This window comes from Facivitalis istanbulensis (genome assembly GCF_040560405.1).
GTDB lineage: Bacteria > Pseudomonadota > Alphaproteobacteria > Sphingomonadales > Sphingomonadaceae > Sphingomonas > Sphingomonas istanbulensis.
Genome location: NZ_JAVSCQ010000006.1, coordinates 57,672 through 138,846 on the forward strand (window position 1 = coordinate 57,672; position 81,175 = coordinate 138,846).

At 65.8% G+C, this 81,175-nt stretch carries 72 protein-coding genes, 1 tRNA gene and 1 pseudogene (1 of these 74 running past the window's edge); 56 read left to right on the forward strand and 18 right to left on the reverse strand.

What is annotated here, in order from left to right:
• The 26 genes from RN629_RS05925 to RN629_RS06050 all read left to right on the forward strand — a co-directional run.
• Positions 1–221, forward strand: partial view of a type II toxin-antitoxin system PemK/MazF family toxin gene (locus RN629_RS05925; protein ID WP_407034351.1) — the 3' portion only. Its footprint begins 106 nt before the window's first position; 221 of the gene's 327 nt are visible here — the last part of the coding sequence; the start codon falls outside the window, past its left edge; it ends in the stop codon at positions 219–221.
• Between the two features lie 39 nt (positions 222–260).
• Positions 261–1,169, forward strand: a complete 909-nt coding sequence (locus RN629_RS05930) for a class I fructose-bisphosphate aldolase (protein WP_407034352.1) — start codon at positions 261–263, stop codon at positions 1,167–1,169.
• 112 nt (positions 1,170–1,281) lie between these two features.
• Complete coding sequence (gene thiE / locus RN629_RS05935; RefSeq protein ID WP_407034353.1) at positions 1,282–1,965, forward strand: thiamine phosphate synthase; 684 nt, start codon at positions 1,282–1,284, stop codon at positions 1,963–1,965.
• Between the two features lie 125 nt (positions 1,966–2,090).
• Entirely contained in the window at positions 2,091–3,119 is a 1,029-nt protein-coding gene (locus RN629_RS05940; RefSeq protein ID WP_407034354.1) for a L,D-transpeptidase family protein, read from the forward strand.
• Complete coding sequence (locus RN629_RS05945) at positions 3,116–3,733, forward strand: M23 family metallopeptidase (protein WP_407034355.1); 618 nt, start codon at positions 3,116–3,118, stop codon at positions 3,731–3,733. Before RN629_RS05940 ends, RN629_RS05945 begins: the two co-directional genes overlap by 4 nt.
• A 73-nt stretch (positions 3,734–3,806) precedes the next feature.
• Entirely contained in the window at positions 3,807–4,370 is a 564-nt protein-coding gene (gene efp, locus RN629_RS05950) for an elongation factor P (protein ID WP_407034356.1), read from the forward strand.
• Between the two features lie 127 nt (positions 4,371–4,497).
• Positions 4,498–5,310, forward strand: a complete 813-nt coding sequence (locus tag RN629_RS05955; RefSeq protein ID WP_407034357.1) for an inositol monophosphatase family protein — start codon at positions 4,498–4,500, stop codon at positions 5,308–5,310.
• A 194-nt stretch (positions 5,311–5,504) separates the two neighbouring features.
• The gene (ndhC, locus tag RN629_RS05960) at positions 5,505–5,879 is read left to right on the forward strand and encodes an NADH-quinone oxidoreductase subunit A (RefSeq protein WP_407034358.1); all 375 of its coding nucleotides are present in this window, start codon (positions 5,505–5,507) and stop codon (positions 5,877–5,879) included.
• A complete protein-coding gene (locus RN629_RS05965) occupies positions 5,870–6,439 on the forward strand; it encodes a NuoB/complex I 20 kDa subunit family protein (protein WP_407034359.1) in 570 nt (189 codons plus the stop codon). Before ndhC ends, RN629_RS05965 begins: the two co-directional genes overlap by 10 nt.
• On the forward strand, positions 6,436–7,191 hold the full coding sequence (locus RN629_RS05970; RefSeq protein WP_407034360.1) for an NADH-quinone oxidoreductase subunit C: 756 nt from the start codon (positions 6,436–6,438) through the stop codon (positions 7,189–7,191). The genes RN629_RS05965 and RN629_RS05970 overlap by 4 nt, the downstream gene beginning before the upstream one ends.
• Complete coding sequence (locus RN629_RS05975; protein ID WP_407034361.1) at positions 7,188–8,423, forward strand: NADH-quinone oxidoreductase subunit D; 1,236 nt, start codon at positions 7,188–7,190, stop codon at positions 8,421–8,423. Before RN629_RS05970 ends, RN629_RS05975 begins: the two co-directional genes overlap by 4 nt.
• A 41-nt stretch (positions 8,424–8,464) precedes the next feature.
• A complete protein-coding gene (locus RN629_RS05980; protein WP_407034417.1) occupies positions 8,465–8,770 on the forward strand; it encodes a nuclear transport factor 2 family protein in 306 nt (101 codons plus the stop codon).
• Positions 8,770–9,444: a complex I 24 kDa subunit family protein gene (locus tag RN629_RS05985; protein ID WP_407034362.1), complete on the forward strand. Its 675-nt coding sequence runs from the start codon at positions 8,770–8,772 to the stop codon at positions 9,442–9,444. The genes RN629_RS05980 and RN629_RS05985 overlap by 1 nt, the downstream gene beginning before the upstream one ends.
• On the forward strand, positions 9,444–10,754 hold the full coding sequence (nuoF, locus tag RN629_RS05990; protein ID WP_407034363.1) for an NADH-quinone oxidoreductase subunit NuoF: 1,311 nt from the start codon (positions 9,444–9,446) through the stop codon (positions 10,752–10,754). The genes RN629_RS05985 and nuoF overlap by 1 nt, the downstream gene beginning before the upstream one ends.
• Positions 10,754–12,772 (forward strand): NADH-quinone oxidoreductase subunit NuoG, encoded by a 2,019-nt coding sequence (gene nuoG / locus RN629_RS05995; RefSeq protein WP_407034364.1) that lies wholly within the window; start codon positions 10,754–10,756, stop codon positions 12,770–12,772. Before nuoF ends, nuoG begins: the two co-directional genes overlap by 1 nt.
• On the forward strand, positions 12,769–13,824 hold the full coding sequence (gene nuoH, locus RN629_RS06000; protein WP_407034365.1) for an NADH-quinone oxidoreductase subunit NuoH: 1,056 nt from the start codon (positions 12,769–12,771) through the stop codon (positions 13,822–13,824). Before nuoG ends, nuoH begins: the two co-directional genes overlap by 4 nt.
• Positions 13,821–14,306, forward strand: a complete 486-nt coding sequence (gene nuoI, locus RN629_RS06005; protein ID WP_407034366.1) for an NADH-quinone oxidoreductase subunit NuoI — start codon at positions 13,821–13,823, stop codon at positions 14,304–14,306. The genes nuoH and nuoI overlap by 4 nt, the downstream gene beginning before the upstream one ends.
• Before the next feature lie 49 nt (positions 14,307–14,355).
• Positions 14,356–14,967 (forward strand): NADH-quinone oxidoreductase subunit J, encoded by a 612-nt coding sequence (locus RN629_RS06010; protein ID WP_407034367.1) that lies wholly within the window; start codon positions 14,356–14,358, stop codon positions 14,965–14,967.
• Positions 14,964–15,272: an NADH-quinone oxidoreductase subunit NuoK gene (nuoK, locus tag RN629_RS06015; RefSeq protein ID WP_007404079.1), complete on the forward strand. Its 309-nt coding sequence runs from the start codon at positions 14,964–14,966 to the stop codon at positions 15,270–15,272. Before RN629_RS06010 ends, nuoK begins: the two co-directional genes overlap by 4 nt.
• Positions 15,272–17,386, forward strand: coding sequence for an NADH-quinone oxidoreductase subunit L (gene nuoL / locus RN629_RS06020; protein ID WP_407034418.1), 2,115 nt, complete (start codon positions 15,272–15,274; stop codon positions 17,384–17,386). Before nuoK ends, nuoL begins: the two co-directional genes overlap by 1 nt.
• Before the next feature lie 7 nt (positions 17,387–17,393).
• Entirely contained in the window at positions 17,394–18,932 is a 1,539-nt protein-coding gene (locus RN629_RS06025; RefSeq protein WP_407034368.1) for an NADH-quinone oxidoreductase subunit M, read from the forward strand.
• Positions 18,932–20,392, forward strand: coding sequence for an NADH-quinone oxidoreductase subunit NuoN (nuoN, locus tag RN629_RS06030; protein WP_407034369.1), 1,461 nt, complete (start codon positions 18,932–18,934; stop codon positions 20,390–20,392). Before RN629_RS06025 ends, nuoN begins: the two co-directional genes overlap by 1 nt.
• Positions 20,393–20,397: 5 nt before the next feature.
• Positions 20,398–21,102: a biotin--[acetyl-CoA-carboxylase] ligase gene (locus tag RN629_RS06035; protein ID WP_407034419.1), complete on the forward strand. Its 705-nt coding sequence runs from the start codon at positions 20,398–20,400 to the stop codon at positions 21,100–21,102.
• An 11-nt stretch (positions 21,103–21,113) separates the two neighbouring features.
• Complete coding sequence (locus RN629_RS06040; protein ID WP_407034370.1) at positions 21,114–21,893, forward strand: type III pantothenate kinase; 780 nt, start codon at positions 21,114–21,116, stop codon at positions 21,891–21,893.
• Between the two features lie 142 nt (positions 21,894–22,035).
• Positions 22,036–23,670 (forward strand): ribonuclease J, encoded by a 1,635-nt coding sequence (locus RN629_RS06045; protein ID WP_407034371.1) that lies wholly within the window; start codon positions 22,036–22,038, stop codon positions 23,668–23,670.
• Between the two features lie 4 nt (positions 23,671–23,674).
• Positions 23,675–23,947, forward strand: coding sequence for a DUF1467 family protein (locus RN629_RS06050; RefSeq protein WP_407034372.1), 273 nt, complete (start codon positions 23,675–23,677; stop codon positions 23,945–23,947).
• Positions 23,948–24,067: 120 nt separating this feature from the next.
• Here the strand turns inward: RN629_RS06050 and RN629_RS06055 are convergent, their stop codons facing one another.
• The 3 genes from RN629_RS06055 to uxuA are packed head-to-tail and all read right to left on the reverse strand — an operon-like array spanning position 24,068 to position 28,085.
• Entirely contained in the window at positions 24,068–25,459 is a 1,392-nt protein-coding gene (locus tag RN629_RS06055; RefSeq protein ID WP_407034373.1) for a mannitol dehydrogenase family protein, read from the reverse strand.
• Entirely contained in the window at positions 25,456–26,868 is a 1,413-nt protein-coding gene (gene uxaC / locus RN629_RS06060) for a glucuronate isomerase (protein ID WP_407034374.1), read from the reverse strand. Before uxaC ends, RN629_RS06055 begins: the two co-directional genes overlap by 4 nt.
• Positions 26,865–28,085, reverse strand: coding sequence for a mannonate dehydratase (gene uxuA, locus RN629_RS06065; protein WP_407034375.1), 1,221 nt, complete (start codon positions 28,083–28,085; stop codon positions 26,865–26,867). Before uxuA ends, uxaC begins: the two co-directional genes overlap by 4 nt.
• A 132-nt stretch (positions 28,086–28,217) precedes the next feature.
• On the opposite strand from uxuA, the gene RN629_RS06070 reads away from it, so the two are divergent.
• A complete protein-coding gene (locus tag RN629_RS06070; RefSeq protein ID WP_407034376.1) occupies positions 28,218–29,117 on the forward strand; it encodes a sugar kinase in 900 nt (299 codons plus the stop codon).
• A 290-nt stretch (positions 29,118–29,407) separates the two neighbouring features.
• Positions 29,408–30,691 (forward strand): MFS transporter, encoded by a 1,284-nt coding sequence (locus RN629_RS06075; RefSeq protein ID WP_407034377.1) that lies wholly within the window; start codon positions 29,408–29,410, stop codon positions 30,689–30,691.
• Positions 30,692–30,779: 88 nt separating this feature from the next.
• Here RN629_RS06075 and RN629_RS06080 read toward each other — a convergent pair whose 3' ends face one another.
• The 7 genes from RN629_RS06080 to RN629_RS06110 all read right to left on the reverse strand — a co-directional run bounded on the left by RN629_RS06080 (position 30,780) and on the right by RN629_RS06110 (position 40,253).
• Positions 30,780–31,520 carry a FadR/GntR family transcriptional regulator gene (locus RN629_RS06080; protein WP_407034378.1) on the reverse strand — a complete coding sequence of 247 codons (741 nt, stop codon included), beginning with the start codon at positions 31,518–31,520 and terminating at the stop codon, positions 30,780–30,782.
• Between the two features lie 39 nt (positions 31,521–31,559).
• Positions 31,560–33,359 carry an FUSC family protein gene (locus RN629_RS06085; protein WP_407034379.1) on the reverse strand — a complete coding sequence of 600 codons (1,800 nt, stop codon included), beginning with the start codon at positions 33,357–33,359 and terminating at the stop codon, positions 31,560–31,562.
• A 296-nt stretch (positions 33,360–33,655) separates the two neighbouring features.
• Entirely contained in the window at positions 33,656–34,003 is a 348-nt protein-coding gene (locus RN629_RS06090; RefSeq protein WP_407034380.1) for a response regulator, read from the reverse strand.
• A 31-nt stretch (positions 34,004–34,034) separates the two neighbouring features.
• A complete protein-coding gene (locus RN629_RS06095) occupies positions 34,035–37,460 on the reverse strand; it encodes a chemotaxis protein CheB (protein ID WP_407034381.1) in 3,426 nt (1,141 codons plus the stop codon).
• Positions 37,461–37,491: 31 nt separating this feature from the next.
• The gene (locus tag RN629_RS06100; protein ID WP_407034382.1) at positions 37,492–38,052 is read right to left on the reverse strand and encodes a PAS domain-containing protein; all 561 of its coding nucleotides are present in this window, start codon (positions 38,050–38,052) and stop codon (positions 37,492–37,494) included.
• 123 nt (positions 38,053–38,175) lie between these two features.
• Positions 38,176–40,065: a M61 family metallopeptidase gene (locus RN629_RS06105; RefSeq protein ID WP_407034383.1), complete on the reverse strand. Its 1,890-nt coding sequence runs from the start codon at positions 40,063–40,065 to the stop codon at positions 38,176–38,178.
• Between the two features lie 114 nt (positions 40,066–40,179).
• Positions 40,180–40,253, reverse strand: a tRNA-Cys gene (locus tag RN629_RS06110).
• A gap of 760 nt (positions 40,254–41,013) precedes the next feature.
• On the opposite strand from RN629_RS06110, the gene RN629_RS06115 reads away from it, so the two are divergent.
• The 4 genes from RN629_RS06115 (at position 41,014) to RN629_RS06130 (ending at position 46,653) form a co-directional block, all read left to right on the forward strand.
• Complete coding sequence (locus RN629_RS06115) at positions 41,014–41,682, forward strand: protein-L-isoaspartate O-methyltransferase family protein (protein ID WP_407034384.1); 669 nt, start codon at positions 41,014–41,016, stop codon at positions 41,680–41,682.
• Positions 41,682–43,208 (forward strand): TolC family outer membrane protein, encoded by a 1,527-nt coding sequence (locus RN629_RS06120; RefSeq protein WP_407034385.1) that lies wholly within the window; start codon positions 41,682–41,684, stop codon positions 43,206–43,208. Before RN629_RS06115 ends, RN629_RS06120 begins: the two co-directional genes overlap by 1 nt.
• 43 nt (positions 43,209–43,251) lie before the next feature.
• Complete coding sequence (locus RN629_RS06125; RefSeq protein ID WP_407034386.1) at positions 43,252–43,830, forward strand: DUF2497 domain-containing protein; 579 nt, start codon at positions 43,252–43,254, stop codon at positions 43,828–43,830.
• Between the two features lie 180 nt (positions 43,831–44,010).
• Complete coding sequence (locus RN629_RS06130; RefSeq protein WP_407034387.1) at positions 44,011–46,653, forward strand: valine--tRNA ligase; 2,643 nt, start codon at positions 44,011–44,013, stop codon at positions 46,651–46,653.
• A 191-nt stretch (positions 46,654–46,844) separates the two neighbouring features.
• On the opposite strand, the gene RN629_RS06135 is transcribed toward RN629_RS06130, so the two are convergent.
• Positions 46,845–48,623, reverse strand: coding sequence for a cation:proton antiporter domain-containing protein (locus tag RN629_RS06135; protein ID WP_407034388.1), 1,779 nt, complete (start codon positions 48,621–48,623; stop codon positions 46,845–46,847).
• Between the two features lie 112 nt (positions 48,624–48,735).
• Here RN629_RS06135 and RN629_RS06140 point away from each other — a divergent pair, with 112 nt between their 5' ends.
• Positions 48,736–49,185, forward strand: coding sequence for a c-type cytochrome (locus tag RN629_RS06140; RefSeq protein WP_407034389.1), 450 nt, complete (start codon positions 48,736–48,738; stop codon positions 49,183–49,185).
• 101 nt (positions 49,186–49,286) lie between these two features.
• Here the strand turns inward: RN629_RS06140 and RN629_RS06145 are convergent, their stop codons facing one another.
• Positions 49,287–50,507 (reverse strand): NADP-dependent isocitrate dehydrogenase, encoded by a 1,221-nt coding sequence (locus RN629_RS06145; RefSeq protein WP_407034390.1) that lies wholly within the window; start codon positions 50,505–50,507, stop codon positions 49,287–49,289.
• A gap of 168 nt (positions 50,508–50,675) precedes the next feature.
• On the opposite strand from RN629_RS06145, the gene RN629_RS06150 reads away from it, so the two are divergent.
• Both RN629_RS06150 and pssA read left to right on the forward strand, forming a co-directional pair.
• Positions 50,676–51,398: a phosphatidylserine decarboxylase gene (locus RN629_RS06150; protein WP_407034391.1), complete on the forward strand. Its 723-nt coding sequence runs from the start codon at positions 50,676–50,678 to the stop codon at positions 51,396–51,398.
• 11 nt (positions 51,399–51,409) lie between these two features.
• Entirely contained in the window at positions 51,410–52,222 is an 813-nt protein-coding gene (pssA, locus tag RN629_RS06155; RefSeq protein WP_407034392.1) for a CDP-diacylglycerol--serine O-phosphatidyltransferase, read from the forward strand.
• Here pssA and RN629_RS06160 read toward each other — a convergent pair.
• Positions 52,158–52,397 (reverse strand): hypothetical protein, encoded by a 240-nt coding sequence (locus RN629_RS06160; protein WP_407034393.1) that lies wholly within the window; start codon positions 52,395–52,397, stop codon positions 52,158–52,160. The two genes, pssA and RN629_RS06160, sit on opposite strands and share 65 nt — an antisense overlap.
• Positions 52,398–52,764: 367 nt before the next feature.
• Between RN629_RS06160 and rpsB the strand changes: the two genes are divergently transcribed.
• The 14 genes from rpsB to RN629_RS06230 all read left to right on the forward strand — a co-directional run bounded on the left by rpsB (position 52,765) and on the right by RN629_RS06230 (position 66,395).
• Positions 52,765–53,574, forward strand: coding sequence for a 30S ribosomal protein S2 (gene rpsB, locus RN629_RS06165; RefSeq protein WP_407034394.1), 810 nt, complete (start codon positions 52,765–52,767; stop codon positions 53,572–53,574).
• 158 nt (positions 53,575–53,732) lie between these two features.
• Entirely contained in the window at positions 53,733–54,668 is a 936-nt protein-coding gene (gene tsf / locus RN629_RS06170; RefSeq protein WP_407034395.1) for a translation elongation factor Ts, read from the forward strand.
• 325 nt (positions 54,669–54,993) lie between these two features.
• Positions 54,994–55,719, forward strand: a complete 726-nt coding sequence (gene pyrH, locus RN629_RS06175) for a UMP kinase (RefSeq protein ID WP_407034420.1) — start codon at positions 54,994–54,996, stop codon at positions 55,717–55,719.
• A gap of 3 nt (positions 55,720–55,722) precedes the next feature.
• Positions 55,723–56,280 carry a ribosome recycling factor gene (gene frr / locus RN629_RS06180; protein WP_407034396.1) on the forward strand — a complete coding sequence of 186 codons (558 nt, stop codon included), beginning with the start codon at positions 55,723–55,725 and terminating at the stop codon, positions 56,278–56,280.
• An 89-nt stretch (positions 56,281–56,369) separates the two neighbouring features.
• Positions 56,370–57,038, forward strand: a complete 669-nt coding sequence (gene uppS / locus RN629_RS06185) for a polyprenyl diphosphate synthase (RefSeq protein WP_407034421.1) — start codon at positions 56,370–56,372, stop codon at positions 57,036–57,038.
• 53 nt (positions 57,039–57,091) lie between these two features.
• Positions 57,092–57,862, forward strand: coding sequence for a phosphatidate cytidylyltransferase (locus RN629_RS06190; RefSeq protein ID WP_407034422.1), 771 nt, complete (start codon positions 57,092–57,094; stop codon positions 57,860–57,862).
• Between the two features lie 15 nt (positions 57,863–57,877).
• Complete coding sequence (locus tag RN629_RS06195) at positions 57,878–59,035, forward strand: 1-deoxy-D-xylulose-5-phosphate reductoisomerase (RefSeq protein WP_407034397.1); 1,158 nt, start codon at positions 57,878–57,880, stop codon at positions 59,033–59,035.
• On the forward strand, positions 59,032–60,168 hold the full coding sequence (gene rseP, locus RN629_RS06200) for an RIP metalloprotease RseP (protein ID WP_407034398.1): 1,137 nt from the start codon (positions 59,032–59,034) through the stop codon (positions 60,166–60,168). The genes RN629_RS06195 and rseP overlap by 4 nt, the downstream gene beginning before the upstream one ends.
• 70 nt (positions 60,169–60,238) lie before the next feature.
• Complete coding sequence (bamA, locus tag RN629_RS06205) at positions 60,239–62,971, forward strand: outer membrane protein assembly factor BamA (protein ID WP_407034399.1); 2,733 nt, start codon at positions 60,239–60,241, stop codon at positions 62,969–62,971.
• Positions 62,971–63,645, forward strand: coding sequence for an OmpH family outer membrane protein (locus tag RN629_RS06210; RefSeq protein ID WP_407034400.1), 675 nt, complete (start codon positions 62,971–62,973; stop codon positions 63,643–63,645). Before bamA ends, RN629_RS06210 begins: the two co-directional genes overlap by 1 nt.
• Before the next feature lie 31 nt (positions 63,646–63,676).
• Positions 63,677–64,129, forward strand: a complete 453-nt coding sequence (gene fabZ / locus RN629_RS06215; RefSeq protein ID WP_407034423.1) for a 3-hydroxyacyl-ACP dehydratase FabZ — start codon at positions 63,677–63,679, stop codon at positions 64,127–64,129.
• A gap of 99 nt (positions 64,130–64,228) precedes the next feature.
• On the forward strand, positions 64,229–64,459 hold the full coding sequence (rpmE, locus tag RN629_RS06220; protein WP_042487709.1) for a 50S ribosomal protein L31: 231 nt from the start codon (positions 64,229–64,231) through the stop codon (positions 64,457–64,459).
• A gap of 144 nt (positions 64,460–64,603) precedes the next feature.
• Positions 64,604–64,909, forward strand: a complete 306-nt coding sequence (locus RN629_RS06225) for a PilZ domain-containing protein (protein WP_407034401.1) — start codon at positions 64,604–64,606, stop codon at positions 64,907–64,909.
• A gap of 103 nt (positions 64,910–65,012) precedes the next feature.
• Positions 65,013–66,395: an L-serine ammonia-lyase gene (locus tag RN629_RS06230; protein WP_407034424.1), complete on the forward strand. Its 1,383-nt coding sequence runs from the start codon at positions 65,013–65,015 to the stop codon at positions 66,393–66,395.
• A 123-nt stretch (positions 66,396–66,518) separates the two neighbouring features.
• Here the strand turns inward: RN629_RS06230 and RN629_RS06235 are convergent, their stop codons facing one another.
• From RN629_RS06235 to RN629_RS06250, 4 genes are all read right to left on the reverse strand, one after another.
• Positions 66,519–67,769 carry an NAD(P)/FAD-dependent oxidoreductase gene (locus RN629_RS06235; protein ID WP_407034402.1) on the reverse strand — a complete coding sequence of 417 codons (1,251 nt, stop codon included), beginning with the start codon at positions 67,767–67,769 and terminating at the stop codon, positions 66,519–66,521.
• Positions 67,770–67,953: 184 nt separating this feature from the next.
• Positions 67,954–69,351 carry an efflux transporter outer membrane subunit gene (locus tag RN629_RS06240; protein ID WP_407034403.1) on the reverse strand — a complete coding sequence of 466 codons (1,398 nt, stop codon included), beginning with the start codon at positions 69,349–69,351 and terminating at the stop codon, positions 67,954–67,956.
• Entirely contained in the window at positions 69,348–70,523 is a 1,176-nt protein-coding gene (locus RN629_RS06245) for an HlyD family secretion protein (RefSeq protein ID WP_407034404.1), read from the reverse strand. Before RN629_RS06245 ends, RN629_RS06240 begins: the two co-directional genes overlap by 4 nt.
• A gap of 7 nt (positions 70,524–70,530) precedes the next feature.
• Positions 70,531–72,204, reverse strand: coding sequence for an MFS transporter (locus RN629_RS06250; RefSeq protein ID WP_407034405.1), 1,674 nt, complete (start codon positions 72,202–72,204; stop codon positions 70,531–70,533).
• A 79-nt stretch (positions 72,205–72,283) separates the two neighbouring features.
• On the opposite strand from RN629_RS06250, the gene RN629_RS06255 reads away from it, so the two are divergent.
• Together RN629_RS06255 and bktB are read left to right on the forward strand one after the other, a co-directional pair.
• Entirely contained in the window at positions 72,284–72,832 is a 549-nt protein-coding gene (locus RN629_RS06255) for a TetR/AcrR family transcriptional regulator (protein WP_407034406.1), read from the forward strand.
• Positions 72,833–73,017: 185 nt separating this feature from the next.
• A complete protein-coding gene (bktB, locus tag RN629_RS06260; RefSeq protein ID WP_407034407.1) occupies positions 73,018–74,199 on the forward strand; it encodes a beta-ketothiolase BktB in 1,182 nt (393 codons plus the stop codon).
• A gap of 45 nt (positions 74,200–74,244) precedes the next feature.
• Here the strand turns inward: bktB and RN629_RS06265 are convergent, their stop codons facing one another.
• The gene (locus tag RN629_RS06265) at positions 74,245–75,660 is read right to left on the reverse strand and encodes a helix-turn-helix domain-containing protein (RefSeq protein WP_407034408.1); all 1,416 of its coding nucleotides are present in this window, start codon (positions 75,658–75,660) and stop codon (positions 74,245–74,247) included.
• A gap of 87 nt (positions 75,661–75,747) precedes the next feature.
• Here RN629_RS06265 and RN629_RS06270 point away from each other — a divergent pair, with 87 nt between their 5' ends.
• From RN629_RS06270 to RN629_RS06290, 5 genes and pseudogenes are all read left to right on the forward strand, one after another.
• On the forward strand, positions 75,748–77,274 hold the full coding sequence (locus tag RN629_RS06270) for an acyl-CoA carboxylase subunit beta (RefSeq protein WP_407034409.1): 1,527 nt from the start codon (positions 75,748–75,750) through the stop codon (positions 77,272–77,274).
• Between the two features lie 63 nt (positions 77,275–77,337).
• Positions 77,338–77,757, forward strand: a complete 420-nt coding sequence (mce, locus tag RN629_RS06275) for a methylmalonyl-CoA epimerase (protein WP_407034410.1) — start codon at positions 77,338–77,340, stop codon at positions 77,755–77,757.
• 8 nt (positions 77,758–77,765) lie between these two features.
• A complete protein-coding gene (locus tag RN629_RS06280; RefSeq protein ID WP_407034425.1) occupies positions 77,766–78,524 on the forward strand; it encodes an enoyl-CoA hydratase-related protein in 759 nt (252 codons plus the stop codon).
• 84 nt (positions 78,525–78,608) lie between these two features.
• Positions 78,609–80,741: a methylmalonyl-CoA mutase gene (gene scpA / locus RN629_RS06285; protein ID WP_407034411.1), complete on the forward strand. Its 2,133-nt coding sequence runs from the start codon at positions 78,609–78,611 to the stop codon at positions 80,739–80,741.
• A 23-nt stretch (positions 80,742–80,764) separates the two neighbouring features.
• Positions 80,765–81,175, forward strand: a pseudogene (locus tag RN629_RS06290) (biotin synthase BioB); the annotation flags it as partial.

Sequence of the window (81,175 nt, forward strand, 5' to 3'; positions counted from 1 at the left end):
CGATCACCGTCTGCCCGATCACCTCGGTGGTGGGCGGCGAGGCGCTGTTCCGTGTCGCCTTTTCGCCGCGCGAGCATACCGGCCTGACCGTCGAGTGCGAGGTACAGGTGGACAAGATCCTGTCCATCCCGCGCAACACCATCGTCAAGATACTGGGCCATGCTTCGCCCACCCGGATGGAGCAGGTCGATCAGGCGCTGCGCCGCTGGCTGATGCTCTGACCCGTTTCGATTCCACGACCCAATCTGGAGAGACCCCCCATGACTCCGACCGTGAAAGCCATTCTGGACAAATATGAAGGCACGCCGGCGGCCGTGAAGGCCAATCTGGCGCGCGTCCTGATGCAGGGGCGGCTCGGCGGCACCGGCAAGCTCATCATCCTGCCGGTCGACCAGGGTTTCGAACATGGCCCGGCGCGCAGCTTCGCGGTCAATCCGCCGGCCTATGATCCGCATTACCATTTCCAGCTGGCGATCGATGCGGGCCTGTCGGCCTATGCCGCGCCGCTGGGGATGCTGGAGGCCGGAGCCGACACCTTTGCGGGCCAGATCCCGACGATCCTGAAGATCAACAGCTCGAACAGCTGGGGCACCTCGATCACCCAGGCGGTGACCGGCAGCGTGCAGGACGCGGTGCGGCTGGGCTGTGCGGCGATCGGCTTCACCATCTATCCGGGCTCGGACGGCATTTTCGACGCGATGGACCAGATCGCGATCCTGTCGGCCGAAGCGCGCGAGGCGGGCCTCGCCACCGTGATCTGGAGCTATCCGCGCGGCGGCAAGCTGACCAAGGACGGCGAACTGGCGCTCGACGTCGGCGCCTATGCCGCGCACATGGCGGCCCTGCTGGGCGCGCACATCATCAAGGTGAAGCTGCCGAGCGCGCATATCGAGCAGGCCGAAGCCAAGAAAGTCTATGAGGGCACCGACTGGTCCAGCCAGGCCGATCGCGTGCGCCATGTCGTCCAGTCGAGTTTCGCCGGGCGCCGGATCGTCGTCTTCTCGGGCGGCGCGGCCAAGGGCGCGGATGCCGTCTATCAGGATGCGCGCGACATTCGTGACGGTGGCGGCAACGGCTCGATCATCGGGCGCAACACCTTCCAGCGGCCGCGCGACGAAGCGCTGGCCATGCTCGACAAGCTCATCGCGATCTACAAGAACGAACAATAAGTTCTTGTGGGTATGGGCGTCCCGGTTGGGGAACCGGGGCGCCCATTTTACCACCGATTTGCGGGCGCGCGGCACAGGTGACGCGCGCGTCGTCTGGCGCTAGGGAAGCGGGATGACGCTTGAAGACGATCCCCTCGGCCCGCTCGATCCCAATTTCGCCACTGCCTTCGTGCGCGACATGCGGCGGCCGCCCTGCCAGCTCTATCTGATCTCGCCGCTCGACGTGAGCGGTGGCTTTGCCGAGCGTCTGGCGCGCGCGCTGGATGCCGGGCCGGTGGCGGCCTTCCAGTTCCGCGTAAAGGACATGGACCAGCACGCCGCCGCCAAGCTGGCCGAGCCGCTCCAGCGCATCTGCGCCGACCGGGAGGTCGCGTTCATCGTCAATGACAGCATCAGCCTGGCCAAGCGGCTGGGCGCGGACGGCGTGCATCTGGGTCAGGAGGACGGCGATGCGCGCGAGGCGCGCGACGTTCTTGGCCCGTCGGTCCAGATCGGCATGACCTGCCACGATAGCCGCCACCTGGCGATGGAAGCGGGCGAGGCGGGCGCCGACTATGTCGCGTTCGGGGCCTTTTATCCCACGACGACCAAGGAGACCACGCATCGGCCCGAGCCGGTGATCCTGTCCTGGTGGTCGACGCTGTTCGAACTGCCATGTGTCGCGATCGGCGGGATCACGCCGGCGAACGCCGCTCCGCTGGTGAAGGCGGGAGCCGATTTCCTGGCGGTGTCCGGGGCGGTATGGAATGGCGACGAAGTGGCGGCGGTGAAGGCTTTCGCCGAGGTCCTGAAGTAAACCGTTTCCACCATCCCGAAGGCCGGGGTGGTGGGCATGGCCGTTCCGGGGCTCTGCGCTGCGGAAACAAGCGCCGACCGGCTGCGTTGACCCTCGACGTAATGAACGGCGTAGAGGATCGGCGCATGGACAAACTGGCGATCGCCCTTGGCGGAGGCGTGGCGTTGGCGCTGGTCGCCGTGGCGACTCATCCTTCGCCAGCGCCCGCGCGGGACACCATGCCGATCGCACCGGACCAGATCGACCGCAGCGTGATGCATGTGCAGGTCATCCTCGACCATCTCGGCTTTTCGCCGGGGGTGATCGACGGGCGGCGCGGCATGTCGCTGACCGCCGCCCTCAAGGGCTTTCAGGAAGCGCGCGGCCTGCCTGTCACCGGAGAGTCCGACAGCGCGACGTTGAAGGCGCTGTATCCGTATCGCGGCTGGCGGCCGACCCGGGTGGTGAGGATCGACCAGGCGGTGATCGATGGCCCCTATACCGATCCGCTGCCCAAGGATCCGGCCGAGCAGGCCAGGCTGCCCCGCCTGGGGTATCGCGATGCGATGGAGGCCCTGGGCGAACGGTTCCACACCACGCCCGCCGTCATCGCCGCGCTCAATCCGCCGGGAATGACGTTGCATGTGGGGCAGGGCCTTACCGTGCCCAACGCCTTGCCGACATCGCGCGCCTATCCCGACGTGTTTCCGGCCGATTGGAAGGCGACGCTCAACAGTCTTAACGTCGATGCGCGCCAGCCACGGGGCGACAGGATCGTCGTGGACAAGTCGGACTCGGTGCTGCGCGTGCTGGACGAGCGGGGCAAGCTCGTGGCGCAGTTCCCCGCGACAATGGGCTCGCAGCATGACCCGCTGCCGCTTGGTCGGTGGAAGATCTATGGCGCGGACTATAACCCGCAATTCCATTATAATCCGGCGCTCTTCTGGGATGCCGACAAGAGCGATCGCAAGGCGATGCTGCCCCCCGGTCCCAATGGCCCGGTCGGCGTGATCTGGATCGATCTGTCCAAGCCGCATTACGGCATTCATGGGACGTCCAGCCCCGAAACGATCGGACGCGCCGAGAGTCATGGCTGCATCCGCCTGACCAATTGGGACGCCGCGCGGCTGTCCCTGATGGTGAAGCCCGGCACCCAGGCGATTTTCCAGGAATGAGACCTGGCGGGGGCACGGGGCCGCTGTCCCGTTTCGGCTGGATCATGCTGGGGGGCATCGTGGTCGGGGCAGGGGGCTTCCTGTCCATGCTGTCCCTTGGTTCGGGGGGACGCGTGCCGGTGGTGCCGAGCGTGCCGGTGCCCAGTTCGGAAGGCGTGGCCGGCCGCGCGGCCGCGCTGACCATGCCGATCGCGGGTTATCCGGTCGCGGCGCTGGTCCATGACTGGGGCGATCCGCGCGACGGTGGCGCCCGCCGCCATGAGGGGATCGATCTGGCCGCGCCACGGGGCACGCCGGTGGTCGCGGCGCTGCCGGGCAGGCTTGAAAAGCTGTTCCAGAGCGGTCGGGGCGGTCGTACCGTGTATATCCGTTCGTTCGACCGCCGCTGGAGCCTCTATTACGCGCATCTGCAAGGCTATGCGCCGGGGCTGGCCGAGGGGCAGCGCGTGGCGCGGGGGCAGGTGATCGCCTATGTCGGCGACAGCGGCAATGCGGGGGCGGGCAACACGCATCTGCATTTCGCGGTCAGTTGGATGCGCGCGGGCGATCGCTGGTGGCAGGGGGAACCCGTCGATCCCTATCCCCTGCTTGCCGGAAAGGCCGTCACAGGCTAAGGCGGCCGGCACGGACCGCCCGGCGGCGTCAACGCCCCGGCATCCTTCGCTCTTTCCAGCAGGTTGAAGACCCATGAAGATCAGCGGCGTGGACATTCGTCCCGGCAACATCATCGAGTATGAAGGCGGCATCTGGCGCGCCGTGAAGATTCAGCATACCCAGCCCGGCAAGGGCGGGGCCTATATGCAGGTCGAGATGAAGAACCTCATCGACGGCCGCAAGACGAACGTCCGCTTCCGCTCCGCCGAGACGGTCGAGCGCGTCCGCCTCGATACCAAGGACTTCCAGTTCCTGTTCGCCGAGGGGGACGACCTGACCTTCATGGACAAGGAAAGCTATGAGCAGATCACGCTGCCGCGCGACCTGCTGGGCGATGCCGCGGCCTTCCTGCAGGACGGCATGGATGTCGTGATGGAACTGCACGAGGAAAAGCCGATCTCGGTCCAGCTTCCCGACACGATCGAAGCCACCATCGTCGAGGCCGACGCCGTGGTGAAGGGGCAGACCGCTTCCTCGTCGTACAAGCCCGCCATCCTCGACAATGGCGTTCGCGTGATGGTGCCGCCGCATATCGCCAGCGGCGTGCGCATCGTCGTCGACGTGTACGAACAGACCTACGTCCGCCGCGCGGACTAATCGGCATCGGCGGATGACCGGCGCTGTGCAAGCGCGACACCGTCATCCGCCGTCCCGGCCCGTCGTTCGCGGCGGGCCTTTTCATTCCAGCGCCCTGACATGCAGCGGCGCGATCGAAAGGACGATCATGGCCTCGCATTCCGGGCTTCTCACCATCATGGAGCGCGCCGCGCGCAAGGCCGCCCCGCGTCTCCGTCGCGACTTCAACGAGGTCCAGCACCTCCAGGTCAGCCGCAAGGGGCCGGCCGATTTCGTGTCGATGGCCGACAAGCGCGCCGAGCAGACCGTGTTCGAGGAACTGAAGAAGGCGCGTCCCGACTGGAACTTCCTGATGGAGGAAGGCGGCGAGATCGCGGGCGATCCGTCCAAGCCGCGCTTCATCATCGATCCGCTCGACGGCACGTCGAACTTCCTGCACGGCATCCCGCATTTCGCCATCTCGATCGCGGTCGAGGAGCCGCTGGCGAACGGCAAGCGCGAAGTGACGACGGGCCTCGTCTATCAGCCGCTGACCGATGAGAGCTTCTGGGCCGAGAAGGGGCGCGGCGCGTGGTTGCAGGACGGGCGCCTGCGCGTGTCGTCGCGGCGCGATCTGTCGGAAGCGCTGATCGCGACCGGCATTCCTTTCCTGGGGCATGGCGATTTCGTCCAGTGGAGTCGCATTTTCGGTGCGATCGCGCCGCAGGTCGCCGGTATCCGCCGCTTCGGGTCGGCAGCGCTCGATCTCGCCTGGGTCGCGGCCGGTCGGTACGACGGATTCTGGGAATCAGGCCTGAAGCCCTGGGACGGTGCGGCGGGCATGTTGCTGGTCCGCGAAGCCGGTGGATTCGTCAGCGATTTTCGCGGGTCGGACAAGTCGCTGGATCGCGGCGAATATCTGGCCGCGAACGAGGCACTGCACTCGAAGCTGCACAAGCTGCTGGCCAACGCGCTCCGGTGACTTTCGTCTTGGGGTTGGGCGGCAAGTGCAAAAAGTCGGTCGTCTAACTCCTTGATAGATAATCTGGAATTTTCGCGCCTAAGGGTGAAAAGCACGGTTCAGTTGCGATTCATTCTCATGCCTTCGCTGGCTTGCTCCGGCCGTTTCATGGGCCTAAAGCCATCCCCATCAGTCCCGCATCTGCGAGATAAATCTTGGTCGATCTGTCGCAATATCTGCCGATCCTGATGTTCCTGGGCGTTGCCCTGGCGCTTTCGACGGCCTTTGTGTTTCTGCCGATGCTCGTGGCCCGCCTGACCGGCGCGCATAAGCCCAACGAGCAGAAGCTGTCCGAATATGAATGCGGCTTTCCCGCGTTCGAAGATCCGCGCAGCCAGTTCGACGTGCGTTTCTACCTCGTCGCGATCCTGTTCATCATCTTCGATCTGGAAGCGGCGTTTCTGTACCCCTGGGCGGTCAGTGTGTTCAGCCTTGGCTGGACCGCCTGGATTTCGATGATGATCTTCATCGGCGAGCTCGCGCTCGGGCTTGTCTATGCGTGGAAGAAGGGAGCGTTGGATTGGGAGTAGATCTTCACTCCGGTCCGGTTGAGTTCAAGCCGCGGGCCCATGATGGCCAGGCTGTCGTACAGCCCGATCAAGGCTTCTTCGACGGGCTGAACGGCGAGCTGACCGACAAGGGCTTCCTCGTGACCTCGACCGAGGAACTGTTCCAATGGGCGCGCACCGGCTCGCTCTGGTGGATGACCTTTGGTCTGGCGTGTTGTGCGGTGGAGATGATCCACGTGAACATGCCGCGTTATGACATGGAGCGATTCGGCGCCGCGCCGCGCGCGTCGCCGCGCCAGTCGGACGTCATGATCGTCGCGGGGACTCTCTGCAACAAGATGGCTCCGGCGCTGCGTCGTGTGTACGACCAGATGTCCAACCCGAAATACGTCATCTCGATGGGCAGCTGCGCCAATGGCGGCGGCTATTATCATTACAGCTATTCGGTGGTGCGTGGGTGCGACCGCATCGTGCCCGTGGACATCTATGTCCCCGGCTGCCCGCCGACCGCCGAGGCGCTGCTGTACGGCGTCATGCAGTTGCAGCGTAAGATTCGTCGCATCGGGAGCATCGAACGGTGAAGGCGTCCGCACCCCGTTTTGCCGCCAATGACGGCGTGATCGATTGGGCGCGCGCGGCGCTCGGTCCGTGGCTGCTCGACGCGCGCGAGCATGTCGGCGAGGTCGCGCTGGTCGTCGACCGCGCCAATCTCGTGCCCGCCATGACCGCGCTGCGCGACGCCAAGGGGCTGGAATATCAGCAACTCATGGAAATCGCTGGCGTCGATTATCCCGAGCGCGACGAGCGGTTCGAGGTGGTCTATTGCCTCCTCTCGCTGACCCGCAACCATCGCCTCCACGTTCATGTCACCACCGACGAGGACAAGCCGGTGCCGTCGGTGACGGGGCTGTGGCCGGTCGCGGGCTGGCTGGAGCGCGAGGTCTATGACCTCTACGGTGTGCTGTTCTCGGGCAATCGCGACCTGCGGCGAATCCTGACCGATTACGGGTTCCGCGGCCATCCGCTGCGCAAGGACTTCCCGCTGACCGGCTATACTGAGCTGCGTTATTCGGAAGAAGAAAAGCGCGTCGTTTATGAGCCGGTGAAGCTGGCGCAGGACTTCCGCAATTTCGACTTCCAGAGCCCGTGGGAAGGCGCGCACTATGTGCTCCCCGGCGATGAGAAGGCCGCGGCGCCCCAGGCGCCCCAGCCCAAGGCTACCGAGGCTCCCAAGCAGACCGGCGCGGGACAGTCGCATCCGGGCAACAAGGCCGACGAGAAGCCCAAGGATCCGGACGTCGTGCCGGGCAAGGGCGGAGGACAGAACCAGTGAGCGACTATGTCGACGAACTGCTCCACAAGGCGGATGATGCGGACCCGACCACGGGCGACGTGTCGATCCAGAACTATACGATCAACTTCGGTCCGCAGCATCCCGCGGCGCACGGCGTGCTTCGCCTCGTCATGGAGCTGGACGGCGAGATCGTCGAGCGGATCGACCCGCATGTCGGTCTGCTGCATCGCGGCACCGAGAAGCTGATCGAATACAAGACCTATTCGCAGGCGCTGCCGTATTTCGATCGGCTCGATTACTGTTCGCCGATGTGCATGGAGCACAGCTATGTGCTCGCGGTCGAGAAGCTGCTCGATCTGGAAGTGCCGGTACGCGCGCAGTATCTGCGCACCTTCTTCGCCGAGTTGACGCGCATTTCGAACCACATGCTCAACATCGGCAGCCATGTCATGGACGTCGGCGCGATGACGCCGAACCTGTGGCTCTTCGAAATTCGCGAAGACTGTATGAACTTCTACGAGCGGGCGTCGGGTGCGCGGATGCACGCGAATTATTTCCGCGTCGGCGGCGTCCATCAGGACGTCCCGCTCAAGCTGCTGACCGATATCGCCGACTGGCTTGACACGCGTCTGCCGCGCCTGTTCGAGGATGCGATCGGCCTCGTCGCCAACAACCGCATCTTCAAGCAGCGCAATGTCGATATCGCGGTGGTGAACCGCGAGGATGCGATCAAATGGGGCTTTTCCGGCCCGATGATCCGCGGCTCGGGCATTCCATGGGATCTGCGCAAGTCGCAGCCCTATGACGCCTATGACAAGGTCGATTTCGACGTGCCGGTGGGCACCAGCGGCGATTGCTATGACCGGTTCATGGTGCGCGTCGAGGAGGTGCGCCAGTCGGCCCGGATCATGAAGCAGTGCCTGGCGCAGATGCCCGAAGGTCCGGTGCTCGCCACCGACCGCAAGGTCGCGCCGCCCAAGCGTGGTGAGATGAAGCGCTCGATGGAGGCGCTGATCCACCACTTCAAGCTCTATACCGAAGGGTATCATGTGCCTGCCGGCGAGGTGTATGTCGCGACCGAAAGCCCCAAGGGTGAATTCGGCGTGTATCTCGTCTCCGACGGCACGAACAAACCCTATCGCTGCAAGATCCGCCCGACCGCGTTCAGCCATCTCCAGGCCATGGAGTTCATGTCCAAGGGGCATATGCTGGCCGATACGACGGCGATCCTGGGTGCGATGGACATCGTATTCGGCGAGTGCGACCGGTGAGCGGGATCGATTCCACCGCCCGCGTTGCGATCGCCCGCGCCATGGTCGCGCACTATAATGCGCAGGACGCCGACGCCTATGTCGCGCTGATGACCGAGGATGCCTGCGAGGCGGGCTATCGCGGAGCGGTGCTGCGCGAGGGGCGGGAAGGGGTTCGCGCCGGGCTGAAGGCGATGTTCGCGCAGTTCCCGCAGAACCGCGCCGAGATCGTCGCTGAGCAGGTCTTTGGCGAGACGGTCCTGCTACATGAGCGCGTCGCGCGTGCGCCGCACGGTGAGAAGTTCGAGGTCATGTCCATCTATTCCTTCGAGAACGACAAGGTGTCGCGCGTGGAGTTCATTCGCTGATGGCCGACGCAGCCAACATCCCCGACGAGGCCGAGGTCCGCGCACGCTGGGGCGATTTCGCCTGGACGGACGAGAACCAGAAGAAGGCGACCGAGATTCTCGCGCGCTATCCGAAGGGCCGTGAACAGTCCTGCTCGATCCCGTTCCTCGACCTGGCGCAGCGTCAGGTCGGCGCGGAGACCCAGACGCAAGGCTGGCTGCCCGTCCCGGTAATCGAGTTCGTCGCGCGGCAGCTCGGCGTTGCGTATATGCGCATCTACGAGGTCGCGACCTTCTACACGATGTTCAATCTGGCGCCGGTCGGCCGCTATCATGTGCAGGTGTGCGGCACGACGCCGTGCATGTTGCGCGGGTCGGACGATGTGCTGGCGGCGTGCAAGAACAAGGGGCTCATCAAGGGCAAGACCACGCCCGACGGCCTGTTCACGCTGACCGAGGTCGAATGCATGGGCAATTGTTCGTCCGCGCCGATGGTCCAGATCAACGACGACAATTTCGAGGATCTGGATTACGACCGAACGGTCGCGATCCTGGAGGCGCTGGCCCGGGGCGAGCATCCCAAGACCGGCACGCAGGAGCCGGGTCGCCACACGGTCGAGCCGATCGGCGGTCCGACCACGCTGACCGCCATGGTCGGCGAAAATCACGATTATCGCGGGGAGTGGGGGGCGTAATGCTGGCCGACAAGGACCGCATCTTCACCAATCTCTACGGCTATCAGCCGTGGAACGTCGACGCAGCGATGAAGCGCGGCGATTGGGACAATACCAAGGCGCTGCTGGCGCTGGGCCAGGACAAGATCATCGACGTCATCAAGGCGTCGGGTCTGCGCGGACGCGGCGGAGCGGGCTTCCCGACCGGCATGAAGTGGAGCTTCATGCCCAAGGAACCACGGCCCGACCGGCCGAGCTTTCTGGTCATCAACGCCGACGAGTCCGAGCCGGGATCGTGCAAGGACCGCGAGATCATCCGCCATGATCCGCACAAGCTGATCGAGGGCGCGCTGGTCGCGGGCTTCGCGATGCGCGCGCGGGCGGCCTATATCTATGTCCGCGGTGAATATATCCGTGAGGCGGAGACGCTGTTCGCGGCCGTGGCGGAGGCCTATGATCGAGGCTTCCTCGGCAAGAACGCGTGCGGTTCGGGCTATGACTTCGACGTCTTCGTCCATCGCGGTGCGGGCGCCTATATCTGCGGCGAAGAGACCGCGATGATAGAGAGCCTGGAGGGCAAGAAGGGCCAGCCGCGCCTGAAGCCGCCTTTCCCGGCAGGTGCGGGCCTCTATGGCTGCCCGACGACGGTCAACAATGTCGAGTCAATCGCGGTCGCGCCGACGATCCTGCGGCGCGGGGCCGAGTGGTTCTCCTCCTTCGGGCGCGAGAACAACAAGGGCACCAAGCTCTTCCAGATTTCCGGCCATGTCGACCGCCCCTGTGTGGTCGAAGAGAGCATGTCGATCTCGTTCCGCGAACTGATCGAGCGGCATTGCGGCGGCATTCGCGGCGGCTGGGACAATCTTCTGGCGGTGATCCCGGGCGGTTCGTCGGTCCCGGTGGTGCCTGCCGCCGAGATCATGGACGCGCCGATGGATTTCGACGGCCTGAAGGCGCTCGGATCGGGCCTTGGCACGGCGGCGGTGATCGTCATGGACAAATCGACCGACATCGTCCGCGCGATCAGCCGCCTGTCCTACTTCTACAAGCATGAGAGCTGCGGCCAGTGCACCCCGTGCCGGGAAGGCACCGGCTGGATGTGGCGCGTGATGGAACGGATGCGCACCGGCGACGCCGAGGTGTCCGAGATCGACACGCTGTTCCAGGTGACGAAGCAGGTCGAAGGCCACACCATCTGCGCGCTCGGCGACGCGGCGGCCTGGCCGATCCAGGGCCTGATCCGCCACTTCCGCCCGGAGATGGAACGCCGGATCCGCGAACGCAAAGGCGAGACGGGCGGCAACGCCCCGATGATGGAAGCAGCCGAATAATGCCTAAGGTCAAAGTCGACGGCGTCGAGATTGAGGTCCCGCAGGGGGCCACCGTGCTCCAGGCCTGTGAGCTTGCGGGCAAGGAAATCCCGCGCTTCTGCTATCATGAGCGGCTGTCCATCGCGGGCAATTGCCGCATGTGCCTGGTCGAGGTGAAGCCTGGCCCCCCCAAGCCGCAGGCGTCTTGCGCGCTTCCGGCGGCGGATAATCAGGAAATCTTCACCACCACCCCGATGGTGAAGGCCGCGCGCGAAGGCGTGATGGAATTCCTGCTCATCAACCATCCGCTGGACTGTCCGATCTGCGATCAGGGCGGCGAGTGCGACCTGCAGGACCAGTCCATGGCCTATGGCAAGGGCCATAGCCGCTATGACGAGAACAAGCGGGCCGTCACCGAGAAATATATGGGTCCGATCGTCAAGACGGTCATGACCCGCTGCATCCAGTGCACCCGTTGCGTCCGCTTCGCGGAAGAGGTCGCGGGCGTGGAGGAAATCGGCGCGATCTATCGCGGCGAGAATATGCAGATCACCTCGTACCTCGAACAGGCGGTGTCGAGCGAGCTGTCGGGTAATGTCGTCGACCTGTGCCCGGTGGGCGCGCTGACGTCCAAGCCCTATGCGTTCGAGGCGCGTCCGTGGGAGCTGAAGAAGACGCTCGCCATCGACGTGATGGACGCGGTCGGCACCAACATCCGCCTCGACAGCCGGGGTCGTCAGGTGCTGCGCTGCGTGCCGCGTATCAACGACGAGGTGAACGAGGAGTGGGCGAGCGACAAGGCCCGCCACGCGATCGACGGTCTGGTCCGTCGTCGCCTCGACCGTCCGTTCATCCGCCGCGACGGCAAGCTGGTGCCCGCCACCTGGGACGAGGCGTTCGCCGCGATCCGCGACGTGAACGCGGGGTCGAGCGTCGCCGCGATCGCGGGCGACCTGCTCGATTGCGAGACGATGTTCGCTGCCAAGGCGCTGCTGGGCAAGCTGGGTTCGACGCTGCTCGAAGGGCGTCAGACCGGCATGGATTATGACGTGTCCAGCTTGGCCGCGGTCAACTTCAACACGACGATCGCGGGCGTCGAGAAGGCCGATGCGATCCTGCTGATCGGCACCAATCTGCGCTGGGAAGCGCCTCTGGTGAACACCCGCATCCGCAAGGCGATCAAGAAGGGCGCGAAGGTCTTCGCGATCGGCCCCGAAACCGACCTGACCTACAAGGTCGAGTGGCTAGGCGCGGACCTGTCGGTGCTGGGCAACCTGCCCGAGGCGGTGACCGAGCTGTTCGGCAAGGCGACGCGGCCGATGGCGATCGTCGGCGGCGCGGCGCTGAAGGGTGCGCATGGCGCGAGCCTCAAGCTGGTCGACCAGTTCAACCTGGTCCGCACGCTGGAGGATGGCTCGGCCTGGAACGGTTATAATGTCGTTCACATGGCGGCGGCGCGGATGGGCGGTCTGATGCTCGGCTATGCGCAGAAGGGCGGCATCGCGGACGTGGTGGCGGCCGCGCCGAAGCTGGCCTTCTTCCTGGGCGCGGACGAGGTCGACTTTGCGAAGTTCGGCGGCAGCTTTAAGGTGTTCGTCGGCCATCATGGCGACAAGGGTGCGCATCACGCCGATGTCATCCTGCCGGGCGCGACCTATGCCGAAAAGTCGGGTACCTGGGTCAATCTGGAAGGCCGGGTGCAGCGCAGCGAGCAGGCGGTGTTTGCGCCGGGCGATGCGCGCGACGACTGGACGATCTTCCGGGCGCTGTCGGAAGTGCTGGGCCAGACCCTGCCGTTCGACACGCTGGAGCAACTGCGCGCGGCGATGGCCGCCGAGGTTCCCGCGCTGGGCAAGCTGGGTCTGGCGACCTTCGACTGGGCTGCGCCGTCGCTGGATGCGGCTGCGACCGGCACGATCGAAGGCTATCCGATCAAGGACTTCTACCTCACCAACGCGATCTGCCGTGCCAGCCCGACGATGCAGCGTTGCTCGGCCGAACTGGTTCATGGTGAGACGTTTGCGGAGGCAGCGGAGTGACCGCGTTTTTCAACACGACGCTCGGCCTTCCCTATGGCTGGGCCTGGACGATCGCGACGCTGGTCGGGATCCTGGTGATCGCGCTGCCGCTGATGCTGGCCGTCGCGATGGTCATCTATGTCGACCGCAAGATCTGGGCGGCGATGGCGCTGCGCCGGGGACCGAACGTGGTTGGTCCTTTCGGTCTGCTCCAGTCCTTTGCCGACGGTCTCAAGGTCTTCCTGCAGGAAACCATCGTTCCGGCCGCCGCCAATCGCGGGCTGTTCCTGCTGGCGCCGATCATCACCTTCACGGTCGCGCTGATCGTCTGGGCGGTGGTGCCGTTCCAGCCGGGCGTGGTCGTCGCCGACATCAATGTCGGTCTGCTCTATGTTCTCGCGGCGTCGTCGCTGGGCGTCTACGGCATCATCCTGTCAGGCTGGGCGTCGAACTCCAAATATCCCTTCTACTCGGCGCTGCGTGCCGCCGCGCAGATGGTGTCTTATGAAGTGGCGATCGGCTTCATCCTGATCTCGGTCGTGATGTGGTCGGGCAGTTTCAACCTGACCGCGATCGTCGAGGCGCAGAAGAGCGTGCTGAACACGGGCGTCAACGGCTTCTTCCTGAACCCGCTGCTGTTCCCGATGGCGGTGATGTTCTTCATCTCGGCGCTGGCCGAGACGCAGCGCGCGCCGTTCGACCTGACCGAAGCGGAGTCGGAACTCGTCGCGGGTTACCAGACCGAATATAGCTCGATGTCGTTCGCGCTGTTCTGGCTGGGCGAATATGCCAACGTCATCCTGATGTGCGCGCTGAACGCCATCCTGTTCTGGGGCGGCTATCTGCCGCCGCTGAACTGGGCGCCGTTGTACATGGTGCCGGGTATCGTCTGGCTGCTGCTCAAGATGTGCTTCTTCTTCTTCGTCTTTTCGTGGGTGAAGGCGACCGTGCCGCGCTATCGGTACGACCAGCTGATGCGGCTGGGCTGGAAGGTGTTTCTGCCGGTGTCGCTATTCTGGGTGTTCTTGGTGTCTGGCGTGCTGATGGTTGCGCGCGTGGGAGTTCCGGCATGAGCGTTGCTCAGTACGTCAAGGCTTTTACGCTGTGGGAGTTCGTGAAGGGGCACGCGTTGACCCTTCGCTACTTCTTCAAGCCGAAGGCGACGATCAACTATCCGTTCGAGAAGAACCCGATCTCTCCGCGTTTCCGGGGCGAGCACGCGCTGCGTCGCTATCCCAATGGCGAGGAACGGTGCATCGCGTGCAAGCTGTGCGAGGCGATCTGCCCGGCACAGGCGATCACGATCGAGGCGGAACCCCGCGACGACGGCAGCCGTCGCACGACGCGTTACGACATCGACATGACCAAGTGCATCTATTGCGGCTTGTGTCAGGAGGCCTGCCCGGTCGATGCGATCGTCGAGGGGCCGAACTTCGAATTCGCCACCGAGACGCGCGAGGAGCTGATCTACGACAAGGCCAAGCTGCTCGACAATGGTGACCGCTGGGAAAGCGCGATCGCGGCGAACCTTGCCGCCGATGCACCGTACCGTTAAAGCCCGCGACCAACGGTTCGGGGCGGACAGAAAAGGGGCCTGAGAGGCAGTGATACAGGCTATCGCCTTCTATATTTTCGCGACCGTGGTGATCGTGTCCGCAGGGCTCACGATCGCGTCGCGCAATCCGGTGCACTCGGTCATGTGGCTGATCCTGGCGTTCTTCAACGCCGCGGGCCTCATGGTGCTGTGCGGGGCCGAGTTCATCGCGATGCTGCTCGTCATCGTCTATGTGGGCGCGGTCGCGGTGCTGTTCCTCTTCGTCGTCATGATGCTCGACATCGAGGTCGCGGCGATGCGGGCGGGGGTCGCGCGCTATCTGCCGCTGGGCCTGGCGCTCGCGATCGCACTGCTGGCCGAGGTCATCATCGCGTTCCAGGCGTGGAGCATCGGCGGCGTTCAGCTGGCCGCGCGGGCCGCGCCCATCGGGCCGGATACGTCCAACATCCAGGCGATCGGCAACCTGCTGTACACGCGCTATCTGTTCATCTTCGAGGGTGCGGGCCTGGTCCTGCTCGTCGCGATGATCGGTGCGATCGTGCTGACCCATCGCAAGCGCGGCGGCGTCCGTCCGCAGAACATCGCCAAGCAGAATGCGCGTCAGCCGCATGAGGCGATCCGCAATATCAATCAGCCCATCGGGCAGGGGGTGGAACTGTGACGATCGGTCTCGTCCATTATCTGGTCGTTGCAGCGATCCTGTTCACCATGGGGGTGCTGGGTATCTTCCTCAACCGGAAGAACCTGATCGTCATCCTCATGGCGATCGAGCTCATCCTGCTCGCCGTGAACCTGAACCTCGTCGCCTTCTCGGCCGCGCTTCAGGATCTGGTGGGGCAGGTCTTCGCCATGTTCGTCCTGACCGTCGCCGCCGGTGAATCGGCGATCGGTCTGGCGATCCTGGTCATCTATTTCCGTGGCCGCGGCACCATCGCGGTCGACGATGTCAACCGGATGAAGGGGTAATCGGGTTGATCCTCGCTATCGTCTTCCTGCCATTGCTGGCCGCCGCCATTGCGGGGTTCGGCAACAAGGCCATCGGGAACGTGCCCGCCAAGGTCGTCACGACCGGCGCGCTGTTCATATCCTGTGCTCTCTCCTGGCCGATCTTCATCGGTTATCTGGCCGGTCACAATGTCGCCACCGTCACGCCGGTGCTCCACTGGATCACCAGCGGCGACATGTCGGTCGACTGGGCGCTGCGCGTCGACTCGCTGACCGCGATCATGCTGGTGGTGATCACCAGCGTCTCGGCGCTGGTCCATCTCTATAGCTGGGGCTATATGAGCGATGAGCCGGATCAGCCGCGCTTCTTCGCCTATCTGTGCCTGTTCACCTTCGCGATGCTGATGCTCGTGACGGCGGACAATCTGGTGCAGATGTTCTTCGGCTGGGAAGGCGTGGGCCTCGCATCCTACCTCCTGATCGGCTTCTGGTTTCGCAAGCCCTCGGCCAATGCCGCCGCGATCAAGGCGTTCGTCGTAAACCGCGTCGGCGATCTGGGCTTCATGCTGGGCATCTTCGGCACCTTCCTGGTGTTCAACACGGTCTCGATCCCCGAGATCCTGGCGGCCGCGCCGGGCATGGCCGGTTCGACCATCGGCTTTCTGGGCCATCGGTTCGACACGATGACGGTGCTCTGCCTACTGCTGTTCGTCGGCGCGATGGGCAAGTCGGCGCAGCTCGGCCTGCACACCTGGTTGCCCGACGCGATGGAGGGGCCGACCCCGGTGTCGGCGCTGATCCACGCGGCGACGATGGTGACTGCGGGCGTGTTCATGGTGTGTCGCCTGTCGCCGATGTTCGAAGCCTCGCCGACCGCGCTGAGCGTCATCACGGTGATCGGCGCGGCGACCTGCTTCTTCGCGGCGACCGTGGGTACGGTGCAGACCGATATCAAGCGCGTCATCGCCTATTCGACCTGTTCGCAGCTCGGCTACATGTTCTTCGCGGCCGGCGTCGGGGCCTATGGCGCGGCGATGTTCCACCTGTTCACGCACGCCTTCTTCAAGGCGCTGCTGTTCCTGGGCGCGGGCTCGGTCATCCATGCGATGCATCATGAGCAGGACATGCGCTATTATGGCGGCCTGCGTCGTCACATCCCGCTCACCTTCTGGGCGATGATGATGGGCACGCTGGCGATCACCGGCGTCGGTATCCCGGCCCTGTTCGGCAATCCGATGGCGTTCGGCTTCGCGGGCTTCCACTCGAAGGACGCGATCATCGAGGTGGCCTATGCGGGCGGTTCGAACTTCGCCTTCTGGGCGGGCGTGATCGCGGCGCTGCTGACCAGCTTCTATTCGTGGCGCCTGATGTTCCTGACCTTCTGGGGCAAGCCGCGCTGGACCGCGTCGGAGCATATCCAGCACGCGCTGCACGACGCGCATGGCCATGGTCATGACGATCATGCGCATGGGGCTGCTCATGATGCGCATCACAATGACGCGCATTCGGAAGATGCCGGTCACGAGCCGCATGTTCATGACGCGGGTCATGACGATCTGCCCGAGGGCACCGGCGGTTATCATCCGCACGAAAGTCCGCTGGTCATGCTGATCCCGCTGATCGTCCTGTCGATCGGCGCGATCGCGGCGGGCTTCGTCTTCCACGGCTGGTTCATCGAGCCGAATTCGGGCGAAAGCTATTGGAAGGGCGCGATCGCCTTCAACGAGCACCTCATGCATTCGATGCACGGCGTGCCGGTGTGGGTGAAGCTGTCGGCGGCGGTGGCGATGCTGCTCGGTCTGGCGACCGCGTATCTGACCTATATCCGCGCGCCGGAATTCCCGGCCAAGTTCGCGGGCCAGTTCGGCATCCTGTACCGCTTCCTCCTCAACAAATGGTATTTCGACGAGATCTACCATTTCCTCTTCGTGCGCCCCGCCTTCGCGATCGGCCGGTTCCTTTGGCACCGTGGCGACGAGAAGACGATCGACCGCTTCGGCCCCAATGGTGCCGCCTGGCTTGTCCAACTGGGCAGCAAGGGAGCGGCGCGCTTCCAGACGGGATATCTTTACAGCTATGCGTTCGTCATGTTGATCGGCCTGACCGCGGCCGTCACCTGGGCCATCTGGGGTTGATCGCGTGATGCAGGGCTTCCCCATCCTCTCCGTCATGCTGGCGGTCCCGGCCATTGCCGCGATCGCCTGCCTCTTCCTCAACGCGAACGGCGCGCGCCTGATGGCGCTCGCCGCGACCCTCGTCGATTTCGCGCTCGGCATCCTGCTTTGGGCGAATTTCGATATCGGCGGGGCGCAGTGGCAGTTCGTCGAGCATTCCCCCGGATTGTTCGGGCCGTTCGGCTGGTCGCTCGGGATCGACGGTTTCGCGCTGCTGCTCATCATGCTCAGCGTTTTCCTGATGCCGATCTGCATCGGTGCAAGCTGGCGCGCGATCGAAAAGCGCGTGCCGGAATATATGGCGCTGTTCCTGCTGACCGAAGCGCTGATGATCGGCACTTTCGCGGCACAGGATCTGTTCCTTTTCTACATCTTCTTCGAAGCCGGTCTGATCCCGATGTATCTCATCATCGGTATCTGGGGTGGCGCGAACCGGATCTACGCGTCGTACAAGTTCTTCCTGTACACGCTGCTCGGCTCGCTCCTGATGTTCGTCGCGATGCTCTACATGGCGCGTACGGCGGGCACGACCTCGATCCCGGTGCTGCTGGCCTATGACTTCCCGGCGTCGGTCCAGACCTGGCTGTGGATCGCCTTCTTCGCCTCGTTCGCGGTCAAGATGCCGATGTGGCCGGTCCACACCTGGCTGCCCGACGCGCACGTGCAGGCACCGACGGCGGGTTCGGTCATCCTTGCGGGCGTGCTCCTGAAGCTGGGCAGCTATGGCTTCCTCCGTTTCCTGCTGCCGATGTTCCCGGAGGCGAGCGGCCATCTGACCTGGCTGATCTTCGCGCTCTCGGCGATCGCGGTGATCTATGCATCGCTCGTCGCGCTCGTGCAGTCGGACATGAAGAAGCTGATCGCCTATTCTTCGATCGCGCATATGGGGATCGTGACCATCGGCCTTTATGCCTTCAACCAGCAGGGCATCGAAGGCGCGATGATCATGATGCTCAGCCATGGCCTGGTGGCGAGCGCGCTCTTCCTGTGTGTCGGCGTCATCTACGACCGGCTGCACACCCGGGAGATCGCGCGTTACGGCGGGCTGGCGATCAACATGCCGCGTTATGCCGTGTTCTTCCTGTTCTTCACCATGGCCTCGATCGGCTTGCCGGGCACGAGCGGCTTCATCGCCGAGTTCCTGTCGCTGATGGGGACCTATCAGGTGTCGACCTGGACGGCGTTGCTCTGCACCACGGGCATCATCCTGGGGGCGGCATATATGCTCTATCTCTACCGGCGGATCGCCTATGGCGAGATCAAGTCGGATGAGGTTGCGGCGATGCCTGACCTGTCGAAGCGCGAATTGTGGCTGCTGGTTCCGATCGCGGCGGTGACATTGTGGATGGGTGTCTATCCGGAGAGCTTCCTGGCACCGATGCGCAAGGATGTGGCGATCCTGTTGCAGCGCGTCGACCGGGCCAATCCCGGTTCCGACAGCCGCCCGACGGCCGGCCATCCGGCGCCGGTCACCACCCATGCGGTCGCGCACGGGGAGGCGCACTGATGAGCTATTCGTTGAACCTTTTGATGGTCCTGCCCGAACTGGTGCTGAGCCTTGGCGCGATCGCGCTGATGCTCGTCGCCGCCTGGGGCGGGCCGAGCGCGACGCGGGGAATCTCGATCGCCGCGATTTTTGTGCTGGCCGGTGCGATGGTCGCGCTGGCCGGGCCGGCGACGACCGGCGGTATCGCCTTTGACGGACTGTACCGCGCGGATGCCTTTGCCGGCTTCGCCAAGGTGCTGATCTATATCGCGACGGCGGTGGCGATCATCATGGCGCCGGGGTTCTTCTCCAAGACGCCGGGTGAGGATCTGCGCCCGGAATATCCGGTGCTGATGCTGCTCTCGGCGGTTGGCATGGGCATGATGGTGTCGGCGGGCGACCTGTTGACGTTGTATGTCGGTCTCGAACTGCAGAGCCTCGCCGCCTATGTCCTCGCCAGCTTCATGCGTCGGGACACCCGGTCGGCTGAAGCGGGCCTGAAATATTTCGTGCTGGGCGCGCTGGCATCGGGCATTCTGCTCTATGGCATTTCGCTGGTCTATGGCTTCAGCGGCACGACCAGTTTCGCGAACATCGCGGCCGCCTACGGGCGTGATGCGGCGATGGGTACGCATTCGCTGGGTCTGATGTTCGGCCTGGTGTTCGTGTTCTCGGGGTTGGCGTTCAAGATGTCGGCGGTTCCCTTCCACATGTGGACTCCGGACGTCTATGAAGGCGCGCCGACACCGGTCACCGCGTTCTTCGCATCCGCGCCTAAGGTAGCCGCAATGGGCCTCGCCATGCGGGTCGCCGTCGAGGCCATGGGTTCGGTCGCGCAGCAATGGCAGCAGATCGTGACCTTCGCCGCGCTGGCGTCGATCATCCTGGGTGCGGTCGCGGCGATTGGGCAGACCAACATCAAGCGGCTGCTGGCCTATTCGTCGATCAACAATGTGGGCTTTGCGCTGATCGGTCTGGCGGCGGGGACGGCGCAGGGCGTCGCGGCGGTGCTGACCTATCTGACCATCTATGTGATCATGACGCTGGGCACCTTCCTGATCGTCGTGCGGATGCGCGATGAGCAGGGCCAGCCGGTGGAGACGATCGCCAGCCTGGCGGGCCTGTCGCGGACGCGTCCGGCCGTGGCTGCGGCGCTTGCGATCTTCATGTTCTCGGTTGCGGGTATTCCGCCGCTGTTCGGGTTCTATGCGAAGTTCGCGGTGTTCGACGCGGCGGTCGCGGCGGGGCTGTTCCCGCTGGCGGTAATCGGTGTCGTCGCCTCTGTGATCGGTGCCTATTATTACCTGCGCGTCGTCAAGACGATGTATTTCGACGAGCCCGCGGGCGCGTTCGTGCAGGACTCGCATCCGGTCGAGAATGGCCTGATCGCGCTGTCGGCGATCTTCATCTCGCCCGTGGGTTACCTGGCGATCCCGGTTCTGGGGGCCTGGTCGCTGGCGGCGGCACGGGCGCTGTTCTGAGCCGACTGCTCCATGTCCCGGAGACGGGATCGACCAATGCCGATCTTCGTACGCTGGCCGAGGCTGGCGGCGAGGACGGTCTTTGGCTCCGCGCCGATCGGCAATATGCCGGGCGCGGACGCCAGGGGCGAGATTGGGCGTCGCCCATCGGCAATTTCTACGGATCGACCCTGGTGCGACTTCGCTCGGGCGATCCGATGCCGGCCACGCTGGCGCTGGTGGCTGCCGTGGCCATCGAGGAGGCGGTGCGTTTCTGCCTCCCATCGCTGGGTGACCGGCTGTTCCTCAAATGGCCCAACGACCTGCTGATCGAAGGGGCGAAGCTGTCGGGCATCTTGCTGGAACGGGTCGGCGATGCGGTGGTGATCGGGATGGGGATCAACATCGCCGCCGCGCCCGAACTGCCTGATCGCGCCACGACGGCGCTGGCGGTCTATGGCGCCGCGGTCGATCCCGCCGTCATGCAGGGATTGCTCGCGGATGCGATGCGGCAATGGGTGGCGACCTGGCGGGGGCAGGGGCTTGGTCCCGTCATGGCCGCGTGGGAGGCGCGGGCGCATCCGCGCGGTACGCCATTGACCGCCAGATTGCCCGATGGACGCGTGGTGGATGGTGTTTTCGACGGGCTTGGCGCGGACGGCGCGCTGCGGCTCGGCTTGGCGGACGGCGGTTCGGCTGTCATTCATGCCGGTGATGTTTTCCTGATCTGAAGGATGGGCTGATGCTGCTTGCGATCGATGCCGGGAATACCAACGTGGTCTTCGCGTTGCTCGACGGGCGCACGATCAAGGGCCGATGGCGCATCGCCACCGATCCGCGCCGGACGGGCGACGAATATGCGGTGTGGCTGAGCCAGTTGCTCGCGCTCGAGGGTTATGCGCGTGAGGATGTCGGCAGTGTCATCATCGCCACGGTCGTGCCGCGCGCGCTGCACAATCTTCAGGTGCTGGCACAGAAATATTTCAAGGTCGATCCGCTGATCGCGGGCCGTGCGCCGGTGGAATGGGGCATCGCCATCGATGTCGACGAGCCCGGCTCGCTGGGCGCGGACCGGGCGGTCAACACGATCGCGGCGCACGCGCTGTATCCAGGCGATCTCATCACGATTGATTTCGGCACCGCCACGACGTTCGACATCAGCGACTATCAGGGTGCCTATAAGGGCGGGATCATCGCGCCGGGCATCAACCTGTCGCTCGACGCGCTCGTCACCGCCGCCGCCAAATTGCCGCGCATCGCGATCGAGGCTCCCGCGAGCCGGAGCGTGATCGGGCGGAACACGGTCGACCAGATGCATATCGGGATCTTCTGGGGCTATATCGCGATGATCGAAGGGCTGGTCGCGCGGCTGAAGGCGCAGGTCGGGCGGCCGGTCAAGGTGCTGGCGACCGGCGGCCTGGCGGCTTTGCTGAGCCCGCACACCGATGTCTTTGACCATATCGAGCCGGACCTTACCATTCAGGGGCTGGCGATCCTTTGGGAACGGGCCCATATTGATTGAATGCGTTTCGGATCGGACAGCCCGCGAATAGCCGCCGGGCGTCCGATCCGCATGAAGAGATGACCGCGCCCTGACCGGCGCATTTTACCACGGCCCATTGCCCGCTTTCAGCGGGCCACGGGCGTCCATTGTCAGGAAGTGAATGACTCCCAAGAAAGAATTGCTGTTCTGCGCGCTCGGTGGATCGGGCGAAATCGGCATGAACGTGAATTTGTACGGCACCGAAGGCAAATGGGTGATGGTCGATTGCGGCATCACCTTCGCCGATCCGGCCTATCCCGGCATCGACGTGATCCTGCCCGACCTGTCCTTTATCGAGGATCGGCTGGACGATCTGGTCGGTATCGTGCTGACCCATGGTCATGAGGACCATATCGGTGCCTTGCCCTATCTGGCCGAGGATCTGGGCGTGCCGATCTATGCCACCGCCTTCACCGCCGGGCTGGTGCGCGGCAAGCTGGAGGAAGAAGGCAGCGCCAACCGCGTCAAGCTGCGCGTGATCGAACAGGGCAAGACCTTTGAGGTCGGTCCGTTCGACTTCACCTTCGTGCCGCTGTCGCACTCGATCCCCGAGGCCAATGCGCTGCTGATCGAAACCGCGCAGGGCACCGTCTTCCACACCGGCGACTGGAAGCTCGATCCCACGCCGGTGATCGGCAAGCCTGCCAGCCCGGCGCAGCTGGCGGCGATCGGCGATCGCGGTGTCGATGTCCTGATCTGCGACTCGACCAACGCCTTCAACACCGAGGCTTCTGGATCGGAAGCCAGCGTCCGTCCGGGACTGGCCGAGACGATCGCACGCGCCAAGGGGCGGGTGGTCGTCACCACCTTTGCGTCCAACGCCGCGCGCCTGGTGACGCTGGGCGAGGTGGCCAAGGAAACCGGGCGCAAGCTGTGTGTCACCGGCCGCTCGCTCGACCGGATCCTGAAGGTCGGCCGCGCCTGTGGGTATTTCAAGGGCTTCCCGGAGACGGTCGATCCCGAAACCGCGATGCGGTTGCCCAAGGACCGGGTGCTGATCGTGGCGACCGGTGGGCAGGGCGAGCCGCGCGCGGCCCTGTCGCGCATCGCCGAGGGTAGCCATACGATCCGGCTCGATACCGGCGATACGGTGATCTTCTCCGCGCGCCAGATCCCGGGCAACGAAACCGCCGTCGGCCGCATCCAGAACATCCTGGCGGGCAGGGGCATCCGCATGGTCACCGAGCGGCAGGCGCATGTCCATGTGTCGGGCCATCCCGGTCAGCCCGAACTGGCGCAGATGTACAAGTGGCTGCGCCCCAAGCTGCTGGTGCCGGTGCATGGCGAGATGCGGCACATGATGGAACATGCGCGCTTCGCCCAGACCCAGGGCGTGCGCAACACGTTCGTTCAGTCGGACGGCGATATCGTCCGCCTGCTGCCGGGCAATGCTACCAAGATCGGGACTGCGCCGGTCGGCCGGCTGGTGCTCGATGGCGACGTGATCCTGCCGTCGGACGGCTCGACCATGAACGAGCGGCGCAAGATGGCGATCAACGGGCAGATCTCGGTCGGCGTCGCGGTGGCCAAGGGCCGTCTGGTCGGCCGGCCCCAGATCCGCGTCCAGGGCGTGCCGGTGGAGGATGAGCGTGACGCGTTCATCGCCGAGGCGATCGAGGCGGCGGCCAAGGCGGTCGACGGCGCACGGCGGCCGGTCGACAAGCTGCGCGAGGATGTACGGCTTTCGGTGCGGCGCGTCGCGACCCGCTGGACCGGCAAGAAGCCGATCGTCGACGTCCTGTTGATCGAGGCCTGATCCCATGCACTGGACGTCGGCGCTTGCGATCTACGTCCTGTTCTGGTTCCTCGCCGTCTTCCTGGTCCTGCCCTTCGGCGTTCGGACCAGCGAAGAGGTGGGGGAGGCACCCATTCCCGGCACGGCCGAAAGCGCACCGCACGTCTTTCGGCCCGGCCGTTTCCTGTTGCGGACCACGATCGTCGCGACCGTGATGTTCGTTCTGTTCTACGCCAATTACCGCTATGGCTGGATCACGGCCGGGATGCTGGATTGGAGCGGCGTGACGAAGGGCTGAGCAGCGTCGGCGCGAGGCCTTGGCGGGCTGCTGCGCCGTTCCGCTGATGGTCGTTGGAGCGGCGGGGGATTGAAGCCCGGCGACGGAGCCGCCCTTTCACTCCGCCGGATGGCTTGGCGTTCATCCTTCGCAAAGCGTTTGCAGCAGTGCCTTTTGCGCATCCGTTGGTCGCCACTGATCGGCCAGCAGCCCACCGTCGCCGAACAGCCCGTCCACGATGCCGTCTGAGCCTAATCGGGCCCAGAGGCCGGCCAGTTCCCCGGACAGCGGATCGGGCGACAGGGCATGGCCCGTGCGGCTGAAACGCAGCCATGCCGCCAGCGCGGTCAGGGTCGCGGGTGCCGTCTCGCCCCGGTGCCCATGCTCGGCCAGCGACGCGAGCCAGCGCGGTCCCACCTTCTGCGACCCGTCGCTCGCGATCTGGGCCAGCCGATGGGCCAGCGCCGGATTGGCGAAGCGCGCCAGCAACGCATCGGCATAGCGGTCCAGATCCTGGCCGGGGGCCGGAGTGAAGCTGCTCGCCGCCTCCTGCCGCATCAGTCGCTCCACGACCGGGCGAATGACCGGATCGGCGACGGCCTGATGCACAAAGCCATGGCCCTGCTCCAGTCCCAGATAGGCGAGCGCCGAGTGCGCGCCGTTGAGCATCCGCAGTTTTGCCGTCTCATAGGGCCGGACATCCGGGACCAGCCGCGCCCCTCCCATCTCCCAACGCGGCCGTTCGCCCGCGAAATCCTCCTCGATTACCCATTGGCGATAGGGTTCGGTGAGGACCGCGCCGTCGTCGCGCTGGCCGAGAAGGGCTTCGATACGCTCGCGATCGGCGTCGGTCACGGCGGGGACGATCCGGTCGACCATGGTGTTGGGGCAGCGCCAGTCGCGCTCGAACCAGTCCCGTGCCCGCGTCATGCCATGATGGTCGAGAAACGCGGCGAGCCCGTCGCGCAGGACCCGGCCATTGTCGGGCAGGTTGTCGCAACTCACCAGGGTCAGCGGGTCGAGGCCCGCCGCCTGTCGCGCCGCGACGGCCTGGCCGAGATGATGATAGATGCTGTTCCCGTTCGCCAGAAGTCCCGCCAGGTCGGTTTTCCCATCGGGGCGTCGCCAATAGCCCTTCTCGGTCACGGTCAGCGTGACCAGCCGGGTGTCGGGGGCGGCGAGCAGGGCGGCCAACCGCTCGGGGCCCCGCGCCGCGACCGTGACGTCGCGGATCGCGCCGATCAGCCGGATCCTATCGCCGTCGCCGGAGCGTTCGGTGACGGTATAGAGCCCGTCCTGCGGGGCCAGCGCCGCGCACATCCCCGCCGATCGCAGCGAGGCTGCCGCGATCGCCCAGTTCCGGTCGCCGGCCGCCATCGCGTCGTCGGTATAGACGGCCTGATGGGCCCGGTGAAACGCGCCGAGCCCCAGATGGACGATGCCGATCCGCTGTCCTTCCCGGTCATAGCCGGGCCGGGCCACATCGTCGGGCAGCGCGGTGACGCTGCCGGCGTTCAGGCGAGCGGTGCTCACAGGCGATAGGCTCTGCGAACGAGGCCGCTGGTCAATTGATGCGCCAGTTCGACCGCCTCATCCTCCTCCAGCCGGTGCTCGGCGACCAGCCGGGCGAGGAAGTCGCAATCGACCCGTCGCGCGACATCGTGCCGCGCCGGGATCGACAGAAAGGCGCGCGTGTCGTCGTTGAAGCCGACCGTGTTGTAGAAACCCGCCGTCTCGGTCGTCATCTCGCGGAAGCGGCGCATCCCCTCAGGACTGTCATGGAACCACCAGGCGGGGCCCAGCTTCAGGCAGGGATAATGGCCCGCCAGCGGGGCCAGTTCACGCGCATAGGCGCTTTCGTCCAGCGTGAAGAGGATGATGGTCAGGTCGCGTTCGTTGCCGACGACGTCCAGCATGGGCTTGAGCGCATGGACATAATCGGTCCGCATCGGCAGGTCGGCGCCCTTGTCGCGGCCATGGCTGGTGAACAGCCCGGCATTGTGGTTGCGATAGGAGCCGGGGTGGATCTGCATCACCATGCCGTCCGCGACGCTCATCTTCGCCATCTCGGTCAGCATCTGCGCGCGGAACAGTTCGGCGTCGGCTGGAGTCCAGTTGCCGCCGACGATCCGCGCGAACAATGCTTCGCATTCGACCGCCGACAGATTGGCGGTGGCGGCGCTGGGATGGCCGTGATCGGTCGCGGTCGCGCCCATTGCGCGAAAGGCGGCCCGACGCTTTCGATGCGCGGCCAGATAGCCCTGCCAGCCATGGACATCCTCGCCGGTCAGCGCGGCGAAGCGCTCCATCGCGGCCGCAAATTGTTCATGCTCGACATCGATCACGCTGTCAGGGCGATAGGTGGTGATGACGCGTCCCTGCCAGCCCGAGGCGCGGATCGCCTGGTGATGGAGCAGCGCATCGTCCGCGCCTTCGGTGGTGGCGAGGCAGTCGATACGGAACCGCTCGAACAGCGAACGCGGATGAAAGGCCTCGGTTGCCAGCCTCTCGCCGATCGCGTCGAAATAATGGTCGGCGGTGGCGGCCTCCAGCGCGACGTCGATCCCGAATATCTCGGCAAAGACATGGTCGAGCCACAGCCGCGACGGCGTGCCGCGAAACAGATGATAATGTGCCGCGAACAATGCCCAGGCCGCCCGCGGATCGGTCGTGGGATGACCCGAGCGGCGGGGGATCGCCAGATCGTCCAGCGGCACGCCCTGGCTGTAGAGCATCCGGAAGATATAGTGATCGGGCGCGAGCAGCAATTCGGTGGCGTTCGACCATGGGGCATCGGTCGCGAACCAGCGTGGATCGGTATGGCCGTGCGGACTGACGATCGGCAGATCGGCAACCTCGGCATAGAGGGTGCGCGCGATCGCGCGTGTCGTCGGATCGGCGGAAAACAGTCGATCGGGATGAAGCGCCAGGCGCCGGGTCACGCGACCGGCTCCTGCGCGGCGGCATGCGGGGCCTGCGTGACGGCACGCTCTGGCGACAGGTCCAGCATATGGGCGATCCCCTGTTCCAGCCCGCGCAACTCCGCCAGTCCGCGCATCCGGCCGAGCAGTGAATAGCCCGGATTGGCCTCGCGGTGGAGGTCGTCCATCATCCGGTGGCCATGATCGGGCCGCATGGGAATGGCGCGCCGCTGGACCCGCGAAAGCTCGACCACGGCCTGCACCACCTCGATCATGCGGGCATCGCCGCCCAGATGCGCGGCCTCGTGAAAGCAGCGTTCCTCCGCCTCCCATGCGACGGACCGGAGGTGGAGAAAATCGATCCGCTCGCCAAAGCGCCGGATCATCGCGGGCAGATCGTTGTCGGCGCGCACGCCGAACGAGCCGGTGCAGAAGCATAGTCCGTTGGCGGGCGACGGCACCGCGGCGTAGAGGCGGTCGAGATCGTCCGCCGTGCTGACCACGCGCGGCAGGCCGAACAGGGGAAAGGGCGGATCGTCGGGATGGACGACAAGCGTGATGCCCACCTCCTCCGCGATCGGGCACACGGCGTTCAGGAAGGCTACATGGTTGGCGCGCAACTGGTCGGCATCGACCCCGGCATAGCTCTGGATGGCACGGAGAAAGGCGGCGGAATCGAAGCTTTCTTCGCTGCCCGGCAAGCCGGCGATGATGGTGCGTTCCAGCCGGTGACGCTCCTGCGCGGTCATGGCGGCGAAGCGCTCGGCGGCGGCGTGACGGACCGCCGGGGAATAATCGGCCTCCGCCCCGGGGCGGCGCAGGATATGAAGGTCATAGGCCGCGACCGCCGCCCATTCGAAACGCAGCGCGGTTGCGCCATCGGGCAGCGGCCAGTCGAGATCGGTTCGTGTCCAGTCGAGCAGCGGCATGAAATTATAGGTGACGGTGCGCACCCCCTCCGCCGCCAGATGGCGCAGGCTGTCGCCATAGGCCTGGATCAGTGCGGGGTTCAGGTCGCCGCGCTTGATCGTGTCGTGGACGGGCAGGCTTTCGACGACGCTCCAGCTCAGCCCCGCCGCCTCGATCATCCGCCGGCGTTCGGCGATGGCGGCGCGTGGCCAGACCTGTCCATTGGGAATGTCATGCAGCGCGGTTACCACTTCCGTGGCGCCTGCCTGGCGAATATGGAACAAGGATACGGGATCGGCAGGGCCGAACCATCGCATCGTCTGGATCATGAACACGTCGCCAACTCTCATTCGATAGAGGCCAATGCCGGATCGACTGGCGTTAGCATTGGCATTTCGGATTGACCAGTTCAATAATCTGGTCTTGCCACACAGGCGATGGATGGAACGGAGAGGAAACGCATGGGCGTCGTCGTCGTCGGAGAAGGAATGATCGAGTTGTCGCGGGGCGAAGGCGATGGCTGGCGGCTGGGCCATGGCGGCGATACGCTGAACACCGCGATCCACATGGCGCGGATGGGATGCGATGTCCGCTACCTCACCGCGCTGGGCGACGATCCGTTCAGCACGACCTTGCGAACCGACTGGGCGAAGGAGGGGATCGACACCGCGCTGATCCAGACGGATGCCAGCCGGATGCCGGGCCTGTACGCGATCACGACCGACGCGGTGGGCGAACGCAGCTTCGCCTATTGGCGCGGGCAGAGTGCGGCGCGGCGGACGCTGTCGTTGCCCGGCAGTGGCGCGGTGGTCGCGGCGGCGGCCGATGCCGACCTGCTGCTTTTCTCGCTGATCACGCTGGCGATCCTGGAAGAGGAGGGGCGCGAAAGGCTGTTCGACCTGGCGGCGCGGGTGCGCGCCGGGGGTGGCCGGGTGGCGTTCGACGGCAATTATCGGCCCCGGCTGTTCGCCGATCGGGACGAGGCGCAGGACCTTTGCCGACGCGGTATCGCCGTCTGCGATATCGGCCTGCCGACGCTGGAAGACGAGATGATGCTGGAGGGGGTGACCTCGGCCGAGGCGGTGCAGGCGCGCTGGCGGGGACTGGGGGCGACCGAACTGGTCGTGAAGCTGGGGGGCGAGGGGTGCCTGTTGACGCAGGTCGGGCTGGTGCCGCCGCCCCAGTTCCTGGCACCACGCGATACCAGCGGAGCGGGGGATGCGTTCAATGCGGGCTATCTGGCCGCGCGGATGCAGGGCTTTGCGCCCGCCGAGGCCGCGATCCGGGGACATAGGCTCGCCGGATGGACGGTGATGCGCCCCGGCGCGATTCCCCCGCGCGACGAAGCCTTGCCCTTCTAGATGTTTAGTCCCGGCATTTGTCGCGTCGGTGCGGGCCATGGTCATCGAAGAGAGCCGGGGGCGGCGTTTCCCGAATTTGCGGGCTGTCGCGGGTGACTGGGCGGGGGTGCCGTCCGGGGCGGTCGTGAGGGTCTGGCCTGCTGCGGACCACAAGGTCCAGGACAGGCGATGGCACGGTCGGCCATTAGTTTGTAAATCTGGCCTTACCACTATGGACTTGTTGGCTTTACCTTCCTAGCATTCCATTATTCGCCCCGGAAGGCGAGCGTGGAGAGAGGGCGGGGAAGGCAATGAAGAAGGTACGACACCTTCGCTGGTGGATCGTCGCGTTGGTGTGTGGCGGGACGATCACCAATTATCTCGCGCGCAATTCGCTGGGCGTGCTCGCCCCCGAACTAAAGACCACGCTGCACATGACGACGCAGCAATATAGCTATGTCGTCGGTGCGTTCCAGCTCGCCTATACCGTGATGCAGCCGGTCGCAGGGGCGATCATCGATCGTTTCGGCCTGCGCGTCGGGTTCGCGGTGTTCGGCGTGGCCTGGTCGGTCGCCAACATGCTGCACGCGCTGGCGGCGGGATGGCTGGCAATGGCGCTGTTTCGCGGACTGCTCGGCATGGCGGAGGCGTCGGCCTTGCCGTCCGGGGTGAAGGCGATTGCCGAATGGTTTCCCCCGCGCGAACGATCGGTGGCGGTGGGATGGTTCAACGCGGGCACCTCGCTGGGCGCGTTGCTTGCCCCGCCGGTGGTGGTGACGATCTCGCTCTATGCCGATTGGCGCTGGGCCTTTGTCGTCACGGGCTGTGTCGGCATCGCCTGGGCGGTGGCCTGGTACGTCTTCTACCGGTCTCCGGCCGATCATCCCGGGCTGGAGGACGACGAATATCGCGCGATCATGGCCGATCGTCCGCCGCCCACCGGCAAGCGGAGCAGCCCGCGCGCGATCCTGTCCACCGCCAAATTCTGGACCATCGCGATTCCGCGTTTCCTGGCCGAACCGGCATGGCAGACCTTCAGCTTCTGGATCCCGCTCTATCTGGCGAGCGAGCGTGGCATGGACCTCAAGCAGATCGCGCTGTTCGCCTGGCTGCCCTTTCTGGCGGCGGATCTGGGCAGCGTGTGCGGCGGCTATATCTCGCCCTGGGTGATGCGGCGATTCGGGACCGGGTTGATCGGGTCGCGGGTCGTGGGGGTCTGCATGGCGGCGGTGCTGATGATCGCGCCGGGCTGTATCGGGCTGGCGGCCGACCCCTATACCGCGATCGCCCTGTTCTGCGTCGGGGGTTTCGCCCACCAGATGCTTTCCGTGCTTATCAATACCTTGTCGGCCGATGTTTTTACAGCGGAGGAGGTCGGTACCGCCAATGGCTTTGTCGGCCAGGCTGGATGGGTCGGCGGCCTGCTCTTTTCGCTGCTGATCGGGCAATTGGCCGATCACACCGGCTATGGCCCGCTATTCGCCGCGCTGGCCGTGTTCGACCTGATCGGCGCGGCGGTGCTGGTCGCGCGGATGCGCCATCTTCACGTGGCGGGTGCGGTGACTGTCGCAGAGGATGCCGCTATGCAATCATAGGACAGAAAGGACGATCAGGCCGGATCGGAAGGCCGGACGCCTTGTGGGGCATTTGGTTGCCTGCTCCGATCCGGTGTTGCCGTCAGCCCTACACCGCGTAGCGTTGACGGTGCGCAGCGATACGGGCGCGGGCTTGTTCCATTTCATGGACTTCGGTGGCGGCGAGGATCGCTTCCATCACATTGCTCAGATGCTGGCGCATCGCGGCGCGGGCGGCATCGGGATCGCGCGTGGCCAGCGCCTCATAGATCACCATATGATCTTCCTGCCGAGGGACGATTCCCGCGCCATGCGCCTTGTCGCTGAGCAGCCGATATTGCGGCGAACGCGCGCGGGCGTTCCACAGCATCTCGACGCTGGCGACCATCGCGCTGTTCTGCGTGGCGCGGGCGATGGTCTCGTGGAAACGGCGATCGGCCTCTTCCGCGCGATCGACATCGGTGCCGCGCATCGTTTCGACCAGTTCCCGAAGCTCGACCAGCGTCTCGTCCTCGATCCGCGCCGCGGCAAGCGCGCAAATCTCGCCTTCGATCGCGCGGCGCGCCTCCAGCAGTTCGAACGGGCCGATATCGGTTTCGCCCGCGCGCCCGTCATTGGGGGTGGCGGCGATGACATAGACGCCCGAGCCCATCCGCACTTCGACCAGCCCGTCGAGTTCCAGCGCGATGATCGCCTCGCGCACGGTCGGGCGCGACACCGAATGCGCCAGTGCCAGGTCGCGTTCGGATGGCAGGCGTTGCCCCACCGCATATTCGCCTGAAATGATGCTCGCACTGATCGCGCGCGCGACCCGCTCGTAAAGACGGCTGTTTTCGCTCTTTTCGGCCATGCTCGGTGCATATGCGGCCTTACCAGTCATCGCAAGGCGCTAAGCTTCGGGGCGGCTTGTTCGGGTCGTCGGATTCCGGTCGTGCCACGCGACCGCCGCTTCACCCGCCAGCCGTCGGGCGGTGGACAGCGCTTCACGTTCGGCCGCGCTGGCGGTCGCCCCGAACAGCCGGTCGGGCGCATGAACCGCGATCTCCGCCTCGCAACTCGCCAGCCCGGCGGCACGGCGCGCGGTGGCCACCGCTGCGGGGTCGCCGGAGGCGATGGCGGTCAGATAGGCACGGTTCGCGTCCACCGCCGCGTCCACCAGCGCTCCGGTCGAAACCGCATCGCCGCGCATCAGCAGCAGCGTCGCCCCGATCGCGACGATGCTGCCCAGCACATTGTCGACCATCCGCGCGGTCACGATGCCATCGACCGGGTGAAGCAGATGCATGACCAGCACGAACAACAGCGTCAGCACGCTGACGAATAAGGTATAATTGACCGGGCGCAGGGCGAGCGTGACGATGGTGGCGAACAGCACCAGGATCGCCACGGCGGGTGTCGCGGCGGTCAGGTGCAGGACCGTGACCGCCAGTGCGCCACCGACCACCGATCCGATGATCCGTTCGATCCCGCGACTGACGCTCTGACGCCGTGCGGGGCTGAGCACGACGACCACGGCCATGGCGGTCCAATAGGGATATTGCAGATGGAGCAGCCGTGCCGCGACCGTCACCAGCAGGACCGCCATCGCGGTGCGCAAGGCGTGGCCGAGCACGGACGGCGCTGCGCCGCTCTTTCCGCTTATGGCGACGGGCGCGGGGGGCGAAGCCGATGGCGCATCGAATGGTCCGGTCAGCGCATCGTCGATCACCGCCCAGGCGGTGCGAATGGCGCCCGCACTTACGGGCGTGTCGTTCAGCGGCAATGGCGTCGCCGGTGGCTGGCTCCGCTTCGGATAGCGGATCAGGCGCTCCACCATGTGCAGGCGCGTGGCCAGCGGCCCGGCGGCGTCATGCGCGGCTTCCCCCGGGCTCCGGAGGTGATCGAGGGCCAACATCGCGTGAAAGGCGTCGTCCGCCCGGGTTAGCATCGCGCCGAGCCACAGGATCGTGGGGGCATCCTCAGACCCCGTGGAGGCAAGCTGGGTCCGCGCGCGCTCGATCGCGATGCGCACCGCCCGGCGATGTTGGCCGTAACGGGCCGGGTCGATCGTGGCGGGGCGGTGCACGGACAGGTCACGGGCCATGTCGGCGAGACAGGCGAACACGCTCGCCACCGCCCGGCGCGGAGGGGATGCTTCGTCGCCGCGCCATAGCAAGGTCAGGATCAGGAGGGCCCAGCTGCTGCCGGCCAGGAAGCATAGCGCCAGCCGCGCCGCATCCCCGGCGGCCATGGGATAGCCCGCTGCGACCACCGCGACCACGCCGATCAGCGTCGCCACGACCGAGGTTCCGCGCCACCATAGCGGCATCAGGGCGGACACGAAGACCAGCGCCGCACCGATGGTCAGCGCCGGTCCCTGTCCCCAACCAGCGATCCAGGTGCCGAGAAAGGCGATGGCGGTGCCGCCCCCTGCGAATCCCGCGAGAAGCGTGCGCCGCCGCCCGATCGGGCCACCGCCGTCCGCCAGGCACGTCCAGAAGGCGGCGAAGATTGCCCAGGCCAGGAGATGATCGTGCGAGATCAGGAGCCCGAGCAGCGGCCCCGCGACGATCACGCCGCCACGAAGTCCCGCCTCCACGTCGAATTGCCCCGGCATCATGGCGATCGCGCGCAACTCGAGCCACCGCGCGATACCGCGCCCCTGCCTGGCCAAATGGCCCTGGCGCCGATGCGCATCCCAGGAATTCATGCAGTGCAGCATAGTCCGCCTGGGGTCCGACGCAAAGGCCCCGCACGCTATGATGCGCCGTTGGCGCAAATGAACATGTCGACGGGCACGGCATCACGCCGATCGGTTTGGATGAAGGGTGGTTGCGATGCGGTCGCCGTGCCGCGTCGGAACGATGCGACCGGAACAGGGCCGTCCAACCTATCCCTATAGGACTGGCGTCGGGACGATTGTTTCCGGCGTCCTTCGATGGTCAGGTGTGTGTGGGGGGGGAGGGGCGGCAGGACAGAAACCGGTGGTTGCGCGCAGCCACAAGGTCAGACCGCGCGACGTTCCTCTTCGCACGTTCCCACGACCGCCTTGGCCAGCGTGTGCCGCAACAAGGATGGGGAGCAGGGCTTGCCGCATACCGCAGCGCCCGGATAGCGGGCCTGCAACGTCATCTCATCGGCATGGCCGGAATGGAAGATCAGTGGCACGCCCGCCTCGCGCAGCATTTCGGCGACCGGAAACACCTCTCCATCGCGCAACCGCACATCGAGAATGGCGCAGGCCAGATCCGGCCTGTTGCCGTCCAGATGCGCCAGCACGTCCGCGACGCTGACATAAGGGCCGTCGACGCTATAGCCGCCGTCCTCGATCATATGTTGCAGATCAAGGGCCACGAAGAATTCGTCTTCGACAAGCAATACCGTTTTAGTCATGAGATAGGATTGCGTCCGGCAGTATCAGGGTCAGGAGGAAACGTTCATCCGTGAACTGCCGTTCCAACTGCGCATCCAATTGTCGTGACGACGTCTGTACCAAAGTGGTGCCGAAGCCCTTGGATGGTATGTCCGCCGGGGGCTGGCCGCCGATTTCGGACCATAAGAGGCGGATCCGGTCGCCCTCGACGCTCCATTCCACGGCCAACGCGCCTTCGCCATGCGACAGCGCGCCATATTTGACCGAGTTGGTCGCCCATTCGTGCAGGATCAAGGCCAGCGGCGACAGGAAACGCCGGTCGATCAGCAGGCGAGGACCGTCGACCCTGGTGCGCGCCTGCCCCAGATAGGGCGCGATCGTCGCCTCGACCAGCGTGCCCAGCTCGATCGCCTGTTGTTCTCCCGCGGGCGAGGCCAGCGAATGCGCGCGGCCCAGCGTCGCGATCCGCTCGCGGACATCCTCCGCCATTTCGCGGACATCCGCATGCGACCGTGCCGCCGCCGAGACGATGCCCGAGATGATCGCGAACAGGTTCTTCACCCGGTGGTTCATCTCGCGCAGCATCAGCTCGCGGGTTTCGGCGATGGCATGTTCCGCGGTAACGTCGATCGACACGCCGACCATGCGATGCGGCGGCGCGGCGGTGACGACGCGGCCAAAGCCCTTGATCCAGCGTTCCTTGTCCTCAACCGCCACGCGGAAGGTCATCTCGAAATCGCCTTGCGCGGCAATGGCGTCGGCCAGCGTCCGGCGAACCCTGCGGCGGTCGGCCGGGACGATCCGGCCGAATAGCCGCCGGACCGAATGCGCCTCGTCCGCATCGACGCCGAAGAGCCGGCGACCGGTATCGTCGAGCAGCGTTTCGTTCGTGGCGGCGCGATACTCCCAGACGCCGATGCCGCCCGCCTTGACGGCGATGTCCAGCCGCTCGCGCTCGGCGGCCAGGGCGCGCTCCATGCTGAGCGCCTCGGTAATGTCGGTCAGGACCAGGGTCGCACCGTCCACGCCATTGCCCTGGGTGCGATAGGGCAGGATGCGCAGCGCGAGCGTGCGTTCGCCGTCGCGCGTCGTCACCCGGTGCCGTTGCGGCAGGCCGCCCGCCGCAACGGCCGCCGCGCCTTCCAGATATTCGTTCGTCGCCAGCCGGGTGGCAACATCGGTGAGCGGCCGCCCCCGATCGCCCGGCTGGAGCGGGAAGATCGACCGTGCCGCTTCGGTAAAGCTGCGTATCCGCAGGTCGTCGTCCAGCACGACGACCGCGAGGTCGGTCGATTCGAAGAAATTGCGCAGGTCGGAATTGGCGACGGTCAACTGGTCGACCTTGGTCTTCAGCTCGTCATTGACGGTCGACAGCTCCTCGTTGGTCGATTGAAGCTCCTCGTTCATCGACATCATTTCTTCGTTGGAGCTTTTCAGCTCCTCATTCGCCGTCTCCAGTTCCTCGACGGTCGAGCGCAGGCGGTGGCGGGTCAGGCGCAGTTCGTCCTCCAGCGCCTCGATATGATCGTCGCCCGGCTCCAGATCGGCCAGGTCGCTATATTCGACCGGGGCAAAAGGCGCGGAGTCGCGGAACAGGAACAGCAGCGATCGGTCGGCCATCGGGTCGCAGATGACCTCGACCTTCTGGATGCCATATTCGGTGGTCACCGCGACATCGCGCGCGACAACGCGCTTGCGCGTGTCGCGTGCCTGGCGGAGCATCGGGCCGATCACCTCGCGCAGTCCGCTGCGTGCCAGCGTCACCGCGCTCGACCCGCCCGCGCGGGTCACGGGAAAGTTGAAATAGCGGCTGAGCTTGCCGAACGCAGCGAGTATGCCGCCATCCTGGTCCAGCACCATGCTGGGCGGGGCATAGCGATCAACGATCCGCCGCATCGCCGCGCTGTCATCGCCGGTCGGTGCGCCGCTGTCGCGTCCGGTTCGTTCGTCGCGCCGCCGCACGCCCCGGTTGTCATGGCCACCGGGCAGGTCGATGGGGTAGGTGGGGGAGCCGGGCGAGCGCTCGAACAATCGTGCCTGACTGTCGACCGCGGGAAAGAGGTGGTCGAACCGACCGACGCTTTCCGATGGACCGAGGAACAGAAATCCCCCCGGGCGAACCGCATAATGGAGGAGCGGCAGCACCGATTGCTGCAACCGATCGTCGAAATAGATCAGCAGGTTGCGGCAGGATACGAGGTCGATCCGCGAAAAGGGCGGATCCTTGACCAGACTATGGTTGGAAAAGCGGATCATGTCGCGGATCTCGTTCGAGATGCTGAACCGTTCCGCATGCGGCATGGTGTAGCGCTCGCGCAGAGGCGCGGGGATATCGGCCAGCGCGGCGACCGGATAGCTGCCCTCCCGCGCGATCTGCAGCATCTGTTCGTCGATATCGGTGGCGAAGACCTGTACGGCCAGCGGCTCGCCCGCCTCGCGCGCGGCGTCGGCGAACAGCATCGCGATGCTATAGGCCTCCTCGCCGCTGGAGCAGCCGGGCACCCAGATGCGGATATCCTCGTCCGGATCGCGATCACGGATCAGCGGCAGGATCGCCTTCGTCCGCAGCGTTTCGAACAATTCGGCGTCGCGGAAGAAGCGGGTGACGTTGATGAGCAGGTCGCGGAACAGCGCCTCGCACTCATTCGCGTCGCCCTTCACCCGCGCCAGATAGGCCGAACCCGTGCCGATGCCCAGGACATGCATGCGTCGCTCGACCCGGCGGACCAGGGTGGTGCGCTTGTATCCCGAAAAGTCATGGCCGACCGCATTGCGCAGCACCCGGCACAGATCGTCGATATGGTCGGCGACGACCTCGGCCTCCTCATGCTTGGGCTCGCCCGTGCGCCGTGCGAAAAACGCCTGGAGACAGGCGACGATCTCTCCGGCGGGCTTGACGAAATCGACCAGCCCCGTGCCGACCGCCGACAGCGGCATCCCGTCATAGCGCGCGCTCTCGGGACGCTGCACCACGCTGACGCCGCCATTCTCCTTGATCGCGCGCAGGCCGGTCGTGCCGTCCGCGCCGGTGCCCGACAGGATGACGCAGGCGGCATTGCCCTGCTGATCATTGGCCAGCGACAGGAAGAAATCGTCGATCGGCCGCCGCAACCCGCGCGGCTGGACGAAATCGGTCAGTTCCAGCACGCCGCCGCGAATGGCCAGACCGCGGCCCGGCGGGATGATATAGACATGGTCGGCATGGATCTGTTCCGACCCCTCGCATTGGCGCACTTCCAAATTGGTGTGCCGGTCGAGCAGTTGCGCCAGCATGCTTTCGTGATTGGGATCGAGGTGCTGGACCACCACGAACGCCATGCCCGTTGGCGCCCGCGCCGGGGTCAGCATCTCGCGCAGCGCCTCGAGCCCGCCGGCGGACGCGCCGATGCCGACGATCGGCACGGCATCGGGCGCTGCGGCGGAGTCGCGTTCGGTCATGAGGGCGTTCCTGTTGCCGGACCGGACGCGGTCACGGAAACGCCGCGCGGTCGAGGTCGGATAGGGTGAGCTTGGCCTGTGCGATGGTCGCGACGGTATTGGCGATCGCGGTCAGCGATCCTTCCAGCACCATGCCGCGCTCGGCCAGCACTGGCCCGATCCGGCCGATCGTCCGTCCCAGTTCGGTATCATAGGCGGACAGTCGTTCGGGTTGCGATCGGCTGACATCGAATTGCGACGCGAAGACATAGGGCATTTGCCCGTTCAACTGCCGCAGCTTCGACATATAGAGCAGGTTGACGAAGGGGCGGCCGTCCTTGCGGAAGTTGATCAGCGTCGTACGGACATTCAACTGGCGATCATTGGCCAGAAATTCGCGAATACGCTGGCGTGCTTCGTCATTGTCGGCGTCGCGTTGCAATATCCGGCAATTCAGGCCGAGCATGTCCTCGCTGCTATAGCCGGTCAGTTCGCGAAAGCCGTGATTGACGAAGATCAGCGGATTGTCATCTTTCGCATGCGCCAACGCCAATGCGATCGGCGATTGGTTCAGATAATCGGCCAGTTGGCTTGGAACGACAAGATCATGCACGCAAACTGACTCCTGGCCGGACACTCGCACGGTGCCTGTCCGGCCGCAAGGGATGAGATATCCGCTGGCCGACGCGCAAATCTCATGATGGGTCAACGCGGTAGGGCGGATTGGCGTTCCGGTTCAGCGCGGGGCGACGGGTTCGGCGATGCGTTCGGGAATGGGCCGGGGGCCGAGCCATGATCGACGGAAGCGCTGTTGCGCCGCCGTCACCGACAGGCCGGCCCGTTCATTGGGCACGATCTCGACGCCCGGATCGGCGACAAGGGCCAGCGTCGCCTGCCGCTCCATCCCGCGCTGTCGAACGGTGAGGGTGATGGTGTCGCCCGGCTGGTGACCGGCGAGCAGCGCCGTCCAAGCCTCGACCGTGGTCAGGGGCGTGTCGTCGGCGGCGATGATCTGATCCCCCTTGTCCAATCCGGCGCGATAGAGCGGGGTGCCGGGGGCGGTCGCGCCGCCCAGCGTCAGGCCCGTCTCACTCCCGCTCGGGCTCATCGGCGTGCCGCCCGCCCAGGCCGCCTTGGGGTGCGCCGGGCGAAGCGTCAGGCCCGCCTGCGCCAGCAACGGCGCGAAATCGGGCAGGCCGCTGGCATCCACGCTGCGCGCGAAAAAGCGATCGGCAAAGGCCTGGTCGCCGGTCACGCGCGCGAGCGCGGCGCGCAGATCGTCCGGGCGATAGCTGCGTTCGGTCCTGCCGAAGCTGCGCCACAACTCGCGCATGTAATCGTCGAGCGTCCGCCCAGGGAAGGATCGCCGCAATTCCAGATCGAGCGCCAGGGCGATGATCGCGCCATAGGGATAATAGGACATGAAGATATTGGGGTTGGTCGGATCGATCGACTGCGCCGCGTCGACAAAGGGGGCGCGCAGGCTCATCTCCTGCGGCGAACCATAGGCGCGGGCCGGAGTATTGAGCACGGCATTGAGTGTGGTCGACAATTGCTCGACATAGGCGTCGAGCGGCATCTCCCCGGCGCGCAACACCGCCAGCGGTCCGTAATATTGGGTAAAGCCCTCGGCCAGCCAGAGCGAAGGCGTGGGGTTGGCGCGGGTGAAATCGAACGGCTCCAGCTCGGCGGGACGGATGCGCTCGACATTCCAGCTATGGAAGAATTCGTGGCTCAGCGTCTGGATCTGCTGGAATTTGGCGGCGGCGAGCGATCGCGGCGTGCTGATGACGGTGGAGTTGCGATGCTCCATGCCGTCGCCGCTGACCTGCGGCATATAGTCCGCCAGAAACGTGTAGCGGCCATGGTCGAAGGGCGGGGCCTCGCCGAAGATCGCGATCTGCTGTGCGACGACCTTTTGCGCCATGGCGGCGAAGCGGTCCATGTCGGCGGCGCTGCGGCCATGGTGCACGGTGAGTTGGATCGTATAGGGCGTGGTCCGCCCCGGCACGGTCCAGCTGCGCACGTCATGCGCCGACAGCTCGACCGGGCTGTCCATGAAAAATTGCAGGTCGCGCGCGGTGAAGATTTCGGGATCACTGGTCGGCGCGAGCTGCGTCGCGATCCTCCAGCCGGGCAGGGGATGGAAACGGACGCGGATCGCCCGATCATCCTGCCCCACCGCCCAGAGGAAGGTCGCGGGGATGTTCAGCCGCGCATGGCTGGTGTCGATCTGGACATAGGTGCCGTCGCCGCGATCGCCGAACAGCGTGTAGCGCAGGGTAACGGTGCCGTCATGGCGCGCCACGCTCCAGCCATAGGGATCGCTCCGGCCCAGCGTCAGCGGATGGCCTGCCCCGTCGACCGCCGAGACCGCATAGACATTCTTGGCGAACTCATGAAGCGCGTAGCGGCCGGGCGAGGAGCGGGCCATCTGGAACCGGACGGGGCCGGCGGGCAGGCCGCGATAGGTGACGCTGACCTGCGCCTCGTGATGCCGGGCATTGGGAAAGGCGATGTCGTAATCCACCGGCGCGGGCGCGGCATTGGGTAGTGGAGCGGCGAGCTGTCCGGCCCGGGCGGGTGTCGCGGCCAGCATCGTCGCGGCCAGAATCAATCCCGTCATCATCCCGCGCATCGCATCCCCCGAACCTGCTGGCCTGCGACCATAGTGGCCGCAGCTCAGCTTCGGGTCCATCGCTTTCGCCGTTCGGGAAAGAACAGGGTGTCCCGGACACCCTGGAGGCGCGACCGGGAATCGAACCCGGGTGCAAGGATTTGCAGTCCTCTGCGTCACCACTCCGCCATCGCGCCTCGATGCGGTGAGGGGCGGGCATGTGTGCGGTTTTTTGCGTGGCGTCAACAGGCGAGTTGTCACGAGGCAAAAAAATGCACGCTGCTGCCTTCATGGTCGACACCGCCATTGAGGATCACAATTCGTCGCCGTGCATATCGCTTTGCGTCCGCGCCAGAATTGTGACGCGGACGCCGGAAGGTTACTTAGGATTCCATATGTAGCAATCTCCGATGCGGGTGCCGACGCCACAGTTTCTACCCGGATATGTGTTTCCGTCGCCGGTATCCTCGCCGCGGGGGGGCGGGGTGCTGCCAAGCTGCTCCTCACGGCAAAGTTCGGCAATCTGTTCCGCGGTAAGGCCACTATTTCGGTAATCCGTTTTGCAGGCATACTCGCCCGCATGGACTGTCGAAGATATGCCGGTCGCTGTAAGCGGCAATATGGCAAAGCATGAAATTTTTTTGACAAGGCGCATTTAATATCTCCATGTTAGTAAATGCTTGTAGACATTCTCGTCTTTCTTGTTTCATGTCAACTGTAATTCCATAGGTTTTGTCGTTGCTTTTTGACGATTAGGCATGGCCAGTAAATTGTAAATTGAGGTCGTGTTTTTCGTTATTGGGCTGATTGAGACTCACAGGAATGTGCTTTTCCCTCCGCCGGGGGATGGGTGGCTATGATGCTGCCGCTTGGCGATGGAACGCCCGCGCGATAGAAGCGGCGGGAACCAATTTAGTGTATTGCACATCTAAAACAGCTGTGCGAGAGGGATGGGCCATGATGACGACCAGCAACGACCCCTTGAATTTCGAAGCGATGCGCCACGCGATGGTCGCGAGCCAGTTGCGCACCACCGCCGTCAACGATCAGCGCGTCGTCGTCCAGATGACGCGTGTTCCGCGTGAGGCGTTCGTGCCCGAGGCGCTACGCGCCGTCGCCTATCGCGACGCGACGATCGACCTGGGGCAGGGGCGTGCGGTCAACCTGCCGATGGCGACAGGGCGTCTGCTGACCGAGGCGTATCTGGAGGCGGGGGACCGTGTCCTGCTGATCGGCGCGGGTACGGGCTATACCGCCGCGCTGCTCGCCGGGATCGTGGCCGAGGTGGTCGCGGTCGAGGAGAATGCCGAACTGTTCGCCGCGGCCCGCACTGCGCTGGCGGGCGAGAACAAGATCGTGCTGGTCGAGGGCGCGCTGTCCGCCGGTCATGTGGCTGGTGCGCCCTATGACGTGCTGGTCATCGACGGCGCGGTGGAAGAGATTCCCGCCGCGCTCATCGAGCAGGTGCGCGTCGGCGGCCGCATCGTCACCGGGCTGGTCGATCACGGAGTGACCCGTCTCGCCAGCGGCCGCCGGACCGAGGGCGGTCACGGCGTGCGCGCTTTCGCCGACGCCGAATGCGCCATCCTGCCGGGCTTTGCCCGCCCACGTGCTTTCCAGTTCTGATGTCGAAGCGCCCGCATTTGACCTTCGGCCGGGTTTCCGGCGTCCTGATCGGCTCGGCGATGGTGCTGGGCGGGGCGGCCTCGGCGGAAACGCTGCGCGAGGCGATGGTGCGGGCCTATCAGAGCAATCCGACGATCACCGGGCAGCGCGCGGCGCAGCGCGCCACCGACGAGAATGTGCCGATCGCCCGCGCCGGCGGCCTGCCGTCGCTGCAAAGCTCGGGGCAGTTCACCGACAATGTCGTGGTCGCGAACAACAATTTCCTGAACCCGGAGCGGGTGGCGACCGGCGCGCTGCAATTGTCGGTCCCGCTCTATCAGGGCGGCGCGGTCAAGAATGCGGTGCGGGCCGCCGAGACGCGGGTGGATGCCGGCCGGGCGCAGTTGCGCGGGGTCGAGGCCGATCTGTTCACCAACGTCGTCGCCGCCTATATGAACGTCATTCGCGACGAGGCGATCGTCAATCTCAACACCCGCAATGTCGGCGTGCTGGAGACGAACCTGCGGGCCTCGCGCGATCGGTTCCAGGTCGGCGACCTGACCCGCACCGATGTGGCGCAATCGGAGGCGCGACTGGCCCAGGCGCGCGCGCAGCTTCAGTCGGCGCAGGCGAACCTGATCTCCAGCCGCGAAAACTATGTCGCGGTGGTCGGTGTCGCGCCGGTCGGGTTGGAGCAGCCACCCGCATTGCCGATGCTGCCCGCCTCGCCCAACGAGGCGGTGGGAGTCGCGCTGGAGCAGAATCCCCAGTTGATCGCGGCGCGGCGTGCGGCCGATGCGACCCGCTATGACATCAGCGTCGCGCGCGCCAACCGCCTGCCGCGCGTGTCGGCGGTGTCGAGCGGCAATTATTTCAATTATCTCGGCTCGCTGAGCGTGCCCACCGCGCCGAGCTCGGGCATCAACGCCACGGCGGGCCTGCAATTGTCGATGCCTCTGTTCCAGGGCGGTCGTCCGGCGGCGCAGGTCCGCCAGGCGGAGGCGTTGCGGAGCCAGGCGCTGGAGAATGCGACCGGCACCGAGCGTCAGGTGGTGGCGCGGGTCCGCTCCGCCTATGCCGTCTGGCAATCCTCGCAGCAGGTGATCGCGTCGGCCGAATCGGCGGTGCGCGCCAACTCTCTGTCGCTCGAAGGCGTACGCGCCGAAAACAGCGTCGGGACGCGCACCATCCTCGACATTCTGAATGCCGAGCAGGAATTGCTGAACAGCCAGGTGACGCTGGTGACGGCGCGGCGTGACGCTTATGTTGCGGGCTTCGCTCTGATCGCCGCGATGGGCAATGCCGAGGCGCGGGACCTAGGGCTCGACGGCGGTTCGCTCTATGACCCGGTCGCCAATTACAAGCGTGTGCGCCACCGCATGAACGACTGGGACGGTGATGGCGAGCCCGCGCCTGTCGCCGGCACCACCGCCGGAACCCCGGCGCAGACCGCCGCGATCACCCGCCCGCTCGACGCCGACGTCAACGCCCCTGTTGACAGAAGCCCCGCATTGACGACAGGTGCGGAGGCGCCCAGCCGGCAATAAGGCCGATGGGGGCCATTGGGGGGCTTCAATGGGGACTGCGGTTATGGGTGAAATCAGCGCCGAGCCGTCGATGGAGGAAATCCTCTCCTCGATCAAAAGGATCATCGCCGAAGAGGGCGAGGTGCCCACGCGCCAGCGCCGTCAGCCGCGCCCCGTGCCGTCGCCCGTCGTGGAACCCGAAGCGCCGGAGATCCTGGAGCTGAGCGATCCGATGCCGCTGCGCATGGCGGTCGAGGCGGCGGCACAGCGCGCGGTCGAATCGACGCTGCGCGGCCATTCCGCGGCCCAGTCCCCCGAGCCCGTCGCACCGCCTGTCCCGGATCCGGCGCCCGAACCGGCCGCTCGTGCGACGGCCCCCGTCACGGCTCCGGCCCCGGTCGAGCAGACGGATGCCGAGGACGCGATCGTATCTCCCCGGGCGGCCGAGGCCAGCCGGGACTCCCTGGAGGCGTTGAGCCGTATGATGGTCAAGCCCGAGCCCAGCAGCGACGGTACGCTGGAGGGGCTGGTCCGCGACATGCTACGGCCGATGCTGCGCGACTGGCTCGACGCCAATCTGCCCGCCATGGTCGAGGCGATGGTCGCGCGCGAAATCGCCCGGATCACCCGCGAAGGACGCTGATCGGTCCAGCGGCGGAACCGGCGATGCCGCCGGGTCTGGCCGCCACACCGCGTCACGGGGCAGGGCGACAGACTCGCCGGGTGGCTCGGCGAACCGATTCGCGTCGTGTCGGATCGTTCGGGGGCGAGAAGCGTACCGGAGCATCTGGCGTCCGGCGCTTTGCCTGATTAAGGCAGCATCATGACTGAGCTGCCCAAGACGTTCGACCCCGCCGCAATCGAAGCCCGCTGGTATGGCCATTGGGAGGAAAAGGGCCTGTTTCGCCCCGACCGCCCGAATGCCGAACCCTGGACCATCGTCAATCCGCCGCCCAACGTGACCGGCAACCTGCATATCGGCCATGCGCTGGACAACACGTTGCAGGACATCCTGGTCCGTCACGCCCGGTTGAAGGGCAAGGACGCGTTGTGGGTCGTTGGCACCGACCATGCCGGTATCGCAACCCAGATGGTCGTCGAGCGCCAGATGAACGCGCGCGGCGAAAAGCGCACCGACTTCACCCGCGACCAGTTCCTCGAAAAGGTCTGGACCTGGAAGGCGGAAAGCGGCGGCCAGATCACCGGCCAGTTGCGGCGGCTGGGTTGTTCGATGGATTGGGCGAACGAGCGCTTCACCATGGATGACGGCTTCAGCAAGGCGGTGCTGAAGGTCTTTGTCGACCTGTATCGCCAGGGGCTGCTCTATCGTGACAAGCGGCTGGTCAACTGGGACGCCGGGCTCGGCACCGCGATCAGCGACCTGGAGGTCGAGACGCGCGAGGTTCAGGGCAAGTTCTGGCATCTGACCTATCCGCTGGCGGACGGCTCTGGCAGCATCTCGGTCGCGACGACGCGGCCCGAGACGATGCTGGCCGACATGGCGGTCGCGGTGAATGCGGCGGACGCGCGCTATGTCGCGCTGATCGGCCAGCAGGTTCGTGTGCCGATCACCGGCCGCCTGATCCCGATCGTCGCCGACGATCATGCCGACCCCGAACTGGGCTCGGGCGCGGTGAAGATCACGCCGGGCCATGACTTCAACGATTTCGAGGTCGGCCGCCGCGCCGGGATCGAGGCGCGCGACATGCTCAACATGCTTGATGCGCAGGCACGGATTTGCCAGACTGCGGACGGCCTGATCCCCGCCGAGCTGATCGGTCTCGACCGGTTCGAGGCGCGCAAGGTCATCGTCGCGATGCTGGATGAGCAGGGCGTGCTGGAGCGGGTCGAGGATCGCGTGATCCAGACCCCTTATGGCGACCGGTCTGGCGTGGTGATCGAGCCGTGGCTGACCGACCAATGGTATGTCGACGCGTCGACACTTGCCAAGCCCGCGATCGAGGCGGTCCGGTCGGGCGCGATCAGGATCGTGCCGCAGGCATGGGAAAAGACCTTCTTCAACTGGATGGAGAATATCCAGCCCTGGTGCGTCAGCCGCCAGCTCTGGTGGGGGCATCAGATTCCGGCCTGGTTCGCCGAGGATGGCCGCGTCTTCGTCGCGGAGAGCGAAGCGGAAGCGCAGCAGGAAGCGGGCGAGGGCGTGGTTCTGACCCGCGACCCGGACGTGCTGGATACATGGTTCTCCTCCGCGCTGTGGCCGTTCGCGACGCTGGGCTGGCCCGATCACGGCGACAAGGCGCTGGCGGGGCGCTATCCGAACGACGTGCTCATTTCCGGTTTCGACATCCTGTTCTTCTGGGACGCGCGGATGATGATGCAGGGGCTGCACTTCATGGATGATGTGCCCTTCAAGACCCTGTATCTCCACGGTCTTGTCCGCGCCGCCGATGGCTCGAAAATGTCGAAGTCGAAGGGCAACACGGTCGATCCGCTGGGGCTGATCGACCAGTACGGCGCCGACGCGCTGCGCTTCTTCATGGCGGCGATGGAGAGCCAGGGCCGCGACATCAAGATGGATGAGCGCCGGGTCGAGGGCTATCGCAACTTCGCGACCAAGCTGTGGAACGCGGCGCGCTTCGCGCAGGCCAATGGCATCGGCGCATCGACGACGCTGGAGGCGCCCAATGCGACGCTGGCGGTCAACAAATGGATCATCGCCGAAACGGTGAAGACCGTGCAGGCGGTCGACCTGGCGCTGGCCGATTACCGGTTCGACGGCGCGGCGAATGCGATCTACCAGTTCGTCTGGAGCCGCTTCTGCGACTGGTATCTCGAACTCATCAAGCCGGTGCTGCAAGGGGGTGAAGAGGGCGGCGAGGAAACGCGTAGCGTGGCGGGCTGGGTGCTCGACCAGATCCTGGTCCTGCTCCACCCGTTCATGCCCTTCATCACCGAGGAACTGTGGCATGCGATGGGCGCGCGCGATCATGACCTGATCGTCGCCCATTGGCCGATGGCGGACGCCCGGGCACTGGACCCGGACGCGGAGCGCGAGATCGACTGGCTGATCCGGTTGGTCAGCGAAATCCGGGCGGCGCGCACCGAACTCAACGTGCCACCGGGCGCGCGTCTGCCCATGCATGTCCGCGATGCCCATGCCGACACGCAGGAGCGGTTGGCGCGACAGGCTTCGGCGCTGGGGCGGCTGGCGCGCGTGGAAGCCGCCGAAGGGGAAGCTTCTGGCGGGGCCGCACAGGTAGTGGTGGACGAGGCGACCTTCGTCCTGCCGCTGGAGGGCGTGATCGACCTCGATGCCGAGCGTCAGCGCCTGACCAAGGCGATCGCGGCGGTGGAGAAGGAACGCGACGCGCTGGGCGGCCGGTTGAGCAATGCCAGCTTCGTCGAACGCGCCAAACCCGAAGCGGTGGAAAAGGCGCGTGCCGATCACGCCGACAAGATGGCCGAGGCCGCGCGGTTGCACGCGGCGCTGGGGCGTCTGGGCTAAGCCAGAACGGGCGATATCGGCACGGGCCGGAACGCGCTGTCAAGGCGGAGCGGATGGAATAGTTCATCCGCTCCGCTGGAAAATGTGCCTGATATCGGAAGGGGATAGTCTCGACTGTTCCTGATGGGCACCCGGTCCGCCCCGGCGCCCAAAAGCCGTTTGTCGGTGGGTCTTGGCGACCTTGTCAGGCGCTATTCCTGTTCCCCCAGTCGTCTCAGGCGTCGAAGGCGCGGCTCGCGCTGCAACTGCGCTTCGCGCCGGATCACCTGACGCAGTTCATCCCGCTTCTCGTGGATCGACGCGATCACCGGCCCCATTGCGACCCCCAGATCGACCAGGACCGCCTCCGACAATTGCAGCGAACTTTCGAGCGTCTCGGGCACCGCTTCGCTGACGCCCGCGCGATAGAGTTCGGTCGCATGCGCCATGTCGCGGGCGCGCGCAATGATAGGCAGGTCGGGCGCGGCCTGCCGGATACGCCGTGCCAGCCGCACGGTCAGCACCGGATCGTCCATGGTGAGGATCAGCGCGCGGGCTGCTGGCAGGTTCAGCCGGTCGACCAGTTCGGCGCGCGAGACATCGCCGAACAGGACCGGATAGCCCGAACGTCGTGCTTCGGTCACCGAATCGATATCGGCTTCGACCGCGATATAGGATTGGCCATGAATGGTCAGCATGTCGGCGATCATCTTGCCGACGCGGCCGAAGCCGATGATGACGGTCTGTCCGCCATCCTGATCGGCGGCGGGCGTCGCGGGACCGTCGCTACTCCGCGCCTCGATCCGGCGGGAGATGACGCGGCCGGCCTTGGCGAGCAGCGGCGTGATGGTCAGCCCGATCGCGGTCACGGTCTGCCAGAAACTGGCGGTGGAGGGCAGGATCAACTGCGCCTGCGCCGCCGTGCCCAGCACGATCAGCGTGGTTTCGGACGGACTGCCCATCAGCAGCCCCGTTTCCGCCGCGACCGCGCGGCGGGCATGGGCGACCCGCAGCAGCAGATAGGTGACGATCGCCTTGACCGCGACGACACCGATGACCGCAAGCAGCAGCGTGTCCCAGTTGCGGGCGATCAGCCGCAGGTCCAGGCTCATGCCGACGGTGATAAGGAATACGCCGAGCGCGAGGCCCTTGAACGGCGCGGTCATCACCTCGACCTCGGAATGATATTCGGTCTCGGCGATCAGCAACCCGGCGAGCAGCGCGCCGACGATCGGCGACAGGCCCGCCGCCGTCGTCGCGACGCTGGCGACGATCACGACCAGCAGCGAGGCGGACAGGAACAGTTCCGGGCTCTTGGTCCGCGCCGCCTGGGCAAAGAGGCGCGGCAGGACCAGCTTGCCGCCCAGATACATGGCGACGACCGTGACGCCGCCGCGCAACGCGACACCCGCAATGCCGACCCAGCCTTCGTCGCTGGCCGTCGGGGCCATCGCGCCCAGGGCGAAGATGATCGGGACGAGCGCCAGATCCTCGAACAGCAACATCGCAAAGGCGCCGCGCCCGACCGGGCTGGTGGTGCCGACCAGCGGCAGCACCAGCGCGGTCGAGGACAGTGTCAACGCCAGGCCCAGCCCAATCGCCCCCGCCCAGTTCTGCCCCAGCAGGTGCAGCGCGGTTCCGATCAGGACCGCCGAGCCGATCAGTTCGGCCGCACCGGTGCCGAACACCAGCCTGCGCATCGCCCATAATCGGCGAAAAGACAGCTCCAACCCGATGGAAAACAGCAATAATATAATGCCGAATTCAGCAAAGGGTTCGATCGATTCGGGATGGGTGATGGTCAGATAATAAAGCCAGGGCGCGTCGGGGACGAGCGATCCGAGCCCCGCCGGGCCGACCAGCATGCCGACCAGGATGAAGCCGATGACCGGGCTGACCCGGAAGCGGGCAAAGGCCGGGATGACGATCCCCGCCGATCCCAGAATGACGAGCGCGTCGGAAAAACCTTGATTGTCGAGCCGTAGTGCCATGACGCTACCCTAACCCGGCTTTGTCGCGCTTGTCAGGTCCGTTCCTATCCTGAATGGAGATGGGACGATCGGTCCAATGCCGGACCATGTTCCATGGCGCTAGGCGATCCCGATGATACGCCTTTTCCGCACTGCCGCCCTGTCCGTCCTGCTGATGCTTGCCTTGGCGGGCTGTGGTGGAGGCGACGAGCGGGCCGAACGGCTGAAGGCGGCGGGGCCTCATCCCTCGCTGGACGCGCTGATGCGTGTGGCGGATCCCGATGAGGGGGCTCGGGTCTTCGGCCATTGTCTGGCCTGCCACACGATCGGCAAGGGGGAATTGGATCGTGCCGGGCCGAATCTCCATGGCATCATGGGCAAGGCCGTGGCCGGCGGGAGCGACCGTTATGGCTATACCGTCGCGCTGAGCAGCGTCGGCGGGCATTGGGATCGCGCCACGATGGATCGCTGGCTGACGTCGCCGCAGCGCTTCGCGCCGGGGACGAAGATGACCTTTTCCGGCCTCGCCGACCCTCTCTCGCGGGCGGACGTCATCGCCTATCTGGAGCGTGAGGGGCAATAGTCGCGTCCTGGCCCGCCCACGCCGAGGACCGCCGATTAAGATACGGAAAAGGGCCCGAAGAGAATGTCTTCGAGCCCTTTTCCATCACCGTACAGTAGAACTTACTGCCAGTTGCCCATTTCGGTTTCGAGGTTGACGCGGATCGCCTCGAAGAACTGCTCGGTGGTCATCCAGGGCTGGTCCGGGCCGATAAGGATGGCGAGGTCCTTGGTCATGTGACCATTCTCGACGGTCTTGATGCAGACCTTTTCCAGCGTCTCGGCGAAGCGTACGACGTCGGGGGTGTTGTCGAACTTGCCGCGATACTTCAGGCCACCGGTCCAGGCGAAGATCGAGGCGATCGGGTTGGTCGAGGTCGCCTTGCCCTGCTGGTGCTGGCGATAGTGGCGGGTCACGGTGCCGTGCGCGGCTTCCGCCTCGATCGTCTTGCCGTCGGGCGTCATCAGGACCGAGGTCATCAGGCCCAGCGAGCCGAAGCCCTGCGCAACCTGGTCCGACTGCACATCGCCGTCATAGTTCTTGCAGGCCCAGACGAACTCGCCGTGCCACTTCAGCGCCGAGGCGACCATGTCGTCGATCAGGCGGTGCTGATATTCGATGCCCGCCGCCTTGAACTGTTCGGCGAACTCGCTCTCATACACTTCCTGGAAAATGTCCTTGAAGCGGCCGTCATAGGCCTTGAGGATCGTGTTCTTGGTCGACAGATAGACCGGCCAGCCACGGCCCAGGCCATAGTTCATCGAGGCGCGGGCGAAGTCGCGGATCGATTCGTCGAGGTTGTACATACCCATGGCGACACCCGCGCCCGGATAGTTGAACACTTCCTCCTCGATGGTTTCGCCATTCTCACCTTCCCACTTCATGGTCAGGCGGCCCTTGCCCGGAACCTTGAAGTCGGTCGCCTTGTACTGATCGCCAAATGCATGGCGGCCGACGACGATCGGATGGGTCCAGCCGGGGATCAGGCGCGGGACGTTCCTGATGACGATCGGCTCGCGGAACACCACGCCGCCCAGGATGTTGCGGATCGTGCCGTTGGGCGACTTCCACATCTTCTTCAGGCCGAATTCCTCGACGCGCTGCTCGTCGGGGGTAATCGTCGCGCACTTGATCGCGACGCCATATTTCTGGGTCGCATGGGCGCTGTCGATCGTCACCTGATCGTCGGTGGCGTCGCGGTTCTCGACCGACAGGTCGTAATAGGCCAGCTCGACATCGAGATAGGGCTTGATCAGGCGCTCACGAATCCATTCCCAGATGATCCGGGTCATTTCATCGCCGTCGATCTCCACGATGGGCGTGTTTACCTTGATCTTCGCCATATGCGCAGTCCTTCGATTTGGCAGGTTTGCGACGCGTCTAGGGGAGGGGGCGCGCCGGATCAACCACCCCCGGACGCGGTCGCGTGGCAGTAGGCGGGCGCGAGAACCATGGCACCGGTCGGGCGCGAAGACATTGTGCGATGGCCAGCGGGGCGGTAGACAGGCACGATGCCTTCGCTTGAAAAGCCTCCCATCGCCACGACCACGGTCAAGTGGCGCTTTCCTGCCGTCCATCCCGAGGGGCGCAAATATGTGCTGATCGGGGTCGGGCTGACCCTGCTCGCCACGCTCGTCACCAAGGTGCTGTTCTGGCCGTTTGTCGGCCTGTGCATCTGGATCGCCGCCTTCTTTCGCGATCCGGTGCGCACCACGCCGCAGGGAGACGATCTGATCGTCGCCCCGGCCGATGGGCTCGTCACCATGATCCAGCGGGTGCCGATCCCGCGCGAACTGGTCGGCGAACTGGGCGATGCCCCGCTGGTGCGCGTGTCGATCTTCATGTCGGTGTTCGACGTGCATATCAATCGCACCCCGGTGGCCGGTACCATCCGCCAGGTCGTCTATATCTCGGGCAAGTTCTTCAACGCCGATCTGGACAAGGCGTCGGACGAGAATGAGCGCCAGCATTTCGTCGTCGAAGGACGCGATGGCCGCAAGATCGGCTTTACCCAGATTGCCGGTCTGGTCGCGCGGCGGATCGTCGGCTTCGTCAAACCGGGGGACATGGTCGCGGCCGGCCAGCGGGTCGGCCTGATCCGCTTCGGCAGCCGTGTCGACGTCTATCTCCCCGATGACGTCATGCCGCAGGTCTGCCTGGGGCAGCGCTCGGTCGCGGGCGAGACGGTGCTGGGTCGGGTCGGCGGCAAGCCGATCAACGGCATCGCGCAATAAGCGTCCTGTTCATGGCGATTCCCACCCGCTTCGCTCGCAAGGGCCCACCACGCGGCCTTCCGCTGCGCGCGATCGCGCCCAATGCGGTGACTGCGCTGGCGCTCTGTTCGGGCCTGACGGGCGTGAAATTCGCGATCGCCCAATCCTGGGAGCCCGCGGTCACCATGATCATGGTCGCGGCGGTGCTGGACGGTCTGGACGGTCGTATCGCTCGGCTGTTGCGCGGCGAAAGCCGGTTCGGGGCCGAACTCGATTCGCTGTCCGATGCCATTTCGTTCGGTGTCGCCCCGGCGCTGATCCTGTACCTCTGGTCGCTCCGGACATTGCCGCGTATCGGCTGGATCGCCGCGCTGCTGCTGGCCGTGTTCTGCGCGATGCGGCTGGCGCGATTCAATTCGCAGCTCGATGTCGTTGACCAGCCGCGCAAGACGGCGGGCTATTTCACCGGCATCCCCGCTCCTGCGGGGGCGGGGCTGGCGATGTTGCCGCTCTATCTCTGGTTCTGGACCGGGGAAGCCTTTCTGGCCTCGCCGCTGCTGGTGGCACCATGGGTCACCTTGATCGCGCTGCTGATGGTGTCGAGCGTGCCGACCTTCTCCTCGACCTCGTTCCGCCTGCGCCGTCATGTCCGGTTCGAAGTGCTGGCGATCATCGTCCTGTTCGGTGTCGCCCTCCTGTCCGCGCCGTGGCATGCGCTAACGGTCCTGTGCCTGGCCTATCTGGCCAGCATTCCGTTCAGCATGATCGCCTATGCCCGCATCAAGCGGCTGCGCGCCGCCGGTGCAGCACAACGTGGGGCGGGGAGCCCGCCGACCAGCGCCTGACCGCGATCCGCCGTTCCGCCACGGCCAGTGTGGCGAGCGGCGTGAAGGCGGGCTCGACATGCCCGGTCGCCAGATACAGGATACGACGCCATTGCGGCGCGATCATCATCGCAATCGTTGCGATGGCGGCGCCCAGTGCGCCCGTGAAAATCAGAACACTCACCACGGTCATCATGATGCTGCCTCCTGCCGTCGTCCGCGATCCGGCGTTTTAACCGAATTGTAACAACTGAAAATTCCCACAAGTTTCGTTGCTTACCGCGTTACACTAAGGCGAGTCGTGGCGTTTGCGCGACGTTTCGCCATCGATATGTTGCCGGCAAGCTCCAACCCCTGTTGTGATCGCTGTATGTTCTAACAATGTTCCGGCGTCAATGGGGTTTGGAACAAAAGTGAACATCGAAACCAGCTTGCATCCTGCGGGAGCATCGGGTAAGGGCGCGCCCCTCAACACCGCATGGGAAGCATCATATTCTGGTGCGCATGGGCTTTGCCCGCCGCGTCATCCGCTTCCCAGAGGACTAACCGGAAGGAATTATCTTATGGCGGCTCCCGTCGTCACCATGCAGCAGCTGGTCGAGACCGGCGCGCACTTCGGCCACCAGACCCACCGCTGGAACCCGAAGATGAAGCCCTACATCTTCGGCGACCGCAATGGCGTCCACATCCTCGACCTGTCGCAGACCGTGCCGCTCTTCGCACGCGCGCTGGAGTTCATCAGCTCGACCGTCGCGGGCGGTGGCAAGGTCCTGTTCGTCGGCACCAAGCGCCAGGCGCAGGAGCCGGTCGCCGAGGCTGCTCGTCGTGCGGGCCAGCACTTCGTCAACCATCGCTGGCTGGGCGGCATGCTCACCAACTGGAAGACGATCTCGAACTCGATCAAGCGCCTCAAGACGCTCGAAGAGCAGCTCTCGGGCGACACGCACGGCCTGACCAAGAAGGAAGTGCTGAACCTGACCCGCGAGCGCGACAAGCTCGAGCTGTCGCTGGGCGGTATCCGCGACATGGGCGGCATCCCGGACGTGATGTTCGTGATCGACGCCAACAAGGAAGAGCTGGCGATCAAGGAAGCCAACACGCTGGGCATCCCCGTCGTCGCGATCCTCGATTCGAACGTTTCGCCCGACGGCATCGCCTTCCCGGTTCCGGCGAATGACGACGCGAGCCGCGCGATCCGCCTGTATTGCGAAGCCGTGGCGATCGCCGCGACCCGTGGCGGTCACGAGCAGCAGCGCCGTGGCGGTGCCGATTTCGGCGCGATGATCGAGCCGCCCGTCGAGGAAGCGCTGACCGTCGCTCCGGTCGAGACCGTCGAGCAGGCCGTCGAGGCCGAGCGCCAGATCGACGCGTAATCGACGCATCTGTCCCGCCATGCGGGCGGGGCGATCACTGGCCCGATGGCCCTGCCATGGGCCAGTGACATCGGCTTGAAACGCAAGCCGTGCTAAGGGCCGCCTCCGATGGGGCGGCCCTACCCGCATCCCCCTTTTCAGACAGAGGAAATCAGACAATGGCCGATATCACCGCAGCGATGGTCAAGGACCTGCGCGAAAAGAGCGGCGCGGGCATGATGGACTGCAAGAAGGCGCTGGCCGAGGCGAATGGCGATATGGACGCCGCGCTGGACTGGCTGCGCACGAAGGGCCTCGCGGCCGCGCAGAAGAAGTCGAGCCGCACTGCGGCCGAGGGTCTGGTCGGCGTGGCCACCGACGGCACCGTCGGTGCGGCGGTCGAGGTGAACTCGGAAACCGACTTCGTCGCCAAGAACGACCAGTTCCAGGCGTTCGTCCGTGACGTGACCGCGATCGCGCTGAAGACCAGCGACGATGTCGAGGCGCTGAAGGCCGAAGCGATGCCGCAGGGCGGCAGCGTCGCCGAAGTGCTGACCAACAACGTCGCGACCATCGGCGAGAACCAGTCGCTGCGTCGCGCAAAGCGCCTCGAAGTGTCGAAGGGTGCGGTCGTGTCCTATGTTCACAACCAGCAGGCGCCGGGCCTGGGCAAGATCGGCGTGCTGGTCGCGCTGGAATCGGAAGCCGCCGACGATGTCCTGCAGTCGCTCGGCCGCCAGTTGGCGATGCACATCGCCGCCGCCTTCCCGAAGGCGCTGAACGAGGAAGACCTGGACGAGGCCGAGATCGAGCGTGAGCGCGCGATCGCGACCGAAAAGGCTGCCGAATCGGGCAAGCCCGCCGAGATCATCGCCAAGATGGTCGAAGGCTCGATCGCCAAGTACCGCAAGGAGCATGCGCTGGTCAGCCAGCTGTTCGTGATCGACGGCAAGACCAAGATCAGCGATGTCGTGGCGAAGGCTGGCAAGGATGCCGGTGCCGAGATCAAGCTGGTGGACTATGTCCGTTTCCAGCTGGGCGAAGGCATTGAAAAGGAAGCCTCGGACTTCGCGGCCGAGGTTGCGGCGGCTTCGGGCGTTCCGCAGAAGGCGTAATCTCCAGGCCGTCCCGTGATGGGACGGTGACGGATAAGGGGAGCGGTCGCCGCAGGGTGGTCGCTCCCTTTGCGTGTGACATGCGGAGCGCGGGTTTCCTGTGCCGATCCCGCCGCATCCTGTTCGAATTCGCCGGGAAAGGACGCGGCGGTTTGCCTGGACCTGGATCGCGCCCGGGTTGAAAGGCACCGACGACCGTGGCGCCCATGCCGGGTGGCTATGCCCGGCTTCACGAAAAACCCCGCAGTCCGCCGCACCATGGTTGCCCGCTGCCCGGACGCCGCCTAAGGTCCGCGCCACTTTCATGACCAAGATCCGAGACACAATGACGACCCCGCGCTTTAAACGTATCCTTTTGAAATTGTCGGGCGAAGTCCTGATGGGTGAGGGCGGTCTGGCTATCTCGCCCGAAATCACCGCGCGCGTGGCCCAGGAAATCGCCGATGTGCGGGCGCAAGGATATGAACTGTGCGTCGTGGTTGGCGGCGGCAATATCTTTCGCGGCCTGTCGGCGGCGGCAAAGGGGATCGAGCGCGCGACCGCCGACTATATGGGGATGCTCGCGACGGTGATGAACGCGCTGGCGGTGCAGAACGCGCTGGAGCAGATCGGTGTCGATACCCGCGTCCAGTCGGCGATCCCGATGGCCAGCGTCTGCGAGCCCTTTATCCGCCGACGTGCCGAACGACATCTGGAAAAGGGGCGCGTGGTGATCTTCGCCGCCGGGGTCGGCTCGCCATTTTTCACCACCGACAGCGGCGCGGCATTGCGCGCTGCGGAGATGAAGTGCGACGCGCTGTTCAAGGGCACCAGCGTCGACGGTGTCTATGATGCCGATCCGAAAAAGGTGCCGACCGCGACGCGCTATGAAACCGTGACCTATTCCAAGGTGCTGTCCGACGACCTGAAGGTCATGGACGCCTCGGCCATCGCGCTGTGCCGCGACAACAATATCCCGATCGTCGTCTTCAACATCCGCGAACATGGCAATTTCGGTGCCGTGCTGTCGGGACAGGGTGTGTCGACGATCGTTCAGAACGCAGGAGCTTGAATCATGGCAGCCTATGATAAATCCGATCTCGAACGCCGTATGCAGGGCGCCGTGGAATCGCTGAAGCACGACCTGAACGGTCTGCGCACCGGCCGCGCCTCGACCGCGCTGCTCGATCCCGTGACCGTCGAGGTCTATGGCAGCCACATGCCGCTGAACCAGGTCGCGACCGTGTCCGCGCCCGAGCCCCGGATGTTGTCGGTCCAGGTGTGGGACCGGTCGAACGTCACGTCGGTGGAAAAGGCGATCCGCTCGGCGGGACTGGGCCTCAACCCGATCAATGACGGCCAGACGCTGCGCCTGCCGATCCCCGACCTGACCGAGGAGCGGCGCAAGGAACTGGCCAAGCTGGCGGGCAAATATGCCGAGAGCGCGCGGATCGCGGTGCGCAACGTGCGCCGTGACGGCATGGACAGCCTGAAGACCGACGAGAAGAAGGGCGTCTTTGGCGAGGATGAGCGCAAGCGCCACGAGACCGAGGTGCAGAAGCTAACCGACGCGACGATCGCCGAGCTGGATGCGGCGGCGGCGGCCAAGGAAAAGGAAATCCTGGGCAAGTGAGCCGCCCGGCCGCCTCGGCCCAGACGGCTCTGGGGTCGCTGGTGGCCGTGCCCGATACGGGTGCGGTCCCGCGTCACGTCGCGATCATCATGGATGGCAGTGGCCGCTGGGCCAAGCGCCGGATGCTGCCCCGCTTCGCCGGCCACAAGGCCGGGGTCGAAGCGGTTCGCCGTGTCTCGCGCGCTGCACGCGCCATGGGGATCGAGGCGCTGACGCTCTACGCCTTTTCCTCGGAGAACTGGCGGCGGCCGGAATCCGAGATCAGCGACCTCATGGGACTGCTCCGCCTCTTCCTGCGCAAGGATCTGGCGGAGCTGGTGTCGGACAATGTCCGGCTGCGCGTCATCGGCGACTATCGCCGCTTCGCGCCGGACCTGGTGGCGATGATCGACGATGCGGTCGAGCGGGCGTCGGGCAATAGCGGCCCGATCCTGGCGATCGCGCTGAACTATGGCGCGCAGGCCGAACTGGTCGAGGCGACGAAGCGGCTGGCGATGAAGGTCGCGGGCGGCGAGATCGCCGTCGATGCGATTACGCCGGACGCGATCGAGGCCGAGTTGCAGACCAATGGCCTGCCGCCGCTCGACCTGGTCATCCGCACCTCGGGCGAGCAGCGTCTGTCCAACTTCCTGTTGTGGCAGGCGGCCTATGCCGAGTTGCTCTTCGTCGATACGCTCTGGCCCGATTTCGATGAAGCGGCGCTGTCCGATGCGGTGGCGGAGTTCGGCCGGCGACACAGGCGTTTCGGCGGCCTGTGAGCGATCCCGCATCTCCGGCGTCGGGCGCGCCCGACCCCTTGCCGCCCAAGGCCATGTCCAACCTGACCAAGCGTGTCCTGGCCAGCATCGTGATGATCGCGGTGGCCAGCCTGTGCCTGGCGCTGGGCGATCTGGCCTTCTGGCTGCTCGCCGTCGTCGTCGGGCTGTTCATGATGGCCGAATGGTCGGATCTGCTGAAGGTCGATGCCCGGCAGAAGCGGCTGGCGCAGTTCACCCTGTCGGTGCCGCTGGCGATCATGGCGCCCGGGCTGGCGGCGGGACCGGGCTTCTTCGCGCTCGGCCTGATCGCCGCCGCCTTCTTCTTCCTGACCATCGTGTCACGCCGACCCGATTATGGCGCTGGCGCGCTCTATGTCGGCCTGCCGGTCCTCTCGCTGCTGGCGATTCGCTTGCAGGAGGATGGCCTGATGCTGTCGCTCTGGACGATGGCGCTGGTCTGGGCATGCGACAGCGGCGCGTTCTTTGCGGGACGGCAGTTTGGCGGACCCAAGCTCGCCCCGTCGATCAGCCCTGCCAAGACCTGGTCGGGGCTGGCCGGTGGGATCCTGGCGGCGACATTGCTCGCGGTCCTGATGCGCTGGACGCATCATTTGCCGCTGCATCTGGTCATGGCGACGCCGGTGCTGGCGGTGCTGGCGCAGATGGGCGATTTGTTCGAAAGTGCGCTCAAGCGGCGCGCCGGGGTGAAGGACAGTGGCACGGTCCTGCCCGGCCATGGCGGGGTGATGGATCGGCTGGACGGCATCGTGCCGGTGGCCCCCGTGGCCGCCCTGCTCATCCTCGCGCCGAGCCTGTGGGCGTGACCGGGGCTATCCATCATGCGTAGCGTCACCATCCTGGGTGCGACCGGCTCGGTCGGCACCTCCACGCTGGACCTGATCGAGCGCGAACCCGATCGCTACCGCGTGCGTACGCTGACCGCCAATTGCGACGTGGCCAGGCTGGCCGCTGCCGCCCGCCGTACCCGGGCCGAACTCGCGGTGGTCGCGGACGAACGCTGCCTCCCGGATCTGCGCGAGGCGCTGGCGGGGACGGAAACGAGTGTGGCCGGGGGGCGCGCGGCGGTGATCGAGGCGGCGGCGCTCCATGCCGACTGGACCATGGGCGCGATCGTCGGTTGTGCCGGGCTGGAGCCCGCCATGGCGGCGATCGCCAATGGCGGGACGGTGGTGCTGGCCAATAAGGAGCCGCTGGTGTCGGCGGGCGAAGTGGTGCTGGCGGCGGCGGCGAAGGCGGGCGCGACCCTGCTCCCGGCCGACAGCGAACATAATGCCATCTTTCAGTGCTTCGATTTCGATCGGCCCGAGCGGGTCCGCCGGATCATCCTGACCGCCAGTGGCGGTCCCTTCCGCCAGGCGACGGCCGAGGAGATGCGCCGGGTCACGCCCGAACAGGCGGTAGCCCATCCCAATTGGTCGATGGGGGCCAAGATCTCGGTCGATTCCGCGACGATGATGAACAAGGGGCTGGAACTGATCGAGGCGGCCCGCCTGTTTCCCGTGCCGTCGGACCGGATCGAGATCGTGTTGCATCCGCAATCCGTCATCCATTCGGCGGTCGACTATGTCGATGGGTCGATGCTGGCGCAGCTGGGGCCATCGGACATGCGCGTGCCGATCGCGCATTGCCTGGCCTGGCCCGACCGGATGCCGACGCCGATGGCGCCGCTCGACCTGGTGGCGCTGGGGCGGCTGGACTTCGCCGCGCCCGATCCGGTGCGCTTCCCCGCGCTGCGGCTGGCGCGGGCGGCGCTGGAGGCCGGGGGGGCGGCCCCGGCGATCCTGAATGCGGCCAATGAGATCGCGGTGGCGGCTTTTCTTGCCCACCGCATCGGCTTCCTCGAAATTGCCGCAATCGTCGAGGATGTTCTCCATCGCTACGACCCGGCCCCACCGGAGACGCTCGACGCGGTGATCGCGGTCGATGCGGAGGCGAGGGGGCTGGCGACCCAGCGCGTTGAGGAATGCGTCGCTTGATCGAGACCCCTGGCCTGTTGTTGACCGTCCTGGCCTTCGCCCTCGCCATCAGTCCGCTCGTGTTCGTTCACGAAATGGGCCATTATCTCGCCGGACGCCTGTTCGGGGTGAAGGCGGATGTCTTCTCGATCGGTTTCGGTCGGGAAATCGCCGGTTTTACCGACCGGCGCGGCACGCGGTGGAAGATCGGCTGGCTGCCGCTGGGCGGTTATGTGAAATTCGCGGGCGACATGAATCCCGCGAGCCAGCCCGATACGACCTGGCTGTCGCTGCCTCCCGACGAGCGGGCGCGGACCTTTCAGGCGAAGCCGGTGTGGCAGCGCGCGATCATCGTCGCGGCGGGGCCGGCCATCAATTTTGTTGCCGCCATCCTGATCCTCGCCGGCTTCGCCCTGGCTTATGGCGAGGCGGTGATCCCGCCGGTGGTGGGGGAGGTCATGCCGGGCAGCGCGGCCGCGGCGACGACGCTGCGTCCCGGCGACCGCGTGACCGCGATCGACGCGCGGGACGTCACCGACTTCGCCGATATCGCCCGTTATGTGCAGATCCGCGCGGGCGAGCGGGTGACGATCACCGCCGAACGCGATGGCCGCCCCTTCACCACCGCCACCACGGTCGGGGTGGAGCAGCAGCGCGATCGGTTCGGCAACGCATATCGCATCGGCCGACTGGGCCTGCGCGGCAACGGCGCGGTCGATATTCGCCCGGTCAGCGTGTTCCGCGCACCGGTCGTCGCGGTGCAGCGGACGGGCGAAATCGTTCGGATGATGGTCGAGACTTTGGGCCAGGTGATTTCGGGGCGGCGGTCGGTCAAGGAACTGGGCGGCCCGGTATCGATCGCCAAGGTGTCGGGCGAGCAGATGACGCTGGGCCTCGACGCCTTTGTCTTCTTCGTGGCGCTGGTGTCCATCAATCTGGGGTTCATCAATCTCTTGCCAGTGCCCATGCTGGATGGCGGCCATCTTTTCTTCTATGCGATCGAGGCGGTTCGGCGACGGCCGCTGGACCCCGGGGCGCAGGAATGGGCGTTTCGCGGCGGCATGATCGCAATTCTGGCCCTGATGCTCTTCGTGACCTTTAACGATCTGGGCAATTTGGGGCTATGGAAAAATATCGCTAGCTTGATCGGGTGACGCCGATCGGGCAGGGCGCGAGTACGACAGGGGTCGGTTCGACTTTTCTGGGGTGGGTTTGGTGACAGCAATGACGGGTATGAAGACTGTGCGCGCGGGCGCTATACTGCTGGCGGGCACCATGCTGTCGGGCGTTCCCGCCCTGGCGCAGACCGCTGCCGCCGGCAAGGCGGCCGATGGTGCGCCCACCCAGTTGGTCGCGCCTGCGCCGCAACGCGTCATCAAGACGCTGCGGGTCGATGGGGCCCAGCGTATCGAGCCGGAAACGGTGTTGTCCTACACCAAGCTGCGGGTGGGCATTCCCTACTCGGCGGAAACGCTCGACCAGGCGCTGAAGGATCTTCAGGCCTCCGAACTGTTCGCCGATTTCTCGATCTCGGGCGTCGAGACGGGCGACATCGTGCTGCGCGTGCGCGAAAACCCGATCATCAACCGGGTGATCCTGGAGGGCAACAAGCGCCTCAAGGACGAGAAGATCAAGAAGGAGATCAAGCTCGCGCCGCGGCAGATCTTCACGCGTACCGCCGTCCGTCAGGATGTGGCCCGCATCGTCGAACTCTATCGCCGTCAGGGCCGGTTCGGCGCGGTGGTCGAGCCGAAGATGGTCAATCTGGACCAGAATCGCGTCGATATCGTGTTCGAGATCAGCGAGGGCGCAAAGTCCAAGGTTCGCCAGATCAACATCATCGGCAACGAGAAATTCTCGGACGACGAACTGCGCGGCGCGATGTTCACCAAGCAGTCGCGCTGGTTCCGTCTGCTGTCCTCCGCGACCAGCTATGACCAGGATCGCCTGGCCGCCGACCAGCAGAAGCTGCGCCAATTCTACCTGACCCATGGCTATGCCGATTTCCGCGTGACCAGCGCGGTCGCCGAGCTGACCCCGGACAAGAAGGACTTCATCATCACCTATGTGGTGGAGGAAGGTCCGCGCTACAAGTTCGGCGACGTGAAGGTCGACAGCCAGATCCGCGACTTCGACAATGCCAAGCTGGCCGCGTCGTTGCCGATGAAGAAGGGCGACTGGTACAACGCCAAGCTGGTCGAGGATTCGATCGACAGCCTCAGCCAGACGGCGGGCCTGTTCGGCTATGCCTTCACCGATGTGAACCCCGACTTCCAGCGTGACAAGGACACGCTGACCATGTCGATCACGTTCAACATCGCCGAGGCGAAGCGGACCTATATCGAGCGGATCGATATCAACGGCAATACGCAGACCCAGGACAAGGTCGCCCGGCGCGAAATCCGCGTGGCCGAAGGGGATGCCTTCAACAGCTTCCAGGTCCGTCGCAGCCAGGATCGCATCAACTCGCTCGGCTTTTTCCAGGAAAAGCTGGAAATCAAGCAGAACCCCGGCTCGACGCCCGATCGCATCGTGCTGGAAACCAATGTCGAGGAACAGTCGACCGGCTCGCTACAGCTGTCGGCCGGCTATTCGTCGCTGGAACGCTTTATCATCCAGGCGAACATCACCCAACGCAACTTCCGCGGCAAGGGCCAGGAATTGCGGGCCGGCGTGAACTATTCGGCCTATTCCAAGTCGATCGAACTGGGCTTTACCGAACCTTATGTGTTCGACAAGAATATCGCGCTGGGCGTCGACGTGTTCCGCCGCGACTATAACTCGTTCAACTATCTGGGTACGACCCGGCAGACGACCTATAGTCAGGTGTCGACCGGCTTCCAGGTGCGTGCGGGTGTGCCGCTGACCGAATATTGGTCGCTGTCGGGCCGCTACGGTTTGACCTATGACGAGGTTGGGCTTGCGTCGTCCTTCTTCAACCTCGACGGCACCTGCAATTATCAGCAGGCGGGGCGGTATCTGTGCGACTCGATCGGCAATCGCTGGACTTCGTCCATCGGCTATTCGTTGATCTATGACAGCCTGAACAGCCGCCTGCGCCCGACCGCCGGCCATCGCTTCTCGTTCAGCCAGGACTTTGCCGGTCTGGGCGGCGACGTGAAATATATCCGCACCCGCGCCGAGGGCGCCAAGTTCATGGGCCTGGGCAAGGGCTTCGTGTTCTCGCTGCTGGGCGAGGGCGGCTATATCCATTCGCTGGAGAGCAGCCGGGGGCCGGGCATCGATCCGGTTCGTATCGTCGACCGCTTCTATCTCGGCGAGCCGCAATTCCGAGGCTTCGACATTCGCGGTGTCGGACCGCGCGTGCTGCGCGTGCCCTATGTCATCGGAACGGACGGCAGCCAGACGAAGCAGACCAATCGCGACCAGATCGTCGACGACGCGCTGGGCGGTCGGGCCTATTATCTGGCGCGCGCCGAACTCGAACTGCCGCTGGGTTCGGGTGCGCGCGAAATGGGCCTGCGCCCGAGCATCTATGTCCAGGCGGGCAGCCTGTGGGGCATCACCCGCCCGCTGCCCTCGCTCAACTTCCCGCAAGCCAAGGACTCCAACGGCAAGCCGCTGTTCAACAAGGATGGTTCGCCCACGCTGGCCCCTGTCACCGCAACCGATGGCCAGGGACGGCCGCTTTATGTCGTGCCAACGGTCCAGGGTGATCCCAATTCGGGCCGGCAGACGATCTGTCCCACCGGCTACGCGCCGCTGGGTAGCAATGTCGCCTGTTCGGGCACGTCGGCCAATACCGCGCTGCAAAACACCTCCTTTGCCATCGAGGAATTCTACGCCGGCACCTGGAAGCCGCGCGTGTCGATCGGTGTCGGCGTGAACTGGAATTCGCCGTTCGGTCCGCTGCGCATCGACTTGGCCAAGGCGCTGATCACGCAGGCGGGCGACGACCCCAAGCTCATCACTTTCAACGTAGGGACGCAGTTCTGATGAAGACGATTTCCAAGCTCCTCCTCGCGGCGGCCCTGGTGGCCCCGGCCGCGACCGTCGCCACCACCGCGCAGGCGCAGGTCGGCGGTGTCGCCGTGGCCGATCCGCAGGGTGCGATCGCCGGTTCGCGCGCCTGGGCCACCGCCCGCCAGCAGATCGAGACCACCTACAAGGCGCAGCTCGACCAGGCCGAGGCGCGTCGCACCGCGCTGACCCGCGAACTGGAACCGCTGGTCAAGTCGTTCCAGACCGCACGGTCGCAGCCCAATGCCAATCAGGCGACGCTGCGGACCCAGGCCGAGCAGATCGAATCGAAGCAGCAGGCCGCCAATCAGGAATTGCAGCGCCTGACCCAGCCCGCCGTCCGGGCGCAGACCTATGCCGTCGAGCAGTTGCAGGCCCGTCTGGGCGAAGCGGTGCAGAACGCGGTCCGCGCCAAGAATGTCAGCCTGCTGGTCAGCCCGCAGGCGGTGCTGTTCATGCAGCCGACCGCCGACATCACCTCGGCGGTGACGGCCGAACTTGACAAGCTGGCCCCGACCGTCAGCATCACGCCGCCGGCGAACTGGCAGCCGGGCCAGCAGGGTGCGGCGCCGGCCGCCGGTGCCCCGGTTCCCGCCGCGACCGTTCCGGCGGCGACCGCCCCGGCGCGTCGTCAGAACAGCGGCCGGTAACAGGTCCGTGGCCGATGAAGTGAAGACCGTCATGGGCCCGCTGGACGTCACACGGGTCATGGCGGCACTGCCGCATCGTTATCCAATGCTGCTGGTCGATCGTGTCGAGGAGATCATCCTCGACACGTCGATCCGCGCGGTGAAGGCGGTGACGATCAACGAGGGCTTCTTCCAGGGGCATTTCCCCGGCCGTCCGATCATGCCGGGCGTGTTGATCGTCGAGGCGCTGGCGCAGGCCGCCGGTGTCCTGGCGGTGGAGAGCCTGGGCCTCGCCGGATCGGGCAAGCTCGTCTATTTCATGGCGATCGACGGGGCCAAGTTCCGCAAGCCCGTGGAACCCGGTGTCCTCCTCCATCTGGAGGTCGAATTCGTCCAGAAGCGGTCGAGCGTCTGCAAGTTCGCCGGCGTCGCCCGGATCGACGGCGTGGCGGTGGCGGAGGCGAACTTCACCGCAATGATCGCCGATCCGCCCAAGGCGGCCTGAGGCGATCAGCACGTTTTTGACTAACGGGGCGCGGTCCGCTATGGGCCGCGCCTTGAGCTTTCAGGCTGGTCGGAACCAGCCATTTTCCGGAGCAATATCATGAAGACCGACACGCACCCCGACTATCACATGATCAAGGTGCAGATGACCGACGGCACCGTGTTCGAGACCCGCTCGACCTGGGGCAAGGAAGGCGACACGATGCAGTTGGACATCGATCCTCTGGCGCACCCGGCCTGGACCGGCGGCCGTGGCACCATGCTCGACACGGGCGGTCAGGTTGCGCGCTTCAACAAGCGCTTCGGTGGCGGTCTCACGCTCCGCAAGTAATCGTCCTTCTCCGCCGTTGATGGCGGGACGATCGCGACAGGACCCGGTACCTTCCATGGGGAGGTGCCGGGTTTTTTGCGTGGAAAGGCGGCGGTGGGGTTTCTGGTTTGCGATGCGTTAACCAGCGCCGGATAGCATATCCCCATGTTCGCCGCAGAATTTGAACCCGCCGAAATTCCGACTCGTCGAGCCGCGCGTGCTGCGGATTCGGAGTATGATCAAGGCGGTCTCGCCCGCGCGCTGTGTCGCGTCCTCGATATCTCGCTGCACGGGGTGCGGCTACAGACGTACACGGCGCTGCACCGGGGGATGAATATCTGGCTGCGGCTGCCGCAGGTGGGGCAGGTGTCGGCACGGGTCGTCTGGGCGGATGATTTCGCGGCGGGATGCCAGTTCCAGGAGCCGCTGGCGCGCGAGGATTTCGAGCATCTTGCCCCGCTGACCGCCTGAGGTCGCGCGCGCCGACACAGTGGCTGGCACGGGTGAAGCGATTCGATTAGGCACGGGGAAAGCCGTTGCCATTGGAACGATCGTGACCCTGCCTGTTACTCCTATGTCCAGCCTCGCGCGCGGCGATGACAGTATTGCCGCGGTCAGCGTCACCGAATTGTTCACGATCGGCATTGGCCCGTCCAGTTCGCACACCGTCGGTCCGATGCGCGCGGCCAAGGCCTTTGCCGTCGAGATGCTCGATACCGGGCTGATCCCGGAGCGGGTCCAGGCCGAGTTGTTCGGGTCGCTGTCGCTGACGGGGCGCGGCCATCACAGCGATCGTGCGGTGCTGCTGGGCCTGGCGGGCGAGACGCCCGAGACGATCGATCCCGATGCGATCGAGGCGATATTGGCGGCGATCGCGCAGACCGGGCGCCTCGCGCTCGACGCGCGGCATGATCTGGCCTTCGATATCGAGGCGGACCTGCTGTTCCGCCCGAGTTTCCTGCCTGCGCATCCCAATGGCATGGTCTTTACCGCCTTCTTGCCCGATGGCAGCACTGTTGTGCGTCGTTTCTATTCGATCGGTGGCGGCGTGATCCGCATGGAAGGGGCGGAGCAGAGCGGGACCAACCGGCGGCTGGCGCACCCTTTCGGGTCCGGTGCGGAATTGCTCGAACGCACGACCGAGACGGGCCTGTCCATCGCCCAGCTCGTCCGCGCGAACGAGGCGGCCTGGCGCGAGGATGGCGAAACGGATGCCTTTCTCGACCGCGTGCGCGATGCGATGGTCGGCGCGATCGAGCGGGGCTGCTCGGCCTCCGGCATCCTGCCGGGCGGGCTGAAGGTGCAGCGGCGGGCGCAGGCGATCAAGCAGAAGCTGCTCGACCGGGGACCACGCACCGACCCCAGCCTGGTGTTCGAATGGGTCAGCCTCTGGGCGCTGGCGGTCAATGAGGAGAATGCCGCCGGCGGCCGGGTCGTCACCGCACCGACCAATGGCGCGGCGGGCGTGATCCCGGCGGTGCTGCGCTATTACGAGGCGTTCGTCCATGGTGCGACGCGCGACGGCGTGCGGACCTTGCTGTTGACGGCTGCGGCGGTCGGGATGCTCTACAAGAAGCGCGCCTCCATCTCGGCGGCGGAAATGGGATGCCAGGGCGAGGTCGGCGTCGCCTGTTCCATGGCGGCGGCGGGGCTGGCGGCGGCGCTGGGCGGCTCACCCCAGCAGGTGGAGAATGCCGCCGAGATCGGGATGGAGCATAATCTGGGCCTGACCTGCGATCCGATCGGCGGGCTGGTGCAGATTCCGTGTATCGAGCGCAACACCATGGGGGCGATCAAGGCGATCAACGCGGCCTATCTCGCGCTGCACGGCGATGGACGACATATCGTCAGCCTGGACCAGGTGATCGAAACGATGCGCCAGACCGGCGAGGATATGAAGTCTCAGTATAAGGAGACGAGCCTGGGCGGCCTGGCGGTCAACGTCGTCGAGTGTTGATCGCCATGCCGTGACCGGGCGGGCGACCGGATGATCGGCCTTGTCGTCGCGAACCGCCCCCGGTCTTTGCCGGGGGGTACAGTCCGATCATGGGGGCAGTGTCGCTGTCGCCGCGTGGCGGCGTCAGCCCAGATCTTTCAGCGGGCGTGTCGTATCGGCGATGTCCGCGGGTGACGCCTCTACGCCGTTCGACACGAGGGCGCGGCCCTGGACATAATCCTTGACCGCGTTGACCGCATCGATCGCGATCACGCGGCCATCGCGCAGATAGACGACCGAGAAGGCGCGGCTAGCCGGATCGCCGCGCAGCACCGCCGTGTCGAAGCCGGTAGACAGCCCGACCGTCTGCAGTTTCAGGTCATATTGGTTCGACCAGAACCACGGGACGGCATCATAGGACGCCTCGCGCCCGACGATCGTCCGCGCCGCCACGACGGCCTGATCATTGGCATTCTGGACCGACTCCAGGCGGATCACCCCGCCCGAGGCGAAGCGATTGGCATGGGCGGCGCAATCGCCGATGGCATAGATATGAGGCAGGCTGGTGCGGCATTGCGCATCGACCATCACGCCGTTGCCAACTTCGGCGCCCGCCTCCGCCAGCGGTTCGATCGCGGGGATGATGCCGATCCCGACGATCACGATGTCGGCGGGAAGGATCTCATCATCGGCCAGCCGCACGCCACGGACGCTGTCATCGCCCTCGATGCACGACACGCCCGATGCCAGCAGAAGCCGGACCCCGTGCGCGCGATGCTCCTGCTCATAGAAGCGGGACAAGGCCTCACCGGCGACACGTGCCAGCACCCGGTCGAGCGTTTCGACCAGCGTCACGGCCTTGCCGAACTTGACCAGCGCCGAGGCGGCTTCCAGCCCGATATAGCCGCCACCGATCACCACGATCCGTTCGGCATGGGAGAGTTCGCCCAGCAGCCGGTCGACATCGGCGCGGGTGCGGATCGCATGGACACCGCGCAGATGGTGCCCGTCGCAGCTCAGGCGGCGCGGCTCGCCGCCGGTCGCCCAGATCAGCTCGCCATAGCCGACCTGTCGCCCGGTATCGGTGTTCAGCGTTCGCGCTGTCGCGTCCACCTTGACCACCCGCTCGCCCAGGATGAACGCAATGTCGCGCTCGGCCCAGAAGGTGGCGGGACGGATCAACAGCCGATCAAAGACCTTGTCTCCGCTCAGATAGTCCTTCGACAGGGGCGGGCGTTCATAGGGCAGTTCGGGCTCCGCGCCGATGATCGCGATCGTCCCGGCGAACTTCTCCTGGCGCAAGGCGATCGCCGCCTGCGCGCCGGCATGGCCGCCACCGACGATCACGACATCATAATGGGCCGGGGTTAGGGGATCGACGGCTTCGTCACGCATGCGTCATCCCCTTATGCGGCGATTGGGGAGCGTCGGCCCTCCTGCGCGGCGACGGGATCGGGGATGAGCGTCTGTGGATCATTGCCAACCTTCCTGATGTGGCCCGCCGAACGGGGGCCGCGCATGCGGTGTCATGCGCCAAGCCTATCGATCGCGATCGGTCGTGGAAAGAGCGACCGGGACATTATCGTTCATGGCTGGCCGATGCGGCGGTGTCCCAACCGCCGCCAAGCGCGGCCCACAGGCGGATCATTGCGTTGAGCTGCTGCTCGCGGACACCGATGGCGTTCAGCTCGACCGAGAACAGATTCCGCTGCGCATCCAGTTCGTCGAGATATGAGGCATAGCCGCCCCGGAACCGATCATGGGCGAATACGAGCGAGCGTTGCAGGATGGCGCGGCGCGCAAGCGCGCGGTCGATCTGCTCGCGCAGCCGTCGCTCGCTGGTCAGCGCGTTTTCCACCTCGCCGAACGCGCGGAGCGTCGTGTCGCGATAGGCGAGCGCGGCCTGGTCGCGCTGCGCATTGGCCTGATCGAGCCGGGCGGTCAGGCGGCCACCCTGGAACAGCGGAGCGAGGACACTCGCGCCCAGGCTCCAGATCGACACCGGATCATAGTTCAGCTTGTCGACGAACAGCGCGCCACCCGATGCCGACAGGGTGACATCGGGCAGGAACTCCGCCCGGCGTGACGCGATGACGCGGTCCGCCGCCGCCAGCCGCGCTTCGGCGGCGGCAATGTCGGGACGCCGTCGCATCAGGTCCGATGGCAGCAGCGAGGGGACGGGCGGCACCGCGAGCGCGATCAGCGTGCCGCGCGCGACCGGGCCGGGCAGATCGCCGGTCAGCAGGCGCAGCCCGTTTTCCTGCAACCGCCGGGCCTGCTCCAACTGCGGGATCGCCTGCGCTACCGCCTCATATTCCGATTGCGCCTGGGTCAGTTCCAGCTGCGAACTATAGCCCAGATCGGCGCGGTCTTGCGCGATGCGGCGCGCCTCGGTCCGCGACGCCAATGTCTGGCGGGTCACCGCCAGTTGGGCATCGATCGACAGCAGCGTGACATAGGCTTGCGCGGTCGCGGCGGCGATCGACAGGCGCACGGCGTCGCGGTCGGCGACGCTCGCGACATAGGCGGCTCGCGCGGAGTCGTTCAGCGCCCGCAGCCGCCCGAACAGGTCCAGCGTCCAGTTCGCGCCCAGTTGGGGACGAAGGGCGAAGACTTCGGTGGGTTGCCCGGTCACCTGGCTGAGCGAGCGGTCATAGGCGGCGCCCCCGCTCGCGTTCAGTGTCGGGCGGCGCGCGGCTCCGGCGAGCCGAAGTTGCGCCTCGGCCTCGTCGATGCGCGCGGCGGCGATCAGCACGTTGGAATTGTTCGCCAGCGCGCGCTCGATGGTGGCCGCCAGCGCCGGGTCGCCGAACTGCCGCCACCAGTCCGCCGAGACCGGCACGGCCCCGGCGGGTACCGTTTCGCGCCAATCCTGCGGCGCGGCGACGCTGGCTTGCGCCGGGGGAGGGCGATGCGCGGGCACGCAACCCGCAAGCAGGGCCAGCGCGCTCGCGGCGAACAGCGACCGGGCGATCATCGCGTCGCCCCGGGCGAAGGCGATGCCGCCGTATCGACGCTCGCCACCACCGACATGCCGGGGCGCAACCGCTGGGCCATCGGCTGACCGGGATCGATGCGGATGCGCACGGTGAGCCGCTGGACGATCTTGGTGAAGTTGCCGCTGGCATTGTCGGGCCGCAGCACGCTGAATTCCGATCCGGTCGCGGGCGCCAGTTCCTCGACCCGGCCGGTCAGCCGGGCTCCGTCGAGCGCGTCGACGGTGAAGCTGGCGGGCTGGCCCAGCCGCATCCGCGCGGTCTGCGTCTCCTTGTAATTGGCGACGACCCATAATTGATCGGGGACGAGGAACATCAGCTGCGACCCGGCCTGGACATATTGGCCGACACGGACCGAGGCTTCGCTGATCTGCCCGTCGCGCGGCGCGCGGATCACGGTGTTGGCAAGGTTGATGCGCGCGAGATCGACCTGCGCCTGCGCCTGGGCGACGCGGCCTTCCAGCGATTCGCGCGACACCCGGGTCGCCAGGATCGTCTGGCGTTGCCCCTCGAGCGCGGCCTGCGCGCGTTCGATCGACGCGGCCGAGGCCCGTTCGGTCGCCAGCACCTGGTCGCGTTCACGCACGCTCACCGACCCGCGCGAGGCCAGTTCGCTGACACGGGCGATGTCCGCTTGCGCGCGCGCGCGCTCCGCCCCCGCCTGGGCCAGATCGGCCTGGCGGGTGCGCAGCATGGCCTCGTTCTGCGCCAGCGTCTGCGACCAGTTCGCCAGATCGGCTTTGGCGATCCGAAGCTGGGCGAGCGCGGCGTCGAGCTGCTGGCGATAGATGCGGTCGTCGATGCGCAACAGCACCTGACCGCGCCGGACATGCGCGAAATCGCGTGCGTCCGCCTCGACGACATAGCCCGCCACCTGGGGCGCCATCGCGGTGATCTGGCCCCGGACATAGGCGTTTTCGGTCGTGACCATCGGGCTGGTGAACGGCCATAGCCGCCATGCGTAGAGGATGAGCAGGACGCCGGCGACGAACACCGCGGCCATGATGGCGATCGTGCGGCGGCTCGTCTTGATCCTCTTGGGCGGGGAGGGATCCGGGACACCGGCGTCGGTGGCCGGGTCCTGTTCGGTCAGGCTCTGTTCCGACGCGGCGGACGGTGCCGCCATGTCGCGGTTCGGGGCGGTATCGGTCATCGGGATCTCACATCGAAGAACTGGCGGCCGCGGCTGCGGCGGATCGCGGGGCGTTGCGGGCGGCCCGCATCAGAAGGCCGACACGCCACAGACCCCATAGGAGGAAGGCGAACGCGATCATCGCGTTCAGCCGGAAGATGTCGTTATAGGCGCGGACATGGGCCTCGCGTGTCGAGATCTGCTGCAACAGCGCGGTGCCCTGCGCGCTGCCCAGCACCGGATCGGTGACGCGCGCGGCGAAGACCCGGCGTTGCATGGCCAGACGCTGCGCGACGATCGGATCGGACGGATCGACATGGCTGGTCATCTGGCCCGAATATTCATGCTGCCGATATTGCTGGATCGTCCCATAGAGCGCCGGGCCGAGCAGGCCGCCGCCGGTCTGCGTCATGGTGAACAGGATCACGAAGGTGATGATGTGATCGGGGCCGCGCTTCATGGCGGCCATGATGCCGTTCAGGATCAGCGGCGCCATCACCAGCGCACCGGCCACCGCGACCATGAACTGGCTGACCATCATCGTGTTCGGGCGCGTGTCGCTGGTCGCGTCGCTGTCGATCAGGCTGGCGACGAGGACGAGGACGACCGAGGCGATGGCCATCGGCATCATCGTCTTCGGCCCGAAGGTCGAGGCCCCGATCGCGATCCCGGTCAGGACGCCGGCGATGATGACCAGATAGAACAGGCCGAACTGATCCGGCCCCAGGCCCAGGGTCCGCAGCAGGCCGACGGCCGCGAAGCTCTGTTCGGACAGGATCAGGCGAAAGGCGAGCGCCGCGATCACGAAGCGCGCCACCTCGGCCGTGCCGATCCAGCGTGTCTGGATCAACGGGTTGGCGCGATGATGTTCGATGAAAAAGGCCACGAACAACAAGGCCATGGCGGCGATCAGCGCCCATGCCATCCAGGGCTGCTCGCTCCACCATTGCAAACGGCCCTGCGACAGGACGCCCGCGATCAGTCCGAAGGCGGGGGCGACCAGCATGAAGGTGAGGAAATCGGTGCGCTCGAACGTCTTGATGCGGATGCCGGGCGGCAGCTTCAGCGAGACCACCGCCGCCAGCGTGCACAGGGCGAGCGCGAATTCGAACAGATACAGCGTCTGCCAGTTGCCGAGGTCGAGCAGGGCGGGCGACAACAGCCAGGCGATGGGTAGTGCCAATTGCGTCAGGCCAAAGGCCACGACGATCGAATTGCCGAGCAGGCGCTTGGGAAAACCCTGCATGACATAGTAAAAGCCCAGCGAGCTGAGCGGCGCGCCGACGAACCCCGCGACGCCGCGCACGAGCAGCGCCGTCTGATAATCGTTGATGACCAGGTGCAGCGCCGTCACCGCCAGATAGGCGAGCAGCGCGGCCTCCGCGAAATGGCGGATGCCGAATTGCTGACGCGCCTTGAACAGGACCAGATTGGCCGACAGGTTGACCATGACATAGACGGCGGGCAGCCACGCGCCCTCGACCGGCGTGAGGCCCAGCGTGCCCTGGATCTGGGGAAGATTGGCGGTCACCAGCGCGGTGCCCAGCCCGCTGGTGATCGTGATCAAGACCCCGATCGTCAGATACGCCACGCGCAAGGCGGGCGAATGGCGCACCGATGCGGGCGAGCCCGGGATCATCGGAACCTCGTCCGGGTGCCAGTCGGGCGTGCGCTCCAGGATGATGGGCGGTGGTCGCGACATGGACGGGGGCATTGAAACGGCCTATTGTTAAGCGGACATTGAGTGTCCGGTTTAGCGTTGAAGATCGAGCGAGGCAAGAATGCGAAAGGACGCGCAGGTACGGCGCGATCGGCTCATTGCGGCGGCCGCCGACCTGTTCGAGCAGCATGGATATGGCGTGGCGCTGGAGGGAATAGCGGAACGCGCGGGCGTCGGCCGGGGAACGCTGTACCGCAACTTCGCCGATCGCAATGCGATCATCGTGGCGGTGCTGGAAACGCGCCTCGACGAACTGTCGTCGTTCGTCCGGGACAATGCGGGCAGTCCCACCCTGTTCGCGGATTTCATGCGGCGTCAGCGGGTCGTGACGGCATTCCATGCCAAGGCCCTTGTCGGAGCGGAGAGCGATCTGCTGGACGAAGTCGTCGCCTCGCTACGCGGTCGCGCCGACGCGTTGCTGGGCGCCGTGCTGGCGCAGGCGATCGCGGCGGGCAGCGTCGCGGCCAGCGTCACGGTCGCGGACATGCGGCTCGTCAACAGGATGCTGATCGCGGCGGCCACCATGCCGGGATTTGAGGAGAATGATGCGCTGGAGCGGGCGTTGGCGATCATAATGGCAGGGTTGAGGCGCCAGGACGATGGTGATTGAGTTCCGTCGTGGTCCCGTGTCTTCTGCCAACCGAAGATATACTGATCATCGGCGTAAGAGACCGTTTCGGATCTTAGGGGCGCGCGCGCGGGCACTGGCCCTCTGCAGGGCAAAGACGCCCGATTTCATGCTGCATTGCGTCAAGAACCGCGATATGGCTGCGGAAAATGGAGAGGAGCCGGAATATGGAAGCGGTATTCATCGTCTCGGGCATTCGCACGGCCATTGGCGATTTCGGTGGAAGCCTGAAGAACTCGCCCCCGGCGGAACTGGGCGCCAAGGTCATGGCGGAGGCGATCGCGCGCTCCGGCTTCCAGGTGGGCGACGTCCAGCATGTTTTCATGGGGCAGGTGATCCCCACCATGCCCAAGGACGCCTATGTGGCGCGGGTATCCGCGGTGAATGCGGGGGTGCCGGTGAGCGCGCCGGCGCTGACGCTCAATCGTCTGTGCGGTTCCGGTTTGCAGGCCGTTATCTCGGCGGCGCAGACGATCGCGCTGGGCGAGGCCGAGGTCGCCGTGGCGGCCGGTGCGGAGGTCATGAGCCGGTCGCCTCACCATGTCGCGGCGGCGCGATTTGGCCAGAAGATGGGGCCGATCACCATGGCCGACGCGATGATCGAAACGCTGAGCGACCCGTTCGACGGCAGCCATATGGGGGTGACGGCCGAGACTATCGCGGCGGAATATGGCATCGGTCGCGATCGTCAGGACGCGCTGGCGGTGGAAAGCCATGCGCGGGCGGCACGGGCGCAGGCCGAGGGGCGCTTCGCGGAGCAGATCCTGCCAATTGCGGTGAAGGAGGGGCGGCAGACGCGCATGTTCGCGGTGGATGAGCATGTGCGCGACGATGTCACCCTGGAAAGCCTGGCTGGCCTGCGTGCGGCATTCCAGAAGGATGGCTCGGTGACGGCGGGCAATTCGAGTTCCCTCAATGACGGCGCGGCGGCGCTGGTGCTCGCATCGGCGTCTGCGGTGGAACGACAGGGTATCACCCCGATGGCCCGCATCCTGGGATGGGGCCATGCCGGCGTCGAGCCGCGCGTCATGGGCGTGGGCCCGGTTGCCGCCGTTCCGATCGCGCTGGAGCGAGCAGGCGTCACGCTCGACCAGATCGACGTCATCGAATCGAACGAGGCGTTCGCCGCACAGGCTTGCGCCGTCGCCGATCGGCTTGGCTTCGACCCGGCCAAGGTCAATCCGAATGGATCGGGCATCTCTCTTGGGCATCCGATCGGCGCGACCGGTGCGATCCTGCTCGTGAAGCTCATCTACGAGTTGCGGCGGATCGGCGGACGCTATGGCCTGGCGACCATGTGCATCGGTGGTGGGCAGGGTATCGCCATGGTGATCGAGCGCGTGGAGTAAAGCGGCGTCGCTTGCCGGATCCGATGCCGGACCCCGCCGCGTGGATCATTTGATTTCGTAGGGGATCACTCCACGGGCATCCAGGTCCAGCTCGATCCGGGCGGCGGCGGGGGGGAAAGCGCGCTGGTTGCAATCCGGGCGGGGACAGATGCGGCAGGAACTGCCCAACTGCGTCGCCGGTGAGCCGGCGGCGATGTCGTCCGAATAGACGAACTGGTCGGCGTGCCGTTCTTCCCAGCCCAGCGCGACCGCATAGCGGCGCGGTGTCCGCCGATAGGCGCCGGACGGTTTCACCAGCCCCTTCGCCATCGAGACGTAGCGCACGCCATCGGGGGTTTCGCCAAGCTGCACCAGGATCCGGTCGGGCACCGCGACGGCTTCGTGGACGATCCATAGCGGACACGCGCCGCCATAGCGCGCGAATTGCAGGGACGTGGCGGAGTGGCGCTTGGTGATGTTGCCCGCCATGTCCACCCGACAGAAGAAGACGGGGGCCCCGGCGGCGCCCGGTCGTTGCAGCGTCGACAGCCGGTGGCAGGTCTGCTCGAAGCTCGTGCCAAAGCTCCGTCGCAATCGATCGACATCGTGGCGGCTGGCGCGGGCCTCGTCGCGGAATGCCGCATAGGGCATCAGAATGGCGCCGGCCGCATAATTGGCGAGCCCCGCGCTCAAGAGGCTGCGGCCATCGGAGGTCGCCTGCCCTTCAAAGGCGATCTCCGATATCTGTTCGGCGAATTCGAGCCGACCGAGTTGATAGGCCAGTGAAAACAGCGTGGTTTCCGCCGCTTGGCCATTGTCCAGCCGAAGAATTCGGCGCACCGCGTCATAGTCGCGCAGCACATGCCCGTCGGTCGAACCTTCCAGCGAACAGGTGTCCACCCGCACGCCGAAGCTGTCGAACAGCCGGCGTTCGATCCGCTCCCTCGGATCTCCGGACCCAAGCTCGGACGCCAGCACCTCCGCCCGCCGGTCGATCCCGTCGACATAATTCTCATGCACCTGAAACCAGTCGCGGACTTCTTCCCAGGGCAGGCGGACGCCCCTGGCGTTGCTCTCGACCGTCTCGTCCAGAATGCGCAGTTGTTCGAGCGTCCGGCGATGCGCGCGATAGACGCTGAGCAGGCGCTGCGCGACGAGGGGCTGCTGGCGGACCAGCTTTTCCAGTTCGCGACGATCATCGATGGTCTGCGGCATGCTGGTGTCGGTCGAGGCCTCGATCAGGCCCATCAGGAGCTTGGCCCCTTCATCGGGGTCGATCCCGTTCCAGTCCGACGGGTAATGCTCGGCGATGGCGGCGAGGACCGAGGCGGTCAGGGGCCGGTCGCCACTCTCGATCTGTGACAGATAGCTGATGGAGAGCCGGAGTTCGGCCGCCATCGCGGCCTGGCTGATGCCGAGCCGCCGCCGCAATTCCCGCACCCGATGGCCCGCGAAATGGCTCCGCGCGACGTGTCCCGACATGGCTTGTGAACATTCCACAACTTCGTTTGCAAAACCACAGTTGCATGACGTGCCGGTTGCCGCAAGATCGGGGCGATTGGAAAAGCCATGTCATCCACGATACAGAATCTCGAAAACCTGCGCCGTGCCGCCCGACTTGGCGGCGGCGAGACGCGCGTCGCGGCGCAACATGCCAAGGGCAAGCTGACCGCGCGCGAGCGGCTGGACGTGCTGCTCGACGAAGACAGCTTCGAGGAACTCGACATGTTCGTCGAGCATAACTGCACCGATTTCGGCATGACCGAGCAGGTCGTGCCCGGCGACGGGGTGGTGACGGGCTCGGGCACGATCAACGGCCGGCTGGTCTTCGTGTTCAGCCAGGACTTCACTGTCTTTGGCGGATCGCTGTCCGAGCGGCATGCCCAGAAGATCTGCAAGATCATGGACATGGCGATGAAGGTCGGCGCGCCGGTGATCGGCCTGAACGATTCGGGCGGCGCGCGCATCCAGGAAGGCGTGGCGTCGCTGGGCGGCTATGCCGAGGTGTTTCAGCGCAATGTGCTGGCGTCGGGCGTGGTGCCGCAGCTCAGCCTTATCATGGGGCCGTGCGCGGGCGGCGCGGTCTATAGCCCGGCCATGACCGACTTCATCTTCATGGTGAAGGATTCGAGCTATATGTTCGTCACCGGTCCGGACGTGGTGAAGACGGTGACGAACGAGGTCGTGACGCAGGAGGCGCTGGGCGGTGCGGTGACGCACACGACCAGGACCGGCGTGGCGGACGTGGCGTTCGAGGATGATATCGAGGCGCTGCTGGCGGCGCGCGACTTCATCGACTTCCTGCCGGCCAACAATCGCGAGGGCGTGCCCGAGCGTCCGACCGCGGACGCCTGGGACCGGCGCGAGGACAGCCTCGACACGTTGATCCCGGCCAGCGCCAACCAGCCCTATGACATGCACGAGCTCATCACCAAGGTGGTGGACGAAGGCGATTTCTTCGAGGTGCAGCCCGCGCATGGGGGCAATATCATCACCGGCTTCGGCCGGATCGAGGGGCGCACGGTCGGCTTCGTCGCGAACCAGCCGATGGTGCTCGCCGGGGTGCTGGACATCAATGCCAGCCGGAAAGCCGCGCGGTTCGTGCGCTTCTGCGATGCGTTCGAGATTCCGATCGTGACCTTTGTCGACGTGCCCGGCTTCCTGCCCGGCACCGCGCAGGAGCATAACGGCATCATCAAGCATGGCGCCAAGCTGCTCTTCGCCTATGCCGAGGCGACGGTGCCCAAGATCACGGTCATTACCCGCAAGGCCTATGGCGGGGCCTATGACGTGATGGCATCGAAGCATCTGCGCGGCGATCTCAATTATGCCTGGCCGACGGCCGAGATCGCGGTGATGGGGGCCAAGGGCGCGGTCGAGATCATCTTCCGCGGCCGGACGCCCGAGGAGATTGCCGAGCGGACGGCGGAATATGAAGCACGCTTCGCCAATCCCTTCGTGGCGGCGAGCAAGGGCTTTATCGACGAGGTGATCCAGCCGCATTCGACCCGCCGCCGCATCGCGCTGGGCTTGCGCAAGCTGCGCAACAAGGATCTCGCCAACCCGTGGAAGAAGCATGACAACCTGCCGCTTTGAGCGTGTCGCGGGACGGCGGGAAACGGGCGCTTGCCCCGTATCGGTCGGCCGAGGGAGCATCGCATGACGCTTGGACGTCTCAACCATGTCGGCATCGCCACGCCCTCGATCGATAAGACGGTCGAGACCTATCGCCATCTGCTTGGCGCGGAGGCGATCGGGGCGCCGTTCGACCTGCCGCCGCAGGGCGTGCGCGTGTGCTTCATCGACGCACCCAATGCGCAGATCGAACTGATCCAGCCGCTGGACGAAACCTCACCCATCGCCAATTTCCTCAGGAAGAATCCGGCGGGTGGCCAGCATCATCTGTGTTTCGAGGTCGCGGATATGGCCGCTGCCATCGCCGGACTGCAGGCCAAGGGCGCGACCTTGCTGGGCGATCCCCGGATCGGCGCGCACGGGACGCCGGTGGTGTTCCTCCACCCGCGCGACATGGGCGGGGTGCTGGTCGAATTGATGGAAATGCCGGGAGAGGGCCATTGAGCGAGGCGATGCTGCGCGCCGAGCGACGGGGCAATGTGCTGGTCCTGACGCTGGACCGACCCGAGCGGCTGAACGCGGCGCCGCCCGAGCTGTTCGATCGGATCGGCGAGGCGCTGGCGGAACGGGACGATGCCCGTGCGGTCCTGCTGGCGGGAGAGGGCCGTGCCTTTTGCTCTGGCGCGGATATTTCGGGCGCGGATGTCGGGCCCGAGACGGTGCGCCGTGCGCTGGTCGATCATTTCAACCCGCTGTTCCTGATGCTGGCCGAGCTGCCCATTCCGGTGGTCAGCGCGGTACGCGGCGCGGCGGCGGGGATTGGATGCAGCCTGGCGCTGGCCGCCGATTTCTGCGTGGCGAGCGAGAATGCCTATTTCCTCCACGCCTTCGTCAATATCGGCATGGTCCCGGATGGCGGGGCAAGCTGGATGCTCCCGCGCCTGATCGGCCGCGCCCGCGCCGCGGAGATGATGTTGCTGGGCGAGCGGGTTCCGGCGGGCCGCGCGCTCGATTGGGGCATGATCCACAAGGTCGTCGCCGATGAGGCCCTCGACGCCGAGGCCCTTGCGCTTGCCGAGCGGCTGGCGGCGGGGCCAAGCGTGGCGCTGGGGCTGATGCGCCGGGCGCTTCATGCGGGGTTGGAGGGCGATTACGCCACGGCCCTGTCGCGCGAGGCGGAGGACCAGCGCGCCGCGCGGGCGACGCAGGATGGCGAGGAAGGCGGCAGGGCTTTTTTTGAAAAGCGCCCGCCGCGTTTCCAGGGGCGCTGAACGACAGCGCGTATGGGCGAATGACGATTTCGCCCTGTCGAACGCGATGCGCGACGCGCGCAAGATGTGGATGAGGAGTGGTGGATGGCCGAGCGCCCTGACATGGCCGATTGGGAGAAGTTGGCCGCCAAGGAGGTGAAGGGGCGTGATCTGATCTGGCGGACGCCGGAGGGGATCGCGGTCAAGCCGCTCTATACGGCGGCGGATGTCGCGGTGGACCCCGGCCTGCCCGGCTTCGCGCCGTTCACGCGCGGCGTGCGGGCGAGCATGTATGCGGGACGGCCATGGACCATCCGGCAATATGCGGGTTTTTCGACCGCCGAGGAGTCCAACGCCTTTTACCGTCGCAACCTGGCGGCGGGGCAGAAGGGGCTGTCGGTCGCCTTCGACCTGGCGACGCATCGGGGCTATGACAGCGACCATCCGCGCGTGACGGGCGACGTCGGCAAGGCCGGCGTGGCGATCGACACCGTCGAGGACATGAAGATCCTGTTCGACGGCATTCCGCTCGATGCGATGTCGGTCAGCATGACGATGAACGGCGCGGTGATCCCGATCCTGGCGTTCTTCATCGTCGCCGCCGAGGAGCAGGGGGTTCACCGCTCCAAGCTGGAAGGGACGATCCAGAACGACATCCTGAAGGAGTTCATGGTCCGCAACACCTATATCTATCCCCCTGAGCCGAGCATGCGGATCATCTCGGACATCTTCGCCTATACCTCCGCCGAGATGCCCAAGTTCAACAGCATCTCGATCAGCGGCTATCACATGCAGGAGGCGGGAGCGACGCAGCTCCAGGAACTGGCCTTCACCATCGCCGACGGCATGGAATATGTGAAATACGGCGTGGCGAGCGGGCTCGACATCGACGCGTTCGCCGGGCGCCTGTCCTTCTTCTTCGCGATCGGCATGAACTTCTTCATGGAGGTGGCGAAGCTGCGCGCGGCGCGGGTGTTGTGGCACCGGGCGATGACGCAATTGGGGGCGAAGGACGAACGCTCCAAGATGCTGCGGACCCATTGCCAGACATCGGGCGTGTCGCTGACCGAGCAGGACCCGTATAACAACGTCATCCGCACCACGATCGAGGCGATGGCGGCGATGCTGGGCGGGACGCAAAGCCTGCATACCAATGCGCTCGATGAAGCGATCGCGCTGCCCACCGACTTCTCCGCCCGGATCGCGCGCAACACGCAGATCGTGATCCAGGAGGAAACGGGGATGACGAAGGTCGTCGATCCTCTGGGCGGCAGCTATTATGTCGAGAGCCTGACCCAGAGCCTGGTCGATGGCGCCTGGACGCTCATAGAGCGGATCGAGGCCGAGGGCGGCATGGCGAAGGCGGTCGCGGCGGGCTGGCCCAAGGCGATGATCGAGGAGGCGGCGGCCGCGCGTGCCGCCAAGGTCGACCGTGGCGAGGACGTCATCGTCGGGGTCAACAAATACCGGCTGGCCGACGAGGCGCCGGTGGAAATCCTCGACATCGACAATCATGCGGTGCGCGCCGGGCAGGTGGCGCGGATCGGCCGGGTCAAGGCCGCGCGCGACGAGGCACAGGCACGGGCGGCGCTCGATGCCCTGCGCGACGGCGCGCGTGGGAACGCCAACCTCCTCGCGCTGGCGGTGGAGGCGGCCCGCGCCCGCGCGACGCTCGGCGAAATCTCCGCCGCGCTGGAGGATGTGTTCGGGCGGTTCGGCACGCAGCCGAGCCCGGTATCGGGCGTCTATGGCGGGGCCTATGCCGAGGACGAGCGCTGGGCGCGGCTGTTGCGCGGGGTCGAGGCGGTGGAACGGCGCCTCGGCCGCAAGCCCCGGTTGTTCGTCGCCAAGATGGGGCAGGACGGCCATGACCGCGGGGCCAATCTGGTGTCGTCGATGTTCGGCGACCTGGGGTTCGAGGTGGTGCCGGGCCCGCTCTTCCAGACGCCGGAGGAAGCCGCGCGGCTGGCGCTCGCCCGGGACGTCGATGTCGTCGGCGCGTCGAGCCTGGCGGCGGGGCACAAGACCCTGATCCCCGAACTGATCGATCATCTGCGCGAGGCGGGCAGGGCGGATATCAAGGTGATCGCGGGTGGCGTTATCCCGTCGCAGGATTATCAGGCGCTGTATGATGCCGGGGTGCAGGCGATTTTCGGGCCTGGGACCAATCTTGTGAAGGCGGCCGCGGATGTGCTGAGGCTGCTGGGACATAATATGCCGCCCGAGGCGGACGCATGACAGGACGAGACGTGATGACGATGATGACCGCGCTTTCCCCGGCCGCACCGGGCCTGCGCACCGACTGGACCCGGGGGGAGGTTGCGGATCTGTTCGACCTGCCCTTCACCGAGTTGCTGTTCCGCGCGGCGACGGTCCACCGCGCACATCATGCGGCCGACGAGGTGCAGTTGTGCACGCTGTGTTCGATCAAGACCGGCGGCTGCCCGGAGGATTGCGGCTATTGCTCGCAAAGCGCGTCGGCGGACAGCGATGTGAAGGCCGAAAAGCTGATGGACGTGGAGGCCGTGCTGGCGGCGGCGGCGGCGGCCAAGGCGGCGGGCTCGCAGCGTTTCTGCATGGGTGCGGCGTGGCGCAGCCCGAAGGACCGCGACATGGACAGGGTCGTGGCGATGGTCGAGGGGGTGAAGGCCATGGGGCTGGAGACCTGCATG

What these genes read in the sequence shown, in the direction of transcription:
- RN629_RS06115 (WP_407034384.1), top strand. Translation starts at nt 41,014, where the DNA reads ATGATGACGACCAGCAACGACCCCTTGAATTTCGAAGCGATGCGCCAC.
- uppS (WP_407034421.1), top strand. Translation starts at nt 56,370, where the DNA reads ATGGATGGCAGTGGCCGCTGGGCCAAGCGCCGGATGCTGCCCCGCTTC.
- RN629_RS06140 (WP_407034389.1), top strand. Translation starts at nt 48,736, where the DNA reads ATGATACGCCTTTTCCGCACTGCCGCCCTGTCCGTCCTGCTGATGCTT.
- rpsB (WP_407034394.1), top strand. Translation starts at nt 52,765, where the DNA reads ATGGCGGCTCCCGTCGTCACCATGCAGCAGCTGGTCGAGACCGGCGCG.
- tsf (WP_407034395.1), top strand. Translation starts at nt 53,733, where the DNA reads ATGGCCGATATCACCGCAGCGATGGTCAAGGACCTGCGCGAAAAGAGC.
- nuoI (WP_407034366.1), top strand. Translation starts at nt 13,821, where the DNA reads ATGAGCGTTGCTCAGTACGTCAAGGCTTTTACGCTGTGGGAGTTCGTG.
- rpmE (WP_042487709.1), top strand. Translation starts at nt 64,229, where the DNA reads ATGAAGACCGACACGCACCCCGACTATCACATGATCAAGGTGCAGATG.
- RN629_RS06085 (WP_407034379.1), bottom strand. Translation starts at nt 33,359, where the DNA reads ATGAATTCCTGGGATGCGCATCGGCGCCAGGGCCATTTGGCCAGGCAG.
- RN629_RS06095 (WP_407034381.1), bottom strand. Translation starts at nt 37,460, where the DNA reads ATGACCGAACGCGACTCCGCCGCAGCGCCCGATGCCGTGCCGATCGTC.
- RN629_RS06105 (WP_407034383.1), bottom strand. Translation starts at nt 40,065, where the DNA reads ATGACGGGATTGATTCTGGCCGCGACGATGCTGGCCGCGACACCCGCC.
- RN629_RS06130 (WP_407034387.1), top strand. Translation starts at nt 44,011, where the DNA reads ATGACTGAGCTGCCCAAGACGTTCGACCCCGCCGCAATCGAAGCCCGC.
- RN629_RS06080 (WP_407034378.1), bottom strand. Translation starts at nt 31,520, where the DNA reads ATGGCCGAAAAGAGCGAAAACAGCCGTCTTTACGAGCGGGTCGCGCGC.
- nuoF (WP_407034363.1), top strand. Translation starts at nt 9,444, where the DNA reads ATGCTGGCCGACAAGGACCGCATCTTCACCAATCTCTACGGCTATCAG.
- RN629_RS06150 (WP_407034391.1), top strand. Translation starts at nt 50,676, where the DNA reads ATGCCTTCGCTTGAAAAGCCTCCCATCGCCACGACCACGGTCAAGTGG.
- RN629_RS06195 (WP_407034397.1), top strand. Translation starts at nt 57,878, where the DNA reads ATGCGTAGCGTCACCATCCTGGGTGCGACCGGCTCGGTCGGCACCTCC.
- RN629_RS06255 (WP_407034406.1), top strand. Translation starts at nt 72,284, where the DNA reads ATGCGAAAGGACGCGCAGGTACGGCGCGATCGGCTCATTGCGGCGGCC.
- RN629_RS06040 (WP_407034370.1), top strand. Translation starts at nt 21,114, where the DNA reads ATGCTGCTTGCGATCGATGCCGGGAATACCAACGTGGTCTTCGCGTTG.
- RN629_RS06145 (WP_407034390.1), bottom strand. Translation starts at nt 50,507, where the DNA reads ATGGCGAAGATCAAGGTAAACACGCCCATCGTGGAGATCGACGGCGAT.
- RN629_RS05955 (WP_407034357.1), top strand. Translation starts at nt 4,498, where the DNA reads ATGGCCTCGCATTCCGGGCTTCTCACCATCATGGAGCGCGCCGCGCGC.
- RN629_RS06050 (WP_407034372.1), top strand. Translation starts at nt 23,675, where the DNA reads ATGCACTGGACGTCGGCGCTTGCGATCTACGTCCTGTTCTGGTTCCTC.
- RN629_RS06230 (WP_407034424.1), top strand. Translation starts at nt 65,013, where the DNA reads ATGTCCAGCCTCGCGCGCGGCGATGACAGTATTGCCGCGGTCAGCGTC.
- RN629_RS05985 (WP_407034362.1), top strand. Translation starts at nt 8,770, where the DNA reads ATGGCCGACGCAGCCAACATCCCCGACGAGGCCGAGGTCCGCGCACGC.
- bktB (WP_407034407.1), top strand. Translation starts at nt 73,018, where the DNA reads ATGGAAGCGGTATTCATCGTCTCGGGCATTCGCACGGCCATTGGCGAT.
- RN629_RS06265 (WP_407034408.1), bottom strand. Translation starts at nt 75,660, where the DNA reads ATGTCGGGACACGTCGCGCGGAGCCATTTCGCGGGCCATCGGGTGCGG.
- fabZ (WP_407034423.1), top strand. Translation starts at nt 63,677, where the DNA reads ATGGGCCCGCTGGACGTCACACGGGTCATGGCGGCACTGCCGCATCGT.
- RN629_RS06250 (WP_407034405.1), bottom strand. Translation starts at nt 72,204, where the DNA reads ATGTCGCGACCACCGCCCATCATCCTGGAGCGCACGCCCGACTGGCAC.
- RN629_RS06045 (WP_407034371.1), top strand. Translation starts at nt 22,036, where the DNA reads ATGACTCCCAAGAAAGAATTGCTGTTCTGCGCGCTCGGTGGATCGGGC.
- RN629_RS06070 (WP_407034376.1), top strand. Translation starts at nt 28,218, where the DNA reads ATGGGCGTCGTCGTCGTCGGAGAAGGAATGATCGAGTTGTCGCGGGGC.
- RN629_RS05980 (WP_407034417.1), top strand. Translation starts at nt 8,465, where the DNA reads ATGGTCGCGCACTATAATGCGCAGGACGCCGACGCCTATGTCGCGCTG.
- pssA (WP_407034392.1), top strand. Translation starts at nt 51,410, where the DNA reads ATGGCGATTCCCACCCGCTTCGCTCGCAAGGGCCCACCACGCGGCCTT.
- pyrH (WP_407034420.1), top strand. Translation starts at nt 54,994, where the DNA reads ATGACGACCCCGCGCTTTAAACGTATCCTTTTGAAATTGTCGGGCGAA.
- scpA (WP_407034411.1), top strand. Translation starts at nt 78,609, where the DNA reads ATGGCCGAGCGCCCTGACATGGCCGATTGGGAGAAGTTGGCCGCCAAG.
- nuoN (WP_407034369.1), top strand. Translation starts at nt 18,932, where the DNA reads ATGAGCTATTCGTTGAACCTTTTGATGGTCCTGCCCGAACTGGTGCTG.
- RN629_RS06240 (WP_407034403.1), bottom strand. Translation starts at nt 69,351, where the DNA reads ATGATCGCCCGGTCGCTGTTCGCCGCGAGCGCGCTGGCCCTGCTTGCG.
- RN629_RS06125 (WP_407034386.1), top strand. Translation starts at nt 43,252, where the DNA reads ATGGGTGAAATCAGCGCCGAGCCGTCGATGGAGGAAATCCTCTCCTCG.
- RN629_RS06190 (WP_407034422.1), top strand. Translation starts at nt 57,092, where the DNA reads ATGTCCAACCTGACCAAGCGTGTCCTGGCCAGCATCGTGATGATCGCG.
- RN629_RS05930 (WP_407034352.1), top strand. Translation starts at nt 261, where the DNA reads ATGACTCCGACCGTGAAAGCCATTCTGGACAAATATGAAGGCACGCCG.
- RN629_RS06120 (WP_407034385.1), top strand. Translation starts at nt 41,682, where the DNA reads ATGTCGAAGCGCCCGCATTTGACCTTCGGCCGGGTTTCCGGCGTCCTG.
- RN629_RS06270 (WP_407034409.1), top strand. Translation starts at nt 75,748, where the DNA reads ATGTCATCCACGATACAGAATCTCGAAAACCTGCGCCGTGCCGCCCGA.
- uxuA (WP_407034375.1), bottom strand. Translation starts at nt 28,085, where the DNA reads ATGATCCAGACGATGCGATGGTTCGGCCCTGCCGATCCCGTATCCTTG.
- bamA (WP_407034399.1), top strand. Translation starts at nt 60,239, where the DNA reads ATGACGGGTATGAAGACTGTGCGCGCGGGCGCTATACTGCTGGCGGGC.
- RN629_RS05940 (WP_407034354.1), top strand. Translation starts at nt 2,091, where the DNA reads ATGGACAAACTGGCGATCGCCCTTGGCGGAGGCGTGGCGTTGGCGCTG.
- RN629_RS06225 (WP_407034401.1), top strand. Translation starts at nt 64,604, where the DNA reads ATGTTCGCCGCAGAATTTGAACCCGCCGAAATTCCGACTCGTCGAGCC.
- RN629_RS06245 (WP_407034404.1), bottom strand. Translation starts at nt 70,523, where the DNA reads ATGACCGATACCGCCCCGAACCGCGACATGGCGGCACCGTCCGCCGCG.
- RN629_RS06210 (WP_407034400.1), top strand. Translation starts at nt 62,971, where the DNA reads ATGAAGACGATTTCCAAGCTCCTCCTCGCGGCGGCCCTGGTGGCCCCG.
- thiE (WP_407034353.1), top strand. Translation starts at nt 1,282, where the DNA reads ATGACGCTTGAAGACGATCCCCTCGGCCCGCTCGATCCCAATTTCGCC.
- RN629_RS06025 (WP_407034368.1), top strand. Translation starts at nt 17,394, where the DNA reads ATGCAGGGCTTCCCCATCCTCTCCGTCATGCTGGCGGTCCCGGCCATT.
- efp (WP_407034356.1), top strand. Translation starts at nt 3,807, where the DNA reads ATGAAGATCAGCGGCGTGGACATTCGTCCCGGCAACATCATCGAGTAT.
- RN629_RS06135 (WP_407034388.1), bottom strand. Translation starts at nt 48,623, where the DNA reads ATGGCACTACGGCTCGACAATCAAGGTTTTTCCGACGCGCTCGTCATT.
- RN629_RS05945 (WP_407034355.1), top strand. Translation starts at nt 3,116, where the DNA reads ATGAGACCTGGCGGGGGCACGGGGCCGCTGTCCCGTTTCGGCTGGATC.
- RN629_RS06075 (WP_407034377.1), top strand. Translation starts at nt 29,408, where the DNA reads ATGAAGAAGGTACGACACCTTCGCTGGTGGATCGTCGCGTTGGTGTGT.
- frr (WP_407034396.1), top strand. Translation starts at nt 55,723, where the DNA reads ATGGCAGCCTATGATAAATCCGATCTCGAACGCCGTATGCAGGGCGCC.
- RN629_RS06235 (WP_407034402.1), bottom strand. Translation starts at nt 67,769, where the DNA reads ATGCGTGACGAAGCCGTCGATCCCCTAACCCCGGCCCATTATGATGTC.
- RN629_RS06160 (WP_407034393.1), bottom strand. Translation starts at nt 52,397, where the DNA reads ATGATGACCGTGGTGAGTGTTCTGATTTTCACGGGCGCACTGGGCGCC.
- nuoG (WP_407034364.1), top strand. Translation starts at nt 10,754, where the DNA reads ATGCCTAAGGTCAAAGTCGACGGCGTCGAGATTGAGGTCCCGCAGGGG.
- RN629_RS06280 (WP_407034425.1), top strand. Translation starts at nt 77,766, where the DNA reads ATGCTGCGCGCCGAGCGACGGGGCAATGTGCTGGTCCTGACGCTGGAC.
- mce (WP_407034410.1), top strand. Translation starts at nt 77,338, where the DNA reads ATGACGCTTGGACGTCTCAACCATGTCGGCATCGCCACGCCCTCGATC.